This is a genomic window from Tsukamurella strandjordii (genome assembly GCF_039525985.1).
GTDB lineage: Bacteria > Actinomycetota > Actinomycetes > Mycobacteriales > Mycobacteriaceae > Tsukamurella > Tsukamurella strandjordii.
This window is the reverse complement of sequence record NZ_BAAAII010000005.1, coordinates 105941-218341: the sequence shown is the minus strand read 5'-3', so window position 1 is coordinate 218341 and position 112401 is coordinate 105941. Positions and strand designations below refer to the sequence as shown.

115 protein-coding genes and 1 pseudogene (1 of these 116 running past the window's edge) are annotated in these 112401 nt (G+C 69.5%); 58 read left to right on the top strand and 58 right to left on the bottom strand.

All coding sequences use genetic code 11. From position 1 onward, the window contains the following. The 5 genes from ABD108_RS10130 to ABD108_RS10110 form a co-directional block, all read left to right on the top strand. On the top strand, window positions 1-238 hold the end of the coding sequence (locus ABD108_RS10130) for a helix-turn-helix transcriptional regulator (protein WP_343930194.1). It extends 707 nt beyond the left edge of the window; only the last 238 of its 945 coding nucleotides appear in the window; the start codon falls outside the window, past its left edge; the stop codon is at window positions 236-238. Window positions 239-332: 94 nt separating this feature from the next. Continuing rightward, a complete protein-coding gene (tatA, locus tag ABD108_RS10125) occupies window positions 333-593 on the top strand; it encodes a Sec-independent protein translocase subunit TatA (RefSeq protein ID WP_343930193.1) in 261 nt (86 codons plus the stop codon). 29 nt (window positions 594-622) lie between these two features. After that, on the top strand, window positions 623-1627 hold the full coding sequence (gene tatC, locus ABD108_RS10120; protein ID WP_343930192.1) for a twin-arginine translocase subunit TatC: 1005 nt from the start codon (window positions 623-625) through the stop codon (window positions 1625-1627). Next, window positions 1614-4367, top strand: a complete 2754-nt coding sequence (locus tag ABD108_RS10115; protein WP_220658812.1) for a DEAD/DEAH box helicase — start codon at window positions 1614-1616, stop codon at window positions 4365-4367. Before tatC ends, ABD108_RS10115 begins: the two co-directional genes overlap by 14 nt. Window positions 4368-4434: 67 nt before the next feature. Then, window positions 4435-5136, top strand: a complete 702-nt coding sequence (locus ABD108_RS10110) for a DUF4333 domain-containing protein (RefSeq protein ID WP_220658811.1) — start codon at window positions 4435-4437, stop codon at window positions 5134-5136. Window positions 5137-5148: 12 nt separating this feature from the next. On the opposite strand, the gene ABD108_RS10105 is transcribed toward ABD108_RS10110, so the two are convergent. Continuing rightward, a complete protein-coding gene (locus ABD108_RS10105; protein ID WP_343930191.1) occupies window positions 5149-6111 on the bottom strand; it encodes a 5'-3' exonuclease in 963 nt (320 codons plus the stop codon). A gap of 67 nt (window positions 6112-6178) precedes the next feature. On the opposite strand from ABD108_RS10105, the gene ABD108_RS10100 reads away from it, so the two are divergent. Next, window positions 6179-7294: a M24 family metallopeptidase gene (locus ABD108_RS10100; protein WP_343930190.1), complete on the top strand. Its 1116-nt coding sequence runs from the start codon at window positions 6179-6181 to the stop codon at window positions 7292-7294. Window positions 7295-7343: 49 nt separating this feature from the next. Beyond that, a complete protein-coding gene (locus ABD108_RS10095; RefSeq protein WP_220658808.1) occupies window positions 7344-8789 on the top strand; it encodes a sugar porter family MFS transporter in 1446 nt (481 codons plus the stop codon). A gap of 7 nt (window positions 8790-8796) precedes the next feature. Here the strand turns inward: ABD108_RS10095 and ABD108_RS10090 are convergent, their stop codons facing one another. From ABD108_RS10090 to ABD108_RS10080, 3 genes are all read right to left on the bottom strand, one after another. Further along, entirely contained in the window at window positions 8797-9420 is a 624-nt protein-coding gene (locus ABD108_RS10090; protein WP_343930189.1) for a VC0807 family protein, read from the bottom strand. After that, entirely contained in the window at window positions 9417-10283 is an 867-nt protein-coding gene (locus tag ABD108_RS10085; protein ID WP_343930188.1) for a glycosyltransferase family 2 protein, read from the bottom strand. The genes ABD108_RS10090 and ABD108_RS10085 overlap by 4 nt, the downstream gene beginning before the upstream one ends. Window positions 10284-10365: 82 nt before the next feature. Further along, window positions 10366-10770, bottom strand: a complete 405-nt coding sequence (locus ABD108_RS10080) for a pyridoxamine 5'-phosphate oxidase family protein (protein ID WP_343930187.1) — start codon at window positions 10768-10770, stop codon at window positions 10366-10368. Window positions 10771-10795: 25 nt separating this feature from the next. Here ABD108_RS10080 and ABD108_RS10075 point away from each other — a divergent pair, with 25 nt between their 5' ends. Genes ABD108_RS10075 through ABD108_RS10055 form a run of 5 tightly spaced genes read left to right on the top strand, consistent with a single transcriptional unit; the run spans window position 10796 to window position 14535 of the window. Further along, the gene (locus ABD108_RS10075) at window positions 10796-11581 is read left to right on the top strand and encodes an SDR family NAD(P)-dependent oxidoreductase (protein ID WP_343930186.1); all 786 of its coding nucleotides are present in this window, start codon (window positions 10796-10798) and stop codon (window positions 11579-11581) included. Beyond that, window positions 11578-12714 carry a precorrin-6y C5,15-methyltransferase (decarboxylating) subunit CbiE gene (gene cbiE / locus ABD108_RS10070; RefSeq protein WP_343930185.1) on the top strand — a complete coding sequence of 379 codons (1137 nt, stop codon included), beginning with the start codon at window positions 11578-11580 and terminating at the stop codon, window positions 12712-12714. Before ABD108_RS10075 ends, cbiE begins: the two co-directional genes overlap by 4 nt. After that, window positions 12711-13469, top strand: coding sequence for a precorrin-4 C(11)-methyltransferase (gene cobM, locus ABD108_RS10065; RefSeq protein ID WP_220658805.1), 759 nt, complete (start codon window positions 12711-12713; stop codon window positions 13467-13469). The genes cbiE and cobM overlap by 4 nt, the downstream gene beginning before the upstream one ends. Continuing rightward, entirely contained in the window at window positions 13469-14212 is a 744-nt protein-coding gene (locus ABD108_RS10060; RefSeq protein ID WP_343930184.1) for a cobalt-precorrin-6A reductase, read from the top strand. Before cobM ends, ABD108_RS10060 begins: the two co-directional genes overlap by 1 nt. Before the next feature lie 53 nt (window positions 14213-14265). Continuing rightward, on the top strand, window positions 14266-14535 hold the full coding sequence (locus tag ABD108_RS10055; RefSeq protein WP_220658798.1) for a hypothetical protein: 270 nt from the start codon (window positions 14266-14268) through the stop codon (window positions 14533-14535). On the opposite strand, the gene ABD108_RS10050 is transcribed toward ABD108_RS10055, so the two are convergent. Then, on the bottom strand, window positions 14513-14884 hold the full coding sequence (locus ABD108_RS10050; RefSeq protein WP_220658797.1) for a MerR family transcriptional regulator: 372 nt from the start codon (window positions 14882-14884) through the stop codon (window positions 14513-14515). The genes ABD108_RS10055 and ABD108_RS10050 overlap by 23 nt on opposite strands. A gap of 27 nt (window positions 14885-14911) precedes the next feature. Here ABD108_RS10050 and ABD108_RS10045 point away from each other — a divergent pair, with 27 nt between their 5' ends. Further along, window positions 14912-15709: an alpha/beta fold hydrolase gene (locus ABD108_RS10045; RefSeq protein WP_343930183.1), complete on the top strand. Its 798-nt coding sequence runs from the start codon at window positions 14912-14914 to the stop codon at window positions 15707-15709. Window positions 15710-15731: 22 nt separating this feature from the next. Further along, window positions 15732-16319, top strand: coding sequence for an isochorismatase family protein (locus ABD108_RS10040; protein WP_343930182.1), 588 nt, complete (start codon window positions 15732-15734; stop codon window positions 16317-16319). 23 nt (window positions 16320-16342) lie between these two features. Here ABD108_RS10040 and ABD108_RS10035 read toward each other — a convergent pair whose 3' ends face one another. From ABD108_RS10035 to fabH, 9 genes are all read right to left on the bottom strand, one after another. Next, on the bottom strand, window positions 16343-16774 hold the full coding sequence (locus ABD108_RS10035) for a PPOX class F420-dependent oxidoreductase (protein WP_343930181.1): 432 nt from the start codon (window positions 16772-16774) through the stop codon (window positions 16343-16345). 58 nt (window positions 16775-16832) lie between these two features. Then, complete coding sequence (locus ABD108_RS10030; protein ID WP_343930180.1) at window positions 16833-18041, bottom strand: MFS transporter; 1209 nt, start codon at window positions 18039-18041, stop codon at window positions 16833-16835. Beyond that, window positions 18038-18961: an alpha/beta hydrolase gene (locus ABD108_RS10025; RefSeq protein WP_343930179.1), complete on the bottom strand. Its 924-nt coding sequence runs from the start codon at window positions 18959-18961 to the stop codon at window positions 18038-18040. Before ABD108_RS10025 ends, ABD108_RS10030 begins: the two co-directional genes overlap by 4 nt. Before the next feature lie 92 nt (window positions 18962-19053). Further along, window positions 19054-19899 (bottom strand): helix-turn-helix domain-containing protein, encoded by an 846-nt coding sequence (locus ABD108_RS10020; protein ID WP_343930178.1) that lies wholly within the window; start codon window positions 19897-19899, stop codon window positions 19054-19056. Between the two features lie 79 nt (window positions 19900-19978). After that, window positions 19979-20269: a DUF1330 domain-containing protein gene (locus ABD108_RS10015; RefSeq protein WP_220658791.1), complete on the bottom strand. Its 291-nt coding sequence runs from the start codon at window positions 20267-20269 to the stop codon at window positions 19979-19981. Window positions 20270-20295: 26 nt separating this feature from the next. Further along, window positions 20296-21768 carry a precorrin-2 C(20)-methyltransferase gene (locus ABD108_RS10010; protein WP_343930177.1) on the bottom strand — a complete coding sequence of 491 codons (1473 nt, stop codon included), beginning with the start codon at window positions 21766-21768 and terminating at the stop codon, window positions 20296-20298. Next, on the bottom strand, window positions 21765-22400 hold the full coding sequence (locus tag ABD108_RS10005) for a precorrin-8X methylmutase (protein ID WP_343930176.1): 636 nt from the start codon (window positions 22398-22400) through the stop codon (window positions 21765-21767). The genes ABD108_RS10010 and ABD108_RS10005 overlap by 4 nt, the downstream gene beginning before the upstream one ends. 9 nt (window positions 22401-22409) lie before the next feature. Next, complete coding sequence (locus ABD108_RS10000) at window positions 22410-23393, bottom strand: precorrin-3B synthase (RefSeq protein WP_343930175.1); 984 nt, start codon at window positions 23391-23393, stop codon at window positions 22410-22412. Between the two features lie 74 nt (window positions 23394-23467). Continuing rightward, complete coding sequence (gene fabH / locus ABD108_RS09995) at window positions 23468-24538, bottom strand: beta-ketoacyl-ACP synthase III (RefSeq protein ID WP_220658788.1); 1071 nt, start codon at window positions 24536-24538, stop codon at window positions 23468-23470. Window positions 24539-24696: 158 nt separating this feature from the next. Here fabH and ABD108_RS09990 point away from each other — a divergent pair, with 158 nt between their 5' ends. The 7 genes from ABD108_RS09990 to ABD108_RS09960 are packed head-to-tail and all read left to right on the top strand — an operon-like array spanning window position 24697 to window position 33901. Continuing rightward, the gene (locus ABD108_RS09990; protein ID WP_220658787.1) at window positions 24697-25308 is read left to right on the top strand and encodes a TetR/AcrR family transcriptional regulator; all 612 of its coding nucleotides are present in this window, start codon (window positions 24697-24699) and stop codon (window positions 25306-25308) included. Continuing rightward, window positions 25305-25787 carry an FAS1-like dehydratase domain-containing protein gene (locus ABD108_RS09985; RefSeq protein ID WP_343930174.1) on the top strand — a complete coding sequence of 161 codons (483 nt, stop codon included), beginning with the start codon at window positions 25305-25307 and terminating at the stop codon, window positions 25785-25787. The genes ABD108_RS09990 and ABD108_RS09985 overlap by 4 nt, the downstream gene beginning before the upstream one ends. 36 nt (window positions 25788-25823) lie before the next feature. Further along, window positions 25824-29396, top strand: coding sequence for a cobaltochelatase subunit CobN (gene cobN, locus ABD108_RS09980; protein WP_343930173.1), 3573 nt, complete (start codon window positions 25824-25826; stop codon window positions 29394-29396). A gap of 39 nt (window positions 29397-29435) precedes the next feature. Continuing rightward, window positions 29436-29981 (top strand): FxsA family protein, encoded by a 546-nt coding sequence (locus tag ABD108_RS09975; RefSeq protein ID WP_305110556.1) that lies wholly within the window; start codon window positions 29436-29438, stop codon window positions 29979-29981. 19 nt (window positions 29982-30000) lie between these two features. Beyond that, window positions 30001-31563, top strand: coding sequence for an amidohydrolase (locus ABD108_RS09970; protein WP_305110554.1), 1563 nt, complete (start codon window positions 30001-30003; stop codon window positions 31561-31563). Beyond that, a complete protein-coding gene (lnt, locus tag ABD108_RS09965) occupies window positions 31560-33143 on the top strand; it encodes an apolipoprotein N-acyltransferase (RefSeq protein ID WP_220658782.1) in 1584 nt (527 codons plus the stop codon). Before ABD108_RS09970 ends, lnt begins: the two co-directional genes overlap by 4 nt. Next, window positions 33140-33901 carry a polyprenol monophosphomannose synthase gene (locus ABD108_RS09960; RefSeq protein WP_220658781.1) on the top strand — a complete coding sequence of 254 codons (762 nt, stop codon included), beginning with the start codon at window positions 33140-33142 and terminating at the stop codon, window positions 33899-33901. Before lnt ends, ABD108_RS09960 begins: the two co-directional genes overlap by 4 nt. A 104-nt stretch (window positions 33902-34005) precedes the next feature. Here the strand turns inward: ABD108_RS09960 and ABD108_RS09955 are convergent, their stop codons facing one another. Continuing rightward, complete coding sequence (locus ABD108_RS09955; RefSeq protein WP_220658780.1) at window positions 34006-34341, bottom strand: RNA polymerase-binding protein RbpA; 336 nt, start codon at window positions 34339-34341, stop codon at window positions 34006-34008. Between the two features lie 61 nt (window positions 34342-34402). On the opposite strand from ABD108_RS09955, the gene ABD108_RS09950 reads away from it, so the two are divergent. The 4 genes from ABD108_RS09950 to ABD108_RS09935 all read left to right on the top strand — a co-directional run bounded on the left by ABD108_RS09950 (window position 34403) and on the right by ABD108_RS09935 (window position 36883). Next, window positions 34403-34738 carry a hypothetical protein gene (locus ABD108_RS09950; RefSeq protein WP_220658779.1) on the top strand — a complete coding sequence of 112 codons (336 nt, stop codon included), beginning with the start codon at window positions 34403-34405 and terminating at the stop codon, window positions 34736-34738. A gap of 27 nt (window positions 34739-34765) precedes the next feature. Beyond that, on the top strand, window positions 34766-35611 hold the full coding sequence (locus tag ABD108_RS09945; protein ID WP_220658778.1) for a hypothetical protein: 846 nt from the start codon (window positions 34766-34768) through the stop codon (window positions 35609-35611). Then, window positions 35608-36195: a CPBP family intramembrane glutamic endopeptidase gene (locus tag ABD108_RS09940; protein ID WP_220658777.1), complete on the top strand. Its 588-nt coding sequence runs from the start codon at window positions 35608-35610 to the stop codon at window positions 36193-36195. The genes ABD108_RS09945 and ABD108_RS09940 overlap by 4 nt, the downstream gene beginning before the upstream one ends. Before the next feature lie 73 nt (window positions 36196-36268). Beyond that, window positions 36269-36883, top strand: a complete 615-nt coding sequence (locus tag ABD108_RS09935) for a L,D-transpeptidase (RefSeq protein WP_220658776.1) — start codon at window positions 36269-36271, stop codon at window positions 36881-36883. 67 nt (window positions 36884-36950) lie between these two features. On the opposite strand, the gene ABD108_RS09930 is transcribed toward ABD108_RS09935, so the two are convergent. Both ABD108_RS09930 and ABD108_RS09925 read right to left on the bottom strand, forming a co-directional pair. After that, window positions 36951-38435 carry a flavin-containing monooxygenase gene (locus tag ABD108_RS09930; RefSeq protein ID WP_220658775.1) on the bottom strand — a complete coding sequence of 495 codons (1485 nt, stop codon included), beginning with the start codon at window positions 38433-38435 and terminating at the stop codon, window positions 36951-36953. 121 nt (window positions 38436-38556) lie between these two features. Beyond that, window positions 38557-39039 (bottom strand): QcrA and Rieske domain-containing protein, encoded by a 483-nt coding sequence (locus tag ABD108_RS09925; RefSeq protein ID WP_220658774.1) that lies wholly within the window; start codon window positions 39037-39039, stop codon window positions 38557-38559. A gap of 26 nt (window positions 39040-39065) precedes the next feature. Here ABD108_RS09925 and ABD108_RS09920 point away from each other — a divergent pair, with 26 nt between their 5' ends. Beyond that, the gene (locus tag ABD108_RS09920) at window positions 39066-39551 is read left to right on the top strand and encodes a DUF2231 domain-containing protein (protein ID WP_343930172.1); all 486 of its coding nucleotides are present in this window, start codon (window positions 39066-39068) and stop codon (window positions 39549-39551) included. A gap of 4 nt (window positions 39552-39555) precedes the next feature. On the opposite strand, the gene ABD108_RS09915 is transcribed toward ABD108_RS09920, so the two are convergent. Next, window positions 39556-40074, bottom strand: coding sequence for a gamma carbonic anhydrase family protein (locus ABD108_RS09915; protein WP_343930171.1), 519 nt, complete (start codon window positions 40072-40074; stop codon window positions 39556-39558). Between the two features lie 19 nt (window positions 40075-40093). Further along, window positions 40094-40834 carry a VIT1/CCC1 transporter family protein gene (locus ABD108_RS09910; protein ID WP_220658771.1) on the bottom strand — a complete coding sequence of 247 codons (741 nt, stop codon included), beginning with the start codon at window positions 40832-40834 and terminating at the stop codon, window positions 40094-40096. A gap of 27 nt (window positions 40835-40861) precedes the next feature. On the opposite strand from ABD108_RS09910, the gene ABD108_RS09905 reads away from it, so the two are divergent. Beyond that, window positions 40862-42019: an iron-containing alcohol dehydrogenase gene (locus ABD108_RS09905; protein WP_343930170.1), complete on the top strand. Its 1158-nt coding sequence runs from the start codon at window positions 40862-40864 to the stop codon at window positions 42017-42019. Here ABD108_RS09905 and ABD108_RS09900 read toward each other — a convergent pair. The 4 genes from ABD108_RS09900 to ABD108_RS09885 all read right to left on the bottom strand — a co-directional run bounded on the left by ABD108_RS09900 (window position 42016) and on the right by ABD108_RS09885 (window position 45370). Further along, window positions 42016-43401 (bottom strand): PE-PPE domain-containing protein, encoded by a 1386-nt coding sequence (locus ABD108_RS09900; protein WP_343930169.1) that lies wholly within the window; start codon window positions 43399-43401, stop codon window positions 42016-42018. The genes ABD108_RS09905 and ABD108_RS09900 overlap by 4 nt on opposite strands. 170 nt (window positions 43402-43571) lie before the next feature. Then, window positions 43572-44189, bottom strand: coding sequence for a DUF305 domain-containing protein (locus tag ABD108_RS09895; protein ID WP_343930168.1), 618 nt, complete (start codon window positions 44187-44189; stop codon window positions 43572-43574). A gap of 79 nt (window positions 44190-44268) precedes the next feature. Beyond that, the gene (locus tag ABD108_RS09890) at window positions 44269-44655 is read right to left on the bottom strand and encodes a hypothetical protein (RefSeq protein ID WP_343930167.1); all 387 of its coding nucleotides are present in this window, start codon (window positions 44653-44655) and stop codon (window positions 44269-44271) included. A 37-nt stretch (window positions 44656-44692) separates the two neighbouring features. Further along, the gene (locus tag ABD108_RS09885) at window positions 44693-45370 is read right to left on the bottom strand and encodes a FadR/GntR family transcriptional regulator (RefSeq protein ID WP_220658766.1); all 678 of its coding nucleotides are present in this window, start codon (window positions 45368-45370) and stop codon (window positions 44693-44695) included. 82 nt (window positions 45371-45452) lie between these two features. Between ABD108_RS09885 and ABD108_RS09880 the strand changes: the two genes are divergently transcribed. Beyond that, a complete protein-coding gene (locus ABD108_RS09880; protein WP_343930166.1) occupies window positions 45453-46694 on the top strand; it encodes an MFS transporter in 1242 nt (413 codons plus the stop codon). A gap of 7 nt (window positions 46695-46701) precedes the next feature. Here ABD108_RS09880 and ABD108_RS09875 read toward each other — a convergent pair whose 3' ends face one another. From ABD108_RS09875 to ABD108_RS09865, 3 genes are read right to left on the bottom strand one after another with little or no spacing between them, the layout of a single operon-like run. Continuing rightward, a complete protein-coding gene (locus ABD108_RS09875) occupies window positions 46702-47268 on the bottom strand; it encodes a vitamin K epoxide reductase family protein (RefSeq protein WP_305110537.1) in 567 nt (188 codons plus the stop codon). Window positions 47269-47315: 47 nt separating this feature from the next. Next, window positions 47316-49682: an ATP-binding cassette domain-containing protein gene (locus ABD108_RS09870; RefSeq protein ID WP_343930165.1), complete on the bottom strand. Its 2367-nt coding sequence runs from the start codon at window positions 49680-49682 to the stop codon at window positions 47316-47318. A 58-nt stretch (window positions 49683-49740) separates the two neighbouring features. Then, entirely contained in the window at window positions 49741-50232 is a 492-nt protein-coding gene (locus ABD108_RS09865; protein ID WP_220658763.1) for a hypothetical protein, read from the bottom strand. Between the two features lie 541 nt (window positions 50233-50773). On the opposite strand from ABD108_RS09865, the gene ABD108_RS09860 reads away from it, so the two are divergent. From ABD108_RS09860 to ABD108_RS09850, 3 genes are read left to right on the top strand one after another with little or no spacing between them, the layout of a single operon-like run. Beyond that, complete coding sequence (locus ABD108_RS09860) at window positions 50774-52270, top strand: CoA transferase (protein WP_343930164.1); 1497 nt, start codon at window positions 50774-50776, stop codon at window positions 52268-52270. 21 nt (window positions 52271-52291) lie between these two features. Then, window positions 52292-53200 (top strand): SMP-30/gluconolactonase/LRE family protein, encoded by a 909-nt coding sequence (locus ABD108_RS09855; RefSeq protein WP_343930163.1) that lies wholly within the window; start codon window positions 52292-52294, stop codon window positions 53198-53200. 39 nt (window positions 53201-53239) lie between these two features. Further along, a complete protein-coding gene (locus tag ABD108_RS09850) occupies window positions 53240-54190 on the top strand; it encodes a 3-hydroxyacyl-CoA dehydrogenase NAD-binding domain-containing protein (RefSeq protein ID WP_220658760.1) in 951 nt (316 codons plus the stop codon). Window positions 54191-54642: 452 nt separating this feature from the next. Here the strand turns inward: ABD108_RS09850 and ABD108_RS09845 are convergent, their stop codons facing one another. Further along, window positions 54643-55071: a MarR family winged helix-turn-helix transcriptional regulator gene (locus ABD108_RS09845; RefSeq protein WP_343930162.1), complete on the bottom strand. Its 429-nt coding sequence runs from the start codon at window positions 55069-55071 to the stop codon at window positions 54643-54645. Between the two features lie 77 nt (window positions 55072-55148). Between ABD108_RS09845 and ABD108_RS09840 the strand changes: the two genes are divergently transcribed. Together ABD108_RS09840 and ABD108_RS09835 are read left to right on the top strand one after the other, a co-directional pair. Next, on the top strand, window positions 55149-55643 hold the full coding sequence (locus ABD108_RS09840) for an aldo/keto reductase (RefSeq protein ID WP_343930161.1): 495 nt from the start codon (window positions 55149-55151) through the stop codon (window positions 55641-55643). Then, entirely contained in the window at window positions 55643-56128 is a 486-nt protein-coding gene (locus tag ABD108_RS09835) for a cysteine hydrolase family protein (RefSeq protein ID WP_343930160.1), read from the top strand. The genes ABD108_RS09840 and ABD108_RS09835 overlap by 1 nt, the downstream gene beginning before the upstream one ends. 160 nt (window positions 56129-56288) lie before the next feature. Here the strand turns inward: ABD108_RS09835 and ABD108_RS09830 are convergent, their stop codons facing one another. Beyond that, complete coding sequence (locus ABD108_RS09830; protein WP_343930159.1) at window positions 56289-56729, bottom strand: arsenate-mycothiol transferase ArsC; 441 nt, start codon at window positions 56727-56729, stop codon at window positions 56289-56291. After that, the gene (arsB, locus tag ABD108_RS09825) at window positions 56729-57826 is read right to left on the bottom strand and encodes an ACR3 family arsenite efflux transporter (protein WP_343930158.1); all 1098 of its coding nucleotides are present in this window, start codon (window positions 57824-57826) and stop codon (window positions 56729-56731) included. Before arsB ends, ABD108_RS09830 begins: the two co-directional genes overlap by 1 nt. Before the next feature lie 143 nt (window positions 57827-57969). On the opposite strand from arsB, the gene ABD108_RS09820 reads away from it, so the two are divergent. Beyond that, window positions 57970-58323: an Rv2640c family ArsR-like transcriptional regulator gene (locus ABD108_RS09820; protein WP_220658757.1), complete on the top strand. Its 354-nt coding sequence runs from the start codon at window positions 57970-57972 to the stop codon at window positions 58321-58323. 28 nt (window positions 58324-58351) lie between these two features. On the opposite strand, the gene ABD108_RS09815 is transcribed toward ABD108_RS09820, so the two are convergent. Further along, the gene (locus ABD108_RS09815) at window positions 58352-59158 is read right to left on the bottom strand and encodes a DUF3626 domain-containing protein (RefSeq protein WP_343930157.1); all 807 of its coding nucleotides are present in this window, start codon (window positions 59156-59158) and stop codon (window positions 58352-58354) included. Window positions 59159-59274: 116 nt separating this feature from the next. Between ABD108_RS09815 and aroQ the strand changes: the two genes are divergently transcribed. The 4 genes from aroQ to ABD108_RS09795 all read left to right on the top strand — a co-directional run bounded on the left by aroQ (window position 59275) and on the right by ABD108_RS09795 (window position 61548). Next, complete coding sequence (gene aroQ / locus ABD108_RS09810; protein WP_343930156.1) at window positions 59275-59874, top strand: gamma subclass chorismate mutase AroQ; 600 nt, start codon at window positions 59275-59277, stop codon at window positions 59872-59874. A 206-nt stretch (window positions 59875-60080) separates the two neighbouring features. Then, window positions 60081-60290, top strand: coding sequence for a cold-shock protein (locus tag ABD108_RS09805; protein ID WP_220658754.1), 210 nt, complete (start codon window positions 60081-60083; stop codon window positions 60288-60290). A gap of 347 nt (window positions 60291-60637) precedes the next feature. Next, a complete protein-coding gene (locus ABD108_RS09800) occupies window positions 60638-61162 on the top strand; it encodes a DUF5994 family protein (protein ID WP_343930155.1) in 525 nt (174 codons plus the stop codon). Continuing rightward, window positions 61159-61548 carry a DUF5994 family protein gene (locus ABD108_RS09795; RefSeq protein WP_343930154.1) on the top strand — a complete coding sequence of 130 codons (390 nt, stop codon included), beginning with the start codon at window positions 61159-61161 and terminating at the stop codon, window positions 61546-61548. The genes ABD108_RS09800 and ABD108_RS09795 overlap by 4 nt, the downstream gene beginning before the upstream one ends. Window positions 61549-61590: 42 nt before the next feature. On the opposite strand, the gene ABD108_RS09790 is transcribed toward ABD108_RS09795, so the two are convergent. Both ABD108_RS09790 and ABD108_RS09785 read right to left on the bottom strand, forming a co-directional pair. After that, on the bottom strand, window positions 61591-62523 hold the full coding sequence (locus ABD108_RS09790; RefSeq protein WP_343930153.1) for an EamA family transporter: 933 nt from the start codon (window positions 62521-62523) through the stop codon (window positions 61591-61593). Between the two features lie 121 nt (window positions 62524-62644). After that, complete coding sequence (locus ABD108_RS09785) at window positions 62645-63556, bottom strand: alpha/beta hydrolase (protein ID WP_343930152.1); 912 nt, start codon at window positions 63554-63556, stop codon at window positions 62645-62647. Window positions 63557-63646: 90 nt separating this feature from the next. Here ABD108_RS09785 and ABD108_RS09780 point away from each other — a divergent pair, with 90 nt between their 5' ends. Next, the gene (locus ABD108_RS09780; RefSeq protein ID WP_220658750.1) at window positions 63647-64081 is read left to right on the top strand and encodes a B-4DMT family transporter; all 435 of its coding nucleotides are present in this window, start codon (window positions 63647-63649) and stop codon (window positions 64079-64081) included. 12 nt (window positions 64082-64093) lie between these two features. Here ABD108_RS09780 and ABD108_RS09775 read toward each other — a convergent pair whose 3' ends face one another. The 13 genes from ABD108_RS09775 to ABD108_RS09715 all read right to left on the bottom strand — a co-directional run bounded on the left by ABD108_RS09775 (window position 64094) and on the right by ABD108_RS09715 (window position 78889). Further along, entirely contained in the window at window positions 64094-64882 is a 789-nt protein-coding gene (locus ABD108_RS09775; protein ID WP_343930151.1) for a hypothetical protein, read from the bottom strand. Continuing rightward, entirely contained in the window at window positions 64879-65547 is a 669-nt protein-coding gene (locus ABD108_RS09770; protein ID WP_343930150.1) for a hypothetical protein, read from the bottom strand. The genes ABD108_RS09775 and ABD108_RS09770 overlap by 4 nt, the downstream gene beginning before the upstream one ends. Continuing rightward, window positions 65544-66806 carry an MCE family protein gene (locus ABD108_RS09765; RefSeq protein ID WP_305110514.1) on the bottom strand — a complete coding sequence of 421 codons (1263 nt, stop codon included), beginning with the start codon at window positions 66804-66806 and terminating at the stop codon, window positions 65544-65546. Before ABD108_RS09765 ends, ABD108_RS09770 begins: the two co-directional genes overlap by 4 nt. Beyond that, window positions 66803-67900, bottom strand: a complete 1098-nt coding sequence (locus ABD108_RS09760) for an MCE family protein (protein ID WP_343930149.1) — start codon at window positions 67898-67900, stop codon at window positions 66803-66805. Before ABD108_RS09760 ends, ABD108_RS09765 begins: the two co-directional genes overlap by 4 nt. After that, a complete protein-coding gene (locus ABD108_RS09755; protein WP_343930334.1) occupies window positions 67897-69267 on the bottom strand; it encodes an MCE family protein in 1371 nt (456 codons plus the stop codon). The genes ABD108_RS09760 and ABD108_RS09755 overlap by 4 nt, the downstream gene beginning before the upstream one ends. A gap of 29 nt (window positions 69268-69296) precedes the next feature. Further along, window positions 69297-70349: an MCE family protein gene (locus ABD108_RS09750; protein WP_220658745.1), complete on the bottom strand. Its 1053-nt coding sequence runs from the start codon at window positions 70347-70349 to the stop codon at window positions 69297-69299. After that, window positions 70346-71437: an MCE family protein gene (locus ABD108_RS09745; RefSeq protein ID WP_220658744.1), complete on the bottom strand. Its 1092-nt coding sequence runs from the start codon at window positions 71435-71437 to the stop codon at window positions 70346-70348. The genes ABD108_RS09750 and ABD108_RS09745 overlap by 4 nt, the downstream gene beginning before the upstream one ends. Beyond that, window positions 71434-72771 carry an MCE family protein gene (locus ABD108_RS09740; protein ID WP_220658743.1) on the bottom strand — a complete coding sequence of 446 codons (1338 nt, stop codon included), beginning with the start codon at window positions 72769-72771 and terminating at the stop codon, window positions 71434-71436. Before ABD108_RS09740 ends, ABD108_RS09745 begins: the two co-directional genes overlap by 4 nt. Beyond that, on the bottom strand, window positions 72768-73607 hold the full coding sequence (locus ABD108_RS09735; RefSeq protein ID WP_220658742.1) for an MlaE family ABC transporter permease: 840 nt from the start codon (window positions 73605-73607) through the stop codon (window positions 72768-72770). The genes ABD108_RS09740 and ABD108_RS09735 overlap by 4 nt, the downstream gene beginning before the upstream one ends. Before the next feature lies 1 nt (window position 73608). Beyond that, entirely contained in the window at window positions 73609-74343 is a 735-nt protein-coding gene (locus tag ABD108_RS09730) for an MlaE family ABC transporter permease (RefSeq protein WP_220659592.1), read from the bottom strand. A 484-nt stretch (window positions 74344-74827) separates the two neighbouring features. Then, window positions 74828-76273, bottom strand: coding sequence for a M20/M25/M40 family metallo-hydrolase (locus ABD108_RS09725; protein ID WP_343930148.1), 1446 nt, complete (start codon window positions 76271-76273; stop codon window positions 74828-74830). Beyond that, on the bottom strand, window positions 76273-77514 hold the full coding sequence (locus tag ABD108_RS09720; protein ID WP_305110508.1) for a M20 family metallo-hydrolase: 1242 nt from the start codon (window positions 77512-77514) through the stop codon (window positions 76273-76275). Before ABD108_RS09720 ends, ABD108_RS09725 begins: the two co-directional genes overlap by 1 nt. A 55-nt stretch (window positions 77515-77569) precedes the next feature. Further along, window positions 77570-78889, bottom strand: coding sequence for an MFS transporter (locus tag ABD108_RS09715; RefSeq protein ID WP_255585786.1), 1320 nt, complete (start codon window positions 78887-78889; stop codon window positions 77570-77572). Between the two features lie 179 nt (window positions 78890-79068). On the opposite strand from ABD108_RS09715, the gene ABD108_RS09710 reads away from it, so the two are divergent. Beyond that, the gene (locus ABD108_RS09710; protein WP_305110506.1) at window positions 79069-80226 is read left to right on the top strand and encodes an RsbRD N-terminal domain-containing protein; all 1158 of its coding nucleotides are present in this window, start codon (window positions 79069-79071) and stop codon (window positions 80224-80226) included. Here ABD108_RS09710 and ABD108_RS09705 read toward each other — a convergent pair. Continuing rightward, window positions 80193-80807 (bottom strand): TetR/AcrR family transcriptional regulator, encoded by a 615-nt coding sequence (locus tag ABD108_RS09705; RefSeq protein ID WP_305110504.1) that lies wholly within the window; start codon window positions 80805-80807, stop codon window positions 80193-80195. The two genes, ABD108_RS09710 and ABD108_RS09705, sit on opposite strands and share 34 nt — an antisense overlap. A gap of 92 nt (window positions 80808-80899) precedes the next feature. Here ABD108_RS09705 and ABD108_RS09700 point away from each other — a divergent pair, with 92 nt between their 5' ends. Both ABD108_RS09700 and ABD108_RS09695 read left to right on the top strand, forming a co-directional pair. Then, window positions 80900-81790 (top strand): oxygenase MpaB family protein, encoded by an 891-nt coding sequence (locus ABD108_RS09700; protein ID WP_220658737.1) that lies wholly within the window; start codon window positions 80900-80902, stop codon window positions 81788-81790. Between the two features lie 9 nt (window positions 81791-81799). Continuing rightward, complete coding sequence (locus ABD108_RS09695; protein ID WP_305110502.1) at window positions 81800-82963, top strand: endo-1,4-beta-xylanase; 1164 nt, start codon at window positions 81800-81802, stop codon at window positions 82961-82963. Between the two features lie 122 nt (window positions 82964-83085). Here the strand turns inward: ABD108_RS09695 and ABD108_RS09690 are convergent, their stop codons facing one another. After that, window positions 83086-83436, bottom strand: a complete 351-nt coding sequence (locus ABD108_RS09690) for a hypothetical protein (protein WP_305110500.1) — start codon at window positions 83434-83436, stop codon at window positions 83086-83088. Window positions 83437-83737: 301 nt separating this feature from the next. Between ABD108_RS09690 and ABD108_RS09685 the strand changes: the two genes are divergently transcribed. Continuing rightward, window positions 83738-84937 (top strand): lipase family protein, encoded by a 1200-nt coding sequence (locus ABD108_RS09685; RefSeq protein ID WP_305110498.1) that lies wholly within the window; start codon window positions 83738-83740, stop codon window positions 84935-84937. On the opposite strand, the gene ABD108_RS09680 is transcribed toward ABD108_RS09685, so the two are convergent. Next, window positions 84927-85586 carry a TetR/AcrR family transcriptional regulator gene (locus ABD108_RS09680; protein ID WP_255585785.1) on the bottom strand — a complete coding sequence of 220 codons (660 nt, stop codon included), beginning with the start codon at window positions 85584-85586 and terminating at the stop codon, window positions 84927-84929. The two genes, ABD108_RS09685 and ABD108_RS09680, sit on opposite strands and share 11 nt — an antisense overlap. A gap of 505 nt (window positions 85587-86091) precedes the next feature. Continuing rightward, entirely contained in the window at window positions 86092-88329 is a 2238-nt protein-coding gene (locus ABD108_RS09675; protein WP_220658733.1) for an NADP-dependent isocitrate dehydrogenase, read from the bottom strand. Window positions 88330-88552: 223 nt separating this feature from the next. Here ABD108_RS09675 and ABD108_RS09670 point away from each other — a divergent pair. Both ABD108_RS09670 and ABD108_RS09665 read left to right on the top strand, forming a co-directional pair. Continuing rightward, window positions 88553-88699, top strand: a pseudogene (locus ABD108_RS09670) (transcriptional regulator); the annotation flags it as partial. A 94-nt stretch (window positions 88700-88793) separates the two neighbouring features. Further along, window positions 88794-89897 carry a DUF808 domain-containing protein gene (locus tag ABD108_RS09665; protein ID WP_255585784.1) on the top strand — a complete coding sequence of 368 codons (1104 nt, stop codon included), beginning with the start codon at window positions 88794-88796 and terminating at the stop codon, window positions 89895-89897. On the opposite strand, the gene ABD108_RS09660 is transcribed toward ABD108_RS09665, so the two are convergent. Both ABD108_RS09660 and ABD108_RS09655 read right to left on the bottom strand, forming a co-directional pair. After that, on the bottom strand, window positions 89879-90712 hold the full coding sequence (locus ABD108_RS09660) for a MerR family transcriptional regulator (RefSeq protein ID WP_343930147.1): 834 nt from the start codon (window positions 90710-90712) through the stop codon (window positions 89879-89881). The genes ABD108_RS09665 and ABD108_RS09660 overlap by 19 nt on opposite strands. A 17-nt stretch (window positions 90713-90729) precedes the next feature. Beyond that, complete coding sequence (locus ABD108_RS09655; protein ID WP_343930146.1) at window positions 90730-91425, bottom strand: lysoplasmalogenase; 696 nt, start codon at window positions 91423-91425, stop codon at window positions 90730-90732. A gap of 60 nt (window positions 91426-91485) precedes the next feature. Here ABD108_RS09655 and ABD108_RS09650 point away from each other — a divergent pair, with 60 nt between their 5' ends. The 5 genes from ABD108_RS09650 to ABD108_RS09630 all read left to right on the top strand — a co-directional run bounded on the left by ABD108_RS09650 (window position 91486) and on the right by ABD108_RS09630 (window position 98712). Then, on the top strand, window positions 91486-92739 hold the full coding sequence (locus ABD108_RS09650) for a serine hydrolase (RefSeq protein WP_220658730.1): 1254 nt from the start codon (window positions 91486-91488) through the stop codon (window positions 92737-92739). A gap of 56 nt (window positions 92740-92795) precedes the next feature. Beyond that, window positions 92796-94712 carry a potassium transporter Kup gene (locus ABD108_RS09645; protein WP_305110494.1) on the top strand — a complete coding sequence of 639 codons (1917 nt, stop codon included), beginning with the start codon at window positions 92796-92798 and terminating at the stop codon, window positions 94710-94712. A gap of 262 nt (window positions 94713-94974) precedes the next feature. Beyond that, window positions 94975-97185 (top strand): catalase/peroxidase HPI, encoded by a 2211-nt coding sequence (katG, locus tag ABD108_RS09640; RefSeq protein ID WP_343930145.1) that lies wholly within the window; start codon window positions 94975-94977, stop codon window positions 97183-97185. Between the two features lie 144 nt (window positions 97186-97329). Next, on the top strand, window positions 97330-98100 hold the full coding sequence (locus ABD108_RS09635; protein ID WP_343930144.1) for a thioesterase family protein: 771 nt from the start codon (window positions 97330-97332) through the stop codon (window positions 98098-98100). A 60-nt stretch (window positions 98101-98160) separates the two neighbouring features. Continuing rightward, on the top strand, window positions 98161-98712 hold the full coding sequence (locus tag ABD108_RS09630; protein WP_343930143.1) for an LGFP repeat-containing protein: 552 nt from the start codon (window positions 98161-98163) through the stop codon (window positions 98710-98712). Between the two features lie 40 nt (window positions 98713-98752). On the opposite strand, the gene ABD108_RS09625 is transcribed toward ABD108_RS09630, so the two are convergent. After that, entirely contained in the window at window positions 98753-99619 is an 867-nt protein-coding gene (locus tag ABD108_RS09625; RefSeq protein ID WP_343930142.1) for a class I SAM-dependent methyltransferase, read from the bottom strand. Window positions 99620-99775: 156 nt separating this feature from the next. On the opposite strand from ABD108_RS09625, the gene ABD108_RS09620 reads away from it, so the two are divergent. The 3 genes from ABD108_RS09620 (at window position 99776) to ABD108_RS09610 (ending at window position 103137) form a co-directional block, all read left to right on the top strand. Beyond that, window positions 99776-101137, top strand: a complete 1362-nt coding sequence (locus tag ABD108_RS09620) for a sugar transferase (protein WP_220658725.1) — start codon at window positions 99776-99778, stop codon at window positions 101135-101137. Between the two features lie 379 nt (window positions 101138-101516). Then, window positions 101517-102497 carry an amino acid--[acyl-carrier-protein] ligase gene (locus ABD108_RS09615; protein ID WP_220658724.1) on the top strand — a complete coding sequence of 327 codons (981 nt, stop codon included), beginning with the start codon at window positions 101517-101519 and terminating at the stop codon, window positions 102495-102497. 67 nt (window positions 102498-102564) lie between these two features. Beyond that, window positions 102565-103137 carry a YdcF family protein gene (locus ABD108_RS09610; protein ID WP_305110490.1) on the top strand — a complete coding sequence of 191 codons (573 nt, stop codon included), beginning with the start codon at window positions 102565-102567 and terminating at the stop codon, window positions 103135-103137. 20 nt (window positions 103138-103157) lie between these two features. Here the strand turns inward: ABD108_RS09610 and ABD108_RS09605 are convergent, their stop codons facing one another. Next, the gene (locus ABD108_RS09605) at window positions 103158-104375 is read right to left on the bottom strand and encodes an APC family permease (RefSeq protein WP_343930141.1); all 1218 of its coding nucleotides are present in this window, start codon (window positions 104373-104375) and stop codon (window positions 103158-103160) included. Next, window positions 104372-104827: an SRPBCC family protein gene (locus ABD108_RS09600; RefSeq protein WP_305110488.1), complete on the bottom strand. Its 456-nt coding sequence runs from the start codon at window positions 104825-104827 to the stop codon at window positions 104372-104374. Before ABD108_RS09600 ends, ABD108_RS09605 begins: the two co-directional genes overlap by 4 nt. Before the next feature lie 134 nt (window positions 104828-104961). Between ABD108_RS09600 and ABD108_RS09595 the strand changes: the two genes are divergently transcribed. The 4 genes from ABD108_RS09595 to ABD108_RS09580 all read left to right on the top strand — a co-directional run bounded on the left by ABD108_RS09595 (window position 104962) and on the right by ABD108_RS09580 (window position 108260). Next, entirely contained in the window at window positions 104962-106128 is a 1167-nt protein-coding gene (locus ABD108_RS09595; protein WP_343930140.1) for a zinc-binding dehydrogenase, read from the top strand. A 17-nt stretch (window positions 106129-106145) separates the two neighbouring features. Then, on the top strand, window positions 106146-107021 hold the full coding sequence (locus ABD108_RS09590; RefSeq protein WP_343930333.1) for an exodeoxyribonuclease III: 876 nt from the start codon (window positions 106146-106148) through the stop codon (window positions 107019-107021). A gap of 10 nt (window positions 107022-107031) precedes the next feature. Next, window positions 107032-107301, top strand: coding sequence for a hypothetical protein (locus ABD108_RS09585; RefSeq protein WP_343930139.1), 270 nt, complete (start codon window positions 107032-107034; stop codon window positions 107299-107301). 95 nt (window positions 107302-107396) lie between these two features. Next, complete coding sequence (locus ABD108_RS09580) at window positions 107397-108260, top strand: MetQ/NlpA family ABC transporter substrate-binding protein (RefSeq protein ID WP_343930138.1); 864 nt, start codon at window positions 107397-107399, stop codon at window positions 108258-108260. On the opposite strand, the gene ABD108_RS09575 is transcribed toward ABD108_RS09580, so the two are convergent. Genes ABD108_RS09575 through ABD108_RS09560 form a run of 4 tightly spaced genes read right to left on the bottom strand, consistent with a single transcriptional unit; the run spans window position 108187 to window position 111868 of the window. After that, on the bottom strand, window positions 108187-109371 hold the full coding sequence (locus ABD108_RS09575; protein WP_220658718.1) for a cation:proton antiporter: 1185 nt from the start codon (window positions 109369-109371) through the stop codon (window positions 108187-108189). The two genes, ABD108_RS09580 and ABD108_RS09575, sit on opposite strands and share 74 nt — an antisense overlap. A 10-nt stretch (window positions 109372-109381) precedes the next feature. Next, entirely contained in the window at window positions 109382-109897 is a 516-nt protein-coding gene (locus ABD108_RS09570) for a hypothetical protein (protein ID WP_220658717.1), read from the bottom strand. Further along, a complete protein-coding gene (locus ABD108_RS09565) occupies window positions 109894-111033 on the bottom strand; it encodes an alpha-hydroxy-acid oxidizing protein (RefSeq protein ID WP_343930137.1) in 1140 nt (379 codons plus the stop codon). The genes ABD108_RS09570 and ABD108_RS09565 overlap by 4 nt, the downstream gene beginning before the upstream one ends. A 37-nt stretch (window positions 111034-111070) precedes the next feature. Next, complete coding sequence (locus ABD108_RS09560; RefSeq protein ID WP_305110485.1) at window positions 111071-111868, bottom strand: alpha/beta fold hydrolase; 798 nt, start codon at window positions 111866-111868, stop codon at window positions 111071-111073. Window positions 111869-111941: 73 nt separating this feature from the next. On the opposite strand from ABD108_RS09560, the gene ABD108_RS09555 reads away from it, so the two are divergent. After that, window positions 111942-112385: a flavodoxin family protein gene (locus tag ABD108_RS09555; RefSeq protein ID WP_220658714.1), complete on the top strand. Its 444-nt coding sequence runs from the start codon at window positions 111942-111944 to the stop codon at window positions 112383-112385. The last annotated feature ends 16 nt before the right edge of the window (window positions 112386-112401 follow it).

The following is a 112401-nucleotide window of genomic DNA, read 5'->3' as shown; positions in this document are numbered from 1 at the left end:
GACCATCGCGACCGTCGATGTGGCCCCCGGGGCGGCCTGGGCGCTGGAGTACCACCCGTTCACCGTGGTGGGCGACGGTCCGGACGGCGCGGTCACCGCGACGATGCCGTACGCGACCGAGTCGTGGATGGTGCGCTTCGTGTTGAGCTTCGGCGGCGAGCTGACGGTGCGCGAACCCGCATCGCTGGCCGCAGCGGTGGCGGAACGCGCCGCCGCGGGCCTGGCGAACTATTCATGAACTGGACACCCACGGCGCGCGGCCGTACGGCGGGAGTACCGCGCGGTGTCCGGTACGCTGGAAGAAGAGAATTGCGCGCGAGCAAGGAGAGATCGTGAACTTCTGGGCACATCCCTGGGCGTGGGTCATCATCGCCGTCGTCCTCCTCATCATGTTCGGCGGCAAGAAGCTGCCGGATGCCGCGCGTGGCCTCGGCCGCTCGATGCGCATCTTCAAGAGCGAGATGGACGAGATGAAGACCGAGGGCACGAAGGCCGACGCCGATAGGGCGCAGCAGTCGGCACCCCAGGTCACCGACAAGCCGATCGACGTGCAGACCGTCGATCCGCAGGAGGCCGACCGCAAGTCGGCCTGACGGGGCGGAACGGCCCCGGAAAGCACCCCGTGAAGATTCCGTTCGATCCGCGGCGGCGCCGCGCCGTCGTCAATCCCGACGGCACCATGTCGATCGTGGAGCACCTGTACGAGCTCCGGACCCGCATGCTCCTGGCGCTCCTCGCGATCACCGTGACCTCGGTGATCGGCTTCTTCTGGTACACCAACCCCATGTTCGGACTGCCGTCGACGGGCGAGATCCTCCGCGGCCCGTACTGCGAGGTGCCCTCGCAGTACCGCGCGAACCTCGGTAGCGAGGATTGCCGCCTGCTCGCCACCGGCGCGTTCGACCAGATCGCGCTGCGCTTGAAGGTCGCGATCACCGTTGGCGTGATCCTGGCGGCCCCGTTCTGGCTGTACCAACTGTGGGCCTTCATCGTGCCCGCGCTGCACCGCAGCGAGAAGCGCTACGCCGTGGGCTTCGTGGCCGTGGGCGCCACGCTGTTCATCGCCGGCGCCGCCCTCGCGTACTTCCTGGTGGCGCACGCCTTCGAGTTCCTGCTCAAGATCGGTAGCGATGTCCAGATCACGGCGCTGCAGGGTGATCAGTACTTCTCGTTCGTCCTGAACGCGCTCATCATCTTCGGCGTCAGTTTCGAGATGCCGCTGCTGATCGTGATGCTCAACCTGGTGGGAATCCTGCCGTACGCGAAGCTGAAGAAGTGGCGCCGCGGCCTGCTGATGTCGATGTTCATCTTCGCGGCCGTGATCACGCCGGCGCAGGACCCGCTGTCGATGCTCGCTCTGGGCGCCGCGCTGGCGGTGCTGCTCGAACTGTCCATCCAGTGGTGCCGGTTCCACGACAAGCTCAAGAGCCGCAAGCAGAAGAACACGGACGGGTGGGACGGCGACATCGACGACGAGAGCGCCTCGCCGACGCCGGCCGCACCGCAGCCGATCGGGGCGTCCGGCGCACCGTCGGCCAGCGGAACGGTGGGAGCATCCGCGATCGCCGCACCCGAGAAGCTGATGCAGACCTCGATCCCGCGTTCGGGGCTCGATGACGTCCTCTGAGCTGGAGCTGTTCGCCGAACGCCTCGATTTCACCCTGGATCCGTTCCAGCGCGACGGCTGCACCGCGCTCGAGGCCGGACACGGTGTGCTGGTGTGCGCGCCCACCGGCGCGGGTAAGACGGTGGTCGGCGAGTTCGCCGTGCATCTGGCCCTCGCGGGCGGGACGAAGTGCTTCTACACCACGCCGATCAAGGCGCTGTCGAACCAGAAGTACGCGGAATTGGTGGCCCGCTACGGCGCCGACAAGGTGGGCCTGCTCACCGGCGATACGTCGATCAACTCGCACGCGCCCGTGGTCGTGATGACCACCGAGGTGCTGCGCAACATGCTGTACGCGGATTCACCCACGTTGGACGCGCTGAGCCACGTGGTGATGGACGAGGTGCACTACCTCGCCGACCGGTTCCGCGGCGCGGTCTGGGAGGAGGTGATCCTGCACCTTCCCGGTGATGTGCGGCTCGTGAGTCTTTCGGCCACGGTCTCCAACGCCGAGGAGTTCGGTGCGTGGATCACCGAGGTCCGCGGCGATACCACCGTGATCGTCGACGAGAAGCGTCCCGTGCCGCTGTGGCAGCACATGTTGGTGGGCCGCCGGCTCTTCGATCTGTTCGACACCAATGCGATCCGCGCCGCGCAGGAGTCCGGCGGCAAGAACGCGCTCGTCCTCGACGCCGACCTGGTGCGTTACGTGAAGCAGCGCGAGGCCCTCGACCGCAGCCACGACCCCGGCATCGTCAGCCGTACCGGCCGGCGTGCCGGACGGGGCCGCTCACACCAGACGCGGCGCCCCATCCCGCGTCCCGATGTGATCGCACTGCTGGACGCCGAGGGACTGCTCCCCGCGATCACCTTCGTCTTCTCCCGGGCGGGGTGCGAGCAGGCGCTCACCCAGTGCCTGCGGTCACCGGTGGTGCTCACCACGCAGGAGCAGGCCGAGGAGATCGGCGCCATCATCGACAAGCACGTGGCCGAGTTCTCGCCGGCCGACCTCGAACTGCTGGGATTCGAGGAGTGGCGGGCCGCCCTCACCCGGGGGTTCGCCGCGCATCACGCGGGCATGCTGCCGGCCTTCCGGCACGCGGTGGAGGAGCTGTTCGTCAAGGGTCTGGTGCGCGCGGTCTTCGCGACCGAGACCCTGGCGCTGGGTATCAACATGCCCGCCCGCACCGTGGTCCTCGAACGGCTGGTGAAGTTCAACGGCGAGACCCACAACGAGCTCACACCGGGGGAGTACACGCAGCTGACCGGCCGCGCCGGGCGGCGCGGTATCGACGTCGAGGGGCACGCGGTGGTGCTCTGGCAGACCGGCGTGCGCCCGCAGGAGGTGGCCGGCCTCGCCGGCGCGCGCACCTTCCCGCTGGTCAGCTCGTTCACCCCCGGGTACAACATGTCGATCAACCTCGTCGACCGCCTTGGGCGTGCCGGGGCCCAGAAACTGCTCGAAGCCAGCTTCGCCCAGTTCCAGGCCGACCGGTCCGTGGTCGGCCTCGCCAAGCGCGTGCAGCGCGGTGAGAAGGAACTCGATCAGCTCCGCACCCAGATCACCGACGCCGCGGGCGGCGCCGACTACCTCGAGTACGTGCGGCTGCGCGAGGCCGTCCGCGCCCGCGAGCGCTCGCTGCGCCGGCAACACCTCAGCGACCGCCGCGACGGCGCCGCCACTGCGCTGGGCGAACTGCGCCGCGGCGATGTGATCGCCGTGACCGGCGGTAAGCGGCGCGGCCTGGCCCTGGTGGTGGAACCCTCCGGCGATCGACGCGAGCCGAAGCCGGTGGTGATCACCGAGAGCGGCTGGTCGGGCCGGGTGGGCACGTCCGATTTCGTGGGCGACGTGGCCGTGCTGGGCACCCTGCGCGTGCCGAAGAACGCCGACTACCGGTCCGGTCGCGGCAAACGCGATCTCGCATCCACCCTGCGCAACAGCGGCATCTCGGCGCCGCGCCAACAGGCGAAGGCGCCGCGTCCGGCCGCCAACGACGGTGAGCTCGCCGACCTGCGCGCGCGGATGCGGGCGCACCCCGCCCACACCGGCCAGCGCGCACCCGAACTCGACCGGCTGGCGGAGCGCTACGCGCGGCTCGAACGGGAGACCACGGCCTCCGCGGCCACCGTGCGCGCGACCACGTCGTCATTGGCGGTGACCTTCGAGCGGATCGTTGCCCTGCTCGACGACCGCGGCTACCTGGAGACGGTCGACGACGAGGTGGTGCTCACCGAAGCCGGGCATCGCCTGGCACGGGTGTACAGCGAGTCCGATCTCCTGGTGTGCGAGTGCATCGAGGACGGCGTCTTCGACGGCCTGGCTCCCGCCGAGCTGGCCGCGGTCGTCTCCGCGATGGTCTTCGAATCCCGCGGAGATCGGGGCGGATCGATCCTCACCGGGGAGAAGATCCCCGGCGGCGTGCGGTCCGCGGTGCGCGATGTCGCCGACCGGTGGACGGACATCATCGCCGCCGAGGCCCGGCACCGCCTCGAGCCGAGCCGCGAACCCGATGTGGGTTTCGTGGCCCCGATGTACCAGTGGTCGAGCGGGGGAACCCTGGCAGCCACGCTGATCGCCGCAGGTGAGCGGGGTCAGCCACTGCCCGCCGGCGACTTCGTGCGGTGGTGCCGGCAGGTGATCGACCTGCTCGACCAGATCCGTCAGACCTCGCTCGCGACCCGGCCCGGACTGGCCGCCGTCGCGACCGCGGCGATCGCTGCGATTCGCCGCGGCGTCGTCGCTGAATCCGGTGCCTGATCCGGTACCTTGAATCCACACGCGTACGTCGCCGGGCCTCGTCCGGCGACCGGGGAGGAGTGAACCTATGAGCAACCCGCAGGATCCGAACCAGTGGGCGCAGCAGGGCTGGCAACAGCCCGGCCAGCCGGGACAACAGCCCGGTCAGCCGCCGCAGGGAGCCGAGCCGACGCAGATCGCGCCGCAGTTCGGGGGACAACAGCCCGGTCAGCCGTACGGCGCTCCCACCGGAGACCAGACCCAGGTCGCGCCGCAGTTCGGCGGCGGCCAGTGGCAGGGTCAGCCGGGGCAGCCCTTCCCCCAGGGACAGCCCGCTCCGGGCCAGCAGCCCGGCCAGTTCGGCGGGTATCCCGGTCCGCAGCCGGGGCAGCCGGGCCAGCAGTACGGGCAGTTCGCCCCGCAGTACGCCGGTCAGGGCGTTCCCGGGCAGCCGGGTGCCCCGAAGAAGTCGAAGAACGGCCTGATCATCGGTATCGGCGCGGGTGCCGTGATCGTGATCGTTCTGATCGTGGTTCTCGTGGGTTACCTCACGGGCGCCTTCTTCGGCAAGAAGTTCGACAACGCCGCGGTGAACGAGGGGGTCACCAAGGTGTTGAAGGAGAACTACAACGAGTCCGACACCAAGGACGTCAAGTGCAACACCGACGGCGTCAAGGTGGAGGCGGGCAGCACCTTCCAGTGCGATGCCACCATCAGCGGTAAGCAGCGCACCGTGGACGTCAAGGTTCTCGACAGCGACGGCAAGTACCAGGTGGGCGCCCCGAACTGACGCCTCTCGGGCTCAGTCGCGCAGCGCGGCCAGCAGCCTGTCGACCTGCGCACCGATCCGCAGCTCCTCGGCCAACTCGGCCAGGCGCTGCGGATCACGCGGTTCTGCGGGAAGCGGATCGGGCCCGGACATCTCGACGGCGGCGTCCCGGCGCACCCACACCACGTCCCACGCGGCATCCAGGTAGTCCGACGAGGCGTTGATCGACGCGGCTGCGCGGGCGGGAAGGGGCGACGGCGTCTGCGCCGCGGCCTCCCGGATCGCGGCGAGGGATCCGTACTGCAGCAAGAACTTCGACGCGGTCTTCTCACCGATGCCGGGGACACCGGGCAGGCCGTCGGACGGGTCTCCGCGGAGCAGGGCGAGTTCGGCGTAGGCCTCGCCGGCCCGTTCCGGCGGCAGCCCGTACTTCTCGGCGACCTCGGCCGGACCGAACATCTCCGCCTTAGCAATGCCGCGCCCGATGTAGAGGCACTTCACCGGCGGCGGCGCATCGTCGGCCACCTGCAGCAGATCCCGGTCTCCCGAGACCACGATCACGGGATCGCGTTCCTCCTGGGCGGCCAGGGTGCCGAGGACGTCGTCGGCCTCCAGCCCCTCGGCTCCGCCGGTGGCGATCCCCACCGCGTCGAGCACCTCGAGGATCATGTCCACCTGCGGTGACAGCGTGTCGGGCACCTCCTCGGCGCCGTCCTCGGCGTCCTCGGCTACCCGGTGGGTCTTGTAGGTGGGGAGCAGATCGACCCGGAAGGCCGGCCGCCAGTCCAGATCGAGGCACGCCACCAGCCGCCCCGGACGGTGTGTGGCGATCAGCTGGGAGGTCATGTCCAGGAAGCCGCGCAGGGCATTCACCGAACGGCCGTCGGAGGCCTTCACCTTGTCCGGGATCGCGTAGTAGGCGCGGAACCACAGACCCGCGGAATCCAGGAGCATCAGCGGGCGGGCATGGGCGGCGTCGTTCGTCACGGGAGTCATCGTGACACACCGACGGGCCGGACAGGCCCGGCGCGGAGGTCGCCGGGGCAGTGACAGTATGGAGGCCATGACCGCATTCCCCGCCTCCGTGTACGCGAACCGTCTCACTCGGGCCCAGCAACTGAGCACCGCAGCGGGGACCCCGCTCGTGATCACCCCCGGCCCCGATCTCGCCTACCTCACCGGGGTGGTGAGCGAATCCTTCGAGCGACTCACCGCACTGGTGGTCACCGCCGAGGGCTTCACGCTGGTGGTACCGCGCCTCGAACTGGCCATCCTCAAGGATTCGGCTGTGCCCGGGCTCGCCGATGCGGGCGTCGCTGTGACCGTGGCCGATTGGGTGGACGGTGAGGACCCGTACACGCTGGTGGTCGACGGGTTGGCGGGCGCATCGCGGGTGGCGGTGGCCGATGCCGTGCCGGCGCTGCACCTGATCCCGCTCCTGGACCGCGGGCTCACCGCCGAATTGGCCACGGCGATCCTGCGCCGACTGCGAATGATCAAGGACCGGGCGGAGATCGACGAGCTGCGCGCCGCCGGCGCCGCCATCGACCGGGTGCACGCCCGGGTCCCCGAGATCCTCCGAGTGGGCCGCACCGAACGTGAGGTGGCCGACGACATCTCCGCCGCGATCGTCGAGGAGGGCCACACCGTGGCCGCCTTCGTGATCGTCGGTTCGGGCCCGCACGGCGCCGACCCGCATCACGAGGTGTCGGACCGGGTGATCGAAGCGGGCGATGTCGTGGTGGTCGATATCGGCGGGCCGTTGCCGTCCGGATACAACTCCGATTCCACCCGCACCTACTCGATGGGAGAGCCCGCGGCCGAAGTCGCCCAGCAGTACGCCGTGCTCGAGCGGGCGCAGGCGGCGTCGGTCGCCGCGGTCCGCCCGGGCGTGAGCGCGGAGTCGATCGACGCGGCGGGCCGCGACGTTCTGGCCGCCGCCGGCCTCGGCGAGTACTTCGTCCACCGAACCGGACACGGCATCGGTCTGTCGGTGCACGAGGAGCCGTATGTGGTCGCGGGAAACGACCTTTCGGTCGAACCGGGCATGGCCTTCTCGATCGAACCGGGCATTTACTTCAGCGGCTCGTGGGGAGCACGGATCGAAGATATCGTGATCGTCACCGAGGACGGATGCGAGCCGGTGAACAACCGGCCGCACGGTCTCACGGTCCTCTAGGCCCGGACACCTCCGGGGCAGGGGCACATTCCACACAGGAGGATCCCGTATGACCCACGGCGGCGGAGCCACGCCCGACGGATCGTCGATCTACGAGGAGGGTGACGGCAACAGCGGCCGAGTCATTCAGATCGCCGTGGTCGCGGCGATGGGCGGCCTGCTCTTCGGCTACGACAGCGCCGTCATCAACGGTGCCACCAAGGCCATCGAGGGCTACTTCGACATCCACGGCTACACGCTGGGGTTCGCTGTCGCCTCGGCACTGCTGGGTGCTGCGGCCGGTGCCATGACGGCGGGCCGCATCGCGGACCGGATCGGCCGGCTGCGGGTGATGCAGATCGCGGCGGTGCTGTTCCTCGCCAGCGCGATAGGCTGCGCCTTCGCGTACGACCTGTGGGTGCTGATCTTCTTCCGGATCGTCGGCGGCATCGGCGTGGGCGTGGCTTCGGTGATCGCGCCCGCATACATCGCTGAAGTGTCACCGGCCCGGATCCGTGGCCGGCTCGGCTCGCTGCAGCAGATGGCCATCGTGCTCGGCATCTTCCTGTCCCTGCTGATCGACTGGCTCCTGGCCTCGCTGGCCGGCGGCGCCTCGAACGATCTGTGGTTCGGACTCGAGGCGTGGCGGTGGATGTTCCTGGTGATGGCGGTGCCGGCGATCGTGTACGGCGCGGCGTCCACGATGATCCCCGAGTCGCCGCGCTACCTGGTCTCCCAGCACCGGATTCCCGAGGCCCGCAAGGTGCTCTCGATGCTGTTGGGGGAGAAGAACCTCGACATCACGGTCAGCCGGATCGAGCAGAGCCTCGCCGGCGAGCAGAAGCATTCTTGGCGCGACCTGATCAAGCCGGGCGGCGGGGTCTACCCCATCGTCTGGGTGGGTCTGCTGCTGTCGATCTTCCAGCAGGCCGTGGGCATCAACGTGATCTTCTACTACTCCAACATGCTCTGGCAGGCGGTGGGCTTCAAGGAATCCCAGTCCAACATCATCAGCGTCTTCACCTCGATCGTGAACGTGCTGGTGACCATCGTGGCGATCATGTTGGTCGACCGGATCGGCCGCCGCCCGCTGCTGCTGATCGGTTCGATCGGTATGGCGGTCTCGCTGGCCACGATGGCGGTCTGTTTCAGCACTGCGGTGATCACCGACGGCGCTCCGTCCCTGAGCGGCGCGGTCGGCGTGATCGCCCTGATCGCGGCCAACCTCTTCGTGATCTTCTTCGGCGTCAGCTGGGGCCCGGTGGTGTGGGTGCTGCTGGGGGAGATGTTCCCCAACCGGATCCGCGGCGCGGCCCTGTCGCTGGCGGCGGCCGCGCAGTGGGCCGCGAACTGGGCCATCACCGTCACCTTCCCCAAGATGGAGGGCAACCTGACGCTCGCCTACGGCCTCTACGCGCTGTTCGCGCTGCTGTCGCTGTTCTTCGTGTACCGATTCGTCCCCGAAACGCGGGGCAAATCGCTGGAGGACATGGACGGCAGCGTGCCGTCCCGGTAGTGCCCGGTCAGCTGCCGCCTGCGAGCGATCGGAGCTCGGAGCGGATCGGGCTGTCGGCCGCCTTGATGATCAGCAGCGCGAGTGGCACCAGGACGAGTCCGATGAACGGGCCCACCAGGACCACCGTGTCGATCGGGTAGTGCAGGGCGAGGTACAGGCCAGCGAGGGAGCCCGTGACCGCTGTCGCGGCACACACCAGGCTCATCAGGCGGATCCGGGACCGGAAGCGGGTGGACTGGTCCAAGCACCGGTCCCAGGTCTCCTGCTGCACCCGGAGGAACCGGACGTACAGCGGTCCGATGATGGTGGAGACCAGAGGGTTCCGGGTGTAGGAGGACACCAGGAAGTACCCGGCCGCGAAGAACCCGTCCACCGATTGCGCGGCCAGGGCGATCCGCGGTTCACCCGTCACCAGCGAAGGGATGAGCGAGACGGCGAGGATCGCGGTAGTGAACAGCTCCAACTGCCCCACCTGACGGGTGGCGAGCATCCGCCAGATCACGATCACCAGCCCGGTGATGATCCCCAGCACCACACCGGTCAACTGGGACGTGCCGCCCAGTCGGGTGGCCCCGAAATAGGCCAGCACCGGCAGGATCGCACCGAGGATCGCCGGCGGCGGGGTCCTCACGGTCGCACCCGCTCCGGTCCGGCGGCGCGGAACATCCCGCGGATCGAGAACCCGTCCCCGGGCTCGCCGATACCGCGGAGCACCGCGAGCCGGCCGGCGTGGAAACCGATCGTGAGCGGCAGGGCCGCGGTGAGCCATAGGGCGGTACTCCGGCGTCCGTGCAACCAGAAGGTCCGGGGCAGGTACGCGGCGTAGGCGGAGTAGCTGGCCACGCCGGTGTAGAAGCGGCGGGGCGAGACCTCGACGATCACATCGCGGATCAGCGCGCACCGCCCGCCGGTCTCCTCCACGCAGAGAGCGATGTCGACGTCTTCGAAGACATCGCGCCGCATCGCGACGCGGGTGCGGATCCGTCGCCAGGTCTCGGCCCGGAACGCCATGCTCGGTCCGAAGCAGTAGCTCACGCTTTGCGCCCGGCCGGTGTTGCGGCCGAACGGATCGTTCCACTTGTTCAGCGCTGCCTGGAATCGGCGACCGGGTAGGCCGCGAAATTCCCCGAGGGTGGAGACCACGTCGAACCGCTGTCCGTCCGGGGTGTCGAAGAAGGTCCGGAGTCGGCGGGCCCACCCCGGTGCGACTACGGTATCTGCGTCGATCCTGGCGATCACCGCGGAGGTCGCCGCGTCCAGCCCGGTGTTGCGTGCGTACACGAGGCCTTGGCGGGGTTCGCTCACCATCCGCACCGACGGGTGGGCCGCAGCGACGTCGCGAACAATATCGGCCGTGCGGTCGCTGGAGTTGTTGTCGACCACGATGATCTCGTCGATGTCGTCGCCCTCATCGAGGAGCCTGCGCAAGCACTCACCGATGATCTCGTCCTCGTTGTAGGCCGGGATCACAACTGCAAAAGTGTTCTCTGCCATGGTGAAACGCTAATAGTGAGCCTGCCGGGTCGCAGCGCGGCAGGCGGTGAGCCTACTCACACGGCGGGCGCCGGATCTCCGGTCAGCGTTCGCCACGCAGGGTGGGTGAGCCCATCGTCCGCTGCACGTCGATCTCGATCACCACGCGCGCGGGGTTCTCGCGAGGAACGCGGTACCGCAGTGCGTACCTGCGCTCGGCCTCGCCGACGTGCTCGCGGTCGGTGAACACGCGAGCGGGCCCCTCCAGGGTGATCCATCGGCCACCGTCCACCTGAGTCACCGCCGCGTACCCGCCGCGCTCCGCATTGCGGGCCTTCTGGCTGCCGCCGGAGGTGATCACCCGCACGATCCCGGCCTCGGGGTCGTAGGTGAAGGCGATCGCGACGGTGTGCGGCGTCCCGTCCGCCCGGAGGGTGCTCAGGGTGGCGAGGTGCCGCTCGGTGACGAAGGTCGTCGCTTCCGCGTTGAGGTGGGTCACGCCTGCCACCGTAGCCGGGGCCTAGTCTGGAGCGGTGACTCGGCAAGGATTGCCCGACGGTGCGGTGCTGCTGCTCGGCGGGCGCAGCGAGGTGGGCCTGGAGGTGGCGCGACGCATCGCGCCCGGTCGGGACGTGGTGCTCGCGGCGCGCCGCTCGGAGCATCTGGACGAGCAGATCGCGCTGCTGCGGCACGCGGGCGCCACGGGCGTGTTCCCGATCGAATTCGACGCGGACCGCACCGACCTTCACGGCCGCTTCCTCGACGAGGTGGCGGACCGGTTCGGCCGGATCGGGGTGGCGATCGTCGCCTTCGGCATCCTGGGTGATCAGGCTCGGGCGGAGGCGGATCCCACGCACGCGGTGCAGATCGCGCAGACCGACTACGTGGCGCAGGTCTCGATCCTGCTGGGGCTGGCGAACCTGATGCGGGTGCAGGACGATCGCGCGGGGCGCCGGGGCGCCATCGTCGCCTTCTCGTCCGTGGCCGGGGTCCGCGTGCGCAAGGCCAACTACGTGTACGGCAGCACCAAGGCCGGGCTCGACGGCTTCGTGCAGGGCTTCACCGACTCCCTGCACGGTTCGGGTATCCAGGTTCTGCTCGCCCGGCCGGGTTTCATCATCGGCGCGATGACACGGGATCTGATGGCCTCGGGGGTGAAGCCCGCACCGTTCAGCCGCACCGCGCCCCAGGTCGCCGACGCCACCGTCGCCGCGCTGCGTCACGGGCGGCGCACGGTCTGGATTCCGCCGGTACTGCGCCCGCTCTACGCGGGGCTGCGGTACCTGCCCCAGGCGGTGTGGCGCCGGATGCCGCGATGACGGTGGTGGTGGTCGGCATCGGCGCCGACGGCTGGTCCGGACTCACCGACGGTGCGCGCCGGGAGCTGGAGGACGCCACTGTGATCCACGGCGCCCCACGCCAATTGGAGTACCTCCCGCCGACGGTCACGGCGCAGCGGCGGCCGTGGCCGTCCCCGCTGCTGCCCGGCCTCGACGCGGTGCAGCCGGGCCAGCACGTGCTGGCCAGCGGTGATCCGCTGTTCTACGGAATCGGGGCCACGCTCACCCGGCACCGGCCGGATCTGACACTGCGGGTGCTGCCGCACTTCTCCTCGTTCGCGCTGGCCTGCGCGCGATTGTGCTGGCCGGCCGAGGACGTCACCGTGGTCTCCGCGGTGGCCCGCGATCTAGCGCCGATCGTCCGAGCCGCGCGGACCGGACGCCGGGTGATCGTGCTCAGCGAATCGGGCCGGACGCCGGAGCTGGTGGCGGATCTGCTCGCCGACGCGGGGCTGCAGGCCCGGCTCACCGTCCTGGAGCAGCTGGGGGGACCGCGCGAGCGGGTGTCGCCGTGGCGCCGCGACGCGCAGGTCGACGACCTGAACGTGATCGCGATCGAACCGGACTCCGCCGCGCCGCCTTTCGAGTTCGAGCACGACGGCCAGATCACCAAGGCCGATATCCGCGCGTTCACGGTGGCCGCCCTGGTCCCGTCCGACGGGTGGATCTGGGACTTCGGGGCGGGATCCGGGTCCGTCGGTATCAGCTGGGCCCTGGCCGGTGGCGGCTCGGTGGCGGCGGTGGAGCAGCGGCCGGATCGTGCGGAGCGGGTGGCCCGTAACGCGGCCCGCGCGGGCGTCCGGAACGAAGTGGTGGTGGCGGATTCGGCGGCGCTGTCCACCGATCTGCCCGAGCCCGACGCGATCTTCGTCGGCGGCGGGCTGACGGAGACGCTGGCGGCGGCCTCCGTCGGCGTACTCCGGCCCGGCGGAAGGCTGGTGGCGAACACCGTCACCGTCGAGGGGCAGGCCCTGTGCGCGCGGTTGCGCGACCGATTCGGCGGCATCCTCCGGTCGTACACGGTGGCCGATCAACGACCGCTGGGTGCGGGCACCGCATGGGAACCCCGGCGTCCCGTGGTGCAGTGGATCTATGTGAAAGAGGAAGCGTGACCGTCTACTTCATCGGCGCGGGCCCCGGGGCTCCGGATCTGCTGACGCTGCGCGGCGCGGAGCTCCTGGCCCGGTGCGAGGTGTGCCTCTACGCGGGCTCCCTGGTCCCGCAGGAGATGCTGGACCGCTGCCCGCCCGGTGCCCGATTGGTGAACACGGCGCGGATGCCGCTGGACGACATCATCTCCGAGATCGTGGGCGCCCATGGAGCGGGTCGCGATGTGGCCCGACTGCATTCGGGCGACATGTCTCTGTACTCGGCCTTCACCGAACAGGCGAAGCGCCTCGACGCGGCGGGCGTTCCCTACGAGGTGATTCCGGGGGTGCCCGCATTCGCCGCGGCGTCGGCGGCGCTGCACCGCGAGCTCACGGTGCCCGGAGTGGGGCAGTCGGTGCTGATCACCCGGGTGTCCACGCTCTCGACCGACATGCCACCGGGGGAGGACCTCGCCTCGCTCGCCGCCTCCGGGGTCACGCTCGCGCTGCATCTCGCGGCGCACCGCGGACCCGAGCTGACCGCCGAGCTGCTGCCGCACTACGGCGCGGACTGTCCGGTGGCGGTGGTGGCCTTCGCCAGCCGGCCCGAGCAGCAGATCGTGCGGTGCCGGCTCGCCGATCTGCCCCAGCGGCTGTCCGCATCGGGGATCACCAAGACCGCGGTGATCTTCGTGGGCAGGGTGCTCGAGGCCGAGACCTTCGAGGACAGCTACCTGTACTCGGCCGCCCGGTTGCGCGCGCCAGGGGCGAGCCACTGATGGCCGAGCCGACCCGCGTGCTGATCCTGGGCGGCACCGCGGAGGCCCGCGAGTTGGCCGGCCTCCTCGAGCGCGACGAGCGGTTCGCGGTGGTGAGCTCGCTGGCCGGCCGGGTCGCGAATCCGAGGCTGCCTGTGGGCGAGACGAGGATCGGCGGCTTCGGCGGAGTCGACGGCCTCTCGGCCTACCTCGCGGGCGTGGATGTGCTCGTGGATGCGACGCACCCGTTCGCGGCGCGGATCTCCGCCCACGCCGCTGCGGCGGCCGAGCGCACGGGCACGCCGCTGCTCGCGGTGGTCCGTCCCCCGTGGGCGCCGCAGGCGGGCGACCGCTGGACCTGCGTGCCGACGGTGGCGGCCGCGGCCGCTGCGCTCGCGAATCGGCCGGGCGGCACCGCGTTCCTCACCACGGGCCGCCAGGACGCGCACGAGTTCGCCGCGCTCGACGCGTGGCGGTTCCTGATCCGGGTCGTGGACGCCCCGTCGGGCCCCCTGCCGCGACGGCACGAGCTGCTCCGCAGCCGGGGGCCCTACGCATTCGAGGACGAGCGCGCACTACTCCGGGACAACGGGATCGACGTGCTGGTCACGAAGAACAGCGGCGGCGAGCTGGTCTCGGCGAAGCTCGCGGCGGCCCGCGATCGGGGAATCGACGTCGTGATGGTGGACCGACCCGCCAGGCCCGATGCACCGGTGGTCGACACGGCCGCTACGGCGTACGCCCGGCTGTGCGGCGACCTATGATGTCCTTCTGATCCGTTGCAGCCGCAACGGCGGATGAGTTCCGGAGGACCCGCATGCGCACCGTCATCATCGTCTCGATCGGCATCGTGCTGGCCCTCGTCTTCCTGGCGGTGGGCCGGAAGGTCGATTCGATCGGCACCCGTCGCGCCGCGATCGCCTTCACCGTGGTCTGGACCGTCGCGATGGCGATCAACATGGCGGTGGGGATGAGCCACGGCTACTCCTTCAGCGAGGAGTTCCCGATCCTGCTGATCAACGTGCTCCCCGGGGTCGCCGTGGCATTCGGCGGCGATTACCTGCTCAGTCGCCAACCGGCGAGCTGAGGAGCGCTCCCACTTCCCGGCGCCGCCGTGCGAGATCCTCGAACTCGGCGTCGATGCGGGCCAGGGTCGCTCGCATCGTGGCCTCGACGGCGGGACACAGGTCCACGGTGACGTGGTCCTCGCGGACGCACGGCAGGACGACGGCGATGGCGGCCGAGTCGAATCCGGCGTCCAGCAGTCCGCGGATGCGACGCACCTGGGTAGCGGCGTCGCGGTCGTAGACCCGGTAACCTGCCGCGGTCCGGCGCGACGCGAGCAGGCCCTTCTCCTCGTAGTACCGCAGCGATCGGGCGCTCGCTCCCGTGACCTGTGACAACTCGCCGATGAGCAATTCGTCCTTGACCTTCACACCGGCGTCAACCCCGACACTGCATGCATGTATTCCGAACAGGCAGCGCAGATCCTCACCGAGACCGGTTCGCACGTGGTCGATCGGGGCACGGGCCCCGTCGTCGCGCTGGCGCACGGCGCGGGCGGGGGTGTGGTCGAGAACTTCGGTCCGCTCATGGACACCGCCGGCGGGCATCGGTTCGTGGGCCCGTACTGGCCCGGGGCCGGTGGCACCCCGCGCGCCGCGGCCCCGCTCGAGCTCGAGCAGCTCGCGGACACCGTCGTAGCGGCCGCGGTCGAGCGGGGCGCCGAGCGATTCCCCGTCGTCGGGATCTCGCTCGGTGCCGCGGTTGCCGTGACCGCGGCCCTGCGTCATCCGGAGCACGTCTCGGCGCTGGTGCTCACCGTGGGCCTGGCGCGCGCGGACGTGCGGGTGCGCGCCACGAGCGGCGCCTTCCGCGCCCTGGCGGCCGCGGGTGCGACGGACGCACTCGCGGCACTGGTGCTCACGGCCGTGTCCTCGGATGCCGGCCTGCGGGCACTGACGGACGAGGACGAACAGATCGCCCGTGCCGGGATCGGTGCGACGATCCCGCCCGGCATGCCCGATCACATGGAGCTCGTCGGCCGGGTGGATGTGACGGGGCTGCTGTCCGGAATCCGCGTCCCGACCCTGGCGGTGGTGGGCGGCGGTGATCGGTTGGTGCCGCCGGAGATCAGCCGCGAGTTCGGCGCGATCGCGGGTTCACGGGTGATCGAGTACCCGGGTGCCGGCCACATCTTCACCCCGGACGAGGCGGCCCGGTGGTCGGGCGACGTCGCGGAGTTCCTGGCCGCACGGTGAGCCCGGCGGGCATGATCGAGGCATGACCGCCGCCGTCCTCGCCCTGCACTGGCAGATCAACGTGATCGAACCGGAGGGCTTCTTCGGCCCGATGCTGGCGGGGCCGGTCGCGGAATCGGGCGTCGTGGACCGGGCCGCGGCCTTCCACGATGCGGCGCTCGCGGCGGGCGTGCCGGTGATCTTCACCCGCTTCACCGTGCCCGAGGGCGAGGGCGACCTGGTACGCAACACCGGGTTTATGCAGGCGGTGGGGGACGCGCAGGAGTCCTTCCGTCCCGATGCGGACGGGGCGCAGATCATCGCCGTCATGCGCGACCAGCCGACCGCGGTCTACGACAACCAGCGGCTGTCGGGGCTCGCCGGTCCGGCGACGGAATGGCTGGCGGAGCACGGGATCGACACGCTGCATCTGACCGGTGTGGCCACCAACCTCACCGTGGAGCAGACCGCGCGGCACGCCACCGACCTGGGACTCGTGGTGCATGTGGTCGAGGACTGCGTGGCCGCCGCCGACCCCGCGACGCACGCCGCATCGCTGGCGAACCTGGATCTGGTGACGGCCGGCCGGGTTTCGGCGGTCGAGGCGGTGGCGCGGTTCGGGGCCGCCTGACCGGCACGGACCTGCAGGCGCGCTCAGCGCAGCGTGGCGCCGTAGGCGTGGGTGATCTGCAGGACCAGCAGCACGCGACGGTCGGAAACCATCACTTCGCGGTACTCGCGCCAGTCGGGGTGTTCGCCGGCCCCGCTGCGGTAGTAGTCGACCAGGGCGTCCACCTCGGGACCGTCGGGGTCGGTGGACGGGCCGATGAGCGTGGCCGTTCCCTCTCCGGTGGCCCAGGTGTAGCCGTCGGCGCTGGTGAATTCGATCGCCCCGCGGGGATCGCGCCGCAGATTCGCCTCCTTCGCGCGACCGGCGGTCATGGACACCAGGATCCGGTCACCCTGCGGGTCGTACACCGTGGTGACCGGCGAGAGCTGCGGCATCCCGCTGGCGCGGATGGTCGCGAGGACGCCGATGCGGCTGGTGGCGATCAGGCTGCGGGGGTCGAACTCGGTCGATGCCATGCCGGGTGCAACGCGCCGCCGGGTCCGGCTGTTCCGGATCCGACGGCACGCGCCACGGTCAGGCCGTCACGTGATCGAGCCGGGCGTCGGGTCGGGCGGCGCGGTTGCGGCGTTCCCACGCGATGCTCGCGGCGGCGAGCAGTGCGCCGGCGCCGCTGAGCGCCACCCCGATCCACACCGGCATCGTCGGGCCGCCGCCTGCGCTGATCCCCATGCCCCCGAACTGCGCCCCCGCGGCGTTGCCGAGGTTGAACGCGGCGATGTTGGCCGACGAGGCGATGAGCGTGGCTGTTCCGGCGTTGCGGAGCACCCGCAGCTGCAGGGCGGGCACCGTTGCGAAGCCGACCGCTCCCATGACCATCAGGGCGAGCACGACGAGCGGCTTCGAGCCCGCGCACACCGCGACGGCGGCGATCGCGAGGGGCAGCAGCCCCGCGAACACGATCAGGCCGCGGTCGGCGTCCCGGTCGGCGGCGCGCCCGCCCACCAGGTTCCCGGCGAACAGTCCGACACCGAAGAGGACCAGGATCCAGGGAATCGCGCCGGGTCCGAAACCGGTGACCTCGCGCAGCAGCGGCTCGATGTAGGTGAAGGCGCCGAACAGTCCGCCGAAGACCAGTGCCGTTACCGCGCAGGCGATCCAGACGGACGGCTGCAGCAGTACCGTGATCTGCGACCGGACCGAGGTCGTCGCGGGCGGGAGATTCGGCACGAAGGCGGCGATCGCGGCGATCGCGAGCACGCCGATCAGCGCCACCGCCACGAAGGTCGCGCGCCAGCCGAACCGGTGGCCGAGCGCCGTGCCCGCGGGGACGCCGAGCACGTTGGCCACGGTGAGCCCGGCGAACATCAGCGCGATGGCCGAGGCCTGCCGCTCGGGGGTCACCAACCGGGCGGCGAGGACGGCGCCGATCCCGAAGAAGCCGCCGTGGCACAGCGCGGTGATGATCCGCCCGGCCAGCACGATCTCGTAGGTGGGTCCGAAGGCGCACACCAGGTTCCCGATGACGAACAGGGCCAACAAGATCTGGAGCGCCGTCTTGGGTGGGCGGGAGACGAGGGCGAGGGTGACGGTGAAGGCGCCCACGACGACGCCCAGCGCGTAGCCCGTCACCAGTCCGCCGGCCGCGGGGATGGTGACGCGCAGATCCGCCGCCACATCGGTGAGGAGGCCGGTGATCGAGAATTCGGTGAGGCCGATGCCGAATCCGCCCATGGCGAGGGCGATCAGGCCGGGGTGCATGCGCCGGGTGTCGGTGGTGGTCATCGTGCTCCGTTCAGGGTGTCGCGCAGCCAGGAGGCGAGGTCGCGTTGGAGGTCGAGGGCGGTGTCGAGCACGGCGTCCATCCAGTAGAAGCCGTGCAGGGTGCCGGGGTAGTCGATATGGGTCGCGGGCACACCGGCGGCGGTGAGCGCGCGGACGTACCGCTCGCCGTGGCCGCGCAGAACGTCGTACTCCGCGGTCGCGACGAAGGCCGGTGGGAGGGCGGCGAAATCGGTCGCGTCCAGCGGTGCGGCGCCGGATGGGGTGCGGCCGGGGCCGTCCTGCCCGTCCGGTAGGTACTGGCGCCAGAACCAATCCATGTCGGGCGCAGAGAGGCCCACCTCATCGGCGGGGATCGCGTCGTAGTCGCCGGGCCGCAGCGGTGGATAGATCAGGGCCTGCGCCGCGATGCGCGGGCCGCCGCCGTCCCGGACCCGCTGCACCAGCGCCGCGGCGAGGGTGCCGCCGGCGCTGTCGCCGATCACCGCGATCCGGTCGGTGTCCACGTCCAACTGGCCGGAGGCGATCCAGTCGAGGGCGGCCGCGGCGTCGTCGAGCGCGGCGGGGTAGGGATGCTCGGGCGCCTTGCGGTAGTCGACGGTGATCACCGTGGCTCCGGTGTCGCGCGCCAGTACCCGGGCCGGTTGATCGCTCACCTCGATATCGGCGCCGACGAAGCCGCTGCCGTGCAGCATCAGGATCACCGGCCCGGCGGGCGGTCCGTCGCGGTAGATGCGCACGGGCAGTGCGGATCCGGGACCGACGATGTAGCTGTACCGGACCTCGGCGACGGTGGGCGCGGGGCGCTGCATCCCGAGGTAGCCGCGGATGGCGTGCCGGACTTCGGGGACGGTGAGCGTGTGGAGGGGCGGGGCGTCGGCGACGGCGGCCAGGTGTGCGGCGGCTTGGGCGTGCAGGGGCATGGGCGTACTCCGATGTCGTGCGGACAGCTCACAGCGCCAGGACGGGCCTGGTCACCGTGGGTGATGGGGAGAAGAAGAGTGGGGGTGGGCGGTCAGCCGTCGACGCGGTGCCGCAGCAGGGTGAGGGCGTCGTCATCCGCGCTGCCGGGGGCCGCACTGAACGCGATCATGCGGGCACCGTCGGATTCGGGGAGGTGCAGCATCTGGTAGCAGAGGTCCATCCGGCCGACCCACGGATGGGTGAATCGCTTGAGCCCGCTGGTGCACAGCTCGACGGATTGACGCGCCCACAGCCGGGCGAAATCACGGTCCAGGACGAGCTCGCCGAGCAGGGCCCGCAGATCCGGGTCCGCCGGGAACTGCGCCGACACCCAGCGCAGGGAGGCGACGGACAGTTCGGCCTCGTGCTCCCAGTCCACGTACAGCGAGCGGACTTGCGGGTCGAGGAAGGTCTGGCGCACCTTGTTGGGCGGCGGATCGTCGTGGACCGCCCCGTAGGGCACGTGCGCGGCCAACACCGCGTTGCCGAGCCGGTTCCAGGCCAGCACGTCCTGATTGCGCGAGAGGACCACGGCGGGAGTGTCCATCGCCTCGACGAGCTGCCGGACTCCGGTGAAACCGGCACCGGCACGGTCGATGGGTGCGGCCCGCTCGCCGGACGGATGCGCGAGTTCGAGTAGGTGCAGCCGCTCGACCTCGGAGAGCCGCAGCGCCCGGGCGAGCGCGTTGAGGATCTCGTCCGAGGCGTTGACGGCGGCGCCCTGTTCCAGCCGCGTCAGGTAGTTGACGGACACGCCGGCCAATTCGGCTAGCTCCTCGCGGCGCAGCCCCGGCACGCGACGGCGGCCGTAGCTCGCCAGTCCCAGTTCATCGGCGTCGACGGCGGCGCGGCGCGAACGCAGGAACGAGCCGAGCGTCGGGGCGGTCTCTTCGATCATGTACTCGAGTGTGATCCTCAGGCCACGGACGTGCCTGCCCCTGTCAGGGGCAGGCACGGGACCGGGGTGTTCACCGAGGTCAGGCGCCTTCGCTGATCCGGATCTCGCGGACGGCACCGTCGCCGAGGGCGGCGAGGGCCTCCTGGTAGGCGGGGGAGTCGTGGGCGGCGATCGCGGCCTCGAGGCTGTCGAACTCGATGAGCGTGGTGCGCTCCTTGATCCCCGCCTCGTAGGTCACCGCGGGCAGTCCGCGCGCCAGGAACCGGCCACCGGCCTCCGTGATCGCGGGGCCGCCCAGGGCGGCGTACGCGGCCACCTTCTCGGGATCGCGGATCTCGGTGTAGAACGCCATCCAGTACGCCTTGGCCATGTGCTTCTCCTTCGGTTGCGGTGTCTTCAGTATCGCCGGGGCGTGTGCACGATGCGACCGGCCGCACGTTCAGTGACTTCTGTGCGCGAGGACCCGATGATGAGCAGGGTGCGCATATCGACGGTGTCGGGATCGAGGTCGGCCAGAGTGGTTACGGTGATCTCCTCGTCGGGCGATCCGACAGCGCGGCCGAGGATCACCACGGTGTTCGCGGGTCGCTCCTCGAGCAGCACCTCACGCATCCGGACGAGCTGTTCACGCCGGGTCTTCGAGGCCGGGTTGTACACGGCCAGTGCGAGATCGGCGCGGGATACCGCCCGCAGCCGTTCCTCGATCACCGCCCACGGCTTGAGGTAGTCCGACAGCGAGATCACGGCGTAGTCGTGGCCGAGCGGGGCGCCCACCCGGCTGGCCACGGCGTTGGCGGCGGTCATCCCGGGCAGCACGTCCACGGGAACGCCGTGGAACTCGGGATCGGCCGCCACCTCGGCGACGGCGGAGGCCATGGCGAAGACACCGGGGTCGCCCGAGCTCACGACGGCGACCCGCGCACCGTCGGCGGCCAGGGTGAGGGCGTGCCGTGCCCGTTCGGCCTCCACCCGGTTGTCCGAGGCGTGCACGCGCTGACCGGGCCGGGGACGCACGCGGTCGGTGTAGGTCTGGTAGCCCACGATGTCGGTGGCCTCGGCGAGGACGCGGCGCACCTCGGGCGTGGTCCACGCCTCGTCGCCGGGGCCGAGCCCCACCACCACGACGCCCGGCGTGGGCCGCGCGGCGGGCGCATTGATCGGCCCGGGCACCAGCACCGTGGAGAAGTAGGGGACGCTGTCGGGCGCGACCTCGGCGAGCGGAAGCACCCGCTGATCGGTCCGGCTCGCCCGCTCCACGTAGAGGGCCGTCGTGGACCGGTCGGAGGCGTCCAACGCCGCGGCGACCGCGGGGAAGGTGCGGCCCAGCTTCATGATCGCCGTGGCATCGGTGTCGGCGAGGCGGCGGCGCAGCTCCGGCTCGGGCAGGGTTCCCGGTAGCACGGTGAGCACCTCGTCGGCCTCCACGAGCGGGACGCCCGTCGCGGCGGCGGCGGCGCTGATCGAGGTGACTCCCGGCACGATCACGCAGTCGAATCGGCCGGTGAGCCGCTTGTGCATGTGCATGTACGAGCTGTAGAACATCGGATCGCCCTCGGCGAGGAGCACCACGTCGCGGCCCGCGGACAGGTGTTCGGCGAGCTGCTCGGCGGCCTCGGCGTAGAAATCGTCCAATGCTCCGCGGTAGCCGCCGGGATGATCGGTGGTCTCGGTGGTCACGGGGTACATCAGGCGCAGCTCGGTCTGATCGCCGCGCAGGTAGGGCTCGGCGCACGCCCGCGCATTCGAACGGCCGTGGCGCGCACTGTGATAGGCCACCACATCGGCGGCGCCGATGAGCCGTGCCGCCTTCACCGTCACCAGTTCCGGATCGCCCGGCCCCACACCGACGCCGTAGAGCGTGCCGCTCACAGTTCCTCCTCCTGCGCCAGCGCGTTGAGCGCGGCGGCGGTGATCGCGCTGCCGCCCCGCCGCCCCAGCACCGTGATGTATTCGACGCCGAGCGCGGCGGCATCGGCCACGAGCGCGTCCTTGGATTCTGCGGCCCCGATGAAACCGACCGGGATGCCCACGATCACCGCGGGTTTCGGCGCACCCTCGTGCAACAGGTTGAGCAGGTGGAACAGCGCGGTCGGGGCGTTGCCCACCGCGACCACCGCACCGTCGAGCCGCTCGCCCCAGAACTCGACCGCCGCCGCGCTGCGGGTATTGCCGATCCGGGCGGCCCGTTCGGGGACGCGGGGATCACGCAGCAGGCACAGCACCTCGTTGTCGGCGGGCAGCCGGGCGCGAGTGACGCCGTGGGCCACCATGTTCGCGTCGGTGAGGATCGGGGCGCCGGACCGCAGCGCGTTGCGCCCAGCGGCCACCGCGCCGCCCGAGATGCGGATGTCGGTCGCGAGATCGGTCTGGCCCGCGGCGTGAATCATCCGAACCGCCACCGTCTCCGCATCCGGCGCGAACCCGGACAGCTCCGATTCGGCGCGGATGGTGGCGAAGGAGCGCCGATAGATCTCGGCGCCGTCGGTGAGGTACTCGTGCACCCCGGGAGTCTATTCGCCCGGGTCCGGGGGAGCGATCACCAGCCGGTGCTCACCCGACGGTGCGCCGCAGCCCCGCTCGCACGCCACCACGTGCACGCGCTCGTCCGCCTCGAGATCGTCCACGAGGCCGGCGGCGTGCCCGAGCGCGTCGGCCTCGGCGCGCGCACATCCGTGGTCGCCCACGCAGGCGCTCACCCGCAGCCACGGGGAGTTCGCATCGAAGATCAGGCCCATCGGCGCCAGTACTCGCACCACCGTCTCGGCGGCGCCGTCGTCGAGATCGTGCACCAGGATCGTGCGCCACGGGGTCACCGTGAGCGGGCGGTCGATGGCGGCCAGGAAACGAGCGGTGCGGGCGGGCAGGCGGCCGAGCCGCACACCGGCGCCGAGCGCCACGGTGCCGTCGTCCCGGTCGAACCAGCCGACCGGCGGGGCGGGCGGCGCGGCGGGGGAGTCGCGATCGAGGATCACGCCGCCGAGTGCGGCCGCGACCCGGGCGGCACCGTCGGGGAGGTCACGGATCCGCCATTCGTCGGCGCGCAGGTCGAGGAAGGCCTGCGCCGCGTCGAGCATGTGCTCGACGGTGCCGGGCAGGTCGGTGCGGTGGCCGTCGAGGTGGAGCGCACCGTCGCGGGTCTCGACGTCGGCGGCGAGCGTGGCCACGTCGCCGGAGCCGTCGTCGAGGGCGAACAGGAATCGGCCGGGGAGCGCGGCGAGGGCGGCGCGCCCGCGCAGTGCCTCGTCGAAGGCGGCCGCACGGTCGGCGAGGACGCGGGACATCGGCGAGGCCACGATGTTGCGCACCCGCTCGTGCGTCTCCGACGGCAGCAGCCCGGCATCGGACAGGGCGGCGCGGGCGGCGTCCATATCGGCGACGCCGCGCAGCTGGATGTTGCCGCGCGAGGTGAGTTCGATGTCGTCGCCGTCCGAGAGGTCGGCGAGGGTCTCCAGTTGGGCCGGGGTCAGCCGGCCGCCGGGAAGCCGCACCCGCACCAGCGCACCGTCGGCCGCGGTGTGCGGTCGCAGTACGCCGGGGCAGGCGTCGGGTTCCCGAGGGGCGTCGGAGATCAGGCCTCCTCGTAGGTGGGCGGCAGCGTGATCACGTGTCCGGCGTAGGCCAGGCCCGAGCCGAAGGCCATGACGAGCGCGGTCTGGCCGGGCTTCGCCTTGCCGGTGCGCAGCAGCTCCTCGATGGCCAGCGGGATCGACGCGGCGGAGGTGTTGCCGGTGGTCACGATGTCCTCGGCCACGACGCAGTCGTCCCGCAGCTCCAGGGCCTTGATGAGCACCTGGGTGATCCGCAGGTTGGCCTGGTGCGGCACGAAGACGTCGATGTCCTTGGAGGTGAGGCCGGCCAGCTTGAGCGCCTCCTGGCAGGCGGGCAGGAGCGCGGTGGCCGCCCAGCGGAAGACCTTGCGGCCCTCCATGCGCAGGAAGGGGCGTACGGGCGCTTCGGTGGTCCCCGCGGTGTCATCCCGGTAGGCGTGCACCTCGTCGAAGTAGGTGCCGAAGTCCTTGTCCTGGTAGATCGCACCGGTGTAGTCGCCGTCGGCTCCCCACGAGACCTGTGAGATGCCCACCTCGTCGGACGGTCCGATGACCGCGGCGCCGGCGCCGTCGGCGAAGATGAACGCGCAGGTGCGGTCGTCCTCGGCGATCAGGTCCGACAGGCGCTCGACGCCCACGACCACCACGTACTTGGCGGTGCCGGCGCGGATCAGGTCGGTGCCCACGGCGGCGGCGGTGGTGAAGCCCGAGCAGCCGGCGGTGATGTCGAACGAGGGAATGCCGATGCGGCCGAGCGCCTTCGCGATCTGCGGCGCCAGCGAGGGACCCAGTTCGAGGCGGGTGTTGGTGGCGGAGATGACGCAGTCCACCAGCGCGGGATCGATGTTCGCGGCCTTGATGGCGCGCTCCGCGGCCTTGACCGACATCTCCAGAATGGTCTCGTCGTCGCTCGCGAAGTTCCGCGATTCGATGCCCGAACGGGTCTTGATCCACTCGTCGCTCGAGTCGATCTTGTCCACGATCTCCGAGTTCGGGACCACGCGCCGCGGCCGGTAGACGCCGATTCCGAGGTAGGCGGCGTGCGGCTGCTCAGCGGGAGCAGCGGGGGCGATCCGGGCGGGGGCGGTCATGCGTCGGTAACTCCATTCGGGGGACGGTGCGGGTGAACCATTCGGTTCACCGACGCAGTATTGGTAACATGAACCGAGCGGTTCAAACAAGCACCGCCATGCGGTCGGGCACAATATCCGGTCGTGACCCGATGGCTTCTCGAGGAGGATCGCGAGGAATGACGACCGCCCCCAAGCCGCGCCCGCGTCCCCGTGCGCGCCTGGTGAACACCGCCCTCACCCTCGTCGGGCAGCACGGCTTCGCCGATGCCGGGCTCACGGAGCTCACCGCCCACTCGAAGGCCTCGAAGAATTCGCTCTACCAGTACTTCCCGGGCGGCAAGGCCGAGCTCGTGGAGGCCTCCACCGCGCTCGCGGGCCGCCGCCTGCTGCGCTACATCGACGCCGCCACCAGCAAGGGGGAGCCGCACGACTGGATCGGGCGCTTCCTGGAGCTGTGGAAGCGGGTCCTGGTGCGGTCCGATTTCCGGGTGGGATGCCCGCTGCTGGCGGCCGCGCTGGCCGACGGTGAGCCCCGCGTCCAGGAGGCGGCCACCGCCGCCTACACCGAGTGCGCGCGCCGGTTCGCCGTGGCACTGGTCGACTCGGGGGTGGACGAGGAGGGCGCCCGCGTCTTCGCCTCGGTGTTCATGAGCTCGGTGGAGGGTGCCGTGGCGCGCTCACGCGCCGCGCGCAACATCTCCCCGCTCACCGACGTGCACGCCAGCATGAAGGCGCTCCTCGATCTCACGATCGCACAATCAGCTGTGCGAGTACAGTCCGGCGAATGAACCGCGACGACTACTCCGTCTGGCTCGAGGACACCTACGCGATCGATTCGGAGGGAGTGCGCTCGTACGCCCGTGCCACGCGCGCATCGCACGTCCCCTACGCGAACAGCCGCGTGATCCCGCACGACACGGCCGTCCCGCCGCTGATCGTGGCGCAGCCCGTGTTCAAGGTGGCAGCACGGCTCATGGCCGACGTCATCGACGACTTCAACGTGGGCCGCCTCCTGCACGTCTCGCAGACGGTCCGGCAGGTGGTGCCGATCCGGATCGGCGATGTGGCATCGCTCGGCGCCCGGATCACCGACCGCGTCACCAAGGCGGGAATCGACCTGTTCACCGTGGATTGCGTCGTGGCGGTGGGCGATGAGGCCCGGATCGAGACCTCCAGCGTGGTGGCCTACGCCGGGGGCGATGAGGTACCCGCCGATCTCATCGACCGGGCCTCCCGCGATGTGGTGATGCACGGCGCCGTGCTCTGAGAGCCGGCTCACCGACAGCAGGATAGGGTCGCCTATGTGATCCTCCTGCTCTCGACCTCCGACACCGATCTGCTCAGCGCGAAGGCCAGTGGCGCGCCGTACCGTTGGGCCAACCCGGCCCGGATCAGCGTGGACCTGGACCTGCCCGCACTGCTGGACGGTGCCGACATCGTGGTGGTGCGCATCCTCGGCGGACGCCGCTACTGGGAGGCGGGGCTCGACGCGCTGGCGGCGAGCGGCAAGCCCGTCGTCGTGGTCTCGGGGGAGCAGGCACCGGACGCCGATCTGATGGAGGCCTCGACCGTGGCGGCCGGCGTCGCCACCCAGGCGCACGCCTACCTCGCCGAGGGCGGCCCCGAGAACCTGGCACAGCTGCACGACTTCCTGTCCGACACCATCCTGCTGACCGGCAAGGGCTTCGCGCCGCCGGTCGCCGCGCCGCAGTGGGGTGTCGTCGAGCGGCCCGCGGGCACCGGTCCCCGGATCGGCATCCTCTACTACCGGGCCCAGCACCTGGCCGGGAACACCGCCTACATCGACGCGCTCGCCGCGGCCATCGAGGCGCAGGGTGGCACGGCCGTCCCGATCTTCTGCGCCTCGCTGCGCGCCGCCGACGATGCGCTCTTCGTCGAGCTCGCCACCCTCGACACGCTCGTGGTCACCGTGCTCGCGGCCGGCGGGGTGAACGCCGCGGGCGCCGCGGCGGGCGGCGACGACGAGTCCTGGGACGTGGGCCGCCTGGCCGCCCTGAACATCCCGATCCTGCAGGCGCTGGCGCTGACCACCTCGCGCGAACAGTGGCAGGGCAGCGACGACGGGCTGAGCCCGCTGGACGTGGCGACACAGGTCGCGATCCCGGAGTTCGACGGCCGCATCATCACCGTGCCCTTCTCGTTCAAGGAGATCGGCGACGACGGCCTGCCCGCGTACGTCCCGGACGCCGAGCGCGCGGATCGCGTGGCCGGGCTCGCGCTGCGGCACGCGCGGCTGCGGTCGGTGCCGAACCCCGATAAGCGGATCGCGCTGTTGCTCTCGGCGTACCCCACCAAACACGCCCGCATCGGCAACGCCGTCGGCCTGGACACGCCGAAGTCCGCGCTGGAGTTGCTCCGCCGGCTCCTCGACGCGGGCTACGACTTCGGCCCGGCCGAGGCGATCCCCGGACTGGCCGCCGACGATTCCGATGCCTTCATCCACGCCCTCATCGCCCGCGGCGGACAGGACCCCGACTGGCTCTCCGACGAGCGCCTCGAGGCCACCGAGATCACGGTGCCCGCGGACACCTACCGACAGTGGTTCGCCACGCTCCCGCAGGGCCTGCGCGACTCCGTCACCGAACACTGGGGCGAGGCGCCCGGCTCGCTGTTCACCACCGCCGCGGACGAGATCGCCATCGCCGCCCTGCGATTCGGCAACCTCGTGGTCATGGTGCAGCCGCCGCGCGGCTTCGGCGAGAACCCCGTAGCGATCTATCACGATCCCGACCTACCGCCGAGCCACCACTACCTGGCCAGCTACCGCTGGCTCGCGGCGGCCGAGGCCGACGGCGGCGTCGGCGCCGACGCCGTGGTGCACCTCGGCAAACACGGCAACCTGGAGTGGCTGCCGGGGAAGACGCTCGGCATGTCGGCCGACTGCGGCACCGACGCCGCTCTCGGCGATCTCCCGCTGATCTACCCGTTCCTGGTCAACGACCCCGGCGAGGGCACGCAGGCGAAGCGTCGCGCGCACGCGGTGCTGGTCGATCACCTGATCCCGCCGATGGCCCGCGCCGAGAGCTACGGCGACATCGCGCGCTTGGAGCAGCACCTCGACGAGTACGCCAACGTCGCCAGCCTCGACCCGGCGAAGCTGCCGATGATCCGGCAGCAGATCTGGACCCTGCTGCAGGCCGCGAAGCTCGACCACGACCTGGGGCTCACCGATCAGCCCGACGAGGATTCCTTCGACGACATGATCCTGCACGTCGACGGCTGGCTCTGCGAGATCAAGGACGTGCAGATCCGCGACGGCCTGCACATCCTGGGCGCGGCACCGTCGGGGGATGCGGAGTCCGATCTGGTGCTGGCCATGCTGCGCGCCAAGCAGATGTGGGCCGGCGCGGTGCACACACCCGGCCTGCGCGAGGCCCTGGGCATGGACGAGGACGGGTCCGCCTCGAAGGCGCAGACCGATGAATTCGAGGCCCGCGCCCGCGAGCTGGTGTTCGCGGCCGCTGCTACCGACTGGGATCCGGCCGCGGTGGCCGCGATCAGCGACGATCCGGCCGTGACGAAGGTGCTGGAGTTCGCGGCTACCGAGATGGTGCCGCGGCTGCGCCGCACCGGCGACGAGATCGATCACGTGCTCCGGGCCCTGGACGGCGGTTTCGTCCCCGCCGGACCGTCGGGCTCGCCGCTGCGCGGGCTGGTGAACGTGCTGCCCACGGGCCGCAACTTCTACTCCGTCGACCCGAAGGCGGTGCCCTCGCGGCTGGCCTGGGCTACCGGGCAGGAACTCGCGGAGTCCCTGATCGCGCGGTACCTCGGCGAGCACGGCGAGTACCCGAAGTCGGTGGGCCTGTCGGTGTGGGGAACCTCCGCCATGCGCACCGCGGGCGACGACATCGCCGAGGTGCTGGCGCTGCTCGGCGTGACCCCCGTGTGGGACGAGCAGTCCCGCCGGGTGTCCGGCCTCGAGGTGATCGGCCTGGAGGAGCTGGGCCGCCCCCGCATCGACGTCACCGTGCGCATCTCCGGCTTCTTCCGCGACGCCTTCCCGCACGTCGTGGCGATGCTCGACGATGCGGTCCAGCTGGTCGCACAGCTCGACGAGTCCGACGAACAGAACTACGTGGCCGCCCACACCCGCGCCGCGCTGGCCGAGCACGGCGATCCCCGTCGGGCCACCACCCGCGTCTTCGGCTCCAAGCCCGGCACCTACGGCGCCGGACTGCTGCAGCTGATCGACTCGAAGAACTGGCGCACCGACGCCGACCTCGCCGAGGTGTACACCGCGTGGGGCGGTTACGCGTACGGCCGCGGGCTCGACGGTGCACCGGCCGCCGACGACATGCGGTCGGCGTACCGGCGGATCGCCGTGGCGGCGAAGAACATCGACACCCGCGAGCACGACATCGCCGATTCCGACGACTACTTCCAGTACCACGGCGGCATGGTGGCCACGGTGCGTCATCTGACCGGCTCCGACCCGGAGGCCTACGTCGGCGATTCCACCCGCCCGGACAGCGTGCGCACCCGGACCTTGAACGAGGAGACCACCCGCGTCTTCCGCGCCCGGGTGGTGAATCCGCGCTGGATGGCGGCCATGCGCCGGCACGGTTACAAGGGCGCCTTCGAGATGGCGGCCACCGTCGACTACCTCTTCGGTTTCGACGCCACCGCCGGCGTGATGGCCGACTGGATGTACGAAACGCTCACGCAGAACTACGTGCTCGACCCCGAGAACCGGAAGTTCATGGAGGAGTCGAACCCGTGGGCGCTGCACGGCATCGCCGAGCGGCTGCTGGAGGCCTCGCAACGCGAGCTGTGGAAGGAACCCGACCCGCAGCTCCTCGCCGACCTGCAGCAGGTGTACCTCGACACCGAGGGCGATCTCGAGGACCGCTGACGCGGGAACCATTCGCCCGGTTCGCCCGTTGTACAGGGCATGAAGCTCTTTGCGTTCCTGACCTACTTCGTCGTGGAGATCGCGGCGTTCGCGGGCCTCGTCGCGTGGCTCGGGTTCGGCTGGGCACTGCTCACCGTGATCGCCGCGACCGCCATCGGCGTCCTCATGCTGCGGCGCACCGCCGCGGGCGTGCTGCGCGACCTCGGCGCGGCCCTCGACGGGCGCAAGTCCGCGGGGCCCGCCCTGATGGACACGGCGCTGCTCGCCGCGTCGGTGTTCCTGCTCGCCGTGCCCGGCGTGGTGAGCACCGCGCTCGGCCTGGTGCTGCTGGTCAAGCCGGTCCGCGCCGTGATCCGCCCGGTGGCCGCGTACGTGGGCGCCAAGCGCATCGCGCACTTCGTCGAGGAGTCGGGCCTGGTGACCGTGCTCGCCGGGCAACCGCGCGGCTTCGGCACCGTGGTCGACGGCTCGGTCGACGACCACGCCGCGCAGGGCGCCGCCGACGGCACCGTGGACGGTGTCGTGGTGGACGCCGGATCGTCCGCCGGTCCCCGTCCCGGATACCGGGAGCTGCCGCCGGCGTAGCGCTTGGCAGACTCTAGGGGTGAGCACGGAACTCCTCGTCGGCGGGCGCATCTACACACCCGCCTCCACCACGGCCACCGCGATCGCCGTGGAGAACGGCCTCATCAGCTGGATCGGTGAGGATCAGGCGGCGCGGGCCCTGCATCCGGACGCCCGGGTCACCGATCTCGACGGCGCCTTCGTCGCCCCCGGCTTCGTCGACACCCACGTGCACCTCACCGCCACGGGACTGGCACTCACCGGACTCGACCTGTCCGGGCCCAGGGACGCCGTGGTCGCCACGCTGCAGGGCACGCTCGGCGGCGCGGTCCTGGCGCGCGGCTGGGACGACACCGCGTGGGACACCCCGCTGCTGCGCACCGACCTGCCCGGGGACCGCATCATCTACGCCGCGCGCATCGATGAACACTCCGCACAGGCCAGCACCGCCCTCCGCGCCCTGGTGCCCGACCTCGCCGAGCTGGCCGGCTACTCGCCCGACGGTCCGCTGACCGCCGCCGCGCACCACGCCGTCCGCGCGGCCGCGATCGCCGCGCTCACCGATGTGCAGATCACCGCGGCACAGACCGCCGCCCTCGACGCGGCGGCCCGCGCGGGCATCGTCGCCGTGCACGAGAACTCGGGCCCGGACATCGCCGGCGAGCGGGATTTCGCGCTCCTCGCGGGTCTCGATCATCCGGTCCACGTGCGCCGGTACTGGGGGGAACCCGCCCGGGACGCCGAGCACGCCCGCGCCCTGCTGGCCCGCACCCGCGCCGACGGGCTGGCCGGCGACCTGTTCGTGGACGGCTCGCTCGGCAGCCACACCGCCCTGCTGCTCGAGCCCTACGCCGACGCCGACACCCACGGCGTCTCCTACCTCGACGACGAGACCGTGACGAACCACATCCTGGCGTGCACCGAGGCCGGAATCCAGGCCGGCTTCCACGCCATCGGCGACGCCGCGACGGCCCGGATCGTGGCCGGCTTCGCCGCCGCCGTCGAGCGGTTCGGCGGCCCGCGGGTGGCCTCCTGCGCGCATCGCATCGAACACGCCGAGATGGTGACCGCCGATCAGGCGAAGCGACTGGGGGACTGGGGCGTCATCGCCTCGATGCAGCCCCTGTTCGACGCCTTCTGGGGCGGCACCGAGGGCATGTACGCGATGCGCCTGGGCGCCGAACGCGCCGCTACCCTCAACGATTTCGCGCTGTTGGCCCGCAACGCGGTGCCGCTCGCGCTGTCGTCGGATTCCCCGGTCACACCGCTGGACCCGTGGGCCACACTGCGCGCCGCCACCCAGCACCACACGCCCGGCAGCGCCATCTCGCCCCGCGCCGCCTTCGCCGCAGCGACCCGCGGAGCCTGGCGGGCCGGGGGAGTGCGCGACGGCATCGCCGGCACCCTCGTTCCCGGCGCGCCCGCATCGTTCGCCGTGTGGGACGCCGACGAACTGGTGGTGCGGGCACCGTCGGACGCGGTGCAGCGCTGGTCCACCGATCCGCGCGCGGGCGTGGCCCCGCTGCCCGATCTGGCGCCGGGAGCCCGCCTGCCGCGCTGCCTGCGCACGGTGATCGACGGACGGACGGTGTTCGCGGCGTGACCGCCGTGCTGGCGCGATCGCTCGCGAGCCTCGCCGCGGGCCTCGCCCTCTACTTCGCGTTCCCACCCACCGGCCTGTGGTGGCTCGCCCCGATCGGCATCGGCGTGCTGTACGCCGTGCTCGCGCTGCCGGACCGGACGCGGCCGCGCGCCGGCTTCGGCTACGGCCTGCTCGCCGGGCTCGGGCAGTTCGTCCCGCTCCTGAAGTGGATCGACAGCATGGTCGGCGCGCTCCCGTGGATCGGACTCGCGATCGCCTGCTCGATCTTCTACGGGGCCTTCGGCGTGCTCGCGGCGCGCCTGACCCGCGTGCCGGGCGCCCCGGTCTGGGTGGCCGCGGCCTTCACCGTCGCCGAGTGGGCGCGGTCCTCCTTCCCGTTCGGCGGCTTCCCCTGGGGCCGGCTCGCGTTCAGCCAGGGCGACTCACCCCTGGTCTCGCTGGCCCGGTTCGTGGGCGCACCCGGCCTCTCCTTCGCGGTGGCCCTGCTCGGCACCGCCCTCGCGGCGGCCGCACTCACCGCGTGGCGCCGGGGCGCGGCCCGTGGCTACGCCGTGCCCGCCGCCGCGGCACTGATCGTGGTGGCCGGGGCGGCCGCGGCCTGGCCGACGGTGGGCGCACCGTCGCCCGGACGCACGGTGACGGTGGCCGCGATCCAGGGCAACGTACCCGAGCAGCGCTGGGACGTGGCCACCCAGCGCGAGGCCGTGCTCACCAATCACCTGGAGGAGACGCGGCGGCTGGCCGCGGAGATCCGCGCCGGGCGGCAACCGCAACCGGACGTGGTGGTGTGGCCCGAGAACTCCTCGGACGTCTCCCCGGAGCGTGATCCCTCGGTGGATGCCCGGATGCGCGCCGCCGCGGCGGAGGTGGGGGCGCCGATCCTGGTGGGCAGCGTGCACTACGACGACACCGGCCGCTACTACAACAGCATGATCCTGATGACCGCCGAGGGCCCGGTGGAGCGGCACGACAAGGCCATCCTGCAGCCCTTCGGCGAGACCATGCCGATGCGCGACTTCTTCCGCCTGTTCTCCAGCTACGTCGACATGGCCAACAACTTCACCCCCGGCACCGGCGACGGGGTGGTGCATCCCCGCCGCGGCGACGGTCCGCCGCTGCCGCTCGGCGTCGCGACCTGCTACGAGGTGGCCTTCGACCGCTCGTTGCGGATGTCCGTGGCGAACGGGGCGCAGCTGCTCACGGTGCCCACCAACAACGCCACCTTCGGGCGCACGGGCATGACCTGGCAACAGCTGGGCATGTCGCAGGTCCGGGCCGTCGAACTCGATCGCGATGTGATGGTGGCCGCGACCACCGGAGTGAGCGCCTTCGTGCGTCCCGACGGCACGATCGCGCAGAACACCCGTATCTGGACCGCCGACCATCTGGTGGAGACCATCGCCCTGCGCGAGGGCCGCACCCCGGCCGCCCGACTGGGCGAGTGGGGGAACATCGCACTGTTGGTGCTCACCCTGTGCGGGATCGCCATCGCCATAAGGCAGGATGGATGGCGTTTCACCCAGCCCGCATCGGACCACTCCACAGCAGACCGGCCCACAGCAGACCAAGGAACCACATGACCGAGCAGCCGTCGTCTCCCTCGTCGAAGACGCTGGTGATCATCCCCACCTACAACGAGCTGGAGAACCTGCCGCTCATCGTGGGTCGCCTGCACCGCGCCCAGCCGGACGTCGACGTCCTCGTGGTCGACGACAGCAGCCCGGACGGGACGGGGGAGAAGGCCGACGAGATGGCCGCCGCCGATCCCCGCGTGCACGTGCTGCACCGCTCGGAGAAGAACGGCCTCGGCGGCGCGTACATCGCCGGTTTCAAGTGGGCGCTCGATCGTGACTACCGCGTGGTGGTCGAGATGGACGCCGACGGCTCGCACGCCCCGGAGCAGCTGTACCGGCACCTGGACGCGATCGACGCGGGCGCCGATCTGGTGATCGGCTCGCGCTACGTGCCCGGCGGCAAGACCGTGAACTGGCCGCTGTCGCGACAGATCATCTCCCGCGGCGGCAACGTCTACAGCCAGATCATGCTGGGCACGCGGATCCGGGACATCACGGGTGGCTACAAGGCCTTCCGCCGCGAGACGCTCGAGGGACTCGGCCTCGACAGTGTTGAATCGCTGGGCTACAGCTTCCAGATCGACCTCACCTGGCGCGCCGTGCAGGCCGGGTACACCGTGGTCGAGGTGCCCATCACGTTCACCGAGCGGACCATCGGCGATTCCAAGATGAGCGGCTCCATCTTCAAGGAGGCGGCCACCCTGGTCCCGAAGTGGGGGTTCCAGGCCCGCAAGCGCAAGGTGCAGCGCCGCCTCGGCCGCTGAGTCTTCGGCCGCTGCGCAGGGCCGCCGCCCGCTGAGCGGGCGGCGTCGCGCGCACGAAGAAGGGCCCCGGATTTCTCCGGGGCCCTTTCTCGTGGTTTCTCAGGTCACTTGCCGCGACGCGCCTTGAGCAGGTCGAGCCGCTCCTTGAGCAGCTCCTCCAGCTCGCCCTCGGACCGCCGCTCGAGCAGCATGTCCCAGTGGGTACGCGGGGGTTTGACCTTCTTCTCCTCGGGAACCACGCCGTCGATCAGCGTGCCCTCCAGGCCGTTCTTGCACAGCCAGGTACCGGGGATCTCCGCGTCGTCCGCGAACGGTACGTCGAACTCTTCACCGTTGTCGGTGCGGTATCGCGCGATCCGCCGCGGAGCGAGGTCGTGGTCCCGATCCGTCTCATAGCTCACCGCACCCAGGCGGCTGCCCCGTAGAACTCGATCTGCCATGCTTCTCCCAACGATCGCCGTACGCCGAACATTCCCAGTCTACCGGCTAGGATGAGCGGCCATGACCACCGCTCGACGACGCCGGTCCGCCGCGTGCGCGTGGTGCGGCCGTGAGGTGGTCTCCGAGGGCCCCGGCCGCACCCGGAAGTACTGCCGCCGTTCCTGCCGCCAGCGCGCCTACGAGGCCCGCGCCGCGCTGGACGGCTCGTCGCTGCCCGCCGATTCGGTGGTGCTGACGGCGGCCGAGGCCGAGGCGGTGGCGGAGCGTATGTTCGAGGTACGGTGCGCGGCGGAAGACGTGCAGACCGCCGTCGCCGAGGGCGCCACCCTCGACGAACTGTCCGAGCTCGCGGACCGTCTGGTGGAGACCGCGCGCGCCGCCGAACGTTTGCGCTGATCGCCCGACCCGAGGAGAGATTTTTCGATGACGCCCGCCCGCCTTCGGCTCGGCGCCCTGATCGCGGCCCTCGTGCTCGCCGTCTCCGCGTGTTCGTCGAACGACCCGACTCCGCAGGTGACCTCGGTCGCGCCGCCGCCGCCGGCACCGGCCGCGATCCCCGCCGATTGGGCGGAGTCCACGGTGCAGGTTCCGGGGAGCGCGGTCGCGGCCACCTACACCGCGCCGCGATCGGCTCCGGATCGGCTGCGGGCCGCGCTGGTGCTCGGCGACGACGACCGCGGCGGCCAGGTGGCCACCAAGCAGATCGCGGTGATGCTGGCCCATCAGGGCGTGGCCAGCCTGCGGTACGACGGTGCGCTCGCCGGCAATCCCGACTACGCGCAGGCCCTCGACCGGGCCGGGCGCGCGCTCACGGCGCTCGCCGAGACCTCGAAGGTCGACGATGCACGATTGCTCGCCGTCGGGCACGGCCCTGCCGCACCGCTGGTGATCGCCCTCGGTGCCGGGCAGGCGCAGCGTCCGCCGCGGCCGATCGCCCTGATCGAGCCGGTGGTGGCGAACCCGCTGCCGAACGCTCCGGACATCTACCAGAACACCCTGGCGATGACCGATGCGCAGACCAAGTACCTGGACAAGCGCAAGCACAACCTGGTCACCTGCTCCGATGCCGATGTGGCCGTGGACTGCTCCGCGGTGCAGGGCGTGGTGGACATGATGACGGGCACGCACGTGAACTTCGTCCGGCTGCGCGGCGTGAGTTACGCACTGCAGGAGGACGAATCGCGCGATCCCGCACGGTACGGCGCCCCCGATCTGTCGTTCTCCGCGAGCCTGAACCGCACGGTCGGTACCTGGGTCTCGATGCAATGAGCCGCCCGGATCGCGGCGCGCTCGGTGGTGCGGCACTGGCCTCGGGCGCCGCGGTGGCCTGGTCGAACGCGGCGCTTCCGCGGCTGACGCACGAGTTCGGCCTGGGCCGTGCGGGCCGGTCCGCAGCGACCGCCGCGTTCTGCGCTGCGGATGCTCTGCTGGCGCGGGCCCGGGTTCCGGCTCCGCTCGGTGTCGGAGCGGGGGCCGCGCTCGCGGTCGCCGGCCTCATCGGCGCACGCTCGGTGGATCGCGAGGATCCGCCGCCGCTGCCGCGGTGGGTGCTGCTGGACATCCCGTTGGGCACGGTGCTGCCGGAGGAGGTGCTCTTCCGGGGTTCGCTCACGCCGCGCTGGGAGGCCGCTCTGGGACGTCCTGCGGGGTCGGTCGCGGGTGCCCTGACTTTCGGGCTGTGGCATGTGGGTGCCGCTCAGGCTGCCGGCGACCCTGTACTTCCGACAATCGCCGTCACCTCGTTCGCGGGGGCGGCCTTCGACGCTCTGGTACGGCGAACCCGCAGGTTGTGGCCCGCGATGGCGGCGCATTGGGCACTGAACGGCGCCGGTGCTGTTCTCAGCTCGGGTTAAGTGTTTTCGAGGTTTGTCGGTACCGACACGTAGGATTGTGCGCAAGGCTTGATACCGCCCAGGAGGAATGACGATGACTGACCGCCATACCGGCGCCACCGCTCTCACTCGCCGCGGGTTCGCCCGTCTCGGTGCGAGTGCGGCGGCCGCGCTCGTCGCGGCCACGGCCACCGTCGGGATCGCCGCGGCGGCCCCGACCACGCCGCCCACGCCCACGCCCACCGATGGCCCCGCGCCCACGCAGGAGGCGCCCCCGGTCGCCACCAAGACGGGATGGGTCGCGCTCGCGGACGATGCGACGAAGCAGATCACCATCTGGCGCAACGGTGAGGTCGTGAAGACGATGCCCACGTCGATGGGCAGCGATAAGCACCCCACGCCGAACGGCACGTACTACACCATGGAGAAGAAGCGCGACATGTACATGGATTCGTCCACGTACGGCGTGCCGGTCAACTCCCCGGAGGGCTACCGCACGTACGTCGAGTACGCCACCCGCATGTCCTGGAGCGGCATCTTCGTCCACGCCGCGCCGTGGTCGGTGAACCAGCAGGGTGTCTCGAACGTGAGCCACGGCTGCCTGAACGTGAGCACGGAGAACGGGAAGTACATCTACGACAACTTCCCGATCGGCACCCCGATCGTGGTGCGCGGCACCGTGGGCGGTAAGTACACCCCCGGCTCGTAGCAACCCTGTAGACGAAGAACCCGCCCCGGCATGATGCCGGGGCGGGTTCTTCGCGTTGCGGGTGTCGTCAGACGCCGGCGTTCTGCGCCGGGGCGACGGTACCGAAGGTCAGCTCGGGCGCGTCGACCTGCGAGCGGGCGAAGTCGATCGAGTCGAGCACGAAGTTGTGCCGGATCATCCACGGCTGCTCCGTGGCGGCCTTGGGCATCGCGTCGGGGGAGCGCTGCACGTACCCGGAGGTGAGGTCGAGCGCGGGGTGCTCGGTGAGCACCTGCGTGCCGACCGAGGGCTCCACGTGGGTGTAGCCCTTGGTGGTCATGTAGCTCAGGAGGCGGGCGATGCCGCGGGCCGAGATATCGGCGCGGAGCGTCCACGAGTTGTTCGTGTAGCCGATGATGAAGGCGAAGTTCGGGACGCCCTCCAGCATGTACCCCTGGTAGGCGAAGCGGTCGTTCGGCTTGACGGGGGCGCCGTCCACCTGCACGTCGACGCCGCCGAAGGCGAGCAGCTGCAGGCCGGTCGCGGTGATCACGATGTCGGCTTCGAGCTCGCGGCCCGAGTTGAGCAGGATGCCCTTCTCGGTGAACCGGTCGATGGTGTCGGTGACGACCTCGGCCTTGCCGTCCTTGATCGTCTTGAACAGGTCGCCGTTGGGAACCACGCACAGGCGCTGGTCCCAGGGCTCGTACTTGGGCTTGAAGTGGGTGTCCACGTCGTAGCCCTCGGGCAGCATGCTCTGGTTCAGCTTGCGCAGGAACTTGCGCGAGGTCTTGGGGAACGAGCGGGCCAGCACGTACTGGCCCACGTTGATCACGGCGTTGATGTTGCGAGTGAGGCCGTGGGCCACGCGGGGCGGCAGCACCTTGGCGCCGAACAGCGTGAGCGGGTCCGCGTTCGGCACCGGCAGCACGTACGTGGGGGAGCGCTGCAGCATGGTGATGTGCTCGACGTCGTCGGCCATCGACGGGATCAGCGTGATGGCGGTGGCGCCGGAGCCGATCACCACCACCTTCTTGCCCCGGTAGTCGAGATCCTCGGGCCAGTGCTGCGGGTGCACCACCTGGCCCTGGAAGTCGTCGATGCCGGGGAAGGGCGGCTCGTAACCGGCGTCGTAGTTGTAGTAGCCGGTGCAGGCCGCGAGGAAGCGCGCGGTGTACACGACGGGCTCACCGTCACGCTCGGCGGTCACGGTCCACAGGTCGGTCGCGGAGTCGAAGTCGACGGTGCCGACCTTGGTGTTGAACCGGATGTTGCGGTCGATCCCGAACTTGGCGGCGGCCTCCTCGATGTAGGCCTTGATCTCCGGGCCGCTCGCGAGGCGGTTGGTGCCCTTCCAGGGGAGGAAGGGGTAGCTCAGGGAGAAGATGTCCGAGTCCGACCGGATGCCGGGGTACTTGAACAGGTCCCAGGTGCCACCCATCTCGGAGCGCTGCTCCAGGACGGTGTAGCTGAGCTGCGGGACGGTGCTGGATACGCGGTAGGCGGTGTCGATGCCGGCCAGGCCGGCACCCACGATCAGCACGTCCGTGTAGATAGCCTCGGGGTTGGCCACGAAAGACTCCTCGGTCGCTGGCGGTCCCGGCAAGCCACGGGGCTGCTTACTGAGACCGATTCAATAACTGGCGCCAATGGTACATCCGCAGTTCGGCGGGGTCCAGAATCTCCCGCCCCCGTCAGCCGACGACGAGCGTGTCCCCGTCGAGCCGGACGGCGATCGCGGCGAGAGCCTCCGTCGCGGGCCCCTTGATGGCGGCGCCGGTGGCCCCGTCGAAGGTGCTGCCGTGCGCCGGACATTCCAGCGCGAGCCCGTCGGACGCGGCCACGGTGGTGCCCTTGTGCGTGCAGGCGGCGTTGAAGGCCACGTACTTCCCGGCGGAGGGCTGCGCCACGACGTACGGGGTGACACCGGCGATCACCACCGCGCTTCCCACGGGGACTTGGGCCGCGGGGACCTTCGCGCTGCCACCGGGCCCGGACTCACCGGGCCGGGCGGCGGTCGTCTCGCCCGCGGTCCCGGCACCGGATCCGGAGTTGCCGCCGCAGGCGGCGAGGACGGGAACCAGCGCGATACCGGGCAGGGCGGCCAGGACGGCGCGGCGGCTGGGGCAGAGCAGCGGCGATTCGTGGACTGGGACTGGCTGAGTCGTCTGCGTCACGGGTCCCACTCTGCCAGCATTGGACCGTGCTCACCGAGATCGCCGGAATTCCGTCGCATCCCCTGTTCGTGCACGGCGCGGTGGTGCTCACCCCGATCGCCGCGCTGTTCGTCGTCGCCGCGGCCTGGTGGCCGGCGGCGCGCGCCCGGCTGGCGATCGGCACTCCCGTGCTCGCCCTGGTCGCGGCGCTGGCCTGCTTCGTGGCGACGCAGTCCGGCGAGCGCCTCGAACAGCGTCCGGCGATGGCGCGGATGCGCGCGCAGATCGCGGCCCACGAGACCCAGGGCAATGCCACGTTCTACTGGTCGCTCGCGGTCCTGGTGCTCGGGATCGCGGTGTGGGCCGGGTCGAGTCCGACGGTCCGCGGCCGGGTTCCAGGCGCGGCCGTGCTGTCCGGGCGGGCCGGGACCGTCGTGCTCGGCGTGCTCGCGACGGCGGCGGCCGCTGCCGTCATCGTGGGTGTGGTCGCCGCCGGGCATTCCGGGGCGACGATGGTGTGGTCGGGGATCTGACCCGTCAGGCGGGTCCGGTCTGGCTCGCGTGTGCGCGGGTGAGCTCGACGTAGACCGCGGCGTTCGCGCTCACGCCGGCGCGTTCGGCATCGCTCAACTCGCGCCGCACCTTGGCGGGGACCCCGGCCACCATCGAGCCGGGCGGGATCTCCATGCCCTGCGGCACGAGGGCGTTCGCGGCGATCAGGCTGCCCGCGCCGATCACGGCGCCGTTGAGCACCGTGGCGCCCATGCCGACCAGCACGTCGTCGCCCACGGTGCAGCCGTGCAGCACGGCGTTGTGGCCGATCGAGACGCGCTCGCCGACGGTGAGCGGGACGCCCGGATCGGCATGGAGCACCACACCGTCCTGGACGTTGCTGTGCGCGCCGACGGCGACGGTCGCCATGTCGCCGCGGATCACCGCGCCGTAGAAGACGCCGACACCGTCGCCGAGGTCGACGTCGCCGATCACGGTGGCGTTGTCCGCGACCCAGGCGGTCTCGGCCACGCGGGGCGTCATCTGTCCGAACCGTGCGATCATGCGTCCTCCTGCGACCGGTCTAGGCGATGCCGGTGGTGCCGAGCAGCTTACCGACGGCGTAGGTGATGGCCATGGCCACCAGCCCGCCCACCACGACGCGGGCGGTGGCGCGCTTGGGATCCGATCCGCCGAGCACCGCGGAGGTGTAGCCGGTGAGTCCGAGGCCGATCACCACCGACAGCACGATCCACAGAATCCGGTTGGGTTCGATGAGCGAGGCGAGGATCGGGATGGCCGCTCCGACGCTGAAGGAGATGGCGGAGGAGACGGCGGCGGCGATGGGGCTGGTGAGTGTCTGCTCGTCGATGCCGAGTTCGGCGTCGAGGTGGGCCTGCAGGGGATCGTGGGCGGTGAGTTCGATCGCGACCTGTTTCGCCGTCTCCGGCGTGAGCCCCTTATCGATGTAGAGCGCCTCGAGTTCGGCGAACTCGGCGTCGGGTTCCTCGGTGAGTTCGGTCCGCTCCTTGGCGATCAGCGCCTTCTCACTGTCGCGCTGGGTGCTCACCGAGACGTACTCGCCCAGGGCCATCGACACGGCGCCGGCCACGAGTCCGGCGATGCCGGCGGTGAGGATCGCCGAGGAGTCGCCCGTGGCCGCGGCCACGCCGATCACGATGCCGGCCGTCGAGATGAGTCCGTCGTTCGCGCCGAGGACGCCCGCGCGCAGCCAGTTGAGGCGGCCGCCGACGGCGTCGTGGTGCGGTTCGTAGTGGAAGTCCTCCGGTGCGGTGTCGCGATCCCCGCCGATCCCCTCTGTCATGGTCGTGAGTCTAGGTAGGTTCGGGGCATGACGGCAGCACAGATCGGACTTCCGCGTCGGCTCGTGGTCGGGGGAGGTGCCGCCGCCGAGGTGGGGCGCCTGGTGCGGGATCTCGGTTTCGCGCGCCCGCTGGTGGTGACGGACGCCTTCCTCGTCGCGCAGGGCACCGCGGCGCGGGTGGTGGCGGCGCTCGAAGGCGCGGGCTGCGCCACCGCGGTCTTCGACGGCACGGTGCCCGATCCCACCACGGATTCGCTGGGACCTGGCGTGGAGGCCGTGCGTGCCCACGGAGCGGACTGCGTGATCGGGCTCGGCGGCGGCAGCCCGCTCGACACCGCAAAGGCGCTGGCGGTGCTCGCCGTCGGCGGGGGAACGATGCGGGATTACAAGGCTCCCACGGTGACTGCGGGGCCCACCCTGCCCGTGATCGCGATCCCGACCACCGCGGGGAGCGGCAGCGAGGCTACCCAGTTCAGCATCATCACCGACAGCGCGAGCGACGAGAAGATGCTGTGCCCGGGGCCGGCCTTCCTTCCGGTCGCGGCGGTGGTGGATTACGAGCTGACTCTCTCGATGCCGGCCCGCCTCACGGCCGATACGGGTGTCGACGCCCTGACTCATGCGATCGAGGCCTACGTGAGTCGCAAGGCGAATCCGTTCGCCGACGGCTTCGCCCTCACTGCGATCAGTACCATCGCGCGGAACATCCGGCCGGTGTACGCCGATGGCGGCGATCGCGACGCGCGAGCGGCGATGATGCTGGCGGCCACCCAGGCGGGCGTGGCCTTCTCCAACAGTTCGGTGGCGCTCGTGCACGGGATGAGTCGGCCGATCGGGGCGCATTTCCATGTGGCGCACGGCCTGTCGAATGCGATGCTGCTGCCGGCGGTGATGCGGTTCTCGGTGGAGGCGGCGCCCGCACGGTACGCCGATTGCGCACGCGCCTACGGCCTGTCCGGCGGATCCGATGCGGCGCTGGCGCAGGCGCTGGTGGCGGCGATCGACGAGCTGTGCTCGGACCTGGAGGTCCCGACGCCGCGCGACTACGGGATCGAGCACTCGCGGTGGGACGAGCTCGCGCCGTTGATGGCGCAGCAGGCGCTGGCGTCGGGCTCCCCGGGCAACAATCCGCGGGTGCCCGACGCCGAGCAGATCGTCGCGCTTTACGACGAGGTGTACGGCTAGGCCGCTGCCACGTCGGGGGCGGCGGCCTCGGACCCGGTCGGTGCGTCCGACGTTGCGACGGCGGTGCTGTCCGGGGCGGGCGCGGAGACGGGAGGGGGCGCCGAGTCCGGTTCGGGGCCAGACGGTTCCGGCACCCCGTCCTCCGGATCGGACGAGGTCGGCGCGTTCGCTGGTCCGGGCGGTTCAGGCGCCGTCTCGTGGGCGCCCGAGGCGGGGGACGGCTGTGCCGAAACCGCAGTGGGTGTCTCGGCCTCGGCGCCGGCTTTCGTCACGAGCTCGGCAACGGAGACGGTGCCGGGCCGGTCGATGCTGTGGCGGCCGGCGGTGTCGGGCTTCGACGGGGAATCAGCTCTCGTGGGCGAGGGGGATTCGGGGAGGAGGAAGGGATTGCGAGCGCCTGGTTCGGCGATCGGGATGAGGGTGTTGAGGAGGCGGTCGAACTCTCGGGGAATCGGTGTTCCGTTCGCACGCAGCAGCCGCATCCACGGGTTCTCACCGGTATCGATCACCACCCAGGTGGCATTGTCCTCGACCCAGGTGCGCTTGGTCGAACCGTCGGCGTACGTGGATTCGATCACGGTACGGCCGTCGCGGTGCACCTGTTCGACCTTCACCGGCACTTCGCCCTTCGAGCCCGGTGTGTACGGCTCGCCGCCGTCCACGGGGGAGTAGCGGCCGATGTACTCCGACGTGTAGCCGGTGCCGTGCAGCATGAAACCGGGGAAGGCGTAGAACACGGTTGAGATCGGATTGCCCACGCCGCAGGCGATGTCGCCGCGGATGCAGATTCCCACGACGCTCGCGCCCGAGGCACCGTCGTTGCGGATGGGTCCGTTGTGCAGGCCGGGAATCCCGGCGGGGATCACGTTCCACATGCCCGTGCGGATGAAGCTGGGGCCGCCCTGCTCCACGAAAGTGAGCTTGGGCGCCCCTCCTCCCGTAGGCGCGGGATGGTCCTTGCCGTACCGGATCACCGCGAGACCGACGACGTCCGAGCCCTGGGAGATCGTGTAGACGACCACCTCATCGTCGGACGCGGCGGCGTCGGCCACCGCCTTGACGGTCGCGTCCGCGCCCTCGTCGACGGATTGGGCGTACGTGGTCGTGCGATCCGGGCTGAGCGCGAAACCTGGCCAGCCGATGCCGAACTGGGCGGAGTAGGGGACCAAGACCGGCGGGGCTCCGGTGTGGTCGCGCCCGATGCGCTTCCACTGGTCCTGGCCGGTGGGGTCGTTCGCCCCGCCGACCACGACGATCGTCTTGGCGAGGGCCTGTGCGAGGAAACCGGAGGTAGGGGTGGCCAGGAGGAAGGCTCCGACGAGACCGGTGCCGACGGCCGCGAGGGATGCGCTGGAGGTGGGACGCCGGTGGCGGGACGTCATGCGGGTTCTCTTTCGTAAGGAAGGAGCGGGAGTCACTCCCACAACCCGACGATTATGCGCAGGCGAACGACGTAATGTTGTCGGAATCAATCATTCACAAGAACACGTTCTCGCCACTGTGCGGACTCCCTGGGGGCGGCGGCCGGTGGTCGCCGCCCCAGGAAATCGGATCAGCCGAGCAGCTTCTGCATCCGGTCGATCTCGGCCTGCTGCCCGGACTTGATGTCGGTGGCGATCTGCCGGGTCTCGGCGTTCACACCGGAGGCGAGCTCGGTGTCGGCCATGGAGATGGCTCCGCGATGATGCTGGATCATCATGGTCAGCCACTCGCGGTCGAAATCGGTTCCGCGCAGCGACTTCAGTCGATCCATCTGCGCGTCGGTCATCATGCCGTCCATGGCGTGATCCATCGTCGGCTTGGGGGCCGGTTTTCCCCACGAGGCGAGCAGCCGGGTGAAGGCGTCCATCTCGGGTTGCTGTGCGCCCTTGATCTCGGCGGCCAGCGCGACGACATCGGCGCTGGCGTCCTTGCCGTCGACGAGGTTCGCCATGTCGATGGCCTGGGCGTGGTGCGGGTACATCATGGTCGCGAAGTTCACGTCGGTGTCGTTGTACGCGGCGTTGACGGCGCTCGACGGGGCCGACGACGAGGCGGAGTGCGCCCCGTGTCCGGCGGTGGTCGATGCGTCGGCGGCGTTCTGGTCGGCCGAGGAGCACGCCGACAGGACGGTGGCGGCGAGGGCGACGGCGGTGAGCGCCGTGGCCGTGCGGGTGCGGGACATGGTCATGGGTGATTCCTCACTGGAGATGGTTGCTGTGTGCGGGTACGTCGGAGCGCGCCGCGGCGGGGCCGCGCGCGGGCGTCGATCAGATTCGCAACAGGCAGAGGTCAGCGAGGGAGAGCACGGTCCAGGACGGGGGACCGCGGGCGAAGGCGGCGAGCACGCGGGGTTCGATCCCCGCGGTGCGACCGATGACCGGGAGCGTCGCGACGAGCGAGGGCGTGCCGAGAGCGTGCTGTTTGGCTACCGTCCCGGCGCAGTCGTGCGCCTTGTGCTCGTGCACCGCATCGAAGGTCGGCTTCTCGAACTGGGGGCCGTGGTTGGCCGAGGCGGTCGCCGCGAGCGGCGCACCGTCGTGCTGGGGCGTCGTCGGCATCGCGTGCCCGACCGGACCGATCCCGGTGTGCATGAAGGTGACAGCGAGTCCGAGAACGGCGGCGAAGACCATCGCCACCGCCCGAGTTCGCATCATCCGCACACGGATCAGGGTACCCCATGGGGGTACTAGATCACCGGCGGCGGAGCCGGACCTCGTTGAGCAGATGTTGCGCGGCGGCCCGGGCACCGTCGACATCGCCGGCGATCACCGCCTCCACGAGGGTCACGTGGTCCGCTTCGTACGAGGTGGCCGCTCCCACGGGGAACTCCTCCAGCTGCTCCTGCAGTACAGGGACGAGGGAATCGTAGAACTCCAGGTACATGGCGTTGTGACTGGCGGCGACGATGCCGCGATGCATCGCGAGATCGGTGCGCACGGCCTCTTCCTGATTCCCCTCGGCCACCCGCTCGGGCGACCACAGGGCATTGCGGTGGGCGAGGAGGCGGCGCAGTTCGGCGATGTCCTCCTCGTCGCGGCGCTGGGCGGCGAGCCCCGCCGCCGTCACATCGAGCGCCTCGCGCAGTTCCAACAGGTCGGTGTCGCGGGCGGCCGCGAAGTAGTCGCCGAGGGCGGAACTGGCGCACGCCGACAGGACGTAGGTCCCGGATCCCTGGCGCCGCTCCAGCATTCCGGCGTGCACGAGGGCCTGCACCGCCTCGCGCACGGTGTTGCGCGCGGTGCCGGTGAGCTCGCGCAGCTCGGTCTCCGTGGGAATCCGGCTGCCCACGGGCCAGCGCCCGCTGGCGATCTCAGCACGGAGCTGCTCGGTGACCTGCGCGATCAAGGTCTGTCGTCGTACGGGTTGCATCACATTCATCCTATCCGCGCGATAACGCCTTGCCACTATACGTCCATTCATCCTATGATTTCGTGGACCGTAAGGAGGCCGAATGACCAGCACTGCGACCGACCCGGAGACCCGGGAGGCCAACCCCGTCGTGCGCTCGATGATGCAGGGCCGGGCTCTGGTACTCGTCGCCATCCTGCTCTTCGCGCTGACGCTGCGCGCCGCGGTCACCTCGCTGACGCCGCTGCTCACCGAGATCAGCCACGAGATCGGTTTCGGTGCCACCGTCATCGGCGTCTTCGGCATGCTGCCCACCGCGATGTTCGCGGCCGCAGGCATCGTGACCCCCGTGATGACGACCCGGTTCGGGCTCGAACGCACCACCCTCATCGCCGTGGGCGCAACCGCCCTGGGCGTGGCCGTGCGTTCGGTGATGAGCGGCACCGGGGGACTGCTCGCCTTCTCCTGCCTGGCCCTCCTGGGAATGGGCATCGGCAACGTGGTGATTCCGCCGCTGGTGAAGCGGTACTTCTCGGAGCGGGTCGCATTCCTGAGCACCGCCTATCTCACCTGCGTCCAGTTGGGCACCATGATCCCCGCGCTGACGGCCGTGCCGGTCGCCGACGCGATGGGCTGGCGCTTCTCGCTCGGTATGTGGGCGATCATCCCCGTCGCGGCCTTCCTGCCCTGGCTCGGCATCGTCATCGCCCGGCGCGGCCACGACATCAACGATGTGACCGCCGAGGAGACCGCGGAGCCCAAGGGCCAGATCTGGCGCTCGCCGCTGGCCTGGGGCGCGGCCGCGATGTTCGGCATGACCTCGCTGTGCACCTACTCGATGTTCACCTGGATCCCGACGATCCTGTCGGACTCCGGCGGTAGCGCGGCGCTCGGCGGCAACATGGTGGCACTGTTCTCCGGTGTCGGATTCCTGTCCACTCTGGTGATCCCCGGTATCTGCACCCGGATGCGCAATCCGTTCCCGCTGGTCCTGGTGTTCCTGGCGTTCTTCGTGATCGGCTTCCTGGGCCTGCTGCTGGCGCCCATGAATCACACCTGGCTGTGGGTGATCGCAACGGGTCTCGGACCGACCACCTTCCCGATGGCCTTGACCCTGGTGAACCTGCGCACGCGCACAGGCGCCGGATCGGCCGCCCTGTCCGGCTTCATGCAGGGCGTGGGTTACCTGGCGGCGTGCGCCGGGCCGCTCGGCTTCGGACTGCTGCACGAGGCGACCGGCGGCTGGACCGCGCCCTTCGTGATGCTCTTCGTGTGCCTGATCGTGCTCGGTGTCGGCGCCTACCAGGCGTGCAAGCCGCGCATGCTCGAGGACACCTGGAACTGATCGGCGATCAGAACTTGCTGCTCCAGTAGTCCCAGAACTGGGTCGCGATCAGTGTGATCACCACGATGTACCAGACCAGGACGAGCGCGGCCAACCCCTGCTTCACCGTCAGGGTGGCCCGCTCGCCCAGCGCACCGGCGGTCGCCACCGCGGCCACGATCGGCTGAATCGTCCAGACCAGCATGCACCACAGGCAGAGCGCCTTGATGTCGAACAGGCTGGCGTGGATCAGGTAGGTGAGCAGGATCAGGCCGGCGGCGGATCCGATCGCGAGGCCGGTCCAGTACCACTGGGGGAGTGCGACCCCGCCGGCCGCGAGGATGCCGGTCACGATCACCACGGTGAAAGCGACCAGGCCCAGGAGCGGGTTGGGGAACCCGAAGACCGATCCCTGCGAGGATTCCATGATCGATCCGCAGGAGAGCACGCCGTCGATGCTGCACCCCGGCCGGAAGCTCGGATCCTGCAGCAGCTTGATCCGGTCGATGGTGAGCATCGCGGACGCCAGGAGTCCCAGCGCACCCGTGATGATGAGCACGATCCCGGACGGTCGTCGGTTGTCAACAGTGGCCACGTCACGATCCTAGGCGAGGCTCCTGTGTGGTCGCTGTCAGCGCACCGTCAGCCCTGCACGTACCCCGCGAGGTGCTCACCGGTGAGGGTCGCCCGGCTCGCCACCAGGTCGGCGGGGGTGCCCTCGAAGACGATGCGGCCGCCGTCGTGTCCGGCGCCGGGGCCGATGTCGATGATCCAGTCGCCGTGCGCCATCACCGCCTGGTGGTGCTCGATGACGATCACCGACTTGCCGGAGTCGACCAGCCGGTCGAGGAGACCGAGGAGCTGCTCGACGTCGGCCAGGTGCAGGCCGGTGGTGGGCTCGTCGAGGACGAGGACTCCGCCCTTGTCACCCATGTGGGTGGCCAGTTTGAGTCGCTGGCGCTCGCCACCGGACAGCGTGGTGAGCGGCTGGCCGAGGCTGACGTAGCCGAGCCCGACGTCGTTGAGGTGGGTCAGGATCTTCTGCGCCGCCGGGATCTTCGCTTCGCCGTCGGCGAAGAACTCGAGCGCGTCGGCCACGGGCATCGCGAGCACCTCGCTGATGTCCTTGCCCCCGAAGTGGTATTCGAGGACGGCCGCCTGGAACCGTTTGCCCTCGCACTCCTCGCAGGTGGTCGAGACGCCGGCCATGATCCCGAGGTCGGTGTAGATCACGCCCGCGCCGTTGCAGGCGGGGCAGGCGCCCTCGGAGTTCGCGCTGAAGAGTGCGGGTTTCACGCCGTTCGCCTTGGCGAAGGCCTTCCGGATGGGCTCCAGCAGACCGGTGTAGGTGGCCGGGTTGCTGCGGCGGCTGCCCTTGATGGGCGTCTGGTCCACGGTTACCACGCCCTCACGGGGGCTGATCGATCCGTGGATCAGCGAGCTCTTGCCCGAGCCGGCCACACCGGTCACCACCGTGAGCACGCCGAGCGGGACGTCCACGTCGACGTCCTGGAGGTTGTGTTCGTCGGCGCCGCGCACCTCGAGGAAGCCTGACGGTGCGCGCACCTCGCCCTTGAGCCGGGCACGGTCGTCGAGGTGCCGCCCGGTCAGGGTGTCCGCCTTCCGCAGCGCATCGACGGTGCCCTCGAAGACGATCTCGCCACCGGCGGAGCCTGCGCGGGGGCCGAGGTCGACGACGTGGTCGGCGACCGCGATGGCCTCGGGCTTGTGCTCGACCACGAGCACGGTGTTGCCCTTATCGCGGAGGCGGATCAGCAGATCATTCATCCGCGCGATGTCGTGCGGATGCAGGCCGATGGTCGGCTCGTCGAAGACGTAGGTGATGTCGGTGAGCGAGCTGTTGAGGTGCCGGATCATCTTGGTGCGCTGCGCCTCACCGCCGGACAGGGTGCCGGCGGGCCGATCCAGCGAGAGGTAGCCGAGGCCGATCTCGACGAACGAGTCCAGGGTCTGCTGCAGGTTCTCCAACAGGGGAGCCACCGACGGGTCCTGCACGGCGCGCACCCAGTCGGCGAGCTCGTTGATCTGCATGGCGCAGCAGTCGGCGATGGAGGTCCCGTTGATCTTCGACGAACGGGCCAGTTCGGAGAGCCGGGTGCCGTCGCAGTCGGGGCAGACGGCGAAGGTCACGGCGCGTTCGACGAAGGCACGGACGTGGGGCTGCATCGCCTCGACGTCCTTGGACAGGAAGGACTTCTGAATCTTGGGGATGATCCCCTCGTAGGTGAGGTTGATGCCCTCGACCTTGATCTTCGTCGGTTCCTTGTAGAGCAGGTCGTTGAGCTCGCGCTTGGTGTACTTCGCGATGGGTTTGGCGGTGTCGAAGAAGCCGCTGCCCCGGTAGATGCGCCCCTGCCAGCCGTCCATGCTGTAGCCGGGGATGGTGAACGGGCCGTCGTCGAGCGATTTGTCGGCGTCGTAGAGGGCGGTGAGGTCGATGTCGGTGACGTTGCCCCGGCCTTCGCATCGCGGGCACATGCCGCCCGTGATGCTGAAGCTGACCTTCTCCTTGATCTCGCGGCCGCCCTTGTCGTGCTTGACCGCACCGGCTCCGCTGACGGAGGCGACGTTGAAGGAGTAGGCCTGCGGCGATCCGATGTGCGGGGTCCCCAACCGGCTGAACAGGATCCGCAGCATCGCGTTGGCATCGGTGGCGGTGCCGACGGTGGACCGGGGGTCGGAGCCCATGCGCTCCTGGCCGACGATGATCGCCGTGGTGAGCCCGTCGAGCACGTCGACGTCGGGCCGGGCGAGAGTCGGCATGAATCCCTGGACGAAGGCGCTGTAGGTCTCGTTGATGAGCCGCTGCGATTCCGCCGCGATCGTGCCGAAGACCAATGAGCTCTTGCCCGACCCCGAGACGCCGGTGAACACGGTGAGCCGCCGCTTGGGCAGCTCGATGCTCACGTCTTTGAGGTTGTTCTCGCGAGCGCCGTGGACGCGGATCTTCTCGTGGGAGTCGGCGACGTGCGGGGCGGGCTTGGCCATGGGCGCTCCTGTGTGAACGTGCGGGCAACCGCTCCAGGCTACCGCCCCACGCCGACGATCACGTGTTGTACTGGGAGAACTTGGCGTCGCCCCACTTGTACCGACCGCCGGTCGAATCCAGCGTGGAGCGACCGAACGATTCGAGATCGTCGAACCCGCTCCAGTTGTCGGCGCCGCAGGTGAGCCCGAACTCGTAGACATCGGTTCCCAGGAGATGCTTGGCGCCCACGGCGTAGCCCTCGACATTGGTGACCAGCATGGGCATCCGGTGCATGTCGACCATGAGATCGTTGTCCACGGGGTTGAACGAGATCAGTTTCTCGCCGGAGGCCGATAGGCGCCACTTCATCGCCGCGGTCGCCTTGTCCTTCTCGGGGATGTCCAGCACTTCGGCGAGCCGCTGCGAGCAGTCGTTGCTGTAGGTGGCGATCATCGCCGCGACCTGACGGACCTTTCCTTCGCGCTCGATTCGTTGCGCGCGGGCTTCTTCGTCGTGACTCTTGACGAGTTCTTGGGCACGACGCAGGATCGACAGCTCTTCATTGGCCATGATTTTCACAATAACATCAGACGGCCATCGAGGATTGGTGTTGACCGTTCCGAATCAGTAGCCGCGCCAACCATTTCCAACCAAGAGTGACACTTCCACGAAATGCAAGTCCGTTCAAGCAAAGCTGCTCAACAACAATTCCAACAGCCATTTGTGATCGCAAAGTATCGCGCGCTTGGGCGACGTCGAGCCGGACAAGTTCATTCGACACACACCTGCCCGCGTGACCGTCACCGCACCCTCAGTGCGCGCCGCTGCCGAGCAAGGGCACCCCCGGCCCCAGCGCGCACCATGGGGAGTACGACACCCCGCAGGCGATTGCGATTGCATATCTGCAATTCCATCCTCGTCGCAATATGCAATCCCAAATACCGGTTGATATCCGAGAAGAGCCCGCGCACAACGATGTCCGGCGCTGTAGGCTCGGCGCTACGCGAAGCAAAGGACCGGTCGCGGCGATTTTCTGCGAATCCCAGCGCCCACGTCTTTTCGCACTGCTTCGCCGCAACTCACACTTTATTGTGAAAGCGGGGGAATGTCGGTGAGCAGTACCAGCGCCGCACTCGCGGCACGGCTCCTGTCCAACCTGAGCGATCCGCTGCAGTCGGCCGCGGTCTCGGTACGCCCACACCTGGACGAGGTGCTCCGTTCGTGTGGTGCGTCCGTCGCCGACACCGGTGGCAGCCTCAGCATTTCGGGCGCCGATCCGATCATCCCGAGCAGGCTGCCCTTCGGCACCATGTCCGCGGTGGGGCTCGCAGCCAAGGCCGTGATGATGGCCAAGGCCTGGCGGGTCCGTACCGGGATCGGACAGGACATCCACGTCGACGTCCCGCTGGCGCTGCGCCGGTTCTCGCCGTTCGCCGAGGGCAAGTGGGAGCTCGTGAACGGCTTCCCGGGCAAAGCGGATCCCTACAATCCCTTCGGCTCGCCCAATCCGCTGTTCCACCGGACCAAGGATGAGCAGTGGATGATGCTGCTCAACATCTATCCCGCGATCCGAGAACGCGCCGTCCGCCTGCTCGGCGCCGGGGGATCGGGGGAGGCCATCGCCGACGCCGTCGCGCAGTGGAACGGTGCAGATCTGGAGGAGGCCGCGGCCGCAGCCGGCGTCGTCGGCGCATTGGCGCGCCCCGTGGCGGAGGTCGTCGAACTCCCCGCATTCACCGACTCGGTCGGGGGAATGCCGCTGATCAGCATCGAGAAGGTGGCCGACGGCGATCCGGTGCCGTTCGCCCCGAACGCACGCTCACCGCTCGACGGCGTGCGTGCGCTGGGTACGGCGCATGTGATCGCCGGGCCCTCCATCGGCAGGGGACTGGCACTGCACGGTGCCGATGTACTGAACGTGTGGCGCCCCAGCGATGTCGAGCAGGAGCTGTTACACTACACGTCCCACGTGGGCACCCGGTCCACCACGCTCGAGATCGCCGATGCCGAACAGCGCGCGACCTTCCTCGACCTCGCATCCACGGCGGACGTCTTCTATTCGAATCGCCGTCCCGGTTGGCGCGAGCGGTTCGGGATCTCCGCGGACGAGCTGCGCGCGGTGAACCCCGGCCTGATCGATGTACAGGTCCTCTACGCCGGCGAATCGGGCCCCTGGTCCGACCGTGTCGGCTTCGACATCAGCGCGGGTGCCGCGTGGGGCCTCAACAACATCGAGGGCACCGATTCCCGGCCCGAGCATCCACCGATCTACGTGATCTGCGACTACGTGGTCGGTTGGCTCGCTACCGCGGGCGCTGTGGCCGCCCTGCTCCGGCGGGCCACCGAGGGCGGCTCGTACCGAGTGCGCGTCTCGCTGTCGCGGTGCGCACTGTGGCTCCCCGAGATGGGCGTCTTCGACCGCGACTTCGCCCGCAGTGTCGCAGGGTCGGGCCCCGGCCACATCTACCCGGACCCCGAGCAGTTCACCGTGGAGACGCCGCTCGGCACCTACACCGGGGTCTCCGAGACCGTGCGGATGTCCGCGACTCCCGGGGCGTACGCCTATCCGTTGACGCCACTCGGTTCGTGGAAACCGAGCTGGCTCTAGTTCCGACCCAAGGAGATCCGCGTGACCGAGTCGAAGCTCTACGTTCTTCAGATCCGCCCGCGGGCCGAGATCATCGAACTCGCCCCGGACGGTTCCGGCGTCCGGACGGTCGCGGACGTGACCGGCTACTTCCCGGACGGCATCGTGATCGACGAATCGAGCTCGTCGATCCTGTGGACGCACATGGGAACCCCGACGGACGTCCCCAAGGGGGAGTTCTTCGACATGGACGGCGCCATCTTGCGCACCACGCCCGACGGTGCGACCACGCCGCTGATCGGGTGGGGCCAGATCGTGACCCCGAAGCAGCTCACCGCGGACTTCACGCGCGGCCACCTGTACTGGGGCGACCGTGAGGGGATGCGCCTGATGCGGTCGAACCTCGACGGCTCGAACGTCACCGTGCTGGCGCGCACCGGGATCTTCCCGAAGGACTCCGCCGATGCCGCGCTGCACTGTGTGGGCGTGGCCGTCGATCACCGCAACGAGCGGGTCTTCTGGACGCAGAAGGGCGCGCCGGACAGCGGCACCGGCAGGATCTTCGCCGCCGGCATCGATCTGCCGGCCGGCGAAACGCCGGACGACCGCTCCGACATCGTGGTCATCGAGCAGGATCTGCCCGAGCCGATCGATCTCGAGTACGACGACGCGGAGAACACGCTCTACTGGACCGATCGCGGCGATCTGCCAGAGGGCAACACGCTCAACCGGATTCGGTTCACGGGCACGGTTCCGGGCCCCAAGGAAGTGCTCGCGTCCGGGTTGCAGGAAGGCATCGGTCTGGCCCTCGACCGCGCGGGACGGCGGGCCTTCGTCAGCGATCTGGCGGGGAACATCCTCGCGGTCGAGCTGGACGGCGATCACGCCGCTCGGGTGATCGCGAAGCTCGGCATGCTCACGGGGATCGCCTACGCGGCGAGCCTGCGCTGATCGGTTTCACGACATCGGAACGACTAAGGGAGTGGGAACATGGCATCGGAGATCAAGACCGTCGGCATCGTCGGCACCGGAACGATCGGTGCGAGCTGGGCGGCGTTCTATCTGTCCCGGGGGCTCCACGTGGCCGCCACCGACCCGGCCGACGGTGCGGAGGGTCGCCTGCGCGAGTACGTGGACACCGCACTCGCGGAGCTCCGGGAGCAGGGCCTCCTGCAGCCCGGTGCCGAGGCCGCGCAGTTGACCTTCGACGCCGATCTCGGTAAGGCCCTGGCGGGCGTCGACTTCGTCCAGGAGAACGGTCCGGAACGCATCGATGTGAAACACGCTCTGCTGCAGCAGATCGAGTCGGCGATCGGTGCCGATGTGATCATCGCGAGCAGCTCGTCCGGGCTCAAGGTCACCGATATGCAGTCCGCGTTGACGGCCCCTGCGCGGATGATCCTCGGGCACCCGTTCAATCCGCCGCACGTGGTGCCGCTCGTCGAGGTGGCCGGCGGCGAACAGACCAGCCCCGATGTGGTCGATCGCACCCTCGCGTTCTACACCGCGCAGGGCAAGGTGCCGGTGCACCTGCGTAAGGAGATGAAGGGCCACATCGCCAACCGCATCCAGGCTGCCGTCGTTCGTGAGGTCTTCTATCTGGTCCAGGAGGGCGTCGCCTCGGTCGAGGACATCGACAAGGCGCTGTCGCAGGGGCCGGGACTGCGCTGGGCGGTACTCGGACAGTTCGTCAATTCGAGCCTCGGCGGCGGTCCGGGCGGCTTCAAGGCGATGATGTCGAAGTTCGCACCGGCGCTCGAAGCGTGGTGGGCGGACCTCGGCACGATCACGTCCGCGTCGGATGAGTTGATCACCGACATCAGTGATCAGTTGGACGCGATCTTCGCGAAGCATTCCAGCGACAAGATCGCCGCCGCTCGCGACGAGGTCGTGTTCACCACCATCAAGGCGAAGCTGAACGAACCCGATCTGCCGTACTGATCAACCCCCGCACTCGATCAATACGTCTCTGTGACGTATTGATCGAGTGCGGCTGGACATCGGGGAGAGCGGCACGAAGTCCCAAACATGCCACCCCGGAGGATGATTCACATGTTCGTCGCCCACCGGACGGAGGCGGCGGACGATGACCCGCACATAGCTGCCGTTCGCACGACCTTCGCATGTATGACGGGATCACGGCGGCCACGAAGCGAAACGCGGCCATGGAACACGGACGCGGACGATCATGGCGACGCAGTGTGCGCGAGATCTTCGAGGCGCCGCCACGCACAGACGCGGCAACCGCAGCAGCGACAGGCGTTATCACCAGCACTCGCGTTTCGCCGATAATCTACATTATGACATTTCGTCTATGTCGAATCGCAGGCCCGCAACAGCGCAATTCGTGAACTTCTCCGCAGCATCCCCCGAACCAAGGCCATCAGAAGCTGCTATTCCCGGCCGATCGATGCACGACAGCGGGCAAGCAGGCCACGGAGTTGGTTACGTTCAACCTCGGTGAGTTCGTCGTACATACGCTGCTCGATCTCCCCGGCGGCTGCATCAGCACGCGCGACAACGTCACGCCCGGCCTCCGTGAGCTGAGCAATGCGAGAACTGCGGCTCCAGTCGTTCTGCACTCGAGATATCAGCCTCTTGGCTTCCAGTGTCTTCAGGGTTGCCGCGGCTGCCTGAGGCGTCACCAAACAGGTGCGCGCCACGCCTGCGCCGGTAATGCCGGGATTGTCTCGAAGTGCTAGCAAGGTGGCGTACTGCGCGACTGTGAGGCCGATCGGGCGCAACGCTGCCGACTTCGCTGACATGAAGGCAACCTCCGTCGCCTTGATGTCATACCCAAGTCGCTGCTCCACGCTGACCACGGAACGATGCTACATTACTTGCCATCCATCAATCTCTTGATGGTTATCAATACCTGAACGACCACTGCGAGGCTTCAATGATCACACGCGCCATCCACCCTGTCGCCGCGATCCAGTCCGAGCTGTCCTTATGGACCCGAGACGCGCTCGGGCAGGACTCAGACACTGTCCAGAGTGCACCGGGAAATGTCGTGACCTGGTGCCGCGATCACGATGCGATCTTCGTTCCGTTTTCCCCTCTGGGCCGCGGCTTCCTGACCGGCGAACTCAAGGTTGACCAGCTTGACGAGTCCGACCTTCGGACCTCATTGCCCCGATTCACAGGCGCAGCAGCGACACAGAACCTGGCCCTACTCGACACCATTCAGCGGGTAGCTCAGCGGCACAACACCACCGCAGCTGCCATCGCGCTCGCCTGGGTTCTGGACCAAGGCCCACACGTCATCCCTATCCCCGGAACCACCAAGTCCGCCCGCCTGGATGAGAACCTCTCGGCCGCCGCAATTCCACTTACCCGTCAAGACCTCACCGAACTCAACGCTCTACCAGCCGCGATCGGAGGACGATACTGATGCATGCCCAGGCGCCAGCTGCGCTACTTGAGATCGACTTTCAGCAATGGATCGTGGACCTTGCCAATGATCACACGGTCATCGCGCGAGCCCGGCAGCTTCGCGACGTACTTCGAACGCAGGGAAGCGATGTCTATTGCCTGCGATACCTCGACCCTGCGCCAGGTCCGAGGGCAGACCCGACGAGCCGAGAAGCGGCCTTCGTCGACACGTTGAAACCCGGTCCCCGCGATATCGTGCTCAGCAAACACGGCAAGGACGCGTTCGAAAACCCAGACCTACATGCAAACCTCCAGGGTCACGGCACGACCCACCTCATCCTGACCGGCCTGTTGACCGACCACGGCGTAGCGCTAACGGCCAAGTCCGCCCACGCCCTCGGCTACCACGTGACGGTCGAAGAAAATGCCTGCGCTACTACCACAAAACAGGCGCATCACCAGGCACTTCGGCAGCTACGACAACACGGAATCGCCGTCGTCTGACGACAAATAGCCACTTCGCCCTCCGCGTAGCCAAGCAATCACGAGATCACTCGCCTAGGGACGCGCTGCCGCCTGGATCTCCCCTCCACCACGAGAACTCGGAACCCTCGAACACGCCACTTAAGCAGTCGAGTCAAGGATGCTTCGCCTGCCAGACACCTCACTTCGACCACATCAGCTCGGCGGCGAGGATCTCGATACGAGCGGCGATATCGTCGCGGACGAGACGCATGCGCTCGATTCCATCGATCCCCCGTTCCGAGGGCTCGACGGTGTCCCAGTTGACCAGACGCACCCCGGCCGGCGGTTCGACGACTGCTTCGCGACCGAGGGTGACCACCACGTCGACACGAGCCAGTAGATCGGGATCGATCGGCTTCGGGGTCTCACGGGAGATGTCGACACCGACTTCAGCCATGACGTCGGCGGAGAGGCTGTTGACGGTCTCGCCGGGCCGGGTACCCGCCGAGTGCACGACGATCGCGTCGCCCGCTACCTTGCGCATCAGAGCGGCAGCCATCTGCGATTTGCCACCGTTCTTCACACACACGAACAACACACTGGGCGCGTCGCACTCGGCCGAAATCTGCTTGCCGGACATCACTTCCCACTCCTCGGAGACTCCGACGTGGCCGCCAGAGTGGCGGGGAATCGCTTGCGCAGGGCGAGCGAGACGTAGACGAGGCCGACGAGGACGGGCACCTCGATGAGGGGCCCGACGACACCGGCAAGCGCCTGTCCCGAAGTGGCGCCATAGGTCGCGATCGCGACGGCGATCGCGAGCTCGAAGTTGTTGCCCGCAGCGGTGAACGCCAACGTGGTGGTGCGCTCGTATCCGATCCCCATCGCGGCGCCGAGAAGGTAGCCGCCACCCCACATCACCGCGAAGTACACCAGCAGCGGCACGGCGATCCGCGCGACGTCCCACGGCCTCGACGTGATCTGCTCCCCCTGCAATGCGAACAGGACGACGATGGTGAACAACAGACCGTACAACGCCCACGGACCCACCTTCGGTAGGAACGTCGACTCGTACCACTCGCGCCCCTTCGCCCGCTCCCCGATCCGCCGAGACAGGTATCCGGCGACCAAAGGGATCCCCAGGAAGACGAGCACCGATCCGGCGATCTGCCATGGCGAAGCGCTGATGGTGGCCTGATCGAGCCCCAGCCAGCCCGGGAGTACGGACAGGTAGAACCACCCCAGTGCCGCGAACATGACCACCTGGAACACCGAGTTGAGCGCGACCAGTACCGCGGCGGCCTCACGATCTCCGCAGGCCAGGTCATTCCAGATGATCACCATGGCGATGCAGCGGGCGAGGCCGACGATGATCAGGCCGGTGCGGTATTCGGGCAGGTCGGGCAAGAAGATCCACGCGAGGGCGAACATCAGCGCCGGGCCCAGGATCCAGTTCAAAAAGAGGGATCCGAGCAGGAGTTTGCGGTCGCCGGTGACGGTGTCGAGGCGGTCGTAGCGGACCTTCGCCAGCACCGGGTACATCATGATCAACAGACCGAGGGCGATCGGCAGGGAGACACCGTCGACCTGGATCTTCTCCAGCGCGGTGTTCAGGCCCGGGATCATCCGGCCGAGCAGCAGGCCGGCGACCATGGCGACGCCGATCCACACCGGTAGGAATCGGTCGAGCGTCGAGAGCTTGCCGACGACCGGCTGCTCCGTGGCGGATGCGGTCACTGCGGACCGCAGTCGGACACGGCGGCGTTGCGGGACATCGTGTCGACCTCCGGAAATCGTGCGGTGTTATGTCGAATCCATTGCAGCACCTGTTCTACGCCACCTCTTCGACATATGTCAATGAGGTGCGTACAGTCGGTTCCATGCCCAAGGCCCTGCCCGTGATCGACATGACCGACCCGGTCTGCTGCGCTCCGGTCGCCTCGACTGCCGCGGACGATGCGGCCGCGCTCGATCTGGCGCTGCGACTCAAGGCTCTCGCGGACCCGGTCCGGGTGAAGCTGCTATCGCTGCTGTTCACCTGTGGCGAACCGTGCACTACGGGATCGCTGGCGGCCGCGGTGGGGCTCGCGGAATCCACCGTCAGTCACCATCTCGGCCAACTCCGCACAGCCGGTTTCATCGCATCCGAGCGGCACGGGATGAGCGTGCACCACTCCCCCCGCCGCGAGGCGCTCACCGCTCTCTGCAAGGTGCTCGACCCCGACTGCTGCTGACCGCCATCCGGTCCGCGGCATCACCTCGTCATCGGCGGCCGAATCGCGCGAGACAGTGCCACACCTGCTTCAGCGACTGCGCCGGGTGCACCCCCGCCCGGGCGGCGTCGCCGATGATCCGCGGGGTCAGCTCATCACCGAGGGATCGGGCCAGCTCGACGATGTGCGATCCCCGGTAGTCGGAATCGAAATCATCGGGGGATGCTCGAAATCCGGAGTGGAACTCGACGGGGCATCCCAACCGCCCCGCTGCGTCCTCCACCTCCGTCCCGATGAAGGACGGATCCAATACGACCGCGTCCACATCGGCGGCGAAGCGAACCGTGCCATGCACGTGCGCCTCCACGTAGTCGTCGAGATCGTCGAAGCCCGACTCGTCAGCTATCCGGCACAGGCGTGCCAGTACCGCCGCGCCACCGACGTCCGTCGGCTCCAATACCGAGTCCGGGAAGCAGAAGGTCGACCGCGCGACCACGTCGGGCCGGAGACGAAGGTACGACGATCCGAACCGGACCGCACCACCGAACGGATCGGCTCGCCGGTTCCACGCCCCGTACACCGGGCGCTCCGAGGCCGACGCATCGTCGTACTCCCCGGCGAACAGCCGACTCTCCCACCGCCACCGATCCCCTCCCGGAAACGCGGTCAGGCCACCGTTCGAGATGCCCGTGACGAACTGCGACAGGTACTGCCGGTCGGCCGCCATCGACTCGATCACCCGGCCCGCCCGGTGCGGCCAATCGGGATGGAATTGCAGGGTCACCGCCGTCGTACGAGCGGCGATCCGCCGCCGGATCGGCGCACCGCTCCGGCGCTCCCCTGCCGCCTCCGCCATCACCTGATCCTACGAGCTGCCGCAGCAATCCCGCCGGACCTGCTGTCAGTGTGCCGCCCCGGCGTCGGCTCCGCGGCGAGAAGCCGCCGTGATCCCGGGCGGGTAGTCTCGGCTCCATGTCGTTCCGCAGGTTGCGCCAGTTCACCGCGGCATCGGTGGTGGCGCCGAGCCTTGCTCTGAGCGCCGGCACGGCTGCGGTGGCAGCTGCGCCACCGGCCGCTGCAGTCGGTACCGCGATCGACTCGGCCGTCGGCCTGGTGAGCGAGCGGCTCGCCCTCGCCGAAGACGTCGCAGGGGCGAAGTGGCGCAATCGGAGCCCGATTCGCGACGCGGTCCAGGCCGCCACCGTCGTCGAATCCGCCGTGCAGCAAGGGGACTCGCGTGGGCTCCCGCGGGACTACGTGTCCGCGGTCTTCACCGACCAGATCGCCGCGAGCGAATCGGTGCAGTACTTCCTCCACTCCCAGTGGTCCACCCAGCGCAACCCGGATCCCGCCGTTGCCGACCTGCCGAAGCTGCGGGCATCACTCGCGTCGCTCACCCCACGCATCCTGGACTCCCTCGGTGCAGTGGCTGCCGCGGAGAACGGTACCGCCTGTCGCAGCGCAGCCGATCGATCCACCGATCGGCAGATCACTGAGCGCGGTTGGCACGACCAGCGCGGAATCGCGCTGCGATTCGCCACCTCGCGCCTGTGTCCGACGGCGACTCCGTAACGAGCTGCGACGCCGAGGAGCGAGCGACACCTGGCGCAGAGCAGCTTCGTCTGCTAGTCTGAAATCGGTTGACTTTCTTGGTGGTACGTTCGCAAGGATTTCATGCGGCGGACGAAAACCCTCTCTGTGCCTCAGCATCGTGACTCGTAGGCCTCCGCAAACCCGGCATCGAATGTCTCGTTGCCGCACATATTTAGGAGATACCCATGGCTCAAGGCACCGTGAAGTGGTTCAACAGCGACAAGGGATTCGGTTTCATCACCCCCGATGACGGCGGCAAGGACCTCTTCGTCCACTTCTCCGGCATCGTCGACAACGGCGGCTTCCGCAACCTCGAGGAGAACGACCGCGTCTCGTTCGACTCGCAGGCCGGCGACCGCGGCCCCCAGGCCGTTTCGGTGCAGACCATCGCGTGACCTGCCCCACCGTTCCGATTCCGCGACCTCCCCTGTGACGGAGACGGCTTCGGGATCAACGGATACGGACGGCGAGAAGGCGTCGTGGTGGCGCCGCATCCGCCGCGCGGTGGACGAGTATCACCGCCGTGGCGATGAGGGGACGGAAATCCTCCCCTAGCGACGCGTCCGCTCGAGTGGCCTCCCGGTGAACCGGGAGGCCACTTCTCGTTGGTGGCCACGCCCGCAGCCGCTGTACCGCAAGAGCGATCAGGCGTAGGCTTGAGAGTGAGTCGATCTTCCACCGGGATCCCCTTGGTGCTCCCGACTTGCTCAGCGGGAGTATGACTCCCGGATCGGAGCGTCCGATGACGCATCCACTCAGTCCTCCCATCCAGCCCGGTCGGCTGCACATCAAACCGGCGGGGTCGATTCTCGGCGCCGTCGACGGGGTGTGGTGGCCGCAGTCCCGCGATCTGCCCACCGAAGTGAACCGCATCGTCGCAACACTTCACGGCAGCATGGCCCACCTCGAACGCGTCTGCTACCGCTACTCCGATTGGGACCCGGCACCGCGCAAGATCTGGATCGAGAGCGAGCTCACTCGCCTGGACGGGTACTACCTGCAGGCCCTCGACACCGTACGTTTCGTCGGCGGGGGCGTCACGCTCACCCTCGCGGTGATCCCGCCCGGCGCGGAGACCGACGTGGCCGAGTTGGCCACACTGCTCGCGATGACCGGGGCCACCAGCCAGAGCGCCCACGCCTTCAACGTCGAGGCGATCGCGACCACGTCGGCCACTCATCAACGCCACGCGGCCGAGCGCGAGTGGGAATCCGAGGGCGGCCACGCTCCCCCCTCCCGTCCCCCTCAGCCCTCGCCGTCGTCGTGAACGAACACCTGGTCAGGGAGATCACGAACCGGGTCCACGTGGCGAACGAGGCACGGCTGACGCAGCCCTTTCCGGCCCCGGCGGTACCTGTTCGTCTGATCGTCGTTCGCGTGCGGCGGGATTGGTTCGGGCGATGGCTGCCGTGGTCCTCCGACTACACCGCAGAGATCCATGACCTCGTGCACGCCTGCGCCACCCGGTCGGGAGCGAGGATCGAACGAATCGCTTTCGCCTGGAACCGGACCGCCCTGAGTCATCGGGCCCTGATGACGGCGGACGATATCGAGCTGACGCGCGCCGAGCCCGGCCAACCGCCGCACGAGATGCGCCTGACCGCCGCCAACGGCGTCCGCTTCATCCTCCGCGTCGTCGCACCGGCCCGCTAGCGCCCGCCCGCTGCCGCGAGGAACGGCGCGGCATGCAGTGCGTCACCTCTCCGCTGCAGCATCCACTATCGTTGTGCCAGAAAAGGATTCCTCACCGAGGATCGGACCCGTGTCGGCGGCGGCGCTCCCGGTCGCCGCGGCCCGGTGCGCCATCATCCAGTTGACGGCGACGCCGGCCCCCACCACCAGCACCATTCCGATGATCGCCGCGGCGTCCAGGCTCTGATGAAGGAACAGCGCGCCCACCGCGGCCCCGATCGCCGGGTCGAGACCGAACAGCAGGGCGATCATCGTCGCCGAAGCGCGAGCTGCGGCGATGGCGTCACAGGTGTAGGAGACAACCACGCCGAAGAAGGCTGCGGCGAGCAGCAGCGCCACGGTCCGTAGATTCAGATCGCCGATCGCCCGCAGCGACCACGGAGCGGTCGCGGCGGCCGCGATCGTGACCGCGAGGGCGAGCCTGGACAGCGGTTCACTCTGGCGTCCGACGCGTTCGGCCAGGAGGGCGTAGGCCGCGAAACACAGCCCCGCCGCCAGCCCGAACCCGACGCCCACCAGATTGACACCGCTCCCCTGTCCCGCGATCAGCGCGACACCGAGCAAGGCGATCGGTGCGCAGCAGCGCTCCCGCCAGCGCTTGGCCATCACGAACGCGAGCCCACAGGGGCCGAGGAAGTCCAAGGTGACCGCCACGCCCAAAGGGAGGCGATCGATCGCCTGATAGAGGCACACGTTCATCGTCGCCATCACCACCCCGAAGGCGACGATCGTCGACCACTCACCGGTGCTCACCCTCCGCAGGTTCGGCCGGGTCAGCGCACACATCATGACTGCGGCGCCCGCCATCCGGAGCCCCGATGCCGGCACCGGTCCGGCTCGGCCGAAGGTCTGCAGCGACAACGCCGACGAGGTCTGCGTACTCACGGCACTGACCAGCATGGTGGACGATGATTCCAAGTGGCTGCGCAGGCGCATGACGAACGACACCTCCCTGTGTGGATTCCCGTCGGGCTCACACGTCGGAGCCGACGCCTCCCACAGTATCGTTACTTAGACGAAACAGTGGTGTGACATCTTCCACACCCGCACGTGCCGGTCAGGACCGATCGCCACGGCGCATCGCCGCCAACGCGGATCGCGTGAAGGCCTTGGCACTGGCGGTCCACGGCGCGGCGACGTCGAATCCGTGGAAGCCGTGTTCCACCGTCACCAGTTCGACCTCGACCCCCTCGGCCCGCAACGACTCCGCGTACAGGATCGCCTCGCGGTGGAACAGATCCGTGGTCCCCACACCGATCCAGGTGGGAGGAATCCGCGACGACACGGAATCGAGCACCGGTACGAACTCTGCGGAACCACGCAGGTAGGAGTCCCAGCCGAATCGATTCGATCGCGCGTCCCACACCCGCACGCCCGCGGGCTCCTGCTGCGCCGAACGGACCGACGGGTCCAGCATCGGGTAGAACAGCACCTGGCGGACCGGCACCCGTCCGCCCCGTCGAACCTGCTCGTGCACGAGCTGTGCGGCGAGGCCGCCACCCGCGCTGGCGCCACTGACGGTGATCGCCGATTCGTCGACGCCGGGCAGGGATGCGAGCAGTTCCAGGCCCGCGCGGCAGTCCTCGACAGCAGCGGGATACGGGTGCTCGGGCGCGAGCCGGTAGTCGACGGAGACCACCACGCTCCCGGTCGCCCTGCAGATCCGCCGACAGATGTGATCGTCCTGGCGAGCGGTGCCCACCACGTAGCCACCGCCGTGGATCCACAGCACACCGGGGCGGCGCTCCCCCGGCGAGCCGCTCGGCCGGAAGATCCGCACCGTCGCACCACGGGACAGTGCGCGCCGTTCGACCCCGGGCGATGGAACCAGGCCGAGCATCCGTATCGCGCCCCGCACCGCGCGGTACGTCCGCCGATCGACCACGTGCCGCACCGGTACCCGGGACGCCGCGCGGAGCTGCCGGTCGTTCGCCCCGAGCCGCAGCTCAGGCCCCTCGGGATCGTTCACGACCGCACAGTATCGCCCCGCGCGCCGGCACGTGCCGGAATGCGAGACCGCCGCGGCGCACCGGGAACATCGCACCTATAGAATCTCCATATGAAACCGTGGCTCGTGCGAGGCATCGCGATGGCGGCCCTGATGGTGGCGGCGCGGTGCGCGCTCGGTTGGGGCATCACCGTTTTCCCCACGACGGGCACATCCCAGCGATTCGCGGCGATCGCGCTCGTGATCGCGGTCGCCGTGATCTTCGGCGGTTACGACGGACTGATGGACGCGCGCCGCTTTCCCGATGCCGACAAGGGCGTCGACCTCACGGCCCGGTGGTTCAAGGCGGCGTTGTTCGGCGGCGTCGTCTCCGGCGCGGTGTGCTGGGCTCTCGGCAGTTGGCTGCTTCCCGGAATCGGCCAGGGCTCACTGCCCTTCGAGCTGGTGATCGGGGCCTGCTTCACCACGCTGCTGCTGGTGATCTCCGCGTCGATCGGCGCGGTCGCCGGCCGCCGGCTGGCCGCCCGGCAGTCCGCCGCCGCCTGACTCCGGACGCGATCACATCTCGGTGATCGACGAGACCTTCCACGCGCCGTCGAACCGGTCGAGGACGAACTTGATCGGCGACTGCCCAGTGACGCCGGGGACGCCGCGCTCGGTGACCTGCCGGACCACGTTGAGCAGTACCTCGGCGTGGTCGGGCGAGGCGAAGGCGACACCGGTGGTGAGCCCCGCGTCGTCGACCGTGATGGTCACGTCCTGCAGCTGTCCTGCGGCCTGGGTGATGCCCGCGCGCATCTTCTTCGCCTCGTCGACCATTCCCGGCGTGAGCAATTCGTTCATCCGCTGCTCCCACTGACCGACGTTGTTCATGTCGATCGAGTAGATGTCCTTGGCCGCCTGTTTCGCGGTCGAGACCACCTGCGTGGTGAGCGCGGTGTCCACGAAGGCGCGATTGTCCACCGTGCCCGCGAAGGGGCGCGCGAGGCCGAACGTTGCCGCGGCCGCGAGGATCACGACCGCTGCGGCGATCACGATGTAGTTCGTCCACCCGGAGTTCGCGGCGCCCTCCGGCGTCTCGGCATCGTCCGGGCTCGTGGACGAGGGCTTTCGCTGCGGCCGCTCGGGTGCCGGCGCGGGGTCGTCGGACGTCGCCGATTGTGCCGCCGAATGTCCTGTCGCGCGTTCCGCGTCGGGCCGGCGGAGCGAGGTGCCGCGGGCGACGGCCCGCTTGCGGGCGGGCTTGGCCTGGTCGGCGGCCGCGGTCGACTCGCCCTCACCCTCGGTGTTCGCGACCTTCCCGGCGCTCACGGGCGGATTCTCGTCGACCGGTTCCCGGTCCGTCATGGCGTGCCTCCCTGCGGGGTCGGTGCCGGGGCGGGTGGTACCGGAGCGTCCGCCGTCGGGACCACGGCGGTGGCCGGGGTGTTCGGGTCGTTGGAACCGGTGGCGCCGCGCTGCTGCAGCGGGACCATCTCGGAGGCCTTCCATCCGCGGTCGGTCTTCGAAACCGTGACCACGTAGGTCCAGCGGTAGGCGTCCGCTGCGAGTTTGCCGTTCTCCGTCGACTTGACCACCGAGTACACCAGCACCTTCGCGGTGCCGCCGTCGTAGTCGAACTCCGTGGGCGCGGCGGCGACCACGACGGGGTCGGTCTTGAGGTCGGTGTCGGCGCGTTCCTTCAGACGATCCGCGGTGTAGGCGCGCTGCGACTTCTGCCAGCTGTCCAGCAGGTCGCCCGTCATCGCACCCTCCATCCGGCGCAGCGTGCCCTCCGGGTCCTTGGTGTCGAAGGTCTGGAAGTCGACGAGCGCCTGACGGGCACCGTCCACGGCGGCGTCGCGATCGGCGGCCCGCCGGTGGTCGGAGAACCAGCCCCACCACAGGACGCCCACCACGATGGCCGCGATCACGGCGACGCCGAGCAGTGCCAGCGCGATCACGCGCCGGCGGTCGGTGCCGGGCGTACTCGTTTCGGTAGCGGTGCCGGTCTCGCTCGGTTCGTCGGTCACTTGGGGTGGCCTCCGAGCATCACGGCCGCGGCCTGCGCGAGAGGGCCGAGGTCGATGCGATCCGGCGCCACCACCTTGGGCTTGCCGTCCCAGGGCTGCGCGACGCGCGGATCGGCGTACCGGGCGCGATCGGCACTGCGCACGCCCGTCGGGTTGCCCTGCGGGACATCGCATCCGACCTGCGTGTTGAACGGGAACGGATCCCGGTTGATGTCGAAATCCGGGTTCTTCTTCTTGATCTCGTCGATCATCTTCTGCGTCGATTCGTATCCGACGGTGCACGCCGGCGGGTTGTTCACTTCCAGGACCACACCGTAGTGCAGCAGACCATCGCCCGGCGAGGTGGAGAATGCGCCGGCCGCGATCATCGGGAACAGGATCAGCACCTGCTTGAGGTTCGGTGCCACGGGATCGACAGCGGTGAGCTGCGCGGACAGATCGTGCACCACCTTCGTCACGTCTCCGCCGGCCTGCTGGACCAGCGCGCTCAGCTGCGTGGCCGACAGATTGCCGGTCTGCAGGAGGCGCCGCACGTCGGGGTCACTGTTGGCGAGCGTCTCCGTGACCACCTTGAGGCTGTCGGCCCACTGTCGGATCGCCGACGACTGCGCGGCCTGCGTGCCCAGCGCGATCTTCCCGTTGGTGATCAAGGACAGGGTCGCGTCCAGGTTGTCGGTTCCGGTCTGCCCGAGCCGGGAGAGCGAGTCGATGAGCGCGCGCAGGTTCTGTCCGTTCCCACCGAGCGCCACCGACAACTCGGTGACCACGGTCTTGAGCTTGGCCGGGTCGACCGACTTGCTGAGCACCGTGACGTTCTTGAGGAAGTCCTCGATCGGCTCCTGGGTCTTCACGTCGCGGATCACCGAGCCGTCCACCAGCACGGCGTCCGACGGGGTGCCGCCCTCGGGCACCTGCTTGGGCACGAGGTCCATGTACTGCTCGCCGATCGAACTGCGTTCGGCGACGGTGGCCTGCACGTCGGCGGGCACCTTCGGCCGACTGGTGTCCAGCTGCAGGTCCACCTGGACACCCTCGGGAACCAGGTGCAGTTGGCCGACCCGTCCCACTGGGGTACCGCGGTAGGTGACCTCGGCGTTGGTGAAGATGCCGCCGGAGTCCTTGAGCATCACCTTGACGGTGTAGACGCCGAAGCCGAGCATCTTGTCGATGCGTGCGTACTGGGCGCCGACGAAGGCGATGCCGACGACCGCGAGCACGGCGAAGACCAGCAGCTGGCGGCGCTGCAGCTTGGGGATCATCGAGCGCCTCCCTGCTGCGATGCGCTCGATCCGGTCGCTCGGCCCGAACCGGGGCCGTACTTCGGCGGGACGTACACGGGGGCGGGCTTCCCCGCACCCAGCGCCTCGAGCTGGTTGATCAGCCGGGTGTCCAGCGAGATGAACAGGTTCATCGAATCGCCCTTGATCGCATCGACACCGGCGTCCGGGAAGGGGAAGGTCGCCACGAAGGGCAGGGCGGTCACGATGTCGTCGGCCGCGCCGGCGAGCGCACGCAGGGTGGGACGCAGGGCCAGCAGGTTCTCGATCGTCTCGCGTTGCGAACGGCTGAGCACATCGGTGCCCACCTTGCCGAGCCGGTCGAGCTGCTTGACCATCTCGATGATCTCCGGGCGCTGCTGGTTGAGAACGGCCGCGCCGCGGGGCAGTTCGGCCAGGATGCGACTGATCTGGGTGGTCTGCGCCTCGGCCCGGCGGGACAGTGCTGCGACACCGTCGATCGCCCGGGTGATATCGGCCCGCTGCTCGTTGAGTCCTTCGATCAGGCGGTCGGTCTGCGTGATGAGCGAGCGCACCTGCTGGGGATTGCTCATGGCCGTGTTCAGCTCGTCGACGATGGGCTTGAGCTGCCCCACTCCACCGTCGTTGAGGACCAGGGAGAGCACGCCGAGAACCTCTTCGATACCGGCCGTGGTCTTGTTCTGCGCCGCGGGGATGGTGGCGCCACTGGCCAGGGCCCGGCCGTCCGATCCCCCCGACGAGACCAGCGTGATGTACTTCTCGCCCAATAGATTCGACTGTTCGATCTGGGCCCGCGAGTCCGCCGGCACCTTCACGCCGTCGCGCACCTTCACGGTGACCTCGGCCGTCCAGCCGTCCGAAGCGATCCCGATCGACTCCACCTTGCCGACTGTGGCGCCGCCGATCCGCACCGACGATTCGGGCACCAGATCGAGGACGTTCGCGAACTGCAGGTGCAGCACGGTGGGCCGGGCACCGAGCGCCGGACCGCCGGGGAGCGGCAAGGAGTAGATGCCCTGGCTACCGCAGGCGGTGAGCACCACCGCGGCGGTGGCCAGTGCGCCGCCCGCGAGGATCCTGCGCTTGGTGCTCATCGCGCGCCTCCCGGATTCGTGGTGGGCGGAACGGACGGTGCGGGCTTGGCCGAGCTCGACGGCACCGGCGCGGCGTTACTCGACGGGGCGGCGCTCGACGGGGCGGGCTTGGCCGAACCGGGTGCCGGGCGGGTGCCCGCCGGGGTCTTCGGCAGTACGCCCTCGACCGACGGTGCCGTCCGTCCCGGGACCGTGCCGGGCACGGGGCCCTGCTGCAGGTTCAGGCCGGACAGGATGCCGAAGGGCAGGTTGAGCTGCGGGACGCGGACACCGTCGGTGATCTGCTTCGCGAGGCCGGTGCACTGGCTCAGCAGCGGACCGAGGGTCTTGGTGAGCTGCTCGAACTGCGGGTTGCCGGGCATCAGTTTCCCGAGATCGGCCATCTTGCAGACGGTTCCGAAGGGGTCCTGCAGATCGGGCAGGTTCGGGCGCAGCGTGAGCGTGCCGGTGTCACCGTCGTAGGCCTGCTGCAGGTTGCTCGCCGCGATCGGCAGGTAGGACAGGATCTGGGCCTGCGCCGTCCGGGTGTCGTTGAGGATCTTGGTGATCTCGGTGAGCCCGGTGACGTTGGACGTCAGCGAATCCCGGTTGTCGCGGACGAAGGCGCCCACGTCGCCGAGTGCCGGGGCGAGCAGATTGATCGCCTTGGTGAAATCGTCCCGCTCCCCCGCGAGGTACTTGGTGAGCTCGGCGAGCTGGGAGTTGAAGACGCGGACCTGCTTGTCGTTCTCGGCCAGCATCGTGACGAAGGTGTTGAGCCCCTTCACCGTGGCGGCGATGTTGTCCCGCGAATTCGACAGGGTGGTCGACGCCTTCGACAGGCCGGTGATGGCATCGGCCATCGCCTGTCCGTTGCCTGCGAGGTTCTCCGAGGACACGTCGAGGACCTCGGTGAGTGCGCCGTTCTTATTCGCGCCGTCGGGGCCGAGCGCCTGCGCCAGTGTGCTGACCGAGGCGTACACCTGGTCGATCTCGACCGGCGTCATCGTGTGGTCCTCGTTCACGATGGCCCCGGACTGCGCGGTGGGCCCCTCCGTGTACACGGGGAGCAGCTGGACGTAGCGGTCGGAGATGACCGACGGAGTCACCTGGGCCGCCCACAGGTCCTTGGGCAGCTGCACGTCGCGGTTCACGTGCAGCTGCACGCGCACCCGGTCGCGCTCGGGAGTGACCTCGTCGATCTCGCCCACCTTGACGCCCAGGATCCGGACATCGGAACCGGCGTAGATGCCCACTCCCCGATCGAAGTACGCGGTGATGCGCGTGGCTCCCGCGCTGCGCACGAGCCACCACCCCGCGCCCGCGAGCACGATCACGGCGATGAGCATGACGACGAGGATCGCGACGCGGGTGGGGTTGAGCCCCATGATCTTGCGCGATAGGGACGTTTGGTTCGTCACTTCTGTCCCCCGTTCGTGAGCAGGTCGGTGCGCACCGGCGGCCGCGCGCCCGGGAACACCGGCAGGCCGGGCGGCGTGAGGTTGGTGACCACCGATTCCTGCCATCGGCCGTTGCCGAAGACGTTGGCGTACACCTTGTAGAACGGGGCCAGCAGGGTGATGGTGCTCTCCAGGCCCTTCTTGTTGTCCTGCAGCAACTGCACCACCTGGCGCAGCGAGGTGAGCGCGGGACCGATCTGCTGCTCGTTGTCCCGGACGATGCCGGTGAGGGTCGCCGACAGCGACTGCGTGGTCTGCAGCAGCCGGGTGATGTCGTCCTGCCGCTGATTCAAGGTGGTCAGCAACAGGCCGGCGTCGGTGATCAGCTTGCGGAAAGTATCCGAGCGGTCGGCGAGGATCTTCGAGGTCTTCCCGGTCTGCTCCAGCAGCCGCTGCAGTTCCTCGTCGCGCTTGTTGATGGTGTCCGACAGCCGGGTGATGCCGGTCAGTGACTCCCGCACGTTCGGCGGCGTCTCGCGGAAGGCGTCGGCGAGTGTGCGCATGCTGGTGGCGAGCCGCTTGGTGTCGGTCTTGTCGATGGAGGCGCTCGCGTCCGAGAACGCGGCCACCACGTCGTACGGCGAGGTGGTGTCGGTGATCGGCCGCTTCGGATCCAGCCGATCGGCTCCCCGCGGCTCGAGTGCCACGTACTTCTGGCCGAGCACCGTCTTGATCTGGATGCTCGCGGAGGTGTTCTCCCCCAGCCAGACGTCCTTGGTGCGGAAGGTGACCTTCGCCTTCGCGGCCTTGGTATCCAGATCCACGGCCTGCACGGTGCCCACCTTCACACCCGCGACGCGCACCTCGTTGTTCGGCAGGAGGCCCGCGGCCTCACTGAACAGTGCCGTGTACGTGGTGCCGGCACCGATCAGCGGCAGCCGGTCGATGAAGAAGGCCGAGGCGGTGGCCATGAGGAGCAGCACGATCCCCATGGCGCCCATGGTCACCGGCGATCGGCGGGCACCGCGGCGCCGCTCGGGGTAGGTCTTCGTCACGTCCTTCTCGCTCATCGCGGCGTCCCGTCCCGGTAGCACCGCGTGGCGGTGTTGGTGTACACGGGCTGATTCACGGTGGGCACGTCGATCGCGAGCGCGATGTTGTCTCCCTTGCCCGTACCCGCCACGATGTCGACACCGCAGAGGTAGAACTGGAACCAGCCGCCGAAGGACGCGAGCCGACCCACCGCCTGGATCTTCTCCGGGAGGAAGTTCAGCGTGTGCGCCACGTCGGCGCTGCGCCCGTTCAGCTTGTCGGTGAGGTCCTTCAGCGCCGCCACATCGTCCTTGATCGCACCGCGCGTGGGAGTGAGGATCGATTCGGTGACGGCGGTGAGCTGCGAGACGGAGCCCAGTGCCGAGCCGATCGCGCCGCGGTCCTGGGACAGGCCCGACACCAGCTGCTGGGTGTTGTCGAGCAGATCGGTGAACTGCTTGTCCCGCTCGTTGATGGTGCCGAGGACCTTCGTGAGATTGGTGATCAGCTCGCCGATCACCGCGTCCTTGTCGGCGATCGTGTTGGTCAGCGATGCGGTGTTCACGAGCAGATCGTTGATCGTGCCGCCCTGGCCCTGGAAGACCGTGATGATCTGGCCGGCGAGCTTGTTCACGTCGTCCGCCGTCAGCTGCTTGAACAGGGGCTTGAAACCGTTGAACAGGTCAGTGAGGTTGACGGCGGGCCGCGTCCGCTCGATGGGGATGGTGTCCCCCGGCTTGTACGGCGTGGCACGGGATTCGCCGCGTACCGGATCGTTCTCGGTGGGCGCCTGCATCAGTTCGAGGTACCGCTGTCCGACGAGGTTGCGCAGCCGCAGCGCCGCCGTCGCCGAACCGGGGATCGAGTCCCGGTCGGAGAGGTTGAACGCGACATCCGCCTGGCCGCGGTCGTGGATCTTCACGCCGGTGATCTGCCCCACGCGCACGCCGGCGATCCGGACCTCGTCGCCCTTCTGCACCATCGTGGCGTCGGAGAAGATGGCGTGGTAGTCACGGCCGAAGCTGAAGTTGAGCTGGGCGATCGAGGCGCCGAGGATGCCGGTCGCGGTGGCCGTGATGACGGCGAAGGCGATCAGCTTGAGCAGGGGGCCGGTGAGCGGCTTCATCGGATCTGCACCTCCTTACCCACCATGGCGGGCACGAAAACCGTGGTCAGCCAGTCGGGTACCTCGGATGCATCGACGCCGGAGGCCACCGCGAAGCTCGCGCGGGTGGCGCGGGCGTTCTTCCCGGCCACGCCGACCGTGGCCATCTCCGACGGTGCGCGGAACTGGGGCTCGGGCAGCTGGTACCGCGAATCCTGGACGCCGGGGTTGCGCGCGGGAGTGGCGAACGCGCCACCGGCGTAGGGGCCGCCCGGGTACATCGGTGCGGGTTTGGTCTTGATGGCGTTGTAGCAGGCGGGACCGCGATCGTCGAACCACCGGGGCTCGTCCTGGTTCGGCAGGTAGCGGCCGCGGGAGTTGGCCACGATCATCGAGATCCGTGCGGCGGGCTGATTCGTCTCCTTACCGACGATGCGGTTCGCCTCGGGCAGCAGGGTGGCGAATCGTTCGAAGGTGCAGCCCAATTCGGGCGAGTAGCGCGCCAGGATCGAGATGGTGGTGTTGGACTTGTTCATCACCGTCACCAGTTCCTCGCGATTGGCCTCGAGCAGACCTGCGGTGCGGCCCGCGCCGTCGGCGACGGAGGTCCAGAACGCGTGGAAGGCCTGCTGACCGGACACGACGGTGGTGTTGGTGGTGCGGAACGTGTCCAGCGCCGTGATCAGGTCCGGCAGGGCATCGCTGTAGGTGGCCGAGACGGTGGCGAGCGAGCGCAGCGAGGACTGCAGATCGGGCATCACGGCATTGACCTTGGAGAAGATGTTCGTGAACTGCCCGATCGCGGTCTGCAGGTTCTTCCCGTTGCCGGACAGCGCGTTCGACAGCGCTCCCAGGGTGGCGTTGAGGTCCTGCGGCGGGACCGCTCGCAGCAACGGGAGCAGCTGATCGAAGAGCTCGTTGAGCTCGGTGGCATTGCCCGAGGTGTCGGTCTGGATCGTGGCACCGTCCTGCAGCGCGGAGGCGCCCGGGGTGCCGGTGCCGCCCTGCCCGGCCGGGACCTGCAGCGCCACGTACCGCTGGCCGAACAGGGTCTTGGGAAGGATGCGCGCGGTGACCGCGCCGGGGATCTGCCGGGCCTCGTCGGGCTTGAGGCCCATGCGGATCACGGCCTTGCCGTCGCGGACCGAGACATCGCGCACGGTACCCACCTCGACGCCGCGGGCGCGGACCTCGGAATTGACCGGCAGCGACGCCCCCGCGGTATCGGTGACGAGCTCGACCCAGGTGAAGGTCTCGAACCGCTGCTGGTACTTCCCGATGGTCGCCACCAGGAACAGCACGCACACTCCGAAGAAGGCGAGGCCGAGCAGCCGCCGCCGCACCGTCTGACTCATGCGATCTTCACCGTGGTCGTGGTGCCCCAGATGGCGAGGCTGAGGAAGAAGTCGAGCAGCGCGATGGCCACCAGCGAGGTGCGCACGGCGCGGCCCACGGCGACGCCGACACCCGCCGGACCGCCCGAGGCGTTGTAGCCGTAGTAGCAGTGCACCAGCACCAGCACGAAGGCGAAGACGAGCACCTTGCCGAACGACCAGAGCACGTCGACCGGTGAGAGGAACAGATTGAAGTAGTGGTCATAGGTACCGGTGGACTGACCGAGCAGCGTGGTGTTCACGAATCGGGTCATCACGTACGAGGCGAGCAGTCCCACGATGTACAGCGGGATCACGGCGACGAAGCCGGCGATCACCCGGGTGGCGGTGAGGAAGGAGATCGACGGGATGGCCATCGCCTCGAGCGCATCGATCTCCTCGGAGATCCGCATGGCCCCGAGCTGCGCGGTGAAACCACAGCCGACGGTGGCCGACATCGCGAGGGCTGCGACGAGCGGGGTCAGCTCGCGGGTGTTGACATAGGCCGAGAGGAAGCCGGTCATCACGGAGGCGCCGAGCTGCTGAAGCGCCGCATTGCCCTGGAGCCCCACCACGATGCCGGTGAAGCCGCAGAGCATGAGGACCACGCCCACGGTGCCGGCGATCACGGCGAGCGCACCGCTGCCGAAGGCGACCTCGGCCAGCACCCGGCCGACTTCCTTGGGGTAGCGCCGGATCGACTGCGGGATGAAGCCGATGGACCGGCCGTAGAAGGACATCTGCTCGCCGGCACCGTCGAGCACCTTGAGCGGGGCCTGCGCGGCCTTGCGCGCCTTGTTCGTGAAGTTCAGCGACATCTCACGAGCCCTTCGCCGGGACGACCTGCAGGTAGACCGCCGTGAGGATGATGTTCGCGAAGAACAGCAGCAGGAAGGTGATCACCACGGACTGGTTGACGGCGTCACCGACGCCCTTCGGACCGCCGCCCGGATGCAGGCCCTTGTACGCGGCGACCACGCCGGCGATGAGCCCGAAGATCAGCGCCTTGAACTCGCCGACCAGGAGGTCGGGCAGCTGCGCCAGCGCGGAGAACGATGCCAGGTAGGCACCCGGGGTGCCGTGCTGCAGCACCACGTTGAAGAAGTAGCCGCCCACCACACCGACCACCGAGACGAGGCCGTTGAGGAAGGCGCTGACCAACATCATTCCGAGCACCCGGGGCACCACGAGGCGGTGCACCGGATCGATGCCCAGCACCTCCATGGCCGCGATCTCCTCGCGGACGGTGCGCGCGCCGAGGTCGGCGCACACGGCGCTGCCCGCCGCGCCGGCGACCAGGAGCGCCGTCACCACGGGCGCGCCCTGCTGCACGACCGCGAGCACGCTCGCGGCGCCGGTGAAGCTCTCGGCGCCGAGCTGGCCGATGAGCGAGCCGGTCTGCAGCGAGACGATCGCGCCGAAGGGCACCGCGACGAGCGCCGTCGGGAGGATGGTGACGCTGGCGATGAACCACGACTGCTCGATGAACTCGCGGTACTGGAAGGGCCGCTTGAAGGTGTTCCGCACGATCTGCGCGAACAGTTGGAAGATCATGCCGGCCTGCGACAGCGCGGACGTGCCACCCTGCGCCGCTCTGGCGACGCTGCGTTGAACGATCGACACGGGCCCTCACACTGACTGCTAGCTGCATCGACGACCCCGATCCCGCGGGCCGCCGCGTCCCGAACCACTTCGGACGCCAACGAAGACTAGCGGTATGCGATAGCCGGACCCCAGATGATGCGGGCCTTGCGATGGCGAACGCGGTGAGGCCGATCGAGCGCCCTCCGCAGCGGGGCTCGGGAACGGAATCTGCATCGCTGCAGAATCTCAGCGACGAGCCAGGGTCGGCTCAGGCTTCTGAGCTGGGACGAGGGCGGGCCCGCCGCCGAGGCGCCGGCACCCGGTGCGCCGCCGCACTCGGCACGCCCCCGTCTCGTTCGCCCGATTCGCGCGTTGTCACCGAGTGTGTCACAGAACACTTTCGCCACGCACTGTAACGAACGACTCATGCTGCCGACTCGCCGATCAGCCGCTCTCAACCGTTGGCGTAGGCCTTGGTGAGGTCGTAGAGAAAGGCGCGGCCGTCGTACAGCGATTTCACAGGAACCCGCTCGTTGAGCCCGTGCATGAACGTGTCGTTCGGCTTGGAGAGGATTCCGCTGATGCCGTACACGGGGGTGTCGGTGAAGAAGATCGCATCGGTCGCACCGGCGGACATGAACGGGACCACGGTGATGCCCGGCCAGATCCGCTGCCCGATCGAACGGATCGGGTCGACGATCGCGGGCGTCAGGTCGGCGACCTTCGCGATGTCGGTGGAGAACGGGTCCGTCGGCGTGACGGCGATCCGCGGTTCCGCCAGCACGTCGTTCAGGGTCCGCTGCACGTCCTGCGGTGACGCGTTCGGTGCGATCCGGCAGTTGACGTTGGCCGTCACCCGCTGCGGCTGGGCGTTCTTCGCGTGGCCGCCCGTGATCTGCGTCGGAATGCATGTCGTGCGGAGCGCGGCGTTGTACCCCGGAGACCTCGACAGGACGTCCGCCGCGACGGCATCGTTGGGATCGGCCACGATGGCCCGCATCGCGTCGCCCACTTCGCCGGGGTTGAGCGGGGCCAGCGCGGTGAAATTCTGCCGCACGGTCTCGTTGAGCTGTACCGGGAAGCGGTACGCCGCCAGCCGGTCGAGGCCCGCCGACAGCGCGGCGATCGCATTGAAGGGTCCGGGCTGGCTGCTGTGGCCCCCGGGGTCGGTCACCTCCAGGGTGAAGTCCTGGTACTGCTTCTGCGCCGCCTGCACTTCCAGGGTGACGGGTTTGCCGTCCTGGTCGAGTTGGCCGCCGGCGCCCTCATTGAGAACCAGGCGTGCGTCCAGCAGTTCCGGCCGGTTGTCGCGGAGCCACTTGACCCCGTTCTCCTGGTCTCCGCCCTCTTCGCCGCAGGTGAGGGCGATGCGCACCGGCGCCTTGGGTAGGAAGCCCTCGGCGCGGTAGCGGATCATCGAGTCCACGAAGATCGCCGCCATCGACTTGTCGTCGTAGGTTCCGCGGCCGTAGAAGTAGCCGTTCTCCTCGACGAGAGTGAACGGGTCGCGTTGCCAATCCTCGCGTTTCGCTTCGACCACGTCGAGATGTGCGAGCAGGAGAACGGGCTTGGCGTTGGTGTCCGAGCCGCCGAGTGTGGCCACCAGGCCGCCGTCCTTGGGACGCCCCGGCGGTGTGAACTGGACGATGTCCTTGTCGGAGTACCCGCCGGCCTTGAGCCGGTCCGCCATGCGCTGCGCGGCCAGGGTGCAACTGCCCGCCGAGGGCGTGGTGTTGGTCTCCACGAGCTCACGGAAGGTGTCACGGAAGGCGGCGTCGCCGGTGGCGGCCGCCGTGGGCGAGGATGATGCCGGCTCGCCGGAATTCCCTGCGCCGCATCCGGCGAGTGCGAGCACGGCTACCGTGCCGACAACGAGTCGGCGTCGTCCGTCGGTGAACATCACAGGGCTCCGTCCATCATGCGGTGCAGTGTTTCGGTGAGGACCTCGACGCCGGCGACGGCGTCGTCGTCGGTGGTGCGCTCGAGTTCGTTGTGCGAGACGCCCTCGACGCTGGGCACGAAGAGCATCACGGTGGGAACGACGTCCTTCATGTTCACGGAGTCGTGACCGGCCACGGTGAGCAGTTCCCGGTTCGACAGTCCGAGATGCTCGGCCGCCTTCCGGGCGAGTGCGACGCCCTCCTGCTGGAACGCCAGCTGTCCCCAGGAATGCGTACGGGTCCAGTCGATCCGAACCTGCGCCCGGCGCTCGATCTCGCCGATCCGCGACCGCAGCAGCTGTTCCGCCTGTTCCAGGACCTCCTCGTCGGGCGATCGCAGGTCCATGTTGAAGGTCGCCTCCCGGGCGATCACCACAGGCGAGTTGGGTTCGATGATCATCCGGCTCACCGACGTGTGCAGGGGCGCATCCGCGAACTGGTCCGCGAGCTCACGGGCCAGGACCACGAGGAGCGAGGCGCCGAGCAGTGCGTCATGCCGGTCCGCCATGACCGCGGAGCCGGTGTGCGCCTGTTCGCCGCGCACGGTGAAGGCGAACTTCCGCGCGCCCCAGGTGCCGGCGACGAGCCCGATCGTCGTCTCGGTGTCTTCGAGGATTCGGCCCTGTTCCACGTGGATCTCCGCGTAGCCGGCAACGGCGGGCATCGCGAAGTCCCCGATCGTGCCGATCTCGGACAGCGCCTGCTCCACACTCACACCATCACCGTCGGTGGTGGCCAGAGCCTGTGCCCTGTCCATCTTCCCGGTGTGGACGGAGGAGCCCATCATGCTGGGTGTGAAGCGGCTGCCCTCTTCGTTGAACCAGTTCACCACCGCCACGTTGTACGTCGGGACGCGGCCCTCCGATCGGAACCGGTCCGCCGCGCGCACGGCGGCGTGCGCCGAAGCGAGCACGCCGTAGGCACCGTCGTAGCGCCCCGCTCGCGGCTGCGAGTCCATGTGCGATCCGGTGAGAACGTACGGCGCACCGGGATTGAGGGTGAGCAGGCCGAACTGATTGCCGATCCCGTCGTACCCCGTCTCGAATCCGTGCTCGTCGAGCCAGTCCCGCAGCCACCGCCGTTGCGCACCGTCGGGGGCCGTGGCGGCCTGCCGGTCGACTCCCCCGCGCTCGGTGGCCCCGAACCGCGACATGGCCGCGAAATCGGTGAGGTAGTCGGTCGTGGTCGTGCTGTCGGTCATGGTGTTGCCCCTCGGGAGAAGAGAATGGTCGATGGGAACGGGCTTGTCGATCGCGTCAGATCTTGAGGCCGGCTTCCGGGATGCTGATGCGGCGCGCCGTGAGGGCACCGGCGATGGTGATGACCGCGATGAGGATGAGCAGGCACGCGCTGGGCCAGAGCGTGTCACCGGTGACGGTGAGGATGGCCGTGGCCAGCAGCGGGACCAGTCCGGCGAGCACGGCGGCGGCGTTGCCGCACACCGAGACTCCGGTGTACCGGACCGGCGCCGGGAACAGGCTGGTGATGATGGCGCCCTGCACGGAGTAGGCGAAGGAGACAACGCCCACGCCGACCGTCATCGCCACCACCACGAGTACCGGTTGCGCGGTTCCGATGGCCATGAAGATCGGGAAGGCCAGGATGGCGGTGATCACGCCCGCGCCGGCGGAGACACGGGTGGATCCGTACCGCTCCCCCAGTCGTCCACCCGCCCAGATCACGATGAGCTCGAAGGACGCGGCGATGAAGGTGGCGGCGAGCAGGAGGGAGGTGTCCAGGTGCAGCACCCGCTGGCCGTAGCTGACCACGAAGGTGGTGACCAGATAGAAGCCCGCGATACCGAGCAGCGCCACGGCGGACCCCGCCAGCACCTGCCGCCACGATCCGCGCAGAACCTGCGAGAGCGGCGCTTCGGCAACGGCGCCACTGTCTTTCAGCTCCAAGAACGCGGGCGACTCCTCGAGCCTGCTGCGCAGCGCGACGGAGGCGATCAGCATGGGCAGGGCGAGCAGGAACGGGATGCGCCAGCCCCAGTCCTGGAACCGCTCATCACCGAGGGCGGCGGAGGTGAGGAAGAAGACGCCCGACGAGAGGATCGTGCCCACCGGCGAACCCAGCTGCGGAACTGCCGCGTACCGGGCTCGTTTCGCGGCGGGGGCGTTCTCGGCGGTGATGGTGACCGCGCCGCTCCACTCGCCGCCGACGGCGAGTCCCTGCAGGATCCGGAGCACCACCAGGATGATCGGCGCAGCGATGCCGATCGACGCGTAGTTGGGCAGCACGCCGATCAGCACGGTGGCGATCCCGATCCCGACGATCGTGGCCATGAGTACCTTGCGCCGCCCGATCCGATCCCCGAGCCAGCCGAACAGGATGCCGCCGAAGGGACGGGCGATGAAACCGACGGCGAGGGTCGCGAACGACGCCATCGTGGCCGCAAGGGCGTTGTGCGAGACGAAGAACTGCACGTTGAACACCAGCGCGGCGGCGGTGGTGAAAATGAAGAAGTCGTACCACTCCATCGCCGTCCCGACGAAGGCCGCGAGGGCGACGCGACGAGCGCCGTCGTCGGTGGGATCCGATGAGGTGGATGCGGCGGAGGTATCGGCTGTCACGGTGGACTCCTCTGATCGACGGGAACGCGCCGTGGTCCTGCGGTTCGTGTCTCCCCATACAAGCGGATGTGTGAGCCGCGCGACATCGACGGATGCCACGGATCTCGAAGGATACGATGTGCAGATGCACAACCTCGCCGCGCTCCGTGACGCGGACCGACCGACGGAGGACGGGCGACATGCGTGACCTCGCCGCACAGCGCACGCAAACCGGTGCACGATGGCTCGAACTGGTCGAATCGACCCGGCGCGACCTGCCCCTACTCGTGGAGGCGTTCGTGGCTGAGGTCACCGCGATTCCCGCGTACGGCGACGGTTCGGTGCCGGGAACCGAACTCCGCAAGGCGGCCTCGGAGTCGATCGATCTGCTACTCGGCGTGGTGGCGGGCCGCATCCCCGTGTCCGATCTGGGGTCGGTGCCGATCGAACTGGGACGTCGGCGCGCGCGGGCGCACGTCCCACTGGAGGACCTGGTCGCCGCCGTCCGGCTCGATTTCAGCGTGATCTGGTCGGACCTGCTGCGCCGCGCCACGAGCGACGACACGGCGGTACTGGCGTTGCACGCGGGCGATCTGTGGTCGATCGTCGACGAGTACGCCCGCAACGTGCAGCACAGCTACCTCGACGAGCGGGCGGCGATGGCCGCCTCGGCGCGCGACGAGCAGCAGTCCTACCTCACCGAACTCGTCCAGCCCGGCGGGCCGCCGCAGTCGCGGGTCGGGCGCATCGCGCGCGCTCTCGACCTCGATCCGGAATCGGTGTTCCGGGTGGTCGCCATCGGCACCCAGCACGACCGCGATGCCTACCGGGCGGTCCAGACGGCCACCCACAGCGGGGCTTCCATGCACCTGACGCGGCGGGAGGACGCCGTCGTGATCTTCTGGCCCACGTCGTCCGGTGCGCTCACCGACGAGGTGCAACTGCGCCTGCTCGATCGGATCCCCGGCGGGATCGTCGACGACGTGGACGGGCTGGGGAACGTCGCACGGGGAGCCGACGCAGCCGAACAGGTGCTCGCGGTCCTCCGGGACGCCGATCGCGGCCTGCACGACACCCGGCGCGTCTGGCATCGCCTGAGCCGGACGCATCTCGACGCGACGCGGCCGTTCAGCGAGACGGAACTCGCCGGGCTGGATCTGCTCAGTGACACCGATCGCGAGACCGTGATCGGCACCGTGCTCGCGTACCTAGACACGGGGAGCGTGTCGGTGACCGCGGCGCGCGAATTCTGCCACCGCAATACGGTGCTCAATCGGCTCACACGATTCCGGGAACTGACCGGCCTGGACGTGACGCTGCCCCGTCAGTCCGCGTTGGCGGTGGTCCTGCTCGCGTGATCGCCTCCGGGGCCCGCATCGGCCACCGGCGCGAGAGCGGCGGCGACCACGGTGCGGTAACCACGTTCGAGAGCGTCAACGGAACGCAGTGTGCCGCTCTGGAACCCGACCAGTAGATACATCGCGATCCGCGCGTACTCGTCGGCGGCGCCGTCGTCGCCGACGAGTTCGACATAGGTGTCGCGAATGGCGGCGAGCCGGATCGTATCGACCTCGGCGAGGTGCGCGAGGACCTCGGGATCGTGCGCGGCCCACACCCGGATCGCCGCCTCGGAATCGGGGTTCAGCGTCAGGCCGATCTCGACGAGGCGTTCCAGCCGGGCGCGGGGATCGGCGATCTCCGTGGCCTCGACGATCAAGCGCTGACTCTGATCCTCGCGCCAATGCGCGATCAGCGCGGAGGTGTACTCGCCCCAGCTCGGAAAGGCGTGATAGAAGCTCCCGGTCGTGGCGCCGGCGCGGGCGCACACCGCGGCCTGTTTCAGACCGGCGTGGCCCGAGTCCGCCAACACCGCGAGACCGGCGTCCAGGAATCGGCGCTGCGCCCACCGCGTGGGCGTGGACTTCCGCGTTGCCTCCATCGCACCAGTCTCCCACCGACGACGACTGTGACCTCTTGCACATCACTATAAGTCGACTTATGGTGAGAGGGCGCCCCACCGAGGAGGACCGGATGCGTACACGAACACGGAACGCCGAGCTCGATCCGCAGGTCGACTACCACCGGATCTACCGCGACCTCACCACATTGGAGTTCCCGTGGGACTTCAACCAGGCGCTGAGCTTCGCCCTGTTCCGCACCTACGCGGTGCCCAGCATCGGCGATCTGCTGCACCGCACCCGCGAGTTCGAGGAACGCACGCAGAAGCGGTACGACGACACGGCACTCCTGCTGGAAGTGCCGCTGCTGCATGGATTCGAGGACGAGCGTGGCCGTTCCGCCGTCCGCCGGATCAACCAGATGCACCGGATGTACGACATCTCCGACGCGGACATGCTGTACGTGTTGTCGACCTTCGTCGTGGTCCCGAAGCGATGGATCGACGACTTCGGGTGGCGTCGGCTGACCGACTCCGAGGTCGCCGCCTCCGTGCTGTACTACCGGGACCTGGGGCGACACATGGCGATCCAGGAGATTCCCGAGACCTACGAGGGTTTCGCCGCGCTGATGGACTCCTACGAGGCGGAGCACTTCGGATACAGCGAGGGCGCGCGCCGGGTGGCCGACGCCACGATGGCGCTGCTCGCCTCCTTCTATCCGGCACCGCTGCGGCCGGCGATCGACGTCTTCAGCCGCTCGATCATGGACGATCCGCTGCTGCGGGCCTTCCGGTACCGCAAGCCCGGCCGGCTGGCCCGGGCGGTGTCCGTCGCGGGCCTCAAGGCACGGGCCCTCCTGGTCTCGCGACTACCCGCGCGGCGCACGCCGCTCCACGTCTACGAGATGGCGCGGATCAAGAGTTATCCCGGCGGTTTCAGCGTGCCCGCACTGGGCACTTTCGCGCCCGGGTGCCCGGTCGATCACCGCGCGCTCGCCGTCGAGGAGGACCCGGCCGGCCGGTAGCGTCGGGGAATGTCCGTCCGCGTCGCCCCCATCGTCGTCGCGCTCGCCTCGGCGGGCCTGCTGTCCGCGGCGTGCACCGTCCCGGCTCCGCCCAGCAGCCCCGACTCACCCGCACCGGCGGCCCCGACGTGCGGGCCGGACACCGCCGGCTTCCGCGGAGCCGCCGAGCGTTCCGGAATCGATGTCGGGACCGCCTACCGATCGACCTTCACCGACGGCGACCCCTGCTACGAGTCGGTCGCCGGTACCGCGTTCACCTCGCTCACCACCGAGATCGGCACCATGACGAACACCGTGGCCCCCGAGGCCGGGCGATTCGACTTCCGGGAGGCCGATGCAGTGGCGGAGACGGCGCGCCGACACGGCCAACGCTTCGACATCCACTCACTGGTGTGGGACCCGCTGGACCAGCAGGTGTGGGGCATCGTTCCGCCGTACGTCCAGCGGATGACCGACGAGGGGCGCCGCACCTTCCTCCGCGAACTGGTGACCACGGTGGTCCGCCGGTATGCGGATAGGGCGAACACCGTCACCGTGGTCAACGAGCCCTTCGATCAGCGCGGCGAGCTCCAGCGCAACGCCTGGTGGCGCACCACCGGCGACGACCGGTACATCGCCGAGGCCTTCCGCGCCGCTCGCAAGGCAGCGCCGCGGGCCAAGCTGTACCTCAACGAGCACAGTTCGGAGACGGTGAGCGACAAGTCGACCGCACTGCTCGCCCTCGCGACGAAGCTGCGGGCGATGACGGAGGACGTCGAGATCGACGGCGTCCGCGTGACCAAACCCCTCCTCGACGGAGTGGGCTTCCAGGCGCACATGCTCGGCGGCGCCGATCAACAGCCCCGGGTGGCGGACATGCGCGCGAACTTCCAGCGATTCGCCGACGCCGGCCTCGACGTTCGCCTGACCGAATTGGATGTACGGATTCCGACCGACAAGGGTGCGGCCGCCCCTGAGGACCTGCGACGCCAGGGCCGGATGTACGCCACCATGACCGGCCTGTGCCGGGAATTGTCCGCCTGCACCGGGGTCACGGTGTGGGGATTCACCGACAAGAGATCCTGGATCACCGATTATCCGGACACCTTCTCCGGCTACGGTAGCGCCAATCTCCTCGACCGCGAATACCAATCGAGACCAGCCTGGAATGAATTCATCGGGGCGCTGCGTTGATATCTCGGAATGGTCGCGTCACCATTCATCTACCCCGTTTCGAATCCGAGAACTCCCGGCTGGTCCCGCCGCGTCGCAGCGGGGCTGCGCTGCGACGAGGCGGGGGATGACCGGATCGTCGATCAGACCGGCGGGAGCGGGCTGTCGAACCCCGGATTGCTCCGCGGGTGATCACCCGAGTCGAGCGGCGTCGCCGCATTCGGGCCGGCGTTCCGCGAATCGCGCGCATCGTCGCTGACATTGCCCGGCTGAAGCGCGGACCCGGGGGCGAACACCGTGCCGTGGCCCTGCGGACCGCCGACCTGCGGACCGCCGAATCCCTGCGGACCCAGATTCTGATTCGGGGTGACCACATGATCCGAGTGGTACCCGCTCGGATTGCCCGGAACAGGCGAGGCGGACGCCGAGCCGGCACCGAACACGGCCGCCGCGGCCCCCATCGCCAGCACCCCGGCACCGACCCAACCGATCACAGTGGAAGACTTCTTCGTATTTCCGTTCACATTCATTTCTCTGACCTCCATCGTGATATCTCGCCGGCTACACTCTTTCAATGATTCATTCGCAACCGGTCTACCTTCGAGTATCCACAGCGGGCTCGCTTTCGCCAACGTCAGGCAAACAGATGTCGATCAGTTCACGAATTCTTCTCAATCGCTCCGACTTGTTTCACGGAATCGTCATCGCCCCTTTCTTCGATCTCGATATTTCCGTGCTGACCGGTGCGCCGCGGCATCGGCCGCGCTCGCTCACCGGGCCCGGTAGGTTGACGGTGTGCCACTCACCACATTCCTGGCCCACCGCTTCACCGGCCTGATCCGCGGCCTGGTGACGCCGGACCCGGTGACGCCGATCGCGGCGCCGAATTGGTCGGGACTCGACGCCCGGAGCTACGCCGAACCCATCCCCGACGCGGGAACTCCGATCGCCCAGGTGCCGCTGGCGGCCGGACTGTGGGTGGATGCCGCCGCCGATGCACACCGCTTCCTCTACGCCACCAGTAACCAGCACGGCCCGGCCGTGAGTACCGGCGCGATCTTCCTTCCGAAGTCGGCACCACCGCCCGGCGGGTGGCCGGTGATCGCGTGGGCGCACGGCACCGTCGGGCTGGGCGACGATGCCACGCCCTCGGCGCAACCGCAGTCCGACCGGCAGCAGTTCTACCTCGGACACTGGCTCGACCGCGGGTACGCGGTGGTCGCCACCGATTACGCCGGCCTCGGAACGCCCGGATTGATGAGCTATCTGAACGGAAAGGTCGAGGCGCACAACCTGATCGATTCGGTGCGCGCAGCTCGCCGCCTGAACCCGACGTTATCGGCGAAGTGGGCCCTGGTGGGCCAGTCCCAGGGGGCCGGAGCAGCCATGAACGGCGCTCGGTACGCCGCGGAGTTCGGCGCGGGATACGACCTCGACCTGCGGGGTGTGGTCGCCACCGGCACCCCCGCCAACATCGAACGGATCGTCCAATTCCTCGGGCCGTCGTTCCCACCCGCGCTCCCCCTGGCGATGACTACCTACGGGGCGTACATCCTCGCGGGCATCCGCGACGCCCGCCCCGATCTGGGTATCGATGACGTGCTCAGCGAGGAGGGCCGTCGCATCGCGGCCCTCGCCGAGACGCTCAGCCTCTACGACATGCGCGAGGAGGTGCGCGGTGCGGACGTGCGCTCGTGGGTCACCCGGCCGTTGCGCAGCATTCCCGGTGTGTACCGCGCTCTGGCAGATCACCTGTCCACCCCCGTCTCAGGGTACGACCGGCCGATCTTCCTCGGTCACGGGCTCACCGACATCGACGTGCCGATCGCCTCCGGGCTGTCGCTGGCCGCGACCCTGCGACTGCACCGGCAACCGGTGAGCGTGCACCTGTACCCCACCGACCACTTCGGCACCGTCTACGCCGCTGCCGACGACGCCGCGCGATTCCTGGACCGCGTGATGCGCGACGACGCGCCGGAGGCGCTCAGACGGTGACGCCCGCCTCGTCGGCCCGTACCCGCAGGGCCGCGATCAGATCGCGGCGCATCGACGTCCAGGTCAGCGCCGCGTCACCGTCGAGCCGCAGCGGTTCGAGCATCTGCAGCCCCCGCATCGCGGTGACCGCCGTGAGAATCCACTCGCCGAACCCCTCGATCCGCCCCAGCACGGGCAACGCCATCGCGCCGGTGGTGCGCGTGATCAAGTGCGCCACGGTGGAGTTCTCGGCCATCCGCTCGCGGATGTCGGCGTCCGTGCGGGACAGGGCCAGCATCTCGGCGATCGTGCCGATGATGGGTTGGCTGTAGAGCGCCCAGATCGCGTCGAGCAGTTCTCCGCACCGCTCCCACTCCGATCTCGCCGGGTCCTCATCGAGCGTCTTCGCCTGCCGTGCAGCGGGTCCGTCGGTGGCCAGGGATTCGGCGAACCGCTTCAGCGCCGCATCCGCGAGAGCCAGCTTCGTGCCGTAGTGGTGTTGTTGCGCACCGTGCGTCACCCCGGCTCGCGCCGCCACGGCGCGGGTCGTCATCCCGGTGTACCCCACCTCGGCGAGACTCTCGATCGTCGCGTCCAGCAAAGCGGTACGCGTGGCCTCCCGCCGCTGTTCCTGCGTCCGCCGCGGGGGGCGGCTCGAGCCATCAATCACCCCACTACAGTAAAGGCTCACCCGCATCGGTGAGAATCTTCGCCGCGGCGCGGCGGCGGGATCGCATCCCACGTTCGTCGCCCGCGTGCCCTCGTTCGACGGTTTCAGCTCCCGCCCAGTGGATCCGGCCGGGGCGCACGCGGGCGGGTGCGCCCACGCCGCGCCGGACAGGGCGTAGCCGAGTTCTTCCGCGAATTCCACTGCCGACCAGTTTGATTCGATGCCCGAAGGGATCAGCCGGGCCGGTTACGGCCAGCCCGGCCCGCACCCGGGACATCGACCTCGGCCGTCGGCGCGGTTCCGCAGGGCCCTGTCCCTGCCCACGCTTTCCCGCCGACTTTCGGGCTCACATCGCAGTTCGCGACGCCGGGCGAATTGTCCGGAAGCACGTTGAAGTCGACCTCGAGACTGTCCGTGGATCCGAGCACGCCACCCAGACCGCGGAGAAACACGGAACGGGCACCGCCGACCGAGGTCGGCGATGCCCGTTGCGGGTTGCGTGCGATCAGTCCTGGACGGAGGCCAGATCGGCGTTGAGGGTGGCGCTCGGGCGCATCACCTTCGCCATCTTCTCCGGGTCGGGCTGGTAGTAGCCGCCGATATCGGCGGGCTCACCCTGGACCGCGGCGAGCTCGCCGACGATCGTGTCCTCGTGCTCGGCGAGCGACTTCGCGAGCGGCGCGAACTTCTCCGCCAGCTCGGGGTCGTCGGTCTGCGCGGCCAGCTCCTGCGCCCAGTACAGGGCCAGGTAGAACTGGCTGCCGCGGTTGTCCAGCTCGCCGGTGCTGCGCGAGGGCGCCTTGTTGTTCTCCAGCAGCTTGCCGGTGGCCGAGTCGAGCGTCTTGGCCAGCGTGACGGCGTGCTTGTTGTCGTTCTTGAGGCCCGTCTCCTCGAGGCTCACCGCGAGCGCGAGGAATTCGCCCAGCGAATCCCAGCGCAGGTGGTTCTCCTCCACGAGCTGCTTGACGTGCTTGGGCGCCGAACCGCCGGCACCGGTCTCGTACATGCCGCCACCCGCCATGAGCGGAACGATCGACAGCATCTTGGCCGAGGTTCCCAGCTCCAGGATCGGGAACAGGTCGGTGAGGTAATCGCGCAGGATGTTGCCGGTGGCGGCGATGGTGTCGAGGCCGCGCATCGCGCGCTCGAGGGTGTACCGCATGGCGCGCACCTGGGACATGATCTGGATGTCCAGGCCCTCGGTGTCGTAGTTCTCCAGCTCCGCCTTGACCTTGGTGATCAGCTCGTTCTCGTGCGGGCGGTACGGGTCCAGCCAGAACAGCACGGGCGTACCGGAGTTACGGGCACGGTTGACGGCCAGCTTGATCCAGTCGCGGATCGGGGCGTCCTTGACGGTGCACATGCGCCAGATGTCGCCCTCCTCGACCTGCTGCGTGAGCAGCACCTCGCCGGTGGCGTTGTCCACGATGTTGGCGGTGCCCGCCGCGGGGACCTCGAAGGTCTTGTCGTGCGAGCCGTACTCCTCGGCCTTCTGCGCCATCAGGCCCACGTTGGGGACGGTGCCCATGGTGCGGGGGTCGAAGGCGCCGTTGGTCTTACAGAAGTTGATGATCTCCTGGTAGATACGGGCGAAGGTGGACTCCGGCATCACGGCCTTGGTGTCCTTGGTGCGGCCGTCGGCACCGTACATCTTGCCGCCGGCGCGGATCATGGCGGGCATCGAGGCGTCGACGATCACGTCGGACGGCGAGTGGAAGTTCGAGATACCGCGCGCCGAATCGACCATCGCCAGCTCCGGGCGGTGCTCGTGGCAGGCGTGCAGATCCTTGACGATCTCCTCGTGCTTCGAAGCCGGGAGGGTCGCGATCTTGTCGTAGAGGTCGCCGAGGCCGTTGTTGACGTTGACGCCGAGCTCCTCGAACAGGTCGTGGTGCTTGGCGAAGGCGTCCTTGTAGAAGACGCGCACCGCGTGGCCGAAGACGATGGGGTGCGAGACCTTCATCATCGTGGCCTTCACGTGCAGCGAGAACATCACGCCGGTCTCGTAGGCGTCCTGCATCTGCTCCTCGTAGAAGTCGAGGAGGGCCTTCTTGCTCATGAACATCGAGTCCATGACGTCGCCCGCACCGAGCTTCACGCTGGCCTTGAGCACGTTGGTCTTGCCGTCCGCGGTGACCAGCTCCATGCGCAGGTCGCGGTCGCGATCGAGGGTGGTGGACTTCTCTCCGTGGTAGAAGTCGCCGTGCTTCATGTGCGCCACATGGCTGCGCGAGGCCATCGACCACTCGCCCATGCTGTGCGGGTGCTTGCGGGCGTACTCCTTGACCGCCTTCGGCGCGCGACGGTCCGAGTTACCCTGGCGCAGCACCGGGTTCACGGCACTGCCGAGGATGGTGGAGTAGCGCGTCGCGATATCGCGCTCCTCGTCGGTCTTCGGCTCCGACGGCAGGTCCGGGATGTCGTAGCCCTTCTCCTGCAGCTCCGCGATCGCGGCCAGCAGCTGCGGCACCGAGGCGCTGATGTTCGGCAGCTTGATGATGTTCGCCGACGGGTCCAGCGTGAGCTCACCCAGGGCCGCCAGGTTGTCCGGGACGCGCTGCTCCTCGGTCAACCGCTCGGGGAATGCCGCCAGAATGCGCGCCGCGACCGAGATGTCGCTGGTCTGCACGTCGATCCCGGCGGGGCCGGCGAACGTGCGGATGATCGGCAGGAACGCTGCCGTGGCGAGGAGCGGTGCCTCGTCGGTCAGCGTGTAGATGATGGTCTGCTGCTGCGCACTCATATGCTTTTGCTTCTCTCCCGAATGTCTTGGTCGGTCGACTCTTGCGAACGCTTGGTCTGTGTCCATGTAACGGTTCCCCCATTATCCTCCCCTACGCCGCGCGGCCTGTGGCGGCACTCCGTCAAACGTGCGATACCCCACTGCCCGGTCCGCCCCGGGCCGCCGATCGGGGGGACTGACGACCTCTGGATACACCCCGCACGCCGCACCTATGTTGGATCGCATGAGCGGGAACGACGCCAGAGCGCAGGACATCAAGGGCTTCCTCACCACCCGCCGCGCCCGGATCACGCCGGAGGACATGGGGCTCCCCCGTGGCGGCCGGCGCCGCGTCCCGGGACTGCGCCGCGAGGCGGTCGCCCTGCTCGCCGAAGGTGATGCTCGACGGTCCGGACCGCGGCGGCACGGTGCGGATCGCGCCGGTCGCATCCGCACAAGTCGGACACCGCCGCTACGCTGACGCCATGAGTGCAGGACTAGCGGCGCTGCTCGACGACATCGCCGCGCTCGCGCGGCTCGCAGCCGCCTCGGTGGACGACGTTGCCGGCGCAGCCGGCCGGGCCAGCGCGAAGGCGGTGGGCGTCGTGGTCGACGACACCGCCGTCACCCCGCGCTACGTGCAGGGCATCAAGCCCGAACGCGAGCTGAGCATCATCAAGCGGATCGCGATCGGCTCGCTCCGCAACAAGCTGCTGATCATCCTGCCCGCCGCGCTGATCCTCAGCCAGTTCGCGCCCGGGCTGCTCACCCCCATCCTCATGCTCGGCGGCACCTACCTCTGCTACGAGGGCGCCGAGAAGATCTGGGAGAAGGTCAGCGGCCACGGTGACGGCGGCGTCGAATCGCCCTCCTCGTCCACCGGCCCGGTCGATGAGGACAAGGTGGTCAGCGGCGCCGTCCGCACCGACTTCATCCTCTCCGCCGAGATCATGGTGATCGCGCTCAACGAGGTCGCCGGCGAGGTGCTCTGGGAGCGCGCGGTGATCCTCGTGGTCGTGGCGATCGCGATCACCGCGCTGGTCTACGGCGTGGTCGCGCTCATCGTCAAGATGGACGATGTGGGCCTGGCCCTGTCGAAGAAGTCCTCGCCCACGGTCAGCAAGATCGGCTACGGGCTGGTGAAGGCGATGCCGGGCGTGCTCAGCACGCTGGCGACCGTCGGTGTGGTCGCCATGTGCTGGGTGGGCGGGCACATCCTGCTGGTGGGCCTGGACACTCTGGGCTGGCACACCCCGTACGCGATCGTGCACTCCCTCGAGGTGTGGGTCGCGGGCCTGATCCCCGCGATCGGTGCCGTCACCGGATGGCTCGCCAACACCCTGGGGTCCGCCGTCTTCGGCGTGATCGTGGGCGGCATCGTCGTGCTGGTCATGCACTTCATCCCCAAGCGCTCGAAGGGCGCGCACGAGGCCGGCCCCGACGCGCTGGTCGCAGCGGAGACCGCGGAGGTCGAGGACCTGATCGACGAGGCCCGCACGGAGTCGGCGGCGGATACCGCGGCGCCCACGGCCCCGGACACCGAGGCTCCGGCGCCCGGGACCGACGGACCTCAGCCCACCGGCACGTAGACCCTCGTGCGCAGCTGCTCGGCCGGCACCTCGCACGGATCGTCGAGGTAGACGTTGAAGTGGTGCGTCGCCGGATCACCGGCGACGCGGGTCATCGTCAGGCCGTGTTCGGCGACGTACGCGCCGATCAGGTCGTGCGCGCGGGGAATGGCCTCCTGGTACGGCCCGGTCACGGTCGCCACCACGGCACGGCGCTGCGGGGCGGCGAGGATCCCGATCGGGGCCTGCGCGGCGGTGCCCGCGGCGACCTCGACGAAGACGGATTCGTCCACGTCGTGCTCGCGGAACTCGTCGTCGTGCTCGATGCAGCCGCCCACCGGGCCGGCGGCGATGCCCTGTTCGGCGAGGGCGGGCAGGAAACGCTCCCACAGGGTTCCCTCGGCGGCGTAATCGGCGACGGTGCCGCGGAGATAGGCGAGGGTCTGTGCGGGAACGGTCTCGATGGTGACGGTGTCGGTCATGGCGGTGTCCTTCTCGGAGAGCAGATGGTCGAGGAGACGGAGCCGGCCGAGCGCCTCGTCAGCGGCCGCCGCGAGTTCGATGCGCTGCGCGGCGAGCGCGGCGTCGTACTCGGGGGTGCCTCGGACGGCGAGCAGGGCTCCGATGGCGGACACGCCGAAGCCCACGTCGCGGAGCCGGCGGATCGCCGCGGCATCGGCGAGCTGCGCCGCCGCGTACCGCCGGTAGCCGGTGGTCGCGTCCACATCGGCGGGCACCAGGACACCGTGGGTGTCGTAGTGGCGCAACATGCGAACGCTGATCCGGCTCAGCGAGGAGAACCTGCCGATGGACATCAGGGCCGGGGTGTCGGTCACCTCATCACCGTGCACGCTCACACCGTGTGAGAGTCAAGCCCCGCCCGCGCGGCACCCTCGGCGATGAGGAACTGCGCCCCGGTGTAGGTGGCCATCACGGCCCCCTCCAGCCAGGCCGGCGGCTCGCTGAGGACGAACTTGCGCAGGCCCAGAATCGAATCGCTGAGCAGGAAGAGCCCCGCCCCCGCGAGCGTGGCGCGCCGGGCGTCCGCCGGAATCGCCGGATCGAGGAGGGTGGCGGCGGCCGCAGTGCCGCTCAGCATCGCCGAATAGCCGGCCAGGACCGGGGCCAGCGCAGGGGCGGTGCGGTACGCGCCCAGCACGGTGCGGGGCGCACCCACGGCCCACAGGGCTCCGACGGCCGCGGGCCGGGCGAGCGAGACCTCGGGCCCGCGCTGGCGGAGCAGACCGGAGACGTACGCGGCGTGGCCCGTGGCGAAGCAGCTCGCCCCGAGCGCGAAGTGCCTCGGCTCGTCGCCGAGGAGCGCGACATCGCCCGCCCATCCGGCGGCCTGTCCGGCGAGGGTGCTGCTGCGCAGCGGCGAGGTCTTCGCCCGCGGATCGGTGGCGAGCGAGGCGGCGAGCACGGGCATGAGCAGTGGCTTGGTGAACCGCCGCGCGTGGTGTCGCGAGGGTTTCGCCGAGGCCGACAGCGCCGTGTCGACGGTCGCGAGGCCCGCGTAGGCCAGCTTGAGGACGGTGCTGATGCTCACGCCCGCCAATCTATCGGGTGCCCGCGGGCAGACGGACCGCGGCGACCGTAGGGTGAATTCGTGAGCATCGACACGGCAGCACCGGCCGAGGGACGCATCCGAGTGCCCCGGGATCTGGACGCGGTCACGGACATCGGCGTCGAGGACCATTCCGCGGCGGATCCCCGTGCGGTGGAGCGGGTGTGGCTCGCCGCCCGGTCGTGGTACGCGGCGGGCATGCAGCCGGCGATCCAGGTGTGCGTGCGCCAGGGCGGACGGGTGGTCCTGGACCGCGCGATCGGCCACGCCCGCGGCAACGGCCCCGACCTCGAATCGAACACCGACGACTCGCCGCCGGTCCCGGTCACCGTCGGAACGCCCTTCTGCACGTACTCGACCGCCAAGGGCGTGGCGGTCACGGTTCTGCACCGCCTGATCGAGCGCGGTGATCTCGCCCTCGACGCCCACGTGTGCGACTACATGCCCGAGTTCACCTCTGACGGCAAGGACCGGATCACGGTGCGGCACGTGCTGACCCACAGCGCGGGCATTCCCATCAACACCGGGCCGCGCCCCGATCTGCGCCGCTCGGAGGACAGCGAGTACACGCGGGCGATGCTGGCCGGGATCAAGCCCGTGTACTCCCCCGGCCGCCTGCACTTCTACCACGCCCTGACCTGGGGACCACTGGTCCGCGAGCTGGTGCTCGCCGCCACCGGGCGCAGCATCCGGGAGATCACCGCCACCGAGATCCTGGACCCGCTCGGATTCCGGTGGACCAACTTCGGCGTGGCGCCGGAGGACCTCGACGCCGTGGGGCTGAGCTACGCCACCGGCAAGCCCGCGCCGCCCGCCATCGAGGCGGCCTTCCGCAAGGTGGTCGGCGGCACGATGCAACAGATCATCCCGATGTCGAACTCACCGCAGTTCCTCACCGGCATCGTGCCCTCCTCGAACCTCGTCTCGACCGCGCACGAGCTGTCCCGGTTCGCGGAGATCCTGCGCCGCGGCGGTGAACTGGACGGCGTGCGGGTGCTGCGCCCCGAGACGCTCGACGCGGCCACGCGGCAGGCCCGGCGGCTCCGCCCCGACTTCGCCACCGGCGGCGCGCCGCTGCGATGGGGCACCGGGTACATGCTGGGCTCCGACCGCTTCGGCCCGTTCGGTCGCCACGCGCCCCGCGCCTTCGGCCACACCGGTCTCACCGAGATCGCGATGTGGGCGGACCCCGATCGCGATCTCGCCGTGGGCGTGGTGAGCAGCGGTAAGCCCGGGTCGCATCCGGAGTCAGGGCGGCACGCCGTGCTGCTGGACGCCATCGCGCGGGAGTTCTGAACGCGCGCCGACGAGTTCGGCATGCGCGATCGCAACAACGGGCCTACGCTGACGCGGTGACCGCTGCCGCCGTGCGCCCGGCCAATGTCGTCCGGCTCGCCACCGTGGTCGGTGCCCTGGGCATCGTCTTCGGTGACATCGGCACGAGTCCGCTGTACACGCTCCAGACGATCTTCAGCCCGAGCGATCCACATCCGGTTCCGGCGGACCCGAACAACGTGTACGGCGTGGTCTCGCTCATCTTCTGGTCGGTCACCTTCATCGTGACGATCACCTATGTGCTGCTGGCGATGCGCGTGGACAACCAGGGCGAGGGCGGCATCATGGCGCTGATCGCCCTCCTGCGTCGATGGGCGGAGAACGGGCGCACCCGGACCCTGAGCGTGTTGATCGCACTCGGCGTCTTCGGCGCCGCGCTGTTCATCGGCGACAGCATGATCACCCCCGCGATCTCCGTACTGTCGGCCATCGAGGGACTGAAGGTGGTCGACCCCGGATTCGAAGAGGCGATCGTGCCGATCGCGGTGGTGATCATCACCTGCCTGTTCCTCGCGCAGCGGTTCGGCACCGCGTCCGTGGGGCGGGTCTTCGGGCCCGTCATGATCACCTGGTTCACCGTGATCGGCGGCCTCGGAATCTGGGGCATCAGCCAGGAACCCGGCATCCTGCGGGCGATCTCGCCGGTCTACGCGGTCACCTTCCTGGCCGGCCATTTCGATATCGCCTTCTTCGCACTGGCTGCGATCGTGCTGTCGGTGACCGGCGCCGAGGCGCTCTACGCGGACATGGGCCACTTCGGGCGGCAACCGATCTCGATCGGCTGGATCTTCCTGGTGTTCCCCGCCTGCGCGCTGAGCTACATGGGCCAGGGGGCGCTGATCCTCGAGGATCGCGCGAACATCTCCGCGCCCTTCTTCCTACTGGCGCCGGAATGGGCGCGCATGCCGCTGGTGCTGCTGGCGACCGCGGCCACGGTGATCGCCTCCCAGGCGGTGATCACGGGTGCCTTCTCCGTGGCCTCGCAGGCGGCGCAGCTGGGCTACCTGCCTCGGCTGCGCATCGTGCACACCTCCGAGAAGACCTACGGGCAGATCTACGTGCCCTGGATCAACTGGCTGCTCATGGTGTCGGTGATCGTGCTGATCCTGGCCTTCCGCAGCTCCACCGCACTGGCCTACGCCTTCGGCATGGCCGTGACCGGAACGATCACGATCACCACCATCCTGTTCTTCTACGTCGCACGCCGCCGCTGGTCGGTGCCCGGCTGGCTGCTCACCGCCGCCGCGGCGGTCCTGCTCACGATCGACCTGCTGTTCCTCGCAGCCAATGTCACGAAGATCCCCCACGGCGCCTGGCTCCCGCTCGCCATCGCCGCCATCGCCTTCTGCGTGATGATGACCTGGCAGCAGGGCCGGGAACTGGTCTCCGCACGCCGCGCCGCGCTCGAGGGTCCGCTGCTCGGCTTCGTCCAGGACCTCCGCAAGCGCCGCCCACCCGTGGACCGGGTTCCCGGTACGGCCGTCTTCCTCAACCGCGGCGCCGATACCGCGCCGCTCGCGATGCGGGCGAACGTCGAGCGCAACCACATTCGCCACGATTGCACGGTGATCGCCTCGATCGAGACCGACACCCGGCCCCGGCTCGGCGACGCCGAGCGGATCACCGTCGATCACCTGGGCGACCGCTACGACGGGATCGCGCACATCACCGTCCGGTACGGGTACGCCGAATCGCCCGACCTGCCGACGGCGCTGGCGCGGCTCACCGTCGAGGACACCGAGGGCCTGCTGGACCTGAGCGACGCCACCTACTTCCTGTCGAAGATGGACCTGCGCCTGGGCGACGATCCCGGCATGGCCACGTGGCGCAAGCGGCTGTTCATCGCCACCTCGCACCTCACCGCCGATGCGGCCGATCACTTCAACCTCCCGGGCGACCGGACCGTGCTGATGGGCGCCCGGATCAGCGTCTGACCGCGCCGGGCAGTTGCCCGCCAGACCCGCCGACAGGGGCCGTCGATAAGCCCTGCCTACGGGACCGATAGGCCGCTCTACCTCGAATTTCTACGAAATCTTGAATAATTCCAGAAAAGCTGGATTCTGTCGGTCGACGGACGTATGGTGGATCGCAAGCGACCTCCTCAGCCCCGCGCTCGGCCGCCATCGGCGGAGCGCATCGGAGGGCTCGCTGGCATTGCTGTACAGCCGAAAACACTCCCGTACCGAAAGGAACGTCGTGTCCGAGGAACAGACCCCCTTCCCCCAGTCCGAGTCCGGCGGCTGCCCCGTCGCGCACGGTTCGCTGCGTCCGCCCGTCGCCGGTGGCGACAACCGCGACTGGTGGCCCGATGAGATCAATCTCCGCGTGCTGGCGCACAATCCCGTCGAGGGCAATCCGATGGGTGCCGACTTCGACTACGCGGCGGAGGTTGCGACCCTCGACGTCGACGCCCTCAAGGCCGATCTCATCCAGGTGATGCACACCTCGCAGGACTGGTGGCCCGCCGACTTCGGTCACTACGGCCCCCTGTTCATCCGCATGTCCTGGCACTCGGCCGGGACCTACCGCACCGAGGACGGGCGCGGCGGCGGCGGAGCCGGCATGCAGCGCTTCGCGCCCCTCAACAGCTGGCCCGACAACGTGAGCCTGGACAAGTCGCGCCGCCTCCTGTGGCCCATCAAGCAGAAGTACGGCCGCAAGCTCTCGTGGGCCGATCTGCTGGTCTTCGCCGGCAACGTGGCCCTGGAGGACATGGGCTTCAAGACCGCCGGCTTCGCCTTCGGCCGCACCGATGAGTGGGAGCCGCAGGACGTCTACTGGGGTCCCGAGCACGAATGGCTGGGCACCGACGGCCGGTACACCGGCAAGCGCGATCTGGAACAGCCCCTGGGCGCCAGCACGATGGGCCTGATCTACGTCAACCCCGAAGGCCCCGAGGGAGTTCCGGACTACCTCGCGGCCGCCACCGACATCCGCGAGACCTTCGGCCGGATGGCGATGAACGATGTGGAGACGGCGGCGCTCATCGTCGGCGGCCACACCTTCGGCAAGACGCACGGCGCCGGCCCCGTCGAGAACGGCCCCGAGCCCGAGGCCGCTCCGATCGAGCAGCAGGGATTCGGCTGGAAGGGCGGCAACGGCACCGGTGTCGGCCCCGACGCCGTGACCAGCGGCATCGAGGTCACCTGGACGCACACGCCGACCAAGTGGGACAACAGCTTCCTGGAGATCCTCTACGGCAACGAGTGGGAGCTCACCAAGAGCCCCGCGGGCGCCCACCAGTGGAAGCCCAAGGACAACGGCTGGGCCAACTCGGTGCCCGACGCCTTCGGCACCGGCAAGACGCACCCGTCGATGCTCACCACCGACCTCACGATGCGGTTCGATCCGATCTACGGCGAGATCACCAAGCGCTGGCTCGAGCATCCGGAGGAGCTCGCGGAGGAGTTCGCCAAGGCCTGGTTCAAGCTGCTCCACCGCGATATGGGTCCGGTGTCCCGGTACGTCGGCCCACTGGTTCCGGCGACCACCGAGCTGTGGCAGGACCCGGTTCCCGCAGTGGATCATCCGCTGATCGACGATGCGGACGCCGAGGCGATCAAGCAGCGCGTCCTGGAGACGGGCCTGTCGTCGTCGCGCCTGATCAAGACCGCCTGGGCGGCGTTCGCGTCGTTCCGCGATTCGGACAAGCGCGGCGGCGCCAACGGCGGTCGCCTGCGGCTGCAGCCGCAGGCCGGCTGGGAGGTCAACGAGCCCGACGAGCTCGCCCAGGCGGTGCACGCCATCGAGGGTGTGGCACAGGCCTTCACGGCCGAGACGGGCAAGAAGGTCTCCTTCGCGGACACCCTCGTGCTGGCCGGCAATGCGGGTATCGAGAAGGCCGCCAAGGACGGTGGCGTCACGGTGAGCGTCCCGTTCACCCCGGGCCGCACGGATGCCTCCCAGGAGCAGACGGACATCGACTCCTTCTCGGTGCTCGAACCGAAGTGGGACGCCTTCCGCAACTTCGTGGCCAAGGGCGCGCCCCTGCCCGCCGAGTACCTGCTGGTGGACAAGGCCGAGCAGCTCGGCCTCACGGCGCCGGAGATGACGGTGCTGCTCGGCGGCCTGCGCGTGGTGGGGAACAACTTCGGCGAGTCGGCCGAGGGCGTCCTGACCGACCGTCCCGGCGCGCTCACCAACGACTTCTTCGTCAACCTGCTGGACATGTCCACCAAGTGGGCACCGGCATCGGACGACGACTCCTCGTACGTGGGCACCGACCGCGCCACGGGGACGAAGAAGTGGACCGCGAGCCGGGTGGACCTCGTCTTCGGCTCCAACTCCATCCTCCGGGCACTGGCCGAGGTGTACGCCACCGACGACGCCAAGGAGAAGTTCGTCAACGACTTCGTCGCCACGTGGACCAAGGTCTCGAACGCCGATCGGTTCGACGTCAAGAACTGACCGGCCGAGCACCGACCGGCAGTCCGGACGCCCCGCGTTTCTCACCGAACGCGGGGCGTCCGCGTCTCTCCACGACCCTAATTACGGTTACTACTCATTAACCTGATCGGCGGAACGCCGAGGTGGCGGGCGTATGCTCACGCCATGCCGTACTTCGAGCGAACCTCCGCCACCTCGTTCCGGCCCACCGAGCACGTGTCCGGTGGATGGAACACCGCCGAACAGCACATCGCTCCCCCGATGGGGCTGTTAGCCCACGTGGTGGAACAGGACCGCGACGCTCGCCGCGGCGACGATCTGCGGCTCGCGCGCCTGTCCTACGACATCCTCGGAACGCTGCCGATGGACGTCGTCGAGGTGGCGGTCGAGGTGATCCGGCCGGGCCGCACGATCGAATTGGTCGAGGCGCGGCTGAGCCACGGCGGCCGGGTCGGCCTCACGCTGCGCGCCTGGCTCCTCGATCGTCGCGATACGACGGCCATCGCCGGCTCGACGCTGGCCCCCATCCCCGCCGCCGAGGAGATGCCGGACTGGGACCCGACCACGGTCTGGCCCGGCGGCTTCATCGCCTCCACCCGGGCGCGGCGCGTGCGGCTCGCCCCGGGCGACGGCACGTACTGGATCGACAGCGCGGTACCCCTGCTCGACGACGAGCCGGTCGGTCCGGTGGCCCGCGCCGCCCGCCTGCTCGACATCGCCAACGGCATGACCGGCCGTCTGGACCCCCGCGAGGTGGCCTTTCCCAACCTCGATCTGACCGCTCACCTGTTCCGGGACCCTGTTGGCAATCGCATGGGTTTCAACACCCGGGTGTCGACCGGTACCGACGGTAGCGGCCTCACGACCTCGACGATTCACGACGTCGACGGGCCTTTCGGCACGGTCAATCAGATACAAACCGTGCGACCGCGCTGACACGATTGCGACATTGTGGTTACATTTTCACGTTCAATCCACGCTATTGAAGGAGCAAAGATGAACTCGAAGACCACCCGGACGGTCGGTGCAGTCGTCGCCGCCGCCGCACTGACGGTCAGCCTCACCGCCTGCAACCAGTCCAAGGACTCGTCGGGCGATTCGACGAGCAGCACGGCCGCCGCGGCCAGCACGTCCGAGGCCGGCGCCCCCACCGGCGCCTCCGAGTCGGCACCCGTGGTCCCGTCGACCACCATCCCGGCGGCGGATGACGGCGCCGCCGTCACCATCACCGACGCCCCGATCATCGCCGAGTACGCGCAGTACGGCTACGAGAAGGGCCACCTCGGCGGTCCGCTCGGACCGGTCGCCGACCTGCCGGACGGCAAGGGCAAGTTCCTCACCCTCAAGGGCGGCACCATCTACTGGAGCGAGGCCAGCGGCGCGCACGTCGTGCACGGCGTGATCGGCACCAAGTGGGGCGAGCAGGGCCACGAGAGCGGCAAGCTCGGCTACCCGACCAGCGACGAGAAGTCCGAGGACGGCGCCATCAAGCAGACCTTCCAGAACGGCTCGATCACGTTCAAGGACGGCGTCGCGACGGTCTCCTAGGCCCGAAGCACCACCCGTTCATCCCGAGGGCCCGGCCCTCCTATCCTGCGATTCCCGTGTACACGGTGCGTGCAGCCAGCACGAAGACATCGTCGCGGCGCAGGACGGAGGCCGGGTCCTCGGCGTCGGTCAGGCGGTGCAGGGTGTGCGCATCGGAGGGGTCGAGGCGGTCACCGAGCCGCAGATAGCGGCCCAGCATCCGGGCGACCGCGGACCGCGCACCGTCGTCGAGCGGCGCGGGACGGTCCACGAGGAAGGTGCGGGCACGCACCTGAGTCAGACCGGCGGCGCGCAGGATGGCGGGCCAATCCTCGGGTTGCTCGACCGCATCGTCGAGGTCCGCACGCATGGCGGTGAAGCCCTCGGCGATCCGCGCGTCGAGCCGATCGAGCAGGGCCGGGCGGCCGATGCCGATGTCGCGGGGCAGGTAGCGGGTGGGCAGACCACCCTCGGCGATCGCGAGGACTCCGCCCGGCGCCAGCCTCCCGGCGAGCGCGGCCACGGCCGCCGCCTGGTCTCCCACGTGGTGCAGGGTCTGCGCCGACCAGATCAGATCGGCCTGCGGCAGCGCGGCGAACCCGGCCGGGAAGTCGACCCGGAGCGTGTCGATCGGATGCCCTCCCTGCGCGGCGCGACGCGCGGCGTGCGCGAGCAGGTCGGCCGATCCGTCGACCGCGGTCACCTGCGCCCGCGGGTACCGGCGCGCGAACTCGGCGGTGAACACGCCCGGGCCGGATCCGATGTCGAGGATGCGCGACGGTCCTGCTCCCGACCGCCGGGCATCGAGATCGTCGAGGGCCGCCGTGACGTACGGGAGGTAAACCTCCGCCTCGGATTCCAGCTCGGCCGTCATCGTCGCCCAGTCGCGGTCTCCCGGCAGGCCGTGCGCATGCTCGTGGTTCGTCATGGTTCCACGGTGCGCCCGCCGGGAACATTTCGGCAAGATTTCATGCTGTTTCGGCAAAGGCCAGGTCAGGGCCGCCTCACCACGATCGCAACGAGCACCGGCGGGTCGTGGGTATATTCGGTGTGTTGCGACAGCAGTCGCCGGTGGAGGGGGTGCATGAGCGGGAACGGACGATGGGGCGTTCGCGGCCGCCATCTGCGTCGCCACACCTGGCCGCTCGCGATGCTCGATTCGCTGACCGTCGCGGGTTTTCTCGGCTCCACCTACGTCCCCGGCGATTCGCCGTCGGCCCACGTTGCGAAGGTGGTTCTGGGTACGGCGCTGACGGTGGGCGTGTTCTACCTGTTCGGGCTCTACCGTGCGCGGATCACGCTGAGCGCGCTCGACACTCTCCCGCAGTTGGTGATCGCGGGGTGGCTGCTCGCCCCGCTCGCGATCACCCTGCACTGGGACGACGACCACCCCCTGGTGCCGCAGGTGTTGATGTGTTGGGCGAGCCTGCTCGCCCTGCGGATCGCCTATTACGCCGTGGTGCGCAAGCGGCGGGCCGCCCATCCGGAGGACGGTGCGCGCACCCTGGTGATCGGTGGCGGCAAGGTGGCCGGCGAACTGGTGCATTCGATGATCGAGTACCCGATGTACGGGTTGCGCCCGGTGCTGGTGATGGACGACGACCCGCTCGACCCGATGGTGTTCCCCACCGAGGTGATCCCCCGGCGACACGATCTCGCCGGGCTGATCCAGGAGCGCGACATCGAGACGGTGATCGTGGCCTTCTCCCGGGACCGGGATTCCACTCTGGTCGAGCCGCTGCGCGAGTGCGACACGCTCGACTGCGAGATCTACGTGGTGCCGCGGCTCTACGAGTTCGTGCACCAGGACCGGGACATGGACCGGATCCACACGATTCCGCTCGTGCTGGTGCGGCGGCTCGCGCTCCGCACCAGCCACTGGCGGGTCAAGCGCATCACCTCGCTGACGACCGCCTCGATCGGCCTTCTCCTGCTCTCGCCGCTCCTCGCGGTTGTCGCGCTCGCGATCAAGCTGGGGCAGCCCTCGGCACCGGTGCTCTTCCGGCAGACCCGCGTGGGCCAGGACGGCCGCCTGTTCACGCTGTACAAGTTCCGCACCATGGCTCCCGTGCCCGACGAGGTGTCCGATGCGGACTGGTCCTCCGACCGGGCCCAGGGGCTCGGCTCCTTCCTGCGCCGGTACTCGATCGACGAGTTGCCGCAACTGTGGAACGTGGTGCGCGGCGATATGTCGATGGTGGGTCCGCGGCCCGAGCGACCGCACTTCGTCGACCGCTTCCGCGTGGACATCCCCGCCTATCAGTCGCGGCACCGGGTGCACGCGGGCCTCACCGGATGGGCCGCGATCCACGGCTTGCGCGGCGATACCGACATCCGCGATCGCGCGTCCTACGACAACTTCTACATCGAGAACTGGAGCCTGTGGCTGGACACCAAGATCCTGCTGCTCACGGTGGCCTCCGTGGTCTTCGGCAAGGGACGCTGACCGCGGCACCGGACACTTCGCGACCGTAGCCCGGGCGGATCCGGTGTCGCGAAGGTCTGCTTGTCCAATACTCGCCGTGGAACCCGATCGCGAATCGGGACACGATAGCGAACATCACATTTCTCGCCGATTGTGATGCGCGGCGCTCACCGGGGCGGTGCCGGAGCAGCAGAATCAGCGGCGCGCCGTTTCCGGTCGGGGCTGATAGCAGCCAGATTTGCTCATCATGTTGTGAACTTCGCCGACACATCTCCCCGATCGAACGCCCGAGACTCGCCGACCCGCAACCTTTGCATTCGCGAGCCGTGCGGCTCCACGGTGTCGGTTGGCCTGCTAGCGTGAGTGGCGTTACAGTCACCGGCCTGGGAAGACGACGCACATGACTCTGACCGCGGCACCCCGCCATTCCGAAGAGATCGCCGAGCACGGCGGGTCCGGCATCAGCCCGCTGGACGAGCTGCACGAGCAGTTCCGCACCTCGCTGTTCGACGCTGGCCACCTCGTCCCCACCGGCATCGACGGCGTCTACGGCCGCGGCGCCGAATTCGAGAAGCTCGTCACCGCCGTCGACGCGCTCGTCGCGGACGCCATTCACGAAGTGCACGGCGGAGCCGCCACCGTGCTGGCCTTCCCGCCGGTGATGCCGCGACAGATCCTCGACAGCACCGATTACATCGCCTCCTTCCCGCACCTATCGGGTGCGGTGGCCACGTACAGCGGGGGCGACGCCGAGCATCGCCTCCTCCTGGCCGGTCGCGCGGCGGGCCACGACTGGGGCGGCTACCTCCGCTCCAGCGAGCTGGCGCTGGTGCCGTCCGCGTGCCACCCCGTCTTCCCCACGCTCACGGGCACCCTCCCCCGCGACGGCGCCTGGGTCGACGTCTCCGGCTACTGCTTCCGCAACGAGCCGTCGGCCGACCCCACGCGCCTGCAGACCTTCCGGATGCACGAGATCGTCCGGGTGGGCACCGAACGCGCGGCGATCGCGCACCGCGACAGCTGGGTGGCTCGCGCCGCCGATCTGCTCACCGACCTGGGGCTCACCGTCGAGAGCACCCCCGCCGTGGACCCGTTCTTCGGCCGTGGTGGCGCGGCCCTGGCCGCCGATCAGCGTGCGGACGATCTCAAGACGGAGCTCGTGGTGCGGATCTACGGCGACGACCAGCCGGGCGTGGCGGTCGCGTCGAGCAACTACCACCGCGACCATTTCGGCGCGCAGTTCGGCATCACCACGGTCGACGGCGCGGTGGCGCACAGTGCGTGCCTGGGCTTCGGCATCGAGCGCGTGGCGCTGGCCCTTCTCGCCACGCACGGCCTCGAGCGTGCGACCTGGCCCGGCGCGGTGAACGCGCAACTCTGAGCGACCGTCGCACGCCGAGTGACCACCCGGCTCCGCGTGTCGTGGCCGCCGCGGAGATACTTCTGTCGTGGGTAAACCGGTGAGGAGCGGCCGACTGAGCCGACGCGGTGCGATCGTCGCGGCCGTGGTCGTCGTGGTACTCGCACTCGTGGCCACGATGGTCGATCGTGCGTACGTCGCCCCACGGACCGCCGATCAGCTCGCCCGGGCCGACGCCATCGTGGTCCTGGGCGGCAATCCCTACGATCGTTTCGAGTACGGCCTCGAGCTGGCCTCCCGCGGGCTGGCTCCCCAGGTCGTCCTGTCGAATTCGGTGGGCGCCGCGGACTCCACGATGCAGGAACTGTGCGATCGGCCCATCCGCGATGTGAGCGTGACCTGTTTCCTGCCCGTGCCCTGGACCACTCGCGGCGAGGCACAGGAACTCAATCGGCTTGCCGCCGAACGGAACTGGCGGAGCGTGATCGTGGTGACCACCACCGCCCACGTGGAACGCGCGCGATTCATCCTCGAACGCTGCTCAGTCGCGACGCTGCAGATGACCGACTTCCCCGAGCGCAGAGCGCTCGGCGCCACCGTGTACGGCTGGGCTTACCAGACCGCGGGGTGGCTCAAGGCGCTCACGCAGACGGGCTGCTGATCACCGGGTGACCGCGGTGATCAGCGGGTGACCGCGTAGGCCACGGCGCCGGCCGCCAGCACCAGTAGTCCCACCGATACCGCGGTGGCCGGCAGCGACAACGCCACGAGCACACAGCCCACTGTTCCCACCGCGGGCACCACCCGCGACCGCGGGCGGGCGTCGAGCGTCCAGGCCGCAGCATTGGCGACCGCGTAGTACGCCAGCACCGCGAACGACGAGAACCCGATCGCCGACCCCGGATCCAGCGTGGCGGAGGCGATCACCACAACGACACCCACGACCAGTTCGGCACGCACGGGCACACCCCGGCGCGCGTCCACGACGGCCAGTCCGCGCGGCAGATGGCCGTCGCGGGACATCGCGACCACGGTCCGGGAGACCCCGAGCAGCAGGGCGAGCAGCGCTCCGATCGCCGCGACGCCGGCGGTCACGCGCACCACCGCAACGGCGCCGGGCAGACCCGCCGCGGTGGCGGCATCGGCGAGTGGGGCGGGCGACCAGGCGAGACCGCCGGCGCCCAGCACCGCGAGCAGCGCCACCGCGACCAGTGCGTACACCGTGAGCGCGATCGCGAGGGCCAGGAAGATCGCCCGCGGCAGTGTGCGGGACGGATCGCGCACCTCCTCGGCGAGCGTCGCGATCCGCGCATAGCCGGCGAAGGCGAAGAACAGCAGGCCGGCCGCCTGCAACACCCCGAACGGGCCACCGGCGGCACCGTCGAACAACCGAGCCGGATCGGCCGCCTCGGACGTGATGGCCGCGACGGCCAGCCCGACCAGGACGGCCACCACCACGGCGACCACGACGCGCGCGACCCGCGCCGAACGCTCGACACCCGCCAGATTGAGTGCGGTCAGCGCCGCCGCGGTCCCCGCGGCGACGGGATGTGCGTGCGCGGGCCACGCGTAGTACCCGACCGTGAGGGCCATGGCGGCGCACGACGCCGTCTTGCCGACGACGAAGCTCCACCCTGCCAGGTGCCCCCAGAAGGCTCCGAGCCGTTCGCGGCCGTAGACGTACGCGCCGCCGGAGCTGGGGTACACCACCGCCAGCCGCGCCGAACTGCTGGCGTTGCAGTAGGCCAGGGCCGCAGCCAGTGCCAAGCCGACCAGGAGCGCCGATCCGGCGGCGGCCGCGGCGGGACCGAAGACCGCGAAGACACCGGCACCGATCATCGCCGACAGGCCGACGGAGACCGCATCGCCGAGCCCCAGGCTGCGGCGTAGGTCCGTCACCGCTGTTCGGTGACCGCGGCCAGTCGTTCGAGCGAGGATGCGAGCCGGTCCGGGGTGGTGGCCCGGGCCCGCGGCAGCCGCTGCTCGTCGTGCAGGTCGGTCCAGTCGTAGGTGTGGGTGACCCGGGTACCGCCGTCGCCGAGCGGCGCCAGCTCGTACCGCCACAGATGACCGGGCGGCTGCTCCCCCACCGGCGAAGGGCGCCAGGCGATCCGACGTCCCTCCTCGAACTCGACGACGTGATTCGCCCGCACCTGCCCGTTCGTCAGGAGGGTCTCGAAGACGTCACCGGCCGCCCGCACCCGATGGCCGGGGGCCGACTCGGCGAGGTTGTCGTTCCCGTCCCATTCGGGCTGGCGGGCCGGATCGGCGATGAACTCGAACAGGACGTCCGCCGCGGCCGCGATATCGCGGGAGGCGGTGACGATGCGGGACTCTTCCGATGCGCTCACCTGCTCATCGAACCAGGTCCCCTCCCCGGCCGCCCAGGTTCCGGCTCAGCGGGAGCCGTGGGCGTGGTCGAACGGGGCCCGGTGGGCCGCCATGGGCCCGGTGGGCCTGTCGGACCGACGGATACAGTGGGTTCATGAAAGCTGTCGTCTGCACCGAGGGTCGGCTCACCGTCGAGGAGCTGCCCGCCCCGAGCCCCGCGCGCGGGCAGGTGTTGCTCAACGTCACCCGCACCGGGATCTGCGGCTCCGATCTGCACGCACGGCACCACGCAGACCTGGTCGCCGATCTCGCGGATCGTGCCGGCTACCCCGATCTCATGCGGATGAACCAGCGCGTCGTGCTCGGCCACGAGTTCGTTGGCACCGTCGCCGAGTACGGTCCCGGGTGCCGCAAGCGCTGGGCCGTGGGCACCCGCATCGTCGCGCTGCCCACCATCAAGGTCGGCAGCGAACCCCAGCTCGTGGGGCTGTCCGAGCGGGCGCCCGGTTCGTACGCCGAGCAGGTCCTCGTGCAGGAGTCGATGGCCATGGAGGTCCCGGCGAAGCTCTCCGATGAGGAGGCAGCCCTCACCGAGCCGATGGCCGTCGCCTGGCACGCGGTGCGCCGCGCCGAGGTGGGCCGTGGGCAGACCGCGATCGTGATCGGGTGCGGCCCCATCGGTCTCGCGGTGATCGCGATGCTCCGAGCCTCCGGCGTGAAGAAGATCGTGGCGAGCGACTTCTCGCCCGGCCGCCGCGCACTGGCGAAGAAGATGGGCGCCCACGTGGTGGTCGACCCGCGCACCGAACAGCCCTGGGACGCCTACGAGCCGGGCCGCAACGAGCTGCGGTCGGTCTCGGACCTGCTCGATCTCGGCGTGGACACGATGAACAAGCTGCGCCTGGTCCCCGGGCCGGTGCCGTGGTGGCACGTCTTCCGGTTCGCGGAGAAGTTCGGTGAGACCCCGGCCGGACCGGTCGTCTTCGAGTGCGTCGGCATCCCCGGCATGATCGACCAGCTGGTCAATTCCGCCCCGCTGCGGTCGCGCGTGGTGGTGGTGGGCGTGTGCATGGAGCCCGATACCTTCCAGCCGGCCATGGCGGGCAACAAGGAGATCGATCTGCGCTTCGTCTTCGGCTACGACCCGGGCGAGTTCCACGACACGCTGCAGATGATGGCGAACGGCAAGGTGGACGTGAAGCCGCTGATCACCGGCACCGTCGGCCTCGACGGCGTGGCCACGGCCTTCGACGCCCTCGGCGACCCCGAGACGCACGCGAAGATCCTCATCGACCCGTCGAGCACCGTCACCGAGCCCTGAACACCGACGACGGGACGCTGACCGTCGCCACGTTCAACGTCAACGGGATCCGGGCGGCGCGACGGCGCGGCTTCGACGCCTGGCTCGCCGGGCGCGGCGCCGATGTGGTGGCGCTGCAGGAACTGCGCTGCCCGCCCGACGCGGTGGGCGAGTTCCCCGGCTTCCACGCGGCGGTGGACTGCGGTTCGATCCCGGGGCGCAACGGCGTGGCGATCCTGACCCGCGCACCCGCGGCCGCGGTGCGAAGCTGGGCGACCCACCCGCCGCGCGCCCGGGGACTCGGGGCGTACGCGCACGAGGGCCGGTACATCGAGGTGGATCTCGCCGATGCACCCCTGACGGTGGCCTGCCTCTACCTGCCGAAGGGCGGCCTGCCCGCGCACTTGCAGCGACCGGGGAACATCCGCGACGTGCCGGACGACGGCGCGAAGTACCAGCGCAAGATGCGGTTCCTCGCGTCCTTCGCGCGCGAGCTGGACCGCAATCGCCGCGCCGCCCGCGCCGCGGGGCGTGAGTTCGTGCTGCTGGGCGACCTCAACGTGGCGCACCTGCCGCACGATGTGACCAATTGGCGTCCGGCGCAGAAGATGGAGGGCTTCCTGCCCGAGGAGCGCGCCTGGCTGGGGCAGCAGCTCGGCCCGCGCACCCTGGTCGACGTGGTACGGCGCCTGCACGGCGACCGGCCCGGGCCGCTGTCGTGGTGGAGCTGGGCGGGTGCATCGTTCACCAAGGACGTGGGCTGGCGGATCGATCACCACCTCGCCTCCCCCGGTCTCGCCGCCTCCGCGGTGTCCGTGACCGTCGACAAGGAGCCGTCGCCGGACGAACGCCTCTCCGATCACGCGCCGGTGGTCGTCGATTACGCCTTCCCCCGGAGCGGCCCGCGTCGGTAGTGTCGGAGTCATGTCCCTGTTCGCCGGCCTGCTGACGCAATTGACCTCCGCCCTCCGCGGCGCGGAGTCGGCATCGGAGAACCTGGAGCACGTCTTCGGCGGTTCGGCCACCGCCGCGCGGCTGCGCGGCTACGAGTGGGCGGTCCTCACCCTGCGCGATGCCGAGGTCTCCGCGTCCGAGACGCCCGTGCGCGCCATCCGCGAGCTCCGCCGGCACAACCGCGCGCTGTCCCTGCTCGGTGCCAAGGCCCTCGTGGACGAGGTCGTCGCCCGCGGCTGATCACCCACGCGCAGCGCTCGATTCGGAACCCCGATTCGGAACGCGGTGAGGGCAACACTTCCGGGCCGCCCGCGGTCCCGGAAGACTCAGTGGACGTGAAACGCATCCTCGCCGCCGTCGTCGTCCTGCTCACCCTCACCGCTACCGCCTGCTCGTCGACCGAGCCGGCGAACGAGATCAAACTCGGCGTGGTCGACATCGGCAAACCGCACTGGAAGGTGTTCACCGATCTCGCGAAGGAGAAGGGGTTCGCCGTGAAGCTGGTCTCCTTCTCGGACTACAACGCGCCGAATCCCGCGCTCGCCGATTCGTCGATCGACCTGAACCAGTTCCAACACGTGCGGTACCTGGCGGCCTACAACACCAAGAACACCGTCCGGCTCACGCCGGTGGGAGCCACGCAGATCTACCCGCTCCAGCTGTACTCGAAGAAGTACCGGTCGATCGACGCGCTGCCCGCGGGCGCCAGCGTGGGACTGTCGGACAATCCGGCGAATCAGATCCGGCCGCTGCTCAGCCTCAAGGCGGCGGGTCTGGTGACCTTCCGGGACGGCGCCGGCACGTGGAAGTCGACCCTGGCCGATGTGGACCGGGAGCGCTCGAAGGTCAAGCTCGTGACCTTGGACCCGACGCAGATCGGCCCCGCCCTCGACAGCCTGGACGCGGGCTTCGTGGACGACACCTTCGCCACCAAACTGGGCCTGACCACCAAGGATTCGATCTACACCGACGATCCGAACCGGCCCGACCTGGCGCAGTACGTGAACATCTTCGCCGCCCGCGAGAACGATCCGCGGATCGCCGATTACACGCGCCTGGCGGCGATCTACCACGACGACCGGGTGCACCGGGCCGTGGTCGCCGACGCCGGTGAAGCGGCGGTGTTCAGGACGGAGAGCCCGGAGCAGCTCCGGGCGACGTTGACGCAGACGGAGGAGGCCCTGAAGGCGCCGAAGTAGCGGCGCGGCCCGCGGCGATCGCCGCGCCACCGATGGTGACCAGCGCGCCCAGGATCAGTGCCGATCCCTCGCCCGCGGCGAACAGCCCGAGCTGCTCGCCGACGGTGACCGCGGCCACCGGAACCCCGATCTGGGCGGCGGCCAGCACTCCCAGCGGGATCGGCAGGCCGACGGCGCGCATGGCCACGTGCGCGGCGATCGCACCGAAGCCGAGGGCCAGGCCCAGCAGGATGAACTTCGGATTCTCCACCAGATCGCGCAGGTTCACCCGGGCGCCGAGCCAGACGAAGAACAGGGGCGCGAAGAAGCCCTCCTCGATGGCGAACAGCTGCGCCGCCATCCGCCGCGGCTCCCCCACGGCGGCCACCGCGAGTCCGAGCGCGAAGCCCGCCAGCATCACCGAGACGTGCATCGTGGTGGCGATCGCCGCCAGGATGAAGAGCGCCACCAGGCTGATCCGCAGCTGCAACGCGAATTCCCGCTCCGCGGAGAAGGCCTCCAGACGATCGCGCACGCCATTGTTCTCGGACCACCGCAGGATCAGGAACATGACGAACGCCGCCACGCCCACCGCGAGCGCCCCGAGCGCGGCGCGGCCCGCGGTCGGCGGGTCGATCACCAGGGGCAGGGCGACCACGCAGACGGTATCCGCGATCGCCACCTGCGCGGTGAGCGCGAGCACCGGCTTACCGGTCAGGTGATTGGAGTTGATGATCGGCAGCACCACCGCGGCCGAGGAGGAGGCCATCAGCACGGCGTACAGCGCGGCGTGGCCGGTGCCGAAGGCCGCGGCGAGGGCGGTACCCAGGACCGCGGCGATCACGCCGACCGCGGCGGCCCGGGCCGCGCCCGCACCCAGCGCCGAGCGGACCGCGGGGTCGCGCACGGGCACGTGGGTGCCGGCCACGAACATCACCAGGGCGAAGCCGATGTCGGCGAGGAAGGCGAAGGTGGGCTCGGTGGAGTCCAGCACCCGGAATCCCGTGGCGCCGAAGACCACGCCGGCCAGCATCGGCCCCAGGATGAGCGGCAGGTGCCAGGATTTGCGGGCCGCGAGCACGGGACCGAGCAGCCCCAGGGCGGTGACCAGCGCCAGTGTCGAAAAGGTCATTGCAAAGACGCTACTGGACGCGGGCCCGCCAGTACCCGCGAAGCTCCTGCTCGGACGCCGATCGTGCCGCGAGCACGCCGTCCTCGTCGTCGAGCAGGCACACGGTGCGCGAGGGCAGCACGCCCTCGGCGATGAGCTCGGCCTTCGCGCGCCGCATCGCCGCCACCAGGGCGTGCCCGTAGCGGGCGTACGCGGCGTCCCAGTCGGCCTCGTCGAGGCCCTCGACCGCATCGCACAGCCGGTCCTGCCACGCGTCCAGCGGCGGACGCCGAGCCCACGACTCATCGGACCGGGGCCATCCCTGCGGCTCCCACAGCCGTTCCGGCGGCACGGATTCGACGGTGCCGAGCGCCGGGTGGGGCAGATGGATCTCGCCGCCGGTCTCGGCGTGGAAGGCGGTGAGCGCGTAGGCGTAGGGCAGCTCACCGTCGGCCTGGTACCCCAGCGCCCGCGCCGCGGTTCGCAGCTCGGCGCAGACGGCGTCCTCGAAGCCGAACCAGTCGAACCGTGGGCCGGGCTCGGTCAACGCCGGACCACTGCGAGGTCGGCGAGCGTGGTCAGGCAGTCGGCCGCCATGGTGAGGTCGGCTTCGGCCAGCAGCGAGCGGATCACGTGCTCGACGCCGGCGGCGCCGCCGATCGTCAGGCCGTACACGTAGGGCCGCCCGATGCCGGCAAGGGTGGCGCCGAGGCCCACGACGCGCAGGATGTCGACGCCGTCGCGGATGCCGCTGTCGAAGGTGACGGGCAGTCCCGCGTCGAGTACTCCCTCGAGGTGACTGATCGCGGGCAGCCCGCCGTTGGCCTGGCGGCCGCCGTGATTGGAGCAGGCGATCGCGTCGATGCCCTCGGCCGCGGCGCGGCGGGCGTCCTCGGTGTGGCAGATGCCCTTGAGGATGATCGGCAGGTCGGTCAGCCGTCGGATGCGGGCCACATCGTCCCAGGAGAAGGTGGGCTTGCTGAACAGCGACGACCAGACGATCCCGGCGTGCAGCGGCGGCGGGGTGTCGGTGCCGCAGATCTCCAGGAACCGCGGATCGGTGAGGTAGTTCGCCAGGCACCGGCCGCGCAGGAACGGGATGTAGCCGTTGCCGAGGTCGCGGGGCCGCCACCCGAGCGAGCCGGTGTCCAGGGTGATGGTGATCGCGTCGAATCCGGCGGCGCCGGCGCGGCGCACCAGGTTGTCGGTGAGCTGATCGTCCTTCGTCGGGTACAGCTGGAAGGCCGCGAAGGAATCACCGCGGGCGTCGGCGATCTCCTCGAGCGGTGCCTCGGACAGCGTGGAGTACATCGCGGCCACTCCGAGCGCCTTCGCGGCGCGGGCCACCTCGAGATCGCCGCCCTCGTGGACGAGTCCGTTGACGCCGACGGGGCACAGCACGATCGGGGCGTCGAGTGTCCGGCCGAGGAAGGTGGTGGACAGGTCGCGCTCGCTGCGATCGCGCAGCATCCGGGGCACGAATCCGTACCGGCGCAGTTCGGTGACGTTGAGGTCCTGGGTGCTCTCGTCACCGGCGCCGCCGCGGACGTAGTCGAAGGTGGCGTGGTCGAGCACCTGCCGCGCGCGTTCTTCGAGGTCGGTGAAGGTGTAGGGGAAGCGGCGGTGCTTCGCGAGCAGCCCCTCCGCGTAGATGCCGTCCTGGAAGCTGCCGAAGTCCGCCATGCACGGACGGTAACAGCCGGTCAGTGGGTGCGATCGTTCACGGCGCGGTGAGGAAGTCCAGTGCGTCCGCGGTGGCCCGCGGCTCCTGCAGGTGGTAGCCGTGCCGCATCCCCGGATAGGAGCGCAGCGCGGCCCCACTGATGCGATCGCGCAGGATCGCCGCGTTGCCCGCGAGGCACATCCGGTCGTCGGCGCCCGTGAGGACGAGTGTGGGCGCCACGATCAGCGGGAGCGCCGCGGCGGCGTCGTGATCGGTGCTCGCCGCGAAGTGGGAGCGCTGCGCGGGCAGTGAGCGGGGCGCCGCGGTGATCGCCTCGGCGGCCTCCGGGTGCGCGGGCAGCCAGTCGGGGGTGAAAAACAGTTCGAGGAGCGCCTGCCGGTCGGAGCGGACGAGGATGCGCAGGACCTCGTCGGGGCGGGCCAGCCCGTGCCGGTCGCCCACGCTGGTGGCGCCGAGGATCAGCCGGCGCACGCGGTCGGGATGGTCCGCGGCGAGCCACTGGGCGGCGCGGCCGCCCATCGAGAAACCGTAGACGTCCGCCCGCTGGCCGATCGCCCCGTCGGCGCGTGCGGTGTCGAGCACGGCGAGCGCGTCGGCGGCGCAGTCCCGGGTGCTCCAGCCGCGGGGGAACCGGTCGTCGCTCTCCCCCACGCCCCGGTGGTCGAAGACGACGACGGGGCCGGCGGCGCGGAGGGAGTCGACGAGCGGCGCCCAGGACCGGGCGCCCAGCGCCTGCCCGGCGATGAGCAACAGTCCCGGGCCGGTCGCCTCCGGGGTCGCGGTGTGCACGGTGTAGGACAGTCGGGCCCCGTCGGGCGCCACGGCGAAGGGCATGCGACCAGCCTAGACAGGCCCGGACCCGGTGCCCTGCACGGTCCCGCGATTAGGGTGCCTTAAACTATTCGGCATGTCTGTTCACATCTTCTACGGCTCGTCGACGGGAACCGCCGAGGGCGCCGCGAACGCCATGTACGACGTTTTCGCTGGCACCGGCTCCGTCGAGGTCCACGACATGATGGACGGCGAGATCGACGCGCTGGACCCCGCGGACTTCCACGTCTTCTCGTGCGCCACGTACGGCGACGGCGAGTTGCCCGCCGGAACCACGGAGTTCTTCGAGGACCTCGTCGAGGCCGCCCCCGATCTGACCGGCCTGCGGTTCGCCGTCTTCGGCCTGGGCGATTCGATCTATGTCGACACCTACAACTTCGGTGGCAAGACCGTGGTCAAGCACCTCACCGACCTCGGCGCCACGCAGGTGGGCGAGCGCTTCGAGCACGACAACTCCGGCACCGACGACGCCAACGAGAAGGCCGTCGAGTGGGCCACGGGGATCGTCGGCCTCATCTGACCCGACCACGAACCAA

Bases quoted from the DNA above. Each gene is read 5' to 3' on its own strand.
- ABD108_RS10015 (WP_220658791.1), bottom strand. From the start codon at position 20,269: ATGGCCAAGGCGTACTGGATGGCGTTCTACACCGAGATCCGCGATCCC.
- ABD108_RS10100 (WP_343930190.1), top strand. From the start codon at position 6,179: ATGACCGCATTCCCCGCCTCCGTGTACGCGAACCGTCTCACTCGGGCC.
- ABD108_RS10035 (WP_343930181.1), bottom strand. From the start codon at position 16,774: ATGGCATCGACCGAGTTCGACCCCCGCAGCCTGATCGCCACCAGCCGC.
- ABD108_RS09555 (WP_220658714.1), top strand. From the start codon at position 111,942: ATGTCTGTTCACATCTTCTACGGCTCGTCGACGGGAACCGCCGAGGGC.
- ABD108_RS09755 (WP_343930334.1), bottom strand. From the start codon at position 69,267: ATGGGGCTCAACCCCACCCGCGTCGCGATCCTCGTCGTCATGCTCATC.
- ABD108_RS09620 (WP_220658725.1), top strand. From the start codon at position 99,776: ATGAGCGGGAACGGACGATGGGGCGTTCGCGGCCGCCATCTGCGTCGC.
- ABD108_RS09705 (WP_305110504.1), bottom strand. From the start codon at position 80,807: ATGGAGGCAACGCGGAAGTCCACGCCCACGCGGTGGGCGCAGCGCCGA.
- ABD108_RS09730 (WP_220659592.1), bottom strand. From the start codon at position 74,343: ATGATCTTCCAACTGTTCGCGCAGATCGTGCGGAACACCTTCAAGCGG.
- ABD108_RS09985 (WP_343930174.1), top strand. From the start codon at position 25,305: ATGAACCGCGACGACTACTCCGTCTGGCTCGAGGACACCTACGCGATC.
- ABD108_RS09840 (WP_343930161.1), top strand. From the start codon at position 55,149: ATGATCACACGCGCCATCCACCCTGTCGCCGCGATCCAGTCCGAGCTG.
- ABD108_RS10025 (WP_343930179.1), bottom strand. From the start codon at position 18,961: ATGCCCCTGCACGCCCAAGCCGCCGCACACCTGGCCGCCGTCGCCGAC.
- ABD108_RS09765 (WP_305110514.1), bottom strand. From the start codon at position 66,806: ATGATCCCCAAGCTGCAGCGCCGCCAGCTGCTGGTCTTCGCCGTGCTC.
- ABD108_RS09960 (WP_220658781.1), top strand. From the start codon at position 33,140: ATGACCGAGCAGCCGTCGTCTCCCTCGTCGAAGACGCTGGTGATCATC.
- ABD108_RS09910 (WP_220658771.1), bottom strand. From the start codon at position 40,834: ATGACAGAGGGGATCGGCGGGGATCGCGACACCGCACCGGAGGACTTC.
- ABD108_RS09665 (WP_255585784.1), top strand. From the start codon at position 88,794: ATGAGTGCAGGACTAGCGGCGCTGCTCGACGACATCGCCGCGCTCGCG.
- fabH (WP_220658788.1), bottom strand. From the start codon at position 24,538: ATGACCGCCCCCGCCCGGATCGCCCCCGCTGCTCCCGCTGAGCAGCCG.
- ABD108_RS09625 (WP_343930142.1), bottom strand. From the start codon at position 99,619: ATGACGAACCACGAGCATGCGCACGGCCTGCCGGGAGACCGCGACTGG.
- ABD108_RS10085 (WP_343930188.1), bottom strand. From the start codon at position 10,283: ATGGCAGAGAACACTTTTGCAGTTGTGATCCCGGCCTACAACGAGGAC.
- ABD108_RS09780 (WP_220658750.1), top strand. From the start codon at position 63,647: ATGAAACCGTGGCTCGTGCGAGGCATCGCGATGGCGGCCCTGATGGTG.
- ABD108_RS10045 (WP_343930183.1), top strand. From the start codon at position 14,912: ATGTATTCCGAACAGGCAGCGCAGATCCTCACCGAGACCGGTTCGCAC.
- ABD108_RS09565 (WP_343930137.1), bottom strand. From the start codon at position 111,033: ATGGCGGACTTCGGCAGCTTCCAGGACGGCATCTACGCGGAGGGGCTG.
- ABD108_RS09575 (WP_220658718.1), bottom strand. From the start codon at position 109,371: ATGACCTTTTCGACACTGGCGCTGGTCACCGCCCTGGGGCTGCTCGGT.
- ABD108_RS09630 (WP_343930143.1), top strand. From the start codon at position 98,161: ATGAACTCGAAGACCACCCGGACGGTCGGTGCAGTCGTCGCCGCCGCC.
- ABD108_RS09800 (WP_343930155.1), top strand. From the start codon at position 60,638: ATGACGCATCCACTCAGTCCTCCCATCCAGCCCGGTCGGCTGCACATC.
- ABD108_RS10105 (WP_343930191.1), bottom strand. From the start codon at position 6,111: ATGACTCCCGTGACGAACGACGCCGCCCATGCCCGCCCGCTGATGCTC.
- ABD108_RS09955 (WP_220658780.1), bottom strand. From the start codon at position 34,341: ATGGCAGATCGAGTTCTACGGGGCAGCCGCCTGGGTGCGGTGAGCTAT.
- ABD108_RS09745 (WP_220658744.1), bottom strand. From the start codon at position 71,437: ATGAAGCCGCTCACCGGCCCCCTGCTCAAGCTGATCGCCTTCGCCGTC.
- ABD108_RS09820 (WP_220658757.1), top strand. From the start codon at position 57,970: ATGCCCAAGGCCCTGCCCGTGATCGACATGACCGACCCGGTCTGCTGC.
- ABD108_RS09945 (WP_220658778.1), top strand. From the start codon at position 34,766: ATGACGCCCGCCCGCCTTCGGCTCGGCGCCCTGATCGCGGCCCTCGTG.
- ABD108_RS09805 (WP_220658754.1), top strand. From the start codon at position 60,081: ATGGCTCAAGGCACCGTGAAGTGGTTCAACAGCGACAAGGGATTCGGT.
- ABD108_RS09835 (WP_343930160.1), top strand. From the start codon at position 55,643: ATGCATGCCCAGGCGCCAGCTGCGCTACTTGAGATCGACTTTCAGCAA.
- ABD108_RS09915 (WP_343930171.1), bottom strand. From the start codon at position 40,074: ATGATCGCACGGTTCGGACAGATGACGCCCCGCGTGGCCGAGACCGCC.
- ABD108_RS10020 (WP_343930178.1), bottom strand. From the start codon at position 19,899: ATGATCGAAGAGACCGCCCCGACGCTCGGCTCGTTCCTGCGTTCGCGC.
- ABD108_RS09695 (WP_305110502.1), top strand. From the start codon at position 81,800: ATGTCCGTCCGCGTCGCCCCCATCGTCGTCGCGCTCGCCTCGGCGGGC.
- cbiE (WP_343930185.1), top strand. From the start codon at position 11,578: ATGACGGTGGTGGTGGTCGGCATCGGCGCCGACGGCTGGTCCGGACTC.
- ABD108_RS09975 (WP_305110556.1), top strand. From the start codon at position 29,436: ATGAAGCTCTTTGCGTTCCTGACCTACTTCGTCGTGGAGATCGCGGCG.
- ABD108_RS10030 (WP_343930180.1), bottom strand. From the start codon at position 18,041: ATGACCACCACCGACACCCGGCGCATGCACCCCGGCCTGATCGCCCTC.
- ABD108_RS09750 (WP_220658745.1), bottom strand. From the start codon at position 70,349: ATGAGCGAGAAGGACGTGACGAAGACCTACCCCGAGCGGCGCCGCGGT.
- ABD108_RS09615 (WP_220658724.1), top strand. From the start codon at position 101,517: ATGACTCTGACCGCGGCACCCCGCCATTCCGAAGAGATCGCCGAGCAC.
- ABD108_RS09895 (WP_343930168.1), bottom strand. From the start codon at position 44,189: ATGACCATGTCCCGCACCCGCACGGCCACGGCGCTCACCGCCGTCGCC.
- ABD108_RS09900 (WP_343930169.1), bottom strand. From the start codon at position 43,401: ATGACGTCCCGCCACCGGCGTCCCACCTCCAGCGCATCCCTCGCGGCC.
- ABD108_RS09865 (WP_220658763.1), bottom strand. From the start codon at position 50,232: ATGGCCAATGAAGAGCTGTCGATCCTGCGTCGTGCCCAAGAACTCGTC.
- ABD108_RS09560 (WP_305110485.1), bottom strand. From the start codon at position 111,868: ATGCCCTTCGCCGTGGCGCCCGACGGGGCCCGACTGTCCTACACCGTG.
- ABD108_RS09775 (WP_343930151.1), bottom strand. From the start codon at position 64,882: ATGACGGACCGGGAACCGGTCGACGAGAATCCGCCCGTGAGCGCCGGG.
- ABD108_RS09950 (WP_220658779.1), top strand. From the start codon at position 34,403: ATGACCACCGCTCGACGACGCCGGTCCGCCGCGTGCGCGTGGTGCGGC.
- ABD108_RS09870 (WP_343930165.1), bottom strand. From the start codon at position 49,682: ATGGCCAAGCCCGCCCCGCACGTCGCCGACTCCCACGAGAAGATCCGC.
- ABD108_RS09635 (WP_343930144.1), top strand. From the start codon at position 97,330: ATGCCGTACTTCGAGCGAACCTCCGCCACCTCGTTCCGGCCCACCGAG.
- ABD108_RS09725 (WP_343930148.1), bottom strand. From the start codon at position 76,273: ATGTTCACCGACGGACGACGCCGACTCGTTGTCGGCACGGTAGCCGTG.
- ABD108_RS10115 (WP_220658812.1), top strand. From the start codon at position 1,614: ATGACGTCCTCTGAGCTGGAGCTGTTCGCCGAACGCCTCGATTTCACC.
- ABD108_RS09850 (WP_220658760.1), top strand. From the start codon at position 53,240: ATGGCATCGGAGATCAAGACCGTCGGCATCGTCGGCACCGGAACGATC.
- ABD108_RS10060 (WP_343930184.1), top strand. From the start codon at position 13,469: ATGGCCGAGCCGACCCGCGTGCTGATCCTGGGCGGCACCGCGGAGGCC.
- ABD108_RS09700 (WP_220658737.1), top strand. From the start codon at position 80,900: ATGCGTACACGAACACGGAACGCCGAGCTCGATCCGCAGGTCGACTAC.
- ABD108_RS10110 (WP_220658811.1), top strand. From the start codon at position 4,435: ATGAGCAACCCGCAGGATCCGAACCAGTGGGCGCAGCAGGGCTGGCAA.
- ABD108_RS09595 (WP_343930140.1), top strand. From the start codon at position 104,962: ATGAAAGCTGTCGTCTGCACCGAGGGTCGGCTCACCGTCGAGGAGCTG.
- ABD108_RS09585 (WP_343930139.1), top strand. From the start codon at position 107,032: ATGTCCCTGTTCGCCGGCCTGCTGACGCAATTGACCTCCGCCCTCCGC.
- ABD108_RS09890 (WP_343930167.1), bottom strand. From the start codon at position 44,655: ATGATGCGAACTCGGGCGGTGGCGATGGTCTTCGCCGCCGTTCTCGGA.
- ABD108_RS10055 (WP_220658798.1), top strand. From the start codon at position 14,266: ATGCGCACCGTCATCATCGTCTCGATCGGCATCGTGCTGGCCCTCGTC.
- ABD108_RS09990 (WP_220658787.1), top strand. From the start codon at position 24,697: ATGACGACCGCCCCCAAGCCGCGCCCGCGTCCCCGTGCGCGCCTGGTG.
- ABD108_RS09760 (WP_343930149.1), bottom strand. From the start codon at position 67,900: ATGAGCACCAAGCGCAGGATCCTCGCGGGCGGCGCACTGGCCACCGCC.
- ABD108_RS09675 (WP_220658733.1), bottom strand. From the start codon at position 88,329: ATGAGTGCGCAGCAGCAGACCATCATCTACACGCTGACCGACGAGGCA.
- aroQ (WP_343930156.1), top strand. From the start codon at position 59,275: ATGTCGTTCCGCAGGTTGCGCCAGTTCACCGCGGCATCGGTGGTGGCG.
- ABD108_RS09720 (WP_305110508.1), bottom strand. From the start codon at position 77,514: ATGACCGACAGCACGACCACGACCGACTACCTCACCGATTTCGCGGCC.
- ABD108_RS09710 (WP_305110506.1), top strand. From the start codon at position 79,069: ATGCGTGACCTCGCCGCACAGCGCACGCAAACCGGTGCACGATGGCTC.
- ABD108_RS10040 (WP_343930182.1), top strand. From the start codon at position 15,732: ATGACCGCCGCCGTCCTCGCCCTGCACTGGCAGATCAACGTGATCGAA.
- ABD108_RS09815 (WP_343930157.1), bottom strand. From the start codon at position 59,158: ATGGCGGAGGCGGCAGGGGAGCGCCGGAGCGGTGCGCCGATCCGGCGG.
- ABD108_RS09790 (WP_343930153.1), bottom strand. From the start codon at position 62,523: ATGCGCCTGCGCAGCCACTTGGAATCATCGTCCACCATGCTGGTCAGT.
- ABD108_RS09940 (WP_220658777.1), top strand. From the start codon at position 35,608: ATGAGCCGCCCGGATCGCGGCGCGCTCGGTGGTGCGGCACTGGCCTCG.
- ABD108_RS09830 (WP_343930159.1), bottom strand. From the start codon at position 56,729: ATGTCCGGCAAGCAGATTTCGGCCGAGTGCGACGCGCCCAGTGTGTTG.
- ABD108_RS09880 (WP_343930166.1), top strand. From the start codon at position 45,453: ATGACCAGCACTGCGACCGACCCGGAGACCCGGGAGGCCAACCCCGTC.
- ABD108_RS09740 (WP_220658743.1), bottom strand. From the start codon at position 72,771: ATGAGTCAGACGGTGCGGCGGCGGCTGCTCGGCCTCGCCTTCTTCGGA.
- ABD108_RS09905 (WP_343930170.1), top strand. From the start codon at position 40,862: ATGACGGCAGCACAGATCGGACTTCCGCGTCGGCTCGTGGTCGGGGGA.
- ABD108_RS09885 (WP_220658766.1), bottom strand. From the start codon at position 45,370: ATGCAACCCGTACGACGACAGACCTTGATCGCGCAGGTCACCGAGCAG.
- ABD108_RS10095 (WP_220658808.1), top strand. From the start codon at position 7,344: ATGACCCACGGCGGCGGAGCCACGCCCGACGGATCGTCGATCTACGAG.
- ABD108_RS09935 (WP_220658776.1), top strand. From the start codon at position 36,269: ATGACTGACCGCCATACCGGCGCCACCGCTCTCACTCGCCGCGGGTTC.
- ABD108_RS09735 (WP_220658742.1), bottom strand. From the start codon at position 73,607: ATGTCGCTGAACTTCACGAACAAGGCGCGCAAGGCCGCGCAGGCCCCG.